Below are 95767 nucleotides of genomic sequence, written 5' to 3'. Positions count from 1 at the left end.
GATGAATGTGGGAAGTGTTCGGATGAAGTTGCCAATCAAGGAGAGAGATATGGAGGTGCAGTGACGAAAAAATTTATCTTAACAGGGTTGCTTTTGGGAATTTGATATGCTATACTATAAAAATCCAAGCAAAGGAGTTTATCAATATGCGGCAAGGTATTCATAAATAAAATTTGATAATGGGAACAAAGACAAACGTCCTCAAGGAGAGGGCTTGGTTTTTGTACCCAATTTAAGAATACTTTTGCCTTTTCATTTCATATCGTGATAGACAACGGCCAGCCTTGGCCGCAGTTTTCATGTGTGTCCTACCTATCATCCCCAGCGGTAAAAGTATTTGTCGCTGGGGATTTTTGCGCCCTTCTGGGCCTTGTATGGAGGACAATCATATGAAAATCATCAATATTGGCATTCTTGCTCATGTAGACGCAGGTAAGACGACCTTGACGGAGAGCCTGTTATATACCAGCGGAGCATTCGAGGCGCTCGAGCCGTGGGAACAGCGCGAGATCATGCGCTTGGTCGGTAAGTTCTCCCATGTTCTTAACGAAGAGTGCGAGGCATTTAAACGGCAAGTGGCCGCCGAGAACGAGGCTGACGATAAGGGCGAAGGGGAGACATGCGACTCTTAATGAGATTTATGAGGCCGTATCGCGGGCTGATTGCGGTGACGCTGTTTGTACTGCTGATAGATAACGTCGGCACGCTGCTGGTGCCTACAATGTTGGCGAATATGGTCAATACTGGTATCACGACGGGTGATATCGACTACATCTTGCGCAACGGCGTGTATATGCTCATCGCGACCGGCATGGCCAGTGGCGGCGCGGTGCTGGGCTGCTATCTTTCGGCCCGTCTGGCGGCCAATGTGGCCTGCGACATTCGCAACGCCGTCTACGATAAGTCGCTCGAGCTGTCCGCCAGCGACTTTGAGCGCTTTGGTACGGGTTCGATGATCACGCGCTCTCTCAACGACATCAACGTGATCCAGCAAGCGATCCTGCAGACGATTCAGCTGGTGTTACCGGTACCGTTCTTGGCCGTGGCGGGCATCATCTTTGCCTGGTTTATCGATCCTGCCATGGGCACGCTGCTGGGCGTGGTCGTTGCGATCGTGCTGGTGGCGGCGGTCTTTACCGTTGCCAACGCCGCGCCGATCTTTATGCGCCTGCAGAGCTTTATCGACCGCATGAACGTGGTGCTGCGCGAGAACATCGTGGGCGTGCGCGTCATCCGCGCATTTAACAAGGAGCGCCACGAGGAGCAGCGCCTGGACGAGGTGTTTAGCGATTACGCAGCCAATGCCATCAAGGTCAACCACCTGTTTGTGGGTCTCGACAGCTCCAGCTTCTTTTTGATGAATATCGCCGAGGTGGCGGTGCTGTGGGTGGGCGGCAACCGCGTGGGCGTCCATGCCATGCAAATCGGCAGCATCTCGGCCGTGCTGGAGTACGCGATCCTGATCCTGTGCTTTGTGATGATGGCGCAGGTGGTGGTGCTGACGCTTCCGCGCGCCGCGGCGTGCCTCAGCCGTGCACAGCAGGTGCTCGAAATCGAGCCGAGCATCGTGGACGGTAAGGCTACGCTGGGCGACGGGACACCTGAGTCCGCAGATGGGGCCGACACGGTGGCCGTGTTCGACCGCATGTCGTTTCGCTTTGACGATGCCGACGAGGACACCCTTTACAACCTGAGTTTTGCCTGCCGCCGCGGACAGACGACCGCGATCGTGGGCTCGACGGGCTCGGGCAAGTCAACGGTGGCCAAGCTCTTGCTTCGCTTCCACGATGCCACGAAGGGCGCCATTCGCCTAAACGGCGTCGATCTGCGCGACCTTTCGCAAGACGATATCCGCGGGCGTATCGCCTATGTGCCGCAGAAGGCATGGCTGTTCTCGGGTACGGTGGCGAGCAACCTGCGCTTTGGCAACGAAGACGCGACCGAGGCTGACATGCTCCATGCGCTGGAGGTTGCCCAGAGCACCTTTGTGCTCGACCAGCCCCAGGGGCTCGATACTCCGGTGGCCCAGGGCGGTACGAACTTTTCGGGCGGCCAGCGCCAGCGTTTGGCAATCGCCCGCGCACTGATGAAGCGCGCCGACCTGTATATCTTCGACGACAGTTTTTCGGCCCTGGACTTTAAGACCGATGCGGCACTGCGCCATGCGCTGCAGGACGAGACGTACGATGCCGCGGTGCTCATCATCGCCCAGCGCATCTCGACTATTTTGCATGCCGATCAGATTGTGGTGCTCAAAGACGGTGAAGTCGTGGGCCTAGGCACGCACGACGAGCTCATGGAAACCTGCGAGGTGTACCGCGCTATCGCAGAATCGCAGATGAAGGGAGGTGAGTAGCATGACCGAGGAACTCAAGAAGCGGAGCATCGCCGATGACGTCGCGGCTGCAGAGACAGTCGAGGAGACGGGCGCCACGCCCGACCTGGACGAAGCCGCCAAGGCAGCGGCGGAGCGCGAGGCTCGCCGCCAGGCACTCTACGAGGAAAACGAGCGCGCCGAGGACGAGCGTGCCCGCGCCGAGGCGGAGCGCATGCGCGACGTTGACGACGAGGACGAGGACGAGACGCCCCGCGACACCTGGGCGACGGTGCGCCGCCTGTGGAGCGAGGCCGCCGGCGACCATTGGCGCTTCTATATCGTGTTCGCGAGTATCGTGTTCTATGCCATCTTTAACACCGCAGCGCCGGCTTACAGCGCCCGCGTGATCGATGAGCTGTGGGGGCACATGAAGCTGGCGTTTGCCAACAACACTACCTTCAGTATTACCTGGGAGAACTGCGGCAGGACCATCTTTATCTACTTTATGATCTGGACCGCCGCCGCCTCGTTCTACGCACTCCAGAGCTTTTTGATGTCGAGCGTTGCCGAGCGCCTCAACCTGCGCCTGCGCAACCGCATCGCACAAAAGCTCAACCGTCTGCCACTTGCCTACTTTGACGCGCATCGTCCCGGCGAGGTCGTCAGCCGTGCGACCAACGACTTGGACAAGATGTCCGAAAGCATGCAGCGCGGACTGCTGCAGCTTCTGGTGTCGATCGGTACCGTGGTGGGCGCCGTGAGCGTGATGTTCGTGTTTAGCGTGCCGCTCACGCTCGTCTTTTTGTTCTTTACGGCGCTTTCGCTGCTGGTGACGAAGGTCGTGTCGCGCCGCACGCATGATGTGACGGGCGAGCGCCAGGAGTGGGTGTCCAAGATTACGAGCGCGGTCGAGGAGGGCTACTCGGGCCGTCTGGTGATCCGTGCGTTTAACCGCGAGCGCCAGAGCTCTGCCGAGGTGCACGAGGCTTCGAAGGAGCTGGCGCGCGTGAGCACCAAGGCCGACTTTATGATTAACGCCGTCGGCCCCGCGGTGCGCTTTATCGGCCGTTTGGCGCAGATCGTGATCGCGCTGGTGGGCTGCAGCATGCTGGTTGCCGGGCATATGACCGTCGGCGTGTTCCAGGCGTTCTTCCAATTTATCTACGAGGCGTCCGAGCCCATGACGGAGCTGTCGTTTACCTTTAACTCGCTGCAGAGTGCGCTGGCGAGCGCAGAGCGTGTGTTCGACCTGCTCGACGAGCCCGAGATGGAGGCCGATCCGTTGCCGGTGGCCGCCGCCAAGCTGTCGGGCAAGGTGGAGGGCCGCATCGCTTTTGAGCATGTGCGCTTTGGCTATTCGTCCGACAAGCCGCTTATGCGAGACGTGTCGTTTACCGCCGAGCCGGGTCAGAAGATCGCCGTGGTGGGAACCACGGGTGCGGGTAAGACCACGCTCATCAACCTGCTCATGCGCTTTTACGAGATCGACGGCGGCCGCATTACCCTCGACGGCGTGGACACGAGCCGCATGAACCGCGGCGAGCTGCGCCAGCAGTTTGGCATGGTGTTGCAGGACGCTTGGCTATTTGATGGCACCATTGCCGAGAACATCGCCTACGGCTGTCCCGAGGCGGCGCGCGAGGAGATTGTCGCGGCCGCACGTGCCGCCCAGGTCGACTTCTTTGTGCGCACTATGCCGCAGGGCTACGACACGCGTGTGGCTAACGATGCCGAGAGCATCAGCCAGGGCCAACGTCAGCTGCTGACCATCGCGCGCGTGCTGCTCAACAACCCGGCGATCCTCATCCTGGACGAGGCGACGTCGAGCGTGGACACGCGCACCGAGCTCGCCATCGGCCGTGCCATGGATGCGCTCATGCGCGGGCGCACGAGCTTTGTGATCGCGCACCGTCTGTCGACGATCGTCGATGCCGACCTCATCCTGGTCATGGATCACGGCAATATCATCGAGCAGGGTACGCACAAGGAGCTGCTGGCTGCCGAGGGCGCTTATGCCGACCTCTACCTAAGCCAGTTCGCATAAGGTGACAAAGGGTCAGTCCCGCATGTCACATCGAAAAGAAGGCGCGCCGGGAGCGGATTCCCTGGCGCGCCTTTTGTGTTGGCGTTCATGCTGTGGCGGTTGCCCGCAGCCCTAGCGCTCGTCCACGAGCTTGGCGACGAGGGCTTTGAGCTCGGCCACCTCTTGCTCGAGTTCCTTGACGCGACGGGCGTTTTCGGTGATGCCCTGACGGTTGAGGGCGCTCTGCTCGGCGGCATCGTCGGGCATGTACTCGCGATGCTGCTTGGCGTCGAAGCTCTCCTCGAACACGCGGCAGCCGTTGCGCTTGATGATGCGCCCGGGCACGCCCACGACGGTGCAGTTGTCGGGCACGTCCTTGACGACGACCGAGTTGCCGCCGATCTTGACGTTGTTGCCAATGCGGATGTTGCCAAGCACCTTGGCGCCCGTGCCCACGGTGACATTGTTGCCCAGGGTGGGGTGGCGTTTGCCGGTCTCGTTGCCGGTGCCGCCGAGCGTGACGCCCTGGTAGAGCACGCAGTTGTCGCCCACGATGGTAGTCTCGCCAATAACGACGCCCATGGCGTGGTCGATAAAGAAGTGCTTGCCGATCTGCGCGGCGGGATGAATTTCGACGCCGGTGATATGGCGGGTTAACTGCGAGAGCACACGGGCAAGCGATCGATGGCCGTGTTCCCACAGCCAGTGTTCGGGCACATGATTCCACTTGGCGTGCAGGCCGGGGTAGGACAGGAAGATGACCAGGCCATTTTGCGCGGCAGGATCCTGCGCCTGGACGGTCTTGATGTCCTCGCGAATGGTGTTGATAAAGCTCACCGGCCGCCCTCCCTTAGCGCCGTGACAATGCGATTCAATAAAGTATAGCGATTCGCTAGGGATTAGGAAGGGCAATCTTGCTTTGCTTTAGGCGACAGGTGTCAGTTATGCAAACTTGCTGGTAATGAAGTAAGACTTTTGAGGGGTTTGGCCCGTGCTCGCGCCGCAACCGTATACTGGTCAACTTGGACGTGTCCGCGCCCACAACTGAGAGGTTTTACTTCATGGGTTTCATCAATTTTATCGCCGAGCTGCTTAAGGATCCGCGCACTGCGATCGCCAGCTGGATCGCTGCCGGCCCGCTCATGGCCTACGGCTGCGTGTTCCTGATCATCTTTATCGAGACGGGCGTGGTGTTCTTCCCGTTCCTTCCCGGCGACTCATTGCTGTTTGCCTCGGGCTTCTTTGCCCATAACGGCGGCTTTAACATCGTGGCGCTTCTGGCCACCGCATGGGCCGCAGCCATCCTGGGCGATCAGTGCAACTTTATGATCGGCCACTTCTTTGGCCGCAAGATCATCGCCTCGGGCAAGGTAAAGGCCATGACGCCCGAGCGCATCAAAAAGTCCGAGGATTTCCTGGATAAGTGGGGCCATCTGGCCATCTTCCTCGGCCGCTTCTTCCCGTTCATCCGCACCTTTGTGCCTTTTATCGCCGGCATGGGCGGTATGCACTGGCGCAACTTTGTCATCTTTAACGTGCTGGGTGGCATTACCTGGTCGACGGTCTTTACGCTGCTTGGTTACTTCTTTGGTGGCATTCCGTTTGTGCAGGAGCACTTTGAGCTGCTGATCGTGGGCATTGTCGCCGTGTCGATCATCCCGACTGTGGTCGGTCTGGTTAAGGCTAAGCTGGGCAAAAAGAACGCGTAGCTCGAGCCAGCGCGCAAACCGTGCAGTTGAGGCCCGTCACCGTTTACGGGGGCGGCCTCTTCAGCTTCGGTCAAATGAAAATACTTTAGTTAGTTAAAGAAAAACGTTTTATCCGACGCGCGTGCGGAGTACAATCTCGTGCATGCGAATCGACGTGCCATCGGCTTTGATGCCGTTTGCGTGTCCCGTCCGGCTCTACGCTCCGGGCGTGCGACGTTGCGACGCGGTCGGCCTCGGTCCTTGCGTGCGGGTTCGCGAGTATGCAACTGTGTATGTAAGGAGCGACATATGACTGTCGAGAAAAAGGATATCGATTGGGGTAGCCTCGGCTTTGGCTACATGAAGACCGATTACAGCTACGAGGCCCATTGGAAGGATGGCGAGTGGGACGAGGGCGGCCTGACCACCGACCATACCCTGCATGTCTCCGAGTGCGGCGGCATCTTCCATTACTGCCAGGAGGTCTTTGAGGGCCTGAAGGCCTACACCGCCGAGGACGGCAGCATCGTCTGCTTCCGTCCCGACATGAACGCCGAGCGCATGTATAACTCTGCCCAGCGCCTCGAGATGCCCCCGTTCCCCAAGGACAAGTTCGTTGAGGCCGTCAAGCAGGTCGTTTCTGCCAACGCCGCCTGGGTTCCGCCCTTCGGCTCCGGCGCGACCCTGTACGTGCGTCCGTTTATGATCGGTTCCGGTGACGTGATCGGCGTGGCTCCCGCTCCTGAGTACACGTTCCGCATTCTCGTGACCCCGGTCGGTCCGTACTTTAAGGGTGGCCTCAAGCCCGTCAAGCTGCGCGTTTCCGAGTATGACCGTGCCGCACCGCACGGCACCGGCAACATCAAGGCCGGCCTCAACTACGCTATGTCCCTTAAGCCCACGATGGAGGCCCATCGCGAAGGCTATGCCGAGAACCTGTATCTCGACTCCGAGTCCCGCACCTATGTCGAGGAGACCGGTGGCGCCAACGTCCTGTTCGTGAAGGAGGACGGCACGCTCGTCGTTCCGCAGTCGCACACCGACTCCATCCTGCCCTCTATCACCCGTCGTTCGCTCGTTCAGGTTGCTCAGGACCTGGGCATGACCGTTGACCAACGTCCCGTCGAGTGGGCCGAGGTCAAGGCCGGCACCTTTGTGGAGTGCGGCCTGTGCGGCACCGCTGCCGTCATCTCCCCGGTTGGCGAGATCGACAACAAGGTCTACGGCGCCGACGAGACCGTGACCTTCCCGGCTGGCTACACCGAGATCGGTCCTGTGATGAAGAAGCTCCGCGAGACCCTGACGGGCATCCAGTCTGGTGCTGTTGAGGATAAGCACAACTGGGTTTACACCGTCGCGTAATTCGTCTTACCTGCCCGGGCGGAGAGTAAGTTCCCTCCCGGCGCGTCCTCGGACATGCAAGAACCTCCGCTGCGCACTTCGTGCGGCGGAGGTTCTTTCGTCCTGCGGAGTGCGCCGGAAAGGAAGGTTGCCCTCGGGCCTGTGTTACCTCGGCGCTGCCGTTACGGGCAATATAGATCTGAATAAAGATGGTGCGCGGCCTTTTAGGCCGCGCTTTTGTTTTGCTTCGCGTCATGTGGGGGTGGTGGCGACGTGCATTTTTGCGAGTATTCTGCAATCGAAGGCCCCTGCATACCGACGTTCGGGCAAAAATCCGTGCTCGTCGATGCTTTTCGCGAATAATAGGCGGGGTTATGGGCCGACAGCGGGTGATTTGCAGGGATATTCGCGGTCTTTGGCATTTATCGTGGCGCCCGAAGCTCTTGGTTATGTTGAATACTCCCAAAAATGCACGGTGCTTAGAGGGGGACCTTCGCTAAAAAAGCAACCGCCCCGTCGAAGTATGCATTCGACGGGGCGGTTTATGCATATACCCGATTAAGGATACGCTGCAGATCTGTTAGAACTTGACGGTCGGGGCCTGGCGGGCTGCTTCGGCGGCCTCAAAGCCCTGGCGCTCCTTAAACTGGAAGATGCCGGCAAAGATGACAGCCGGGAACGTCTGAATGGCGTTGTTGTAGCTGAGCACGCAATCGTTGTAGCTCTGGCGTGCATAGCTAATCTTGTTCTCGGTATCCTCGAGCGATGCCTGCAGCTGCGTAAAGTTGGTGTTTGCCTTAAGATCGGGATAGGCCTCGGCTACAGCGAAGAGCTGGCGCAGCGCGCCGGTCAGCACGTTGTCGGCTTCCATCTTGGCCTCGGGCGTGGTGGCCTTGACGGCGGTGTTACGCGCGCTGATCACGGCGGAGAGCGTCTCCTGCTCGTGCTTGGCGTAGCCCTTGACGGTCTCGACCAGGTTGGGGATCAGGTCGTTGCGGCGCTGCAGCTGCGTATCGATGTTCTGCCAGGCGTTATCGATGCGGTTACGCTTGGTGACCATGTTGTTGTAGATGCCGGCGATGGCGCAGACAATCACAACGACAACAACGATACCGATGATGACGGGAATCATGGTGTCTCCGTTTCGAATGGCCGCGGCGTCTTCCGCCGGCTGCCGTTGGTGTAACGCTACTAGTATACCCGCAACCTTTGGCGATACCGAACTTTCCGGTAAGCGTTATGTTTCCACCAAGGTGAGGCCATTCGCCAGGGGGCGGGCGATACAGGTGTAAGATATGCGACAGATTAGTGAGCGATGTCTTTTCCTTGAGGAGGGCGATACGTATGGACCTTCGCATCAAGAAAACCTATCGGGCCCTGTTCGAGGCCTTTACTGAGCTGCTCGAAGAGCATCGGTTTGAGGACGTGACGGTTGCCATGCTGTGCGACCGCGCTATGATTCGCCGGACGACGTTCTACAAGCACTTCCGCGATAAAAACGATTACTTTGCCTTCTATATCGATGAACTCATGTCGGGCCTGCCGCAAAAGCGGGCCGATGCGGATGGCGCGGAGGGCACCGAGGACGTGCGCGCGCTTCGCCACGAAGTGTTCGCCGATGCCATGGATCTGATTCTGGCGCATGAGCAGCTCATGGATAACATTTTGACGAGCAGTATGTCGGGTATGCTGACCAGCATGATTTGCGACCGCATCGCACGCTCCATACGCGGGCGCGTGATGAGCGCGCTTGACGAGGACGCGCTCGCGCCCGTATCGCTCGAGACGACGTCTGAGTTTGTCGCCGGCGGCATTATTCGGCTCTTTACCATGTGGTGGGAATCGGGCCACGTACTAGAGCGCCGATCCGAAATCGCCGACGTGGTCGATGCGCTGTTCGAGCGGACCATGACGCCGGTGCATCACTAAAAGTGGCGGAGAGAGGGGGATTCGAACCCCCGGAACGCTCTCGCGCTCAACGGTTTTCAAGACCGCCGCATTCAACCGCTCTGCCATCTCTCCGTGAGTCGTAATGATAGCATCGTTTTGGATTTGCAACAGGGAAGGCGAACGATGACGATCACCGAAATCGACGAGAAGTTCATGCGCGAGGCGCTGGCGGAGGCGCGAGCCGCCGCTGCGGTGGGCGAGGTACCGATTGGTGCCGTGGTAGTGCGCGCGGGTGAGATTGTTGCGAGGGCTCACAATCGCCGCGAGCTCGATCAGGACCCTTCGGCGCATGCCGAGTTTGCGGCCCTATGCGCCGCCGCTCAGTCGCTTGGACGCTGGCGCCTTTCCGATTGTACGGTCTACGTGACGCTCGAGCCCTGCTGCATGTGCGCGGGGCTTATGGTTAATGCGCGCGTGGGGCGCTGCGTGTACGGCGCGGCCGATGCTAAGGCGGGCGCTCTGGGGTCGCTATACGATTTGAATGCCGACTCGCGCCTGAATCATCGGTTTAACGTGACGGCCGGCGTGCTGGCAGACGAGTGTCGTGAGGTGTTGAGCAGCTATTTTAGTGGGCTGCGTGGCACCGATGGTGCTGGCTGCGGTTGTGGGGCCGATCTTGAGGCGCATACCGCTCATGCCGAGGCGCTCGCGTGTGTTGAAGATACTGCCGTTGAGGCGGTCGATTTTGGTGCCGCGTGCCGCCGGCCCCGCCGTGTGCTGCTGGCGATTGATTCCTTTAAAGGCAGTGTGTCGAGCTCGCAGGCGGAGTCGGCAGTTGCCGAAGGTATGCGCCGTGTGTGGCCCGATGCCGAGGTGCGCGCATTGCCGCTGGCAGATGGTGGCGAGGGAACGCTCGATGCCGTTGCCGCGTGTGGCGGTGAGGTCGTGGCATGTGAAGTCGCAGGCCCCTTGGGCGATCGCGTATCTGCTCGGATGTTGGTGGATGGCGAGCGCGAGTCGGCTGTAATTGAGATGGCCGAGGCGGCGGGTATTGGGTATTCGCCCTGCACAGAGCCGGCGGCGTTGGCCGCTACGACCTATGGCGTGGGCGAGCTGATGCTTCGTGCGGTTCGCGCGGGGGCGAGGACTCTATATATAGGACTGGGCGGCAGCGCCACCAACGACGGTGGTGCCGGCATGTTGCAGGCGCTGGGCGCGCGTCTTGTCGATGAGTGTGGCTGCAATATCGCCCCTGGTCTCGCGGGCCTTGAACACGCGTCGAGTATCGATTTGGCACCGGCGCTTCGGGCATTGAATGGCGCGCGCGTCGTGGTGCTTTCCGATGTCGAGAATCCGCTCGTGGGGCGTCGCGGCGCGCTTGCGGTGTTCGGCGGACAAAAGGGCCTGCCGGCGGATGACGCTGAGGTGCTGCGCAGGTGCGACAGCTGGATGGTCGGCTACGGTCGCCTGCTCGATGCGGCAATTGCCGAGGCACGGGCTCAGGGGTTGTTGCGCACACCCGAGGGCGCACGGACATTTGGCTCAGTGCTCGGCGTGCCCGGTGCCGGTGCCGCCGGCGGCCTGGGTGCCGCGCTGCTGGCGCTCGGTGCGGAGCTATGCTCGGGCGTTGAGACGGTGCTCGACCTCGTTGGGTTTGACGAGCGCGTACGCGATGTCGACCTGGTCATAACGGGCGAGGGCAATATGGACGAGCAATCCGCTGCCGGCAAGGCGCCGGTGGGCGTGGCCCGTCGTGCGAAACGCTATGGCAAGCCGGTTGTTGCCGTCGTGGGCGGTCGCACGGATAACTTGGATGTAGTGTATGAGCGAGGTGTCGATCTAGTGTTGCCGGTCTGTCGCAGGCCCATGCCTCTTGACCAGGCGCTCGCCCCCCAGGAAGCCACAACCAACCTCATCTGCGCCGGTGAAGCAGCCGCTCAAGCCTACGACCTCGGCCGTGTCTAAAACCTATCTCTCTATAAGTTGCGGTGAAATACGGAGTGTTTTTGCCTTTAAGGGGCCAATTCAGTCCGTATTCCACCGCAACTTCGTGAATGGTCATCCGAGGCTGGCCGCCTTGTGCCTTGGGTCGGACCGTCCGCCACAAAATGCGGCCATCTACTACGTTTAACCGGCCGCCCTCGACCATCTCGGAATTTGCAAAAATGAAACCGCAGGTAGAGAGCTTGCCGGTTTTCGAAAAAGCCGGCTATGGTTGACCCCTGCGGCCTAAACGTAGTAGATAGGCCACTTTCGTGGCACAGCGTCAGACCAGTCTTTTTGGAACGGGGCGATTTTGACTACTTGCCGATCCGATTGCCCGAGTAGTCAAAAAAGCCTCGTCCCAAATTAGCTACCTTGCCCCATCGGGCGGGAGCGGGTAAGATATATCGAGCGCCTAGCGCGTTCGATGGGTTCGGATGACGACATGTTCCGAATCTGGTCAGGTCCGGAAGGAAGCAGCCATAAGGAGCCTCTGTCGGGCATCCGAATCCATCGAGCGCACGGGCTTTCTTTTTGCGCGGTTTTACCAAACCGCGCAATGCTCGACGCTGCGCGCCACCCAGAGCGACAATTTGTCATTCAAAAGGCAAGGCATGACCAGAAGGTCTATGCCTTGCCTTTTTCATGCCAACTTGTTCGCTCTGGGTGGCGCTCGCCGGCTTTGCCAAAACATAGGCGGCCACGTGGTCCGGGCGTGATGGAGTGGTGTCTCGCTGGTCCTCGGCTTTGCCTGCGGAATCGCTCGACTACCAAACGCCCTGCCGGCACTCGCGGGTAGCCGACCAAAACCGCCTGAAGGGTCACATTTATCTGATAATTGAATCCCTGGCGTTATGTCGCTTGCTAACTGCGCCAAAACAGTGACGGTTTTTACCACCGCTCAAGACTCTTCTGTAACGAGTTGCTTACGCATCTTCAGGGTTCGCCGTACTATCATGAATCAGATTGAAGAGAGATGATGATAGGGAGCGCCTTTTTATGATTGAGCTGCTCAGGCGTTTTGGTGGCAAGTTTCGCCGGTGTATGGTGATTGGCCCTGCGTGCAAGCTGATCGAAGTGATCTTTGACCTGCTAACGCCGCTGGTGATTGCCCAGATGATCGATAAGGGCATCGCCGCGCACGATGTGAACGCCGTCGTCCACTACGGCATGGTGCTCGCCGCCATGGCCGTGATTGGCATCTCGTTTACGCTCGTCTGCCAAAAGATGGCGGCGCTCACCTCGCAGGGCATGGGTACTGACATTCGCGGCGCGCTCTACCAGCACATCAACAAGCTGAGCTATGCTGAGCTCGATCGCTTTGGCACGCCGTCGCTCATCACGCGCATCACCAACGACGTCAACCAGGTGCAGCTCGCCGTGGCGCTGGGCGTGCGCATGCTCATCCGCTGGCCTTTCCTGGCGGTGGGCTCCATGGTCGCGGCCCTTGCCATCGACCTTAAGCTTGGCGTGATTTTCTTGATTTGCACGCCCGCCATTGGCCTGGTGTTCTGGGTTGTCATGGCGCGCTGCATTCCCTACTACAAGCAGCTGCAGGCAAAGCTCGATCGCATTGCGCTCATTTGCCGCGAAGGTCTTTCGGGCGCCCGCGTGGTCCGTGCGTTTGTGCGCGAAGATCACGAGCGCGAGCGCTTTGCCCAAGCCGCCGATGACCAGGCCAATACTGCCATCGCGGTGGGCAAGCTCTCGTCGATTCTCAACCCCGTCACGTTTCTTGTGATGAACCTGGGCGTGTGTGCCATTCTGTGGGTGGGCGGCATCCAGGTCAACGTGGGCGAGCTCACGCAGGGTCAGGTCATGGCGTTTGTGAACTACATGACGCAGACCCTGACCTCCATCGTGTACGTCGCCAACCTGGTCGTGGTCTTTACCAAGGCGAGCGCCAGCGCGTCGCGTATCAACGAGGTGCTCAATTGCGTGCCGAGCATCGCTGACGAGGGCAACCAGCCGGTCGCGCTGCCCAAGCCGGGCGCGACGGGCAATGCCGCCCTGGCCCCCGCGCTGAGCTTTGACCATGCGAGCTTCTCGTTTGGTGCCGGCGCGGCCAATGCTGTCAACGATGTGACGCTGGAACTCCCGCTGGGCAAAACACTCGGCATTATCGGCGGCACGGGCAGCGGCAAGTCCACGCTCGTTTCGCTCATCCCGCGTCTGTACGATGCGAGCACCGGCAGCGTGAGCGTGACGGGCTCCGACGTGCGCACCTGGCCGCTCGACCAGTTGCGCCGTGTGGTCGCGACTGTTCCGCAGCGCGCGTCGCTGATGAGCGGCACCATCCGCAGCAACCTGACCTGGCGTGACGAGTCGGCGACCGACGAGGAGCTCTGGGCAGCGCTCGATATGGCGCAAGCGAGCGAGTTCGTGCGCAGCAAGTCGCAGGGGCTCGATGCCCCGGTCGAGGCGGGCGGTAAGAACTTTAGCGGTGGCCAGCGCCAGCGCCTGACCATCGCGCGCGCCTTAGTGGGCTCGCCGCAGGTTTTGATCATGGATGACTCCGCCTCGGCGCTCGACTTTAAGACCGATGCGGCGCTTCGTCATGCCATCCGCGAGCGTAGCGTGCGCGGTGCCGCCGAGGGCGGGCTGCCGCTCACGACCGTCATCGTGAGCCAGCGCGTCTCGACCGTGCGCGATGCCGACATGATCTGCGTACTCGACCACGGCTCGGTTGCGGGCCTTGGCACGCATGACGAGCTGTATGCAAGCTGCCTGCTCTACCGAGAGATCTGCCAGTCGCAGCTTCGCCGCGAGGAGCTCGAGGGCCAGCAGGGGAGTGCGACACCCGCGTCCGCCCCAACCGCCCCCGCATCCGTTTGCGCAAAGGAGGGCTGCTAGATGAATCCGTATACTTCTTCCGGTTCGGTCGCCACGATGACGGCCAATGTGTCCGGCAACGACAAGCTCAACGACCTGGGCGACGGCCCACGCCAGCCCGGCGACCCCGAGCGCTATCCCGTGGGCGCGGTGACCCGCCGCCTGATGGGCTACGTCCGTCCGCACCGTATTTCGTTTACGGCGTCGTTCGTGAGCGCTGCCATCTCGGTGATTCTGCAGCTCTACACGCCTATCCTTATCGGCGAGGGTATCGACCTGATCGTTGCCGCGGGCCAGGTGGATTTCGATGCACTGCTGCCGCTCGTTACCAAGCTCGCGATTGTCGTTGTAGGTGCTGCGGCCTTCCAGTGGCTGCAGGGCTATTGCGTCAACCGCCTGTCCTACGAAACGGTGCGCGACATGCGCGTGGAGGCGAGCGACAAGCTCAGTCGTATGCCGCTCAGCTTTATCGACAGTCATGCCCACGGCGACCTTATGAGCCGCGTGGTCAACGACGTCGATCAGGTCGGCGACGGTCTGCTGCAGGGCTTCACGCAGCTCTTTACCGGCGTTATCACCATCGTGGGCACGCTTGCGTTTATGCTCTCCATTAACCTGACCATGACGCTCGTGGTGGTGCTCGTCACGCCGCTTTCCATCTTTGCCGCCGGCGCCATCGCCAAGCTCTCCAACAAGAGCTTTACGGCTCAGCAGCGCATTCAAGGCCAGCTCGGTGGTCATATCGAGGAGTACGTGGGCGAGCAGAAGCTTGTCGACACTTTTGCCTGTGGTCCCAACGCCCAGCAGCGCTTCGATGCCCTCAACGCTGAGCTCTACACCGTGGGCGAGCGCGCGCAGTTTATGGGTTCGCTCTCCAACCCTGGCACGCGCTTTATCAATAACATCATCTATGCCGTGGTCGCTGTGATCGGCTGCGTGGGCGTGATCACGGGCGTGCCCGCGGCGCTTACGGTGGGCGGCGTGCAGATCTTCCTGTCCTATGCCAACCAGTACACCAAGCCGTTCAATGAGGTCACCAACGTCATTACGCAGATCCAGACCGCGTACGCCTCGGCGCGCCGCATGTTTGCGCTGCTCGATGCGCGCGAGCAGGAGCCCGATGCGACGGATGCCGCGGAGCTTGCCGCCCCGAAGGGCGAGGTCGCCTTTGAACATGTGGACTTTAGCTACGTGCCCGACCGCAAGCTGCTGCAGGATATCTGTATTGAGGCCAAACCCGGCATGCGCTTTGCCCTGGTCGGCCCCACGGGCTGCGGCAAGACAACGCTCATCAACTTGCTGCTGCGGTTTTACGATATCGACGCCGGACGCATCATGGTCGATGGCCGGTCTTCGCGTGACTACACGCGCGCGAGCCTGCGCCGCGCCTTTGGCATGGTGCTGCAGGATACGTGGCTGTTCGAGGGCACGGTGGCGGAAAACATCGCCTACGGCTGTCCCGACGCCACGCGCGAGCAGGTTATCGAAGCTGCCAAGCGCGCGCATGCGCACAAGTTTATCGTGCAGCTGCCAGGCGGCTACGATACGGTCATCGGCGAGGACGGCGGCACGTTTAGCCAGGGTCAAAAACAGCTGCTGTGCATTGCGCGCGTTATGCTCACCGATCCGGCGATTCTGCTGCTGGACGAGGCAACGTCGAGCATCGATACGCGTACCGAGCTGCAGGTGCAGGCGGCATTCGACGAGCTCATGGCCGGTCGCACAAGCTTTGTCGTGGCGCACCGCCTGAGCACCATCCGCAACGCCGACTGCATTCTGGTGATGCGCGACGGCCAGATTATCGAGCGCGGCACGCACGACGAGCTGCTAGTGGCAGGCGGCTTCTACGCCGAACTCTACCGCAGCCAATTCGCCCAGTAAGCAAGCCCGTGGGGCATGTAATGCAGCGCTAGGGCGCGAGTGTGTCAACGGGGGCAACGATAATGCCCTCGGGCGTTGTATGGGCTGGCATGCCGAACCCGATGACGATGAGCTTGGCCGCGGGTGGTCTCTCGCCACGCTCGACAAGTTTGCGCTCGAGTCGAAGCAGGTTTGCAGATGCCTCGGGGATCTGCGGACTTCCGAGTTTTACTTCCACGGCAATCCAAGTTCCATCGCGCCTGCATATAACGGCATCGACCTCGAGATCGTCGGCGTCATGGTAGTGGGACACCGACGAGTCATTTGCGGCTGCATAGACCTTAAGGTCGTGCAGGACGAGGGATTCGAAGAGCAGTCCCAGCGTCTTCGGGTCGGATGCCAATGACTCCGGATTTGCTCCGAGCAGTGCGACGGCAAGCGAAGGGTCGGCGAGGTGCCTTTTCGCACTTTGCCGCAGCTTTACCGGAGACCTGAGCGCCGGATGCCAAGCCGGGATATCATCGATGATGTGTATTCTGCGCAAGGCATCCGTATAGCGCCGCAGCGTACTTCTCGATACATCACCGCCGAGGTCTTTCTCAAGAGACTTTTCGCCGGCAAGAGTGGATTCGTTACGCGCAAGCGAAGACAGAAGAGCCCTGACTTTCTCCGGGTCACGCTTTACGCCGTCAACCCTTGAAACATCCGATTCGCAAACACCGTCGATGTAGGCAGCGGATATGCGCATTGCATCGGCAGTCGTCTTGCCAACCGCCTGAGGCCAACCACCACGACATAGCAAATCGGCGATATTGGCGATGCCGTTGATGGATCCAAGTGCCGCTTTGATGGGGCATCCGTTAAGCAGCGATTCGAGCGAGACCGCCCCTGAGGAAACCCCGAGTTCGGCCAGAGTCATTGTTTCCATGCGCAAGCGTGATATGCGCCCGATGCCGCTGTGCATCGGTTGGTCGGCGTCGTTTGGTGTTGCTGACCCCGTAAGCAAAAACTGCCCTGGCTCACCGGTCCGACGATCGCATTCGAAACGTATTGCGTCCCACAGTTTCGGCTCTTCCTGCCACTCATCGATGAGTCTCGGCGTTGCGCCGACTATTGCTTGAGCTGGGTCGATCCTGGCAAGCTGCAGTGCGGCAAAGTCTCCGGCAGGGTCGGAGAGAGACAGCGATGATTCAGCGAATCGCTGGGCCGTAGTCGTCTTTCCGCACCACTTCGGTCCCTGAATGAGCACGGCACCAAAAATGCCAAGATCGCGTTCGATTGAGCGATCGATACATCTACTCATATACCTAGTCATCGTACTTCCCGCCATCCAAAGAAACATTTTGTTTTATAGCATCTTACCAGCGCGTAAAACATTTTGACGAAAAACCATGACACAATTTGACGGTATTTCGTGAAACAAATTAACGATATTATATGAAACAATTTGACGGCGTTTTGTGAAACAGTTTTTCGGCCATTCGTGAAACGTTCTGCGGCGGTTTCAATCCGAAGTACATACTGTTCGAAATCTGTCCAAAAATGTCGTCTGCGTCGCCAATCGACAAACGGTGGTTTACATCTGCGTCGTTAGTACTAAGATATTCATCTAATAAACTGCATTAATGGCTCGAGTTTCGGGGGAAACGAGGCAACGTGACTATGACATGCTCTTTGGTGGTTAACAGCAAGAGCGGTAATACCAGGATGGTTTCGGGCGCGATCAAGCGCGCTCTGCAGGCTGCGGGTGTTGAGTTTGTCCATGCCGCGGCGTTGAGCGACGATGCGGATGCAGGTCAGGTTGCGCTCGAGGCACAGGGCGCCTGCGCGGCCGACACGGTGCTCGTCGGTTTTTGGTGCGACAAGGGCGCGTGCACGCCTTCGGTTGCCGCGCTGCTCTCCGCTCTGCACGGCAAGCGCGTTTTCCTCTTTGGTACCTGCGGTTTTGGCGCCGACCAGAGCTATTATCAGCAGATTATCAATCGCGTGACCTCCAATTTGGCCGAGGATGCCGAGCTTGTGGGTTGGGCAATGTGCCAGGGCAAGATGGGTCCCGCGGTCAAGCAGCGCTACGAGGCCATGCTCGAGCAAGATCCCGACAATGTCCGCTTTAAGATGCTGCTCGATAACTGGGTCGCCGCAAAGGATCACCCCACCAAGGAAGATCTGGACAACATGGCTGCAGCCGCCAAAAAGGCCGTGCTGGGGGAGTAGCTCCCATCGCTGACGGCGGTCGGTCCATCTTTCTAAATGAAACGTCCTCCCGGGCGTCGGGGCACGAAGTTCCCTGCTCTACAGTCCTGCGCAAGACGAAGGCCACATTAAGTGGCCTTCTTTGCGTGCGGAACTCGCGATGAACTTCGTGCCCCGCCGTCCGGGAGGACGCCTCTTTATTGATGGGAGGCCTGATAGGTCGATGGTTCCGTGCCCGGATGCGTCCAAAGTGGGACGGGCTTTCCGGATGGGCAGGCTTTCGAAAAATGCGTCCCGGAATTTGCCTTTGGAATGGGACGTGGTTTCCCGTTGAGGTGCTTTGCGGAAAGTGCATCCCACTCTGGGCGGTCGAAGTGGGACACACTTTCCCAAAGGCGCTCCAACGGGAAATTGCGTCCCATTATTCGGTCAAGAAACGGGATGCATTTTCCCAATGAGGTGGCGCGCGCAGACGTGGTGTAAGAGCGTCCCGAGGTCCGTCGCTGCAAGTCCCGATGTTACTCCTTCTTGAGACCGCGCCTCTCGACTATCTCGTCCACTATCTCCCTGGCGCGCCGCCCGAGCGCGCGGCGCCTCCCCTCTGTCGGGGCCGGCCTGTCCGCGGGCTCGGCGAAGCCCTCGGCGGCCGAGGCCTCGGAGAACACGCGCTGCTGGGACCACTGTCCCTCGGTCTCCATGAGGCTCGCGCACGTCAGGCGCAGCATCGACTCCCTCGAGGGGAAGGACTGCACGACCCTGTAGCGGCGCTTGATCTCGCGGTTGGCGCGCTCCTGGACGTTGTTGGTGCGGAGCTTGGCCCAGTGCGCCCTGGGGAAGGCCGTGAACGCCAGCGCGGAGTCCTCGGCCTGCTCGAAGACCTCGCCGGCCCTGGCGGACACCGACGCCACCCAGGGCGCCGCCTCGGCCCACACGCAGCGCGCGAGGTCGGGGTCGTCCTGGTAGACCGCGGCGTGCACGAGGTCCCTGACGGCCGCCTTGGAGTCCTCGGGCCTGCCCGAGCAGGCGCTCTGGAGGTTGCGCTGCAGGTGCGTCACGCAGCGCTGCCAGGCGCAGCCCTGGAACAGGCGCGAGACGGCGGCCACGAGCCCGGCGTGGCTGTCGGAGACCACGAGGCGAACGCCGGCCAGCCCGCGCTCGCGCAGCCCGCCGAGGAATGCCGCCCAGGAGTCCTCGCTCTCGGTGTCGACCACGTCGCAGCCCAGGAAGTGCTTGCGCCCGTCGGCGCCCAGCCCGATCGCGGTCACGACGCCCTGCGAGACGACCGACGAGCCGACCCTGCAGCTCATGTAGGTAGCGTTGAGCCACAGGTAGCAGCACGGCGTGCCCGACAGGTCGCGGCGGCGGAACTCCGCCACCTCGGCGTCGAGGTCGGAGCAGAGGCTCGAGACCTCCGAGCTCGACAGCGAGGATATGCCCAGCTTGGACGCCACGCGCTCGACCTTGCGGGTGGACACGCCGCATACGTACATCTCCTGCACGATGGCGGCCACCGAGGTGTCGACGCGCGACCATCGCGCGAGCATGCCCTCGGGGTAGTAGGTGCCGTGCCTGAGCTTGGGTATCTCGAGCTCCACGTCGCCCACGGCGGTCTTGAGCGACCTGGGGCGGTAGCCGTTGCGGCTGTTCTCCCTGCCGTCGCTGCGCTCGTTGCGGCTCGCGCCGCACATCTGCTGGGCCTCGGAGTCCATCAGCGCGTTCATCACGCTGCCCAGCACCCTGCACGCGAACTCGCGCGCGTCGCCGCACTCCTGCCAAAGCCTCGCCGCCTCGAGGGCCTCGTCGCGGCCGAGGCGCAGTACACTCTCTTCTTGGGGCATCGCCTTTCCTTCCATTCGTCACCTTCATTACTCCAACGACGAATTCTAGGCGGTGTCCCCTCCCTTTCAAGAAAGGGCGGAGGCGGGGCATTCCCCGCCTCTTACACCACATCTCTGCGCGCTACCCCCAATGAGAGCAAAACCGGAAAATGCATCCCACAATCAGCCCTCAAAGTGGGACGCCGTTTCCCAATGAGGCTCAAGCGGAAAATGCATCCCGGAATTTGCGCTCAAAGTGGGATGCGGTTTCCGGTTGAGGGTCTAAGGGGAAAGTGCGTCCCAGAATCGACGCTTGAAATGGGATGCAGTTTCCCGATGAGGCACTCGACGGAAAATACATCCCAGAAATGGCCTTTGAGCTGGGATAAGATTTCCGCGGCATCTCGGATTCTCAAAAATGAGACACGCCGTTGGCGAAAATGAGACACGTGATATCGGGCATCGGGCGTATCATTTGCAAAAATGAGTCCACTCCACTCGAATAAAGCGAGGTCCCTCATGCACGTTCCACACCCCCGTATCCGTAGGCTGTCGAAAATCCCGCTTGTTGGGACGGCGGCGCTTGCTGCGTTGATCGCCACGAGCGTCGCCTGCTTCACGGCCACGCCCCAGGTTGCCCAGGCGGCAGACGCGCCCGCAATCACCGATATGACCGAGCAGGATTATCAAGCCCTGGGTCTGGGCACGAGCGAGGACATTCCAGCCGATACCGTTGGCCCCTATTCCACTGATACCCCCACGACGTTTGCCACGCGCAGCGAGGTCTATATGGCAGCTAACGGTAGCCATGGCAATCGCTACACTCTGCGCGACAAGCTCGAGAACGTCGAGCGCGGTGACATTGGCGGCAGCAGCAAACTCACCGATGGCTATGGAAGTGTGTGGGGCGCCGCAAAGTTCTGGCAAAACGTCAACAACTTCGATACGAACAGCGATCTCTACAAGCATAGCGACTACGGTGGCGGCACCTGGTCGTACCTAAGCAACAATGAGTCCTCAACAGTACTCGCCAACGACAACAACGGTTTCTCGGGCATTCACGCCACGAGTGTTGAGTTCTGCAGCGACGCCAGCACGGGCAAAAAGAGCCGCGTTGCCGAGCTCCGTGCCTACGGCGACAGTTCCTCCACGACGATTGACGGCAAGTCATACGCCGGAAAGGTTGAGCTGGTCCTCTACTCGTTTAGCAACGGGCGTACGCGCACTCTCGACACACACCTGCCGGTGACGGTCAACACTAATATGATGTACGAAGGCCGTTTTAAGTACCTGGATGCCGGTTACCTGCAAGAGCACGACGCCGTCTTTGATGTCGAGGCGGGCGATGTCGATGGCGACGGCGTCGACGAGCTTTTTGTCTACGCGGGCTGCTATGTCGACGAGAACGGCGTGCGCAAGGCTGTAGTCGACATGTATGACTTGGAGGGCGGCAACTGGAAGCAAAGCGTCGTCAAGATCGATGCCGGTAACGCCGCGGACTACACCACGCACAACAAGGGCGGGAACGACTCCTGGACGCAGCTTCAGTCAGCTCCTGTCGTTTCGCTAGCGGCCGGCGACCTCGATCGCGATTTTTGCGATGACCTCGCCATCGTGGTCTCGGCACCCTACGGCAAGAAGAATATTGATAAGTCGACGCATTGCGAGCTGTTTTCGTGGGATGCATCCAAGGGTGCGCTCGTCCATGTCGATGCTCTGGGCGACGCGGGCGCAATCTCCCTCTCCGCGAACGGCAAGACCATGGTCGCTGCGAATGCGACGTTCGGCACGTTTGCCGCCTACGATGAAGAAGGAAAGAAGACGGGTGAAACCGTCACGGGCCTTATTCTTGCGGGCTATGACTGGCAACGCAGCGCTTTTGATTACGGCGCTTCTGACGGCAGCAAGGGGCTGTACGGCGCGCTGTACCGCTACGCGTATTTTGACTCGGAGTCTGGCGAGTTCAAGCTTTCCGATTGCAAGGAATACAGAGACGGGCTCCTCGCCTCCTATGGGCTGATGCATGTGCCCAACAGCGCATGGAAGGATAGCGCTCAGGATAAGCGCTATCCGTGCACCTTGGCGCCTATTGCCCTTGCCACTGCCAACCTTGACGGCCTGTCCGAGCAGCTGGCGGTCGACGAGGTGCTCGTGGGCGGCGATGTGTTCCGCGACTTTGCCTGCAACACGGCACAGAGCGGGGCTCAGGGCTTGGGGTCCATGGTCGGAACCATGAGCATGAGCGGTCAGCAATACAACAGCAGCAACAAGCATGACCACAAGGGTATAGAGCAGGTGTGGATCAGCGACGTCAAGGCGGGCAGCGTCTCGGGTTCGGACCGCTATAACGAGAGCTTTATCGCCGTGGTGGGCAAGCACCGCGACGAGGACCTGCGCAAGAACGATGACTACTATTGGATGACCGCCTCGCATTTTTCGCTCGACGAGAACGGAAAGGTGCGCCGCGGCGAGGAGCAGGTGATTAGCGAGAGCAACCGTCGCGGCACTACCTACGGCACATTTATCTCGCTCGCGCTGCCCGATGTCGACAACGACAGCGTCAAGATCACGTACAAGGACCGCTACAAGGTCTATACCAACCCGCGCGTGCTTGCCGTGCTGCAGGATGCGCCCTATGTTGAGGATCTGGAGCAGGCATACGGCTATCTGGTGTTGGGCGGCACGTCATACGGAGAGGAAAAGGGCACGGGGACATCCCAGGGCTATACCATTGGCGCCGAGTTGGGCGTTGCCGTCGAGGTGCAGACCGGTCCGCCCCTGGTCGCGATGAATGCTTCAGTCGATTTTGCCGCCGAGGGATGCTATGACTACCGGAGCGAGCGCACGGTCAGCGCAAGCGTAAGCTATGAGTCGCATGCCGGCGAGGGTGACAAGGCCGTGCTCTACACGATTCCGATGGTCTATTACGAGTATGAGATCGAAAATGAGGAAACTGGTGGCAAGGGCGTGATGGCGGCGCCCGTGTCGCTCGGCGCGCAGACCTCGGTCGTTAATGTCGAGGCCTATGACCGCATTGCCAAACAGCACAATATGACGCCGCTCAGCTACTTTTTGACCAACCGGTCGGGAGAACCCGGAACCTATCAAACGACGCTCAACGGCGAGACTCCCGTTGGGGATTCCTTTGGCCTGGGCAAGCCTGGCGTAACGCGCGCCTACACGCACGATGGGTTTAACGGCGCCGCCGCGCAGTCGGGGGCGAGCATTGAGCAGACCATCGAAGTCGAGGAGGGCAAGGAGCAGGAGCTCGAGCTCGGCTTGACGCTGAACGGCAGCGTTGTCATGGGCGCGAAGCTCGCAAAGCACGAGTTGTTTGGCGGCCTGTGCTTTGGTGCCAACGCCGGCTTTACTACGGGTAACTCCTCGAGTGAATCGACCGAATACGGCGGCACCGTCGACAACCTGCCCGAGGCCGCGCAGGGCAAGTACGGTTTTGTGTGGCGTCTGGGCGTCAACGCGGTGGATGTCGACAAGTTCGAGGCAGACTCGGGCGACAAGCTCGGCACCAAGGACACCGACCAGTTCTGGATCGTGGGCTATGACGTTAAGGACGTCGAGATGCCCGACGCGCCGGCCGTGACGGGCTTTACGGCAAACGCCGTCGATTCGACCAGCGTTACGTTTAGCTGGGACGATGTACTCGCAAACAAGAGTGGCTTTAACTACGGCGTGGGCATGCTGCAGAGCAATGCGGCGGATGCGGTCGTCAATAGCTGGAAGATTGCCGACAACACGCAGACCTCGCTCAAGTGGGATGGGCTGCAGCCCAATACGGAGTATCGATTCGCCATCGCCGCCGTTAAGAATGGATCCACGACCGAAACAGGTATTCGCTCGGCAATCATCACGGTCAAGACCATGCCCAATGGCATGACGATGACCGTGAGCGGACCTGCGGCGGATGCTGCGGAGGGGTCGGATCTTGGATACGACTCTTCGGTTGAGCGCACGGCGGGAAGCCACCTGACGCTCTCGGCGATTGGCCATGTGAAGCAACTCGGTGCCGACGATAACGAAACAGGGCTGGCACCGACCTATATGTGGTACCGCAAGGGCCGCGGCGAGACAGAGTTTAAGCTCGTGGGTGCCGATGGCAACCTCGCGGCTGGAACGGCCTCAAAGCTCGAGATTGACCTGACCGCAGACGATGACGGTGCGCAGTATTACTGCCACGTGGGATACAACGACGTGGGCCTCGACACCGGCACGACGCTCGTGAATATCGAGGCCGAGGAGACGGCGCCCACAACGGTGAACGCCACCCCGATCCGCACGCGCCGCCTGTTCTCACAGGCAAGTGCGGGCGCCAAGAAGTTCCTGGACCATACGCTGGTAAACACCGCCGGCCCAACCGATTCCGAAGGCTCAAAGGACCCCGAGACTCCTGAGACCCCGACGAACCCGGACAAGCCCAAGTCCGACAACGGAGCTAAGACCGACACCAAGGTCAAGACTACGACCACAGCGAAGAACCTCGCAAACACCGGCGACCAAACATTCGCCCTAGTCGCCACCGCAGCAGCAGCGGGAGCAACGCTCGTAGTGATAGCCCTCATCATGCTGATCAAGCGCCGCAAGACCCACTAGTAGCCAGTCGAACATATCGACAACCCAAAAACCCGGGTAGCCAAAAAACAGGCCACCCGGGTTTTCTGTTGAGTGGAGACTCCGCAAGCGGAAACTGCATCCCACAATTAGCGCCCGGAACGGGACACATTTTCCGTCAAGCCCTCATCCGGAAAATCCATCCCAGTTTGAGCGCCCAGACCGGGACGCACTTTCCCAAAGGGTCCTCAACGGGAAAATACATCCCGGAATCCAGCTGAATAGTGGGACACACTTTCCCAATCGGGTCCCAAGCGGAAACTGCATCCCATTCCAGACAAGAATTCCGGGACACACTTTCCGCAAACAAAGAAGGCCACATAACGTGGCCTCCGTCTTGCGCAGGACTGTCCGAGCAGGGAACCTTACATACCTCCGCCCGGACAGACGTTTCAGTTATGAGCGACCCGTTACTTGATCTTGGTCGTACCCGGTGCCAGGTTGGGGTCGGTCTCGTTGGCCTCGGTCTGGAAGTGCTCGGTATAGACGTTCTTGCCGTCGCGGAACATCTCGTAGTACTGCATCTTCGCGTAATCCTCGCGTGCCTTGGTGGCGGCTGCTGCTGCGGCGTCGTCACCGGTGGCGTTGGAGGAGAGCGCCCAGCGCAGGCTGGCGTCCTCATAGCCCACCGAGTTGATAGCGAGCAGCGACTCGCGCAGCGTCATGTGCGCTTTCTGGTAGTCGGTCAGCGGTGCGCCGATCAGCTGCATCAGCTGGGTGGACAGGTAGTTGGTGGACAGGTCGTCGACCTCGCTTGTCTGGTCGCAACCGGCAACGTCGTAGTTAGCCCAGATGATGTAGTCGGTCTGCCACAAGCGCTCCTGATGCGTGGCGTCGTCCTCGCCGGTAAACCACTTGTCGTTGAACTTGGACGGGAAGAACGGCTGGTGGTCGCCCCAGAACACCACGACCACCTTACGGTCGAGCTTGCTCAGGGCGTTGAGGAAGTAGCGCAGCGCCTGATCGGACTGCTCGATGCACGAGACATACTCGTCGACATCGGAGAGCGTGCCGTCCTCGACGGTCTTGGCGTCCAAGTCGGTCGTGTCGATGTTCAGGTGCATCTGCTTGTCGACCGGCAGCAGGCCCGTGTCGTAGCCCGAGTGGTTCTGCATGGTCACGTCGAAGATAAACTGCGGGTCGGCGTTCTGGTCGAGCAGCTCAAGAATCTTGTCGTAGGTAGCCTGGTCGGTCACCATGCCGCGTAGGGTATCGGCGCCCTGGAAGTCGTTGATGGACAGGAACTGGTCAAAGCCAAAGTCCTTGTAGACGTTCTCGCGGTTCCAGTTGGTCGCGTGGTTGGGGTGCATGGCCGTGGTGGAATATCCGAGCGATTTGAACTGCTCTGCCAGGTTCCCGGTCGTCTCCATGTTGTAGATGGTGTAGGGGTACACGCCCGAGCCCAGGTTGGCCATGGAGTTGCCGGTCATAAACTCAAACTCGGTATTGGCCGTGCCGCCGCCGTAGGCGCTCACGTAGAGCTTGCCGCGGCTGAGGCAGTTGGACAGGTTCTTAAAGTACTGCGGGCCCTCGTAGCCGGCGCGCATGTTCTGGTAGATGGACAGGTCCGAGAAGGTCTCGTTCATGATGGCGATGACCGTGGGCTTCTCGCTGTCGAATTGCTCCTTTGCGGCGGTGCGCTCGTCACTCTTGGCGGCGTCGGACTTGTCGTAGGCCTTGGCGTACTTTTTGAGCGTGGCCTTGGCGTCGTCAACGGAGTAGTCGGCGGGTTTGGGCGGCTTAATGGACTGCGCTGCACTAATAAAGGCAGGCAGATAGCCCTCACGCCAGTAGCTCTCGAGCGGGCGCCAGGTGTAGACGGTGATGCCGAGGGTGTTGTAGTAGTCGATGTGCGTGACATGCGCGGTCACGCCGCCCAGGCACAGCACCGCCACGAGCAGGTTGGTGAGCAGCATGCGCTTGGCGTTGGCGGCACCCTTCTGACGGTGCGGCGCCACCAGGCCAGCGTACTCGCACAGCAGCATGGCGATGGCGGTAAAGCCCATGGACAGCACGCAGAACAGCGAGATGGAGAAGGTGTAGCCGGTGCCGGCGACCGCGGCGGCAGTGGAGATGGCCGAAAGGTCACCCGGCTGGATGGGCATAGATTTAAACGTGATGACGAAGAACTCGGCAATGCCCAGGACAAAGAGGGCAAAGGCCAGGACCGCGGGAGCTGCGCCGTGGCGCTGGAATAGGAAGAACAAGCCGGTCATGAGCACGGTGATGATGGCCCACTCGAGCAGGATGCACAGGGGGTAGACCCAGGTAAAGTCGTGGTTGGACGAGACTTCCATTCCCAGCAGCGCAAAGACGCCGGCGAGCAGCAGGCACAAGACGGCGGCGACGAGCGGTTTGCCCACAAAGGCGCCGCGCAGGCGGGCGAGCTTGCCGGTGGGGGCGGGGGCGTCGGGCGCGGCGAACGCAAAGACGCGCGGGGCGATGCGGTCGCGTGCGATGCTGGCCCAAGCGCAGCCTGTGAGGATGGCGTTGGTTAGGATGAGCATCACAAAGGCGAGCGGCTCGTTTTGAGCGATGAGGCCAATGGCGCCCCAAATGGTCAAAAAGAGCTGGAACAGGCCGAAGGCGACGCTCCACCCAAGAGCGCTTTTGGCAACGGTGCCCGACTGAGCGCGAATGGCCTTGGCCTCGCGCAAGACAAGGTAGACGGTCGCCGCAAGACCGACGAGCGAGATGGCGGCTGCGAACATGCTGAGACTCCTCACAAACTAAAACCTACGAAAGCGGGGGTTTACCCGATTGTTACCAAGATATGCGCTGCAATTGGTGGCTGCGCACAACAACCAGCCATATTAACGCGCGCGTGTGGCGGTGTGGCGCAATGTGGTGGCGACCTGCGCGATAATGGACGGGAATTACACGGAAACGTAAAGGCTTCTTAAAGAAATGGCGAGGGTAGGGCGATGAGCGAGCAGGTTTGCGAGGCGGATATGGGCGGCGACGGAGCTGCGGGCGTGGATACGTACGGCTATCCGGTCGAGACTACGGGCAACGCGGTACTGGACATTTTGGAGCACCGCTCGTCCACGCGCGCTTTTGCGCGCGATGACGACGGCCGTCCCGTGGCGGTGACCGACGAGCAGCGGGCGGCGATCTTGCATGCGGCGAGTCGCGCGCCGTCGGCGGGCGCCATGATGATGTATTCCATCGTGAGCATTCGCGAGCAGGCTACGCTGGACCGTCTGGCCGACCTGTGCGATCATCAGCCCATGATCGCCAAGGCGCCCTGGGCGCTCATATTTGTGGTCGATTATGCCAAGTGGATCGATCTGTTTGAGCACGTGGGCTGCTTTGAGCCCGAGTTTGTCGAGCGCACGGGCAAGGCGCCCCGCCCCGCGCCGGGTTTGGGCGACTTTGCCATCGCGGCGCAGGATGCCGTGATCGCCGCTCAAAACGCCGTGGTTGCCGCCGAGGCCCTGGGGCTGGGGAGCTGCTACATCGGTGATATCGTCGAGAACGCCGAGGAAGTTGCCGCACTGCTGGACTTGCCTGCCTATACCATGCCGCTGTCGATGCTCATCATCGGCACGCCCCGTAAGGAGCGCCCGGCCATTGCGCATCCCGTGGTGAACCTGGTGCACGAGGAGCGTTATTGTCGCGCCGACGCCGCGACGATGGATGCGCAGGTGGCCGAGATGGATGCGATGTTTCGCCCGCACGCCCGCGAGGTGGGCGAGCGCGTCATCGACATCTACACCCGTAAGCACACGAGCCCCTTTATGGCCGAGATGAGCCGCTCTATGGAGTGGTGGTTCAAAAACTGGCTCGGAAAATGACGAATGTGACAAAGGGGGCGTCCCTTTGTCACATTCCATATCGCCGCGGTAGCCTAAAGACTGTATAAATGTTTATCTAGCTGGGAAAACAGTGCATTAAAACATGGCCGATTACCTATAATCCTTTCGAACGTTAAAGTTGGGAGGAAACCGGCTTATGGAACAAAAGGCCAAGGAGGCAGCCTCGCACGCTGCGATTCCTGTGAGCATCTCGGCGATGCTCGTCACGCTGGGCGTGGTGTATGGCGATATCGGCACCAGCCCCATGTATGTAACCAAGGCGCTCGTTGCCGGCAACGGCGGCATCGGAAGCGTCACGCAGGAGTTCGTGCTCGGCGCGCTCTCCCTTGTCGTGTGGACGGTCACGCTGCTGACGACCGTCAAGTACGTGCTGATCTCGCTGCGCGCCGACAACCACGGCGAGGGCGGCATCTTTGCCCTGTACAGCCTGGTCAAGCGCTGCGGCAAGTGGCTCATCATCCCCGCCATGCTGGGCGGCGCGGCGCTCCTCGCCGACGGCATCCTGACGCCTGCCGTTACCGTCACCACGGCCATCGAGGGCCTGCGCACCATCCCGGCGGTCCATGCCGTGCTCGGTGACGACCAGGGTCGTGTCGTCGCCATCACGCTTGCCATCATCATCGCGCTCTTCTTGGTGCAGCGCATCGGCACGGCCAAGATCGGTCACGCCTTCGGTCCCATCATGACGCTGTGGTTTTTGTTCCTGGGCGGCACGGGCCTGTTCTTTGTCTGCCAGTATCCCGCGGTGCTGCTGTGCCTCAACCCGTTGCGTGGCATCGCTTTTCTGCTGAGCCCCAACAACCATGCGGGCATCATGATTTTGGGCAGCTGCTTCCTCGCTACCACCGGTGCCGAGGCGCTCTATTCCGACATGGGCCATGTGGGCCGCGGCAATATCTATGCCACCTGGCCGTTCGTTAAGTGCTGCCTGCTGCTGTCCTACATGGGCCAGGGCGCGTGGCTTATCAACAACGCCGGCAACCCGGAGCTCATGGGTATCGCCGACCTCAACCCCTTCTACCAGATGCTCGCCCCGGGTCTGCGCCCCTTTGCCGTCGGCCTTTCCACCGTCGCGGCCATCATCGCCTCGCAGGCGCTCATCACCGGCGCATTCTCGCTGGTGTCCGAGGCCAGCCGCCTGGACCTCATGCCGCATATGCAGGTCTTCTATCCTGCCGAGACCAAGGGCCAGCTCTACATCCCCATGGTCAACAACGTCATGCTCGTGGGCTGCGTCGTCGTGGTGCTGCTGTTCCAGAACTCGGCGCACATGGAGGCCGCGTACGGCCTGGCCATTACCCTGACCATGATGTGCACGACAATGCTGCTCTTCTTCTATCTGCACGTGGAGCGCAATCTCAAGGTCGCGCCGTGGATCTTTGCTGCCTTCTTCCTTTTGCTCGAGGGTTTCTTCTTTGTGAGCTCGCTCACCAAGTTCTTCCACGGCGGCTACTTCACCATCCTTATGGCTGCACTCATCATGGGCATTATGGTGTGCTGGTACAACGGTACGGCGGTCGAGCAACGTCAGTTTACGCTGCTGCCGCTGCGCAGCTATCTGCCGCAGCTCAAACGCCTGCGCGACGACGATCGCTACGAGCTCATGAGCGACAACATCGTGTACCTGACCAAGGACACCAACACCGACTATATCGACCGCGATATCGTCTACTCGATTTTGGATAAGCACCCCAAGCGCGCTCGCGCCTGGTGGTTCGTGAATGTCGAGACCATGGAGGAGCCGCATACCTTTGCCTACTCGGTCGAGACGTTCGGCACCGACTACGTATTCCGCGTGCATCTGTACCTGGGCTATAAGATCAACCAGCGCGTCAATGCTTACCTGCGCCAGGTTGTTCAGGACCTGGCTGCCAGCGGCGAGCTGCCGGCGCAGACGCATGACTACTCGGTCTACAAGGACCCGGGCAACATCGGTACGTTTAAGTTCGTCATGATCCGCAAGCTGCTGGCGCCCGAAAGCGACGTGGAGCCCAGCGAGCGTACGGCCATCACGCTCAAGTACATCATCCGCCGCGCCGCCGGCACGCCTGCGCGCTGGTACGGCCTGGAGAACTCCAACGTGAGCTTTGAGTACGTGCCGCTGTTCACCAAGTTTAAGGCCGTGAGCAAGATGCAGCGCCTGGCTCCCGACGAGCGTCCGTAGTCGACGTCTGCTGTTTGTCTAGCGACCGCAGGCTGCAAAGGCTATACACTTGAAACCACCACAAGGAGGCCACCACCGCAAAGGTGCCAGTCCCCTTTGTGGTGGTTTTTGTTTTTGAGAGAGGGGCGGGGCGCTGATGGACGTCCGTGCGGACGGCGATATTGCCGAGAACTTTTGGTGGCGGCGTACAACGCTGACGCGTCGCAGTCCTCTGTATGACGCCTGCGTATCGGCGGGGCTGCTAGCCGCGGCGACGATTGTGGGCGCGCTGCTCGACCATCCGGGGCTCGCGCCGAGCATCATGATCGTCTATGTGTTTGCCGTGCAGCTGTGCGCTTTCTTTACCTGGAGCCGCCTGTACTGCCTGCTGAGCTCGGCTGCCGCCGTGGCGCTCTACAACTTCTTGTTTGTCGACCCGCGCTACGCGCTGTCGTTTATCGACCGCGTCTATCCCGGCATGTTCTTTATCATGTTTGCGGTCTCGCTCGTATCGAGCTCGATCGCGCTGGCCCTGCGCCGCGCCTTGGCGCAGGCCGCCGCCAGCGACCGTCGCACGCAGATGGTGCTCGAGACCAACCGCATGCTGCAGCGGTGTGGCGATCAGCAACAGATTGTGCACGCTATGGCAACGCAGCTGGCGCGTCTTTCGGACTGTCCGGTCGTGTGGTATAGCGCCGATGCCGATAACGATGACCTGCTGCCGCGCACGACGTACACGGCCGTGGGCGATGCCGCGCCGGTACACCAGCTGGCGCCGCAGATGCCGCCGCGGCTCTCGGCGTCCGCCTATGTGGGAACGCCGCTCGATGCCACCTATGGCGCCTCGGCGTTCTACGGCATATACCTGACCGTGCGCTCGGGCGACACCATGGTGCGCGCGGGCGATCCCGCCTCGGTGGTGGGGGTGTTCGCCATTGTCGCCGAGCCCGATGCGCTGACGCCCGAGGAGCGGACGCTTGCCGATGCCATCGTGAGCGAAGGCGAGCTGGCGCTCGATCGCGCCCGCGCCATGGAGGCCCGCGAGGAAGCGGCGGTGCTTGCTAAAAACGAGCAGCTGCGCGCCAACTTGCTGCGCTCCATCTCGCACGACCTGCGTACGCCGCTCACCAGTATTTCGGGTAATGCCGACGTGTTGCTCGACCAGGGCTCGACCGGCACGGCCGTGCTCGACGACCAGACACGCCGCGGCATGCTCCTATCCATTCGCTCGGACGCGCAATGGCTCAACGCCACTGTCGAGAATCTGCTCGCCATCACCAAGCTCGAGGGTGGCGGTATGCGCCTGTCGACCACGCTCGAGCTCATGGACGATATCGTCGAGGAGGCGCTGCGCCACGTAAGTCCGGCCGTGCGCGAGCACGACCTTAAGGTGGTGGCGTGCGATGAGCCGGCGCTTGTCAACGTCGACGCGCGCCTGATGGTGCAGCTGGTGGTCAATCTGGTGAACAATGCCATCGCCTATACGCCTGCGGGCTCGCATATCGTGATCTCGATTGGCGTCGGCGATGAGCGCGTGGCGTGCTCGGTTGCCGATGACGGCCCGGGCATTGCGCCCGAGGACCGCGAGCGTATCTTTGAGTCGTTCTACACCGCCAACCATGGCCTGGCCGACAGCTGCCGCAGTGTGGGCTTGGGGCTTTCGCTCTGCCGCTCCATTGCGCTGGCACATGGCGGTAGCATAGAGGTTACCGCGGCGGACCCGCACGGTTCGGTCTTTACGATTGAGCTTCCCGCCGCCGACGTTTCGTTTGATAAGGAGTAGCGCTGTGCCGAACTCTGCCGTGAAACCGCTCATCTTGGTCGTTGAGGACGATCCCGCCGTCCGCAACCTTATCGTCGCCGCGCTCGAGGCGCACGGTTTGCGCCATATGGCTGTGGAGACCGCCCACGCCGCCATCGCCGCCGCTTCGTCGCAGGCGCCGAGCATTGTGCTGCTCGATCTGGGCCTGCCCGATATGGACGGCGTCAAGGTGGTGGAGTCGGTGCGCGCGTGGTCGGGCATGCCGATCATCGTGGTTTCGGCGCGCAGCGAGGACGCGGACAAGATCCGAGCGCTCGATGCCGGCGCCGATGACTACCTGACTAAGCCGTTTTCGGTCGAGGAGCTGCTCGCGCGCATTCGCACGACGCTCAGGCGCCTTTCGTATGCGCAAACGGGCGGCGTTGTCTCCGAGGGCTCGTTCGATACCGGTGAGCTGCATATCGATTTTGATGCCGGCATCGCCACGATGGATGGCGAGGAACTGCATCTGACGCCGATCGAGTACAAGCTCTTGTGCCTGCTGGCACACAACGCCGACAAGGTGCTGACGCACCAATTTATCCTGCACGAGATTTGGGGTACGGCGACCAAGAGCGACCTGGCGAGCCTGCGTGTCTTTATGGGCACGTTGCGCAAGAAGATCGAATCCGACCCCGCGCATCCGCGCTATATCCAAACGCACGTGGGTATTGGTTACCGATTGGTCATCCAGGGATAGGTCAGAGCACGGCCCCCAGACGTGGCCCCTCTATAAGTTGCGGTGGGATAGTTCTCGTTTGGCCTTTGATGAGGTCATCGGGGAACTATCCCATCGCTTTTTTATTACTTGCCCTTGGGCTTGCTGGCGTAGAACTTCTTCTTTTTGGGCTTGCCTGAGCAGGCGGGCTTGTCGTCGCCGTGCGGTCCTCGGACGCCGGCCTGCGCGTGCGCGGGCGCCGTTGCGCGAGGCTTGCGGGCTCCGGGGTTGCGCAGTTCCTCGACGCGCTCAGCAATTTCCTCGGCGCTAAAGCCGACCTCGGCCATGGCGTCCTCGATGGGCAGGCGGCGCACGATGTAGCAGTGGTGCACCTTCTGGTTGCGCGTGAAATCCTCGGGGATGGTCTGCGCCGTAATGTCCTCCAGCACCACGCCTGCGCGCGCAAGCTTGCGCGTCTCGGGGCGGAAGCCGCGCAGGTTGCAGCTAAAGATGGCGTGCCCGCCCTGTGCGAGCAGGCGCGACACGCCGGCCAAAAGCTCAACATGGTCGCGCTGGACATCCCAGGTACGGCGGCCCATCTTGGACGAGTTCGAGAACGTGGGCGGGTCGACAAAGATCAGGTCCCAGCGGTTGCGCGTCTGGCGCTGGTCGCGAATCCAGGCGAGCACGTCATCGCGCACAAAGTGATGCTGCGGGCCAACAAAGCCGTTCTGGCGCATATTGCGCTCGGCCCAGTCCAGGTAGGTGTTCGAGAGGTCGACCGTCACGGTCTCCTCGACGCCGCCATCGGCCGCGTAGCAGGTGGCGGTGCCGGTGTAGGCAAACAGGTTGAGGAAGCGGCGCGCCTGCTTGGCGTGCTCACGCACCAGGTTGCGGGTGACGCGGTGATCCAGGAAGATGCCTACATCCAGATAGTCGTCAAAGTTGACGGCAAAGGTAAGGCCGCCCTCTTCGATGAGCGGCAGACGGCGACGTGCGATGTTAGCGCGCTCGCTCGAGCCGCCCTTGCCGGCGCCCTGTTTGCCGTACTGCGAGCCGCCGCGCGAACGCATGCGGGCCTTGGCGTGCACATGCTCGGCCGGAACATCCAGGATGCGCGGCGCGATGGCCAGAATGTCGAGCATACGGGCCTGGGCCAGTGCCGGGTCGATGGTCTTGGGTGCCGCGTATTCGGCGATGACGAGCCAGCGGCCTGGAGTCTGTGGGCAACCCTCGTACAGGTCGATGGCGGCGGAGTAGTCGGGTAGGTCGGCATCGTAGACGCGGTAGCAGCTCACGCCCTCGCGCTTGGCCCACTTGCGGCGCAGGCGTGCGTTCTTGCGCAGGCGGTTGGCGAACTGCTCGGATTCGGGGATGAGCACGGGCAGCGGCTTGCCGTCGCCCAGGTCGAGCGTGGCAGCGGGCTCGGGCATGGCAGAAGCTGCGGCCTCATCGTTGACTTCGTTGGCATCCGCAACCTCGGCCTCGGCATCCGCGCTGGTCGCAGCTTCAAACGCTGCGGCGGCGTGGTCGAGCGAGGGCCAAACCTCGATAGTCGCCTCTTCGTTGTTGGGCATGACGGCAATGGAGCGCGCGGGCTCGGCATGGAGCGCGCGGGCCAGCAGGCCGTCGCGGGTGAGCGCGGCGACCGGTGCCGAAGCAAGCTCGGGCGCGCGGCGCAGCTCGCCGACCAGCGTCATGGCGTCATGCATAAGCGACAGCGGCGTCTCGGTCGTATCCGCGACGAGGGCGGCACCGGCGACGGCGCCCGCGTGGTCCAGTACGGTGGCAGATTTGGCGGCGCAAAAATCGACAAAGCGCTTGTAGCCGGCAAACTTAACCATGCGCTCGGCGGTCTTGCGGGCGGCGGGGTCGATGTCCGCGGCCACGATGCGCGCCTGGCGCTCACGCGCTGCCGCCTCGCGCCCGCGTGCCTCGGCAAGCAACTGCTCCCATAGGGCGGCATCGTGCAGCTGCCAGCCCTCAAAGCCCCAGCGCTCGTGGGCGGCGCCCGGAGCGCGGTCGGTTAGGATATTCACGGCCTCTAGCAGCAGACCGCCGCCGGCGCATGAGGCGTCGACCAGCGTGGGCAGAGCCTCGTTCTCGTAATCGTCGGCCGTCAGCTCGCGCTCGCATAGCGCGGTCCAGCCGACCTGCGAAAGCACCAGGGCGGCGTAGTCGGGGCGCAGCACGTGCGTACCCTCGCCGGCGCGGGTCGCGGCAGGCGGCAGGCGTTTGAATAACGGATCGCCCGAAAGGTCCAGGCTTATGCTCGCACGGCGCTGGCGTAGCGAAAGCAGCAGGTGGACATCGGGGTCGGCAGCATCGACATCGGCGCGACGGCCTGTGGTCTCGGCCAGGCGATCGCACAATGCGTCCTTGGCGCGCAGGGCAGAGAAGCGCGTGTTGCGCAGCTGCTCGGTCACACCACGGGCAGTGATGGCAATGGTGGCGCCGCAGCGGACGATGTTTTCCCAGGCAATGTCGTAAACGGCATCGTACAGCTCGTCGGCATCCTGTGCCTCAAAGCGTCCGAGCACCACAAACACGCGGCTGGCCAGGCGCGACCACAGACAGGCGCGGTAGCCTTCTTCGAGCTCGCCCTCAAACGTAGCGCGGCCCTTCAGGCGGCGGACATGCGAAAGCCCGAGCCACTTGAGCTCGTCGGCGAGTGCGGATTCAAAGCCCTCGGGGCAGCTTGCATAAAATTCCATGGGTGACCTCTCTGGTTGCGTCGCTCCATTATATGATGGATGCTTCGTTTGCCATCGCCCTCGAAAGGAACCCATATGATTGATGCGTGCCCCTTGATTCCCATTTTCATTGCAACGGCCTCAGGACTCGGGGCCTCGCACAGGCTCCCGCCGCCTTACAGAACTGAAAGCTGGGCGTAGGGCAAATCTATGGCACGTGACCTGCGATTGCTCGGCCATAGATGGCGTAATCGAGGCTAAGGGAGTGCATCATGCGCAAGGGAAACGAGAGCTGGTTCTGGCACGCGAACGACATGGTGGTGACGGGCGACATGAACCCCGTGGTCCGCGTCCTGTGGGCCGCGCTCATCGTAGGCATCGGCGTCGCGACGATGGCCACGCTCTGGATCGTCACGAGGTAGCGCGCCACGAACGGATGACGAGGCACGCGGCGCATGCCACGCTGGCGGAACCCTAGCCTCGCTGCTGGACAATCTGTTCGATGAGCTTCGCGACGGAGTCCTCGGCTGCGTTCCCGATCAGGTGATGGGCCGCGGCCTTCGCCTCTGGCATCGCGCCCGCGACTGCGTAGGAGTTCGGCACCTTTTCGAGGAGCGTCACGTCGTTTTCCGAGTCTCCGATAAAAGCGACCTCGTCCAGCGTGACCCCAAGGCTGCCGAGAAGCGCGTCGAGTCCGTTTACCTTGCTCCAGCCAGCCGGAACAACATCGAGGAAGAATGGGACGGGCGAGGGGAAATCAAGTTCTGGGCAGGCTTCCTTGCATCGACTCCGAACGACTTCCGTCGGGGCGGAGCTGACGTTGACGAAGATGCCGGCGGTTATGACGTCACGGTTCGTGGGCACGTCTCCGAGCGCCATGTCTCTTCCGGAGTCCTTAACGACTTCCAGGGCGAATTCGTCGCCAGGCTCGACGGCGCAGAGGAACTGCTCGCAGCGCTTGCCTGTCTCATCGACATCGGCGACTAGCCAGAGTGACGTCCCCGCGTAGGGGCGTACAGCGCTATCGAGCTTGACGAGGGCCTCCGTCGAGAGCGTCTTTTTGAACACGAGTTCGCCGCTGGAGAAGACCTTCTTTCCGTTGGCCATGATGCCGGTCGAGAAACAGCGCGCGTCGCCGTCAAAGGCATCGGCCAGGTCGGCGTAGTCGCGCCCGCTTGCGGGGCCGAACGCGATGCCCGCATCGAGCGCCGAAAGAATCGCGCTGTGCGTGCGCTCCGATACGACCCTTGAGCCAAACGGCAACAGGGTCCCATCCATGTCTGCGAGGATGAGCTTTATCAAGGGGTCCTCCCGTTTCGGTCTGGGCATCGGTGCGCCGGCGTGCGTCGTCCTAGCTGTATTGCTTGTCTCCCATGAGATTCTTCGAGATGATCCTGTTAAACTCTACCGGGTCATCCCAGCAAGAGGTCAGGAAGAGGAACAGCAGCTCGATGACGAAGTTGATCGAGCTGTGCGAGAAGGCGATCTCGGTTCCGGTGATGGCCTGATCTCGCGAGATGGCTCGGATGATATGCGTGGCACGCTTCGCGAGCGGCGTATCCGGGTTGTCTGTGATCATGATGATGGGGGTGTTCGAATCCTCGGCAGAGTCGAATATGTTGACGAGGCGCTTCGAGTATCCGGACGTCGAAATGACGAGCAGAACGTCATTCTCCTTGAGGCTGGTTGCGACGGAGACCATGGCTTCGGTGGTACTGGGGCAAAACGCTCTGACTCCAACCTGCGAGAGCTTGAACGCCGCGTTTACGCCCATGTTAATCGAGTTGCCGACGCCCGCGATCAGGACGAGGTTGGCGTTGTGGAGCAGATTGACGACTGCCGAAAAGTCATCGGAGTCAATGAGCGAGGCGGTTTGGGAGAGCTCCTTGACCTTGTGAGACAGGACGTACTTGATGGAGCCCTCGACGTCGTCCAGAGTAATCCTGCCGTCCGTGGCCTTTTCTTCGCCGGATGCCCTGCTGATGGATATGCCGAGCGCCAGACGCATGTCCGAATAGGTTCGGTAGTCAAGCGTCCTTGCGAATCTCGAAACAGACGCCGGTGACGTACCGGTTTCTGCGGCGAGTTCGCGGACGGTCATCGTTGCGACATCCGACGGGTGGTCGAGCACATACGTTGCGATTGCCTTCTCCGAGGGGGATAGGCTGCTCATGACCGCGCAGATGTGGCTGAGCACATCCCCTGTCTTATCCATGGTTACTCCTTGGTCCTAGCTTGCTTTGTATCTTAGGTCAAGAGAGGTGAAAAATAAGCAAAATGTTTCATCAGCGGTGAAATAGCGTTTCACCGCTGATTTCCTACCGTTCACGGTAAATCGGTACTTCCTCGGCGCAATCTCAGCTTGAGCTGCTATCTTATGAGCCGTGAAACAACGGCACGAAAACGATGAAACAACAGAACATTGTTTCAACGCCTCGCAACTCCGTTTCACGCTAGATGGTGAATCACTTCGAAGCCCAGACAGGCACCTGGCGAGCAAGAAGGGAGAAGCACGATGCACAACGCCAAGACAAACGCAAGCATGACTTCGCTCTTCTTCGCGAACGTACTCTACTGGGTCTGCGCGGGCGTGTACTCGCCGTTTCTCTCCGCTCACTACACGAGCCTCGGCCTCAGCGCGGCCCAGACCGGCATTCTCCTCGCGGCGACCCCGGTGTGTGCGCTCGCCATCCAGCCGCTCTGGTCGACGATCGCCGACAAGCTCGGGCGCCGCCGCGCGGTCATCGTGGCCCTCTGCCTTGCGGCGGCGGTACTCGCTCCGCTGTATTACCTGGCGTCGACGTTCGTCCCGGTCCTTTTCGTAACCTTTGCATTCTCGGCGTTTTTCTCGGGGCTCCTGCCCCTGAGCGACTCCCTCGTCATCGAGCTCGCGGATCGCTCTGGCCTGGACTTTTCTCGCATTCGCATGGGTGGCACTATCGGCTATGCCATCGTCGTCCTGATCGTCGGTCGGCTGCTCGACATGGCTCCTCAAATCCAGTTCACGGTGGTCTCCGCCGCGCTGGTGGGCTTCGCGGCTCACATGTGGCGCCTCCCCGAGGCGGGAATTCGCGCCAATGCCGCGGACGATCCCAAGGTCTCCCACGGAAAGGGCCTCCTCTCGCTGTTCACCAGCAATGAGATCGCCTTCGTCTTGGTCTTCGCCTTCATCAGTTCGGCCGCGATTGGCTTCATCGGGGCGTTCTTGGGCCGCTACGCGGTCGAGCTTGGCGAGGGTCAGAACCTCGTGGGCGTCCTGAGTGCGGTCTCCGCTGCGAGCGAGATCCCCATCCTGCTCGTTTCCTCCAAGCTGGTCAGGCGCTTCGGCGAGATGAACCTCCTGATCTTTTCCTGCTTCATGGCGGCGCTCAGGCTCGTGCTTGTGGGCACCGGCATCGTCCCGGTCATGGTCTGCGGCCAGCTGCTGCAGAGCGTGAGTTACATGACCGTCTACTACTCCTGCGTTACCTACATTGCCAACCACACTTACGAGGATTGTCGCGCTCGAGGTCAGAGCGCCTTCGCGATGGTCCAGAGCGGTCTGTCCGTCGTGGTTGCGAACCTGTTTGGCGGTTGGGCGTGCGATGCGCTCGGCACGCACGCGGGTTTCCTGGCCTTCGCCCTCGCTTCAACGATTGCTGCAGTCGCTGCTCTTGTGGCGTACGTGCTATGGCGTCGAAGCGCGGCGCCGCAGCCTGAGGGCCAGGCGGCCGCATAGGCTCCACCGCGCCTCGCAAGCGCCTGCCTGCCTCGCGCTTCGCTTCGTGTTCAACCAGCTGACGAGCTGAGAACTGTCCGATCCAATGATTATTCAGGTGAAAGGAAGACAAAGATGTCACTCATCAAGGTCAACGAGCTTCTTCAACATGCGACCGAGCACCACTATGGCGTGCCCGCGATTAACGTCATCAATACGGAGACCATCCGTTATGCGATCCAGGCCGCCGAGGATGAGCACATGCCCATCATCATCCAGTACTGGCCTGGCTTCGAGGACCACTGCGCCCTCGACATCATCGCCTTCGCCGCCCGCTATTACGCCGAGCGCGCGAGCGTGCCCGTCGCCGTCCACCAGGATCACTCCGCTGGTTACGAGATCGCCGTCAAGGGCGTCAAGGCCGGCTTCCCATCCGTCATGGTCGACGGCTCCTCACTTCCCTATGAGGAGAACTTCCAGCTCACGAAGGACGTCGTCCAGGTCGCCAAGATCTTCGACGTCGACATCGAGGCCGAGCTCGGCCATGTCGGCAACGGCTCTGACGCCAACGACTTCGTGAACAGCGACCACTACACCGACCCGAACCTCGCCGAGGAGTTTGTCGAGGGCACCGGTTGCGGCTCGCTCGCCATCGCCGTCGGCAATGCCCACGGCCCCTATGTCAAGGTCCCGAACCTCGACATGGAGCGCATCAAGGCCTGCAGGGAGGCCGTCAGCGTCCCCCTCGTCATGCACGGATGCTCCGACATCCCCGACGAGCAGCTCCAGGAGGCCGTGAACCTCGGCATGAGTAAGTTCAACATCGCCACGGAGTACTTCCGTTCCATGTACCGCGCCTTCGAGAAGGACATCAACTCCGGTAAGAACGACGGCAACGGCATAGGCCTCCTGATGGACGCCGCCCCCGACATGCGCGCGTTCGTCGTCAGCAAGATCCAGCTTCTGAACCCCAACCACTATTCGCTCTAGGAGAGACTCGATGAAGAAAGTTCTTGTCGCGTCGCACGGCCACCTCGCAAGCGGAATCAGGAGCTCGATCGGAATCCTGACCGGCATGGCGGACATGGTGGAGGCAGTTGACTGCTACGTGGACGACTCCGATTTCACCCCTCGCATCCAGGCCTTTATTGACTCGGTGGGCCCTGAGGACGAGGCCATCATCTTCACCGACATCTACGGTGGTTCCGTCTTCCAGAAGGTCGTCCTTATGGAGCCGGAGAAGCGCGGGATCGTCCACGTCACCGGTATGAACCTCGGCCTCGTGATCGAGACGCTCCTCGGCGCCGAGCCGGTCACGGCAGATTCGATCAAGCAGAGCGTCGAGCTGGCGAGGGCGACGATGCAGGTCGTCGAGCCTCCGAGCAAGGCCGCGGACAACGAGGAGTCCGAGGGAGACTTCTTTGATTAGAGAGTACTAACAAGTAGAGAGAGGAAGCAATGATTGTTCAGGTTCGAGTCGATGACCGTCTGATTCACGGACAGGTCGCCCTGGTGTGGACCAAGGAGCTCAACACCACCAGGATCATCGTCGCCAACAAGCACGCCGTGGAGAGCGACGCCCTTCGCATGACGCTTTCCATGGGTACGCCGGCGGGCCAGAAACTCCTCGTCAAGGACGTTCCGGATGCCTGCCGCATCGCGAACGATCCGCGCGCGGACTCCATGCGCATCTTCGCGCTCACCAACTGCGTGCGTGACGTGCTTGAGCTCGTTAAGGGCGCGCCGGGCAAGATTGAGGGCGTGAACGTTGCCAACGTCGGCCGCTTCGACAAGTCCGATCCGGATAGCAAGGTCGCCCTCAACTCCACGATCATGCTCAACCCGGATGAGCTCGAGGCCGCGAAGGAGCTTTGCGAGCAGGGTATTCCGGTTTTCCATCAGCTTATCCCGTCCAATCCCAAGACTCCTCTCAAGAGTCTGATCGAGGCGGCGGGGAAATAAGGGGATTTGGCCAGGCGGCCAAATGAAATGAAAGAAAGGAAGTCAAATGGTTGGGTTGGCAATAATGGCCTGGTTGACCGTGCTGATTTGCTACGGCGGCAACTGGGTTCTTGGTCAGTGCATGATCGAGCGTCCTCTCGTGGTAGGTCTCGTTGCGGGCCTCCTGATGGGCGACGTCAAGACCGGTGTCATCATCGGTGCCTCTCTCGAGGCGATCTTCATGGGCGCGGTTAACATTGGTGGCGCTATCTCCGCCGAGCCTGTTACCGCGACCGCCCTCGCCGTCGCCTTCACCGTTGGCGCTGGTATCGACCAGGGTGCCGCCATCACACTGGCCGTTCCCGTGGGCGTCGTCACCGCATTTCTCTCGATCTTCATGAACAACGTGTTCCTCGCGTTCTTCGCAGCCACCTTTGACAAGATGGCCGCCGAGGGCAACGAGAAGGGCCTCGCGCTTCAGCACTTCGTTCTCTGGTTCGTTAAGTACGCCGCCTTTGGCCTCATCGCCTTCCTCGGCGTTTACCTTGGCGCCGAGCCCGTTGCCGCCATTGTCAACCAGATTCCGGCCAATGTCATGAGCGGCCTCAACGCCGTGGGTGCCCTCCTGCCCGCCGTTGGTATGGCGCTCCTGCTCCAGATGCTGTGGAGCACCGAGCTCAGCATCTACTTCTTCTTGGGCTTTACGCTCTACCAGTACCTCGGCCTCCCGATGATCGCCATCGCAGTTCTCGGTGTCATCATCGCGGTTGCCTCCGCCCTCCGCGACAAGGAGATCTTCGATCTCACCAAGAAGGGAGTGGCCACCCAGGCCGTTTCCGGCGACTCTGTAACCAGCGACGAGGAGGATTTCTTCGCATGAGCAACCTGACCAAGAATGTGAGCCCTGAAGACAAGAAGATGCTCAACAGCATTTTCCTGCGCTCCTTCTCCGTGTTCGCTTCCTGCGCCGGCGGTTCCGTCAAGGCTGGCGCCGACGGCTGGCTGTACTCCGTCCAGCCCGCGCTTAACCGCTACTACGCCGATGACCCCGAGGTTCGTGCCGACGCCATGAAGCGTCACACGACTTGGTACAACATTACCCAGAACGTCGGCACGTTCGCCATGGGCCTCGTCGCCTCCATGGAGAGGGAGAACTCGCAGCACGAAGACTTCGACACCGAGTCCATCGACGGTATCAAGGTCTCCCTGATGGGCCCGATGTCCGGCATCGGCGACGCAATCTTCTGGGGCGTCCTGCGTGTTATCGCCGCCGGCATCGGCATTAACCTCGCCATGAGCGGCTCGCCCCTCGGCGCGATCATGTTCCTGCTGATCTACAACATCCCGTCGATCCTCTGCCGATACTTCATGACCTACCTCGGCTTCAGCATGGGCACCAACTTCATCTCCGAGATGTACGAGGGTGGTCTCATGAAGCTCATCACCAAGGCGACCTCCACGATCGGCCTGGTGATGATCGGCGCCATGACCGCGGCGAACGTCCAATTCAACACGATCCTGTCCATTCCGGTTCAGGACTCCGACCCCGTCATGATCCAGACCTACCTCGACTCGATCTTCAAGGGCATCGTGCCTCTGGGACTTACGCTCGTCGTCCTCTGGCTCCTGCGCAAGAAGAACGTGAACGTCAACATCATCCTGGTCGGCATCATGGTTCTGGCGCTCGTCCTCGGCCTCGTGGGCATCGTGTAAGGCGGTTTCCGGATCATCCGAAGCCTGTTCAAGGCAATTCCTGGCGGCACGCGATCGAGGACATTCGACGCGTGCCGCCCCATTAGAAGGAGAGAATATGCGCTACACGCACCTCAAGAACTCCGACGTTGACGTCTCCCAGCTCGCCGTGGGCACCTGGGCGATCGGCGGCGACTCCTTTGGTGAGAACGATGACGCCGCCAGCATGTCCGCCATCCGCACCATGCTCGATCACGGCGTCAACCTCATTGACACCGCGCCGTGCTATGGCAACGGCGCGTCCGAGAAGGTCGTCGGCAACGCGCTCAGGGGCGTCGACCGAGAGAGCTACCTGCTCTCGACCAAGGTTGGCCTGATCACCAGCGCCGCCGGCTATGACCGCGACTCTTCGTTCAAGAACATCATGAGGGAGGTCGAGAGCTCGCTGCGCAATCTCCGCACCGACTACATCGACTTCTACTTCGTGCACTGGCCCGACGCCAAGACCCCGTTCTCCGAGACGATGTGCGCCCTCCAGCTCCTCAAGGAGCAAGGCAAGATTCGCCACATCGGCGTCTCCAACTTCACGACCGAGATGATCGAGGAGTGCGAGAAGGTCGCTCAGGTCGACGTCCAGCAGCCGCCCTACTCCATGGTCGACCGCTCCTCCGAGGACCTTATCAAGTGGGGCTACGAGCGTGGCATCGACTCCTTCACCTATGGCTCCCTTGGCGCGGGCATCCTGTCGGGCAAGTTCCGCGAGCTGCCGAAGTTCGAGGAGGGCGATGTTCGTGGCGGCTTCTACGACTACTTCCAGGAGCCCAAGTTCTCGCGCGTCCAGGAGCTGCTCAAGGTCATGGACGAGATCGCCGAGGCTCATGACAAGCCCGTGGCACAGGTCGCCGTGAACTGGAGCACCCAGAAGGAGTACGTGGGCACCGCGCTCGTTGGCGTGCGCACGGACGCCCACGCGATTCAGAACTGCGAGACGTTCGAGTGGGAGCTTTCCGCCGATGAGATGGCCAAGCTTGACGCCAAGCTTGACGAGCTGAAGATCGGCTAGCCATGGGCACCGAGGAGAGGAAGTACCCCACTTCCGAGCTTGAAGTGCTTGAGCGTGGATCTAGGGAGGTCGTGGAGCCCAACGGGCTGAAGCTCCTGCTGAAGCCCGTGCCGGGAGACGAGCGCGAGCGCGTGCTCGATCCGCGCGTCTACGCGCGCGCCCATGCGAAGCTCGCCGCCGGCCCGGCGCCGGCGGGGCCGGTGGACGTGATCGCGTGGCGCTCCGCTCCCAACAAGGAGACCCATGTCGTGAGGGGCTCGAACGTCGCCAAGAAGACCGTCGTCATGAACTTTGGCGACAGGGGCATTCCCCTGCACGTCTTCACGCCCGAGGGCCGCGGGTGCGGCTCCGCCGCGCTCGTGTTCATCCACGGCGGCGGCTTCATGGTGGGCAACATTGGCCAGTACGAGAACTGCCTGCGCGACATCGCGGAGCGAACGGGCTGCGTCGCGATCTACCCGGAGTACCGCTTGTCTCCCGAGACGATGTTCCCCGGTGGTGTCGAGGACTGCGTGAAGACGCTCGACTGGCTTGTCGAGCATGCGGATGAGCTGGGTGTCGACGCGACGCGGGTCGCCGTGGCTGGCGACTCCGCGGGCGGAAGCCTGACCAACGCCGTCGTCCTCGACGGGTCCCATGCGGACAGGATCAAGCTCGTGGCCGAGCTGTATCCGCTCGTCGACGGCGGCCCTGTTCCGGAGGAATGGTCCTATGACCTCTATGAGATCGTGAACGACCAGAGGGCCGAGGCTCTGAGCAGGGTGGATCGCATCCGCAACGCCAACGACGACCTGCCAGTGATGTATACCAACGGCAATGCGGAGGAGATGCTCGACCCGAGGGTGTCTGCCCTGTTCGCGGAGGACGTGAGCGCGTTCCCCCGCACGGTCATCATCTCTTCCGAGTATGACTACCTGCGCTATCAGGACGAGCTATTCGCGAAGAGGCTGCAGGATGCGGGCGTTGACGTCACCGCGATTCGCTATCGCGGCTGCGACCACGGCTTCTTCGAGATGTACGGCGTGATGCCTCAGGCTGAGGACGTCTGCCGCGTCATCTCCGAGGAGCTTGCGAAGATCTAGGGGCTCGTCGCGGCGGCCTCCTGGACGAGTGGCGGTCCGGCGGGATGCTAGGTGCGTCCCGCCGGACCTTTGCGTTGACGGGCGCGTGCCGCTTGCCGGAGGGCGTGTGTGGGGTTCGCTTCGGCGGTGCCGGATTAACCGGGAGATGCGTTTACCGCCGCTCTTCCAAGTGAGCCCAGCAAACAAATCGCGAGTTGAGCCCCAAGGGCATCGACAAGGGCGTGGGCCTGGCGCGGGCGCTGGCGTATCTGGGTCGCGCTGGCAACGAGCGCACCTTTGGCTTTGGCGATTCGGGCAACGACCTGGGCATGCTCGCCGCCGTCGAGACGGCTGTCGCCATGGGCAACGCCATGCCTGAGGTCAAGGCGATCGCCGGCTACGTGACCGACGACGTCGCACACGACGGCACCGTCACAGCGATGCAGCATTTTGGGTTGATTTAATAAATGGCCGGGTCGCCCGCAGTGGGGGCGACCCGGCCATTTGAGCTATTTTGCAATATAGAGCTTGGGATGACTGCGACTGCTCTCGATCGCCGCCGTCATGATGCCCTCGTTGTCTCCATCAACGATGATGCCGTCGAGGTCATCGATCTGCGCGGACTGATAAAAACTGGTCTTGTTGAACTTTCCCTGGTCAACCATCATGTAGCCCTGGTTTGAGTTGGTAAGGTACATATGCTTGATCATGGCCGAGAAGTCGTGCTCGACGGTAAAACCGTGGTCGGGGTGGAATCCGTCAGCACTGACAAACGCCTTGTCGGCATGTAGTTTGCTCATGCAGTCGAGCGTCAGTGCGCCCGCGAGATAGAGGTGGCCCTTGCGCACGGAGCCGCCCAGCAGCACTACCGAAGCATTGGGGAGATTGAAGCTGGCGTAGTTCGCGATTGCAAGATCGCCGGTGATAATGGTGATCTCACGCTTGTCCATGAGGGCCTTAGCGAAGTAAAAGCCTGTGGTGCCGATATCAATTACCAGAACATCGCCATCATCAACAAGAGTTGCTGCGGTTGCGGCGATGGCCTCCTTGGCCTCGACTTGGACATTGATGCGCTCCTCGGGATACGAGATTGCGTTGGAGCGAGAAAGCGATACCGCTCCGCCGCGTACGCGACGCAGCTTGCCTTCGGATTCCAGCGAGATGAGGTCGTGTCGTGCGGTGACTTCCGAAACCGAAAAACGGCGAACGATGTCGGATACCGAGATATTTGGCTTTTCGGCCAGCCAATTCATGATAAATCGCTGACGCTCGGCCGGTGAAAGGTCTGAAGTAGATGCCATATGCCGCTCCTTTTGAACAAAAGGTAAAAGATGCGCCTTTCGTAATCGAAATATAACGTATCGATATGAAAAGAACAAGGCAAATTCGAATGAATCAAAAGAACGGAATGGCATGTCACAAATGCATGCGTAGCAGATAGTTCGCACGTAAACGGGCTATAAAGAGTCTCATTCTGAAGGTGCCGCCCAAAAGAAGTACGTTCACGCCCGATATTCGACCGTTCACGGAAAGTTGACAATTGAGCTTTCGATAGCTTTTGAAATGGTTTATAAAAGAAAACCGAAAAGCTTTTGAAACAAAGAAGAAGGCTTTCGATAGCAATAGTGTTAGATGAGAAAGGACCGAACATGGCGATCAAGGTGTTTGCCGACGGCGCTAACCTCGAGGGCATGCTTGACATGCATGACAATGGCAACGTTCAGGGCTTCACGACCAATCCTTCCCTTATGAAGGCCGGCGGCGTGACCGACTACCGCGCTTTTGCCAAGACGGTTCTTGAGCACATTACTGATGTGTCGGTCTCTTTTGAGGTATTCGCCGACGACGAGGCAGGTATGGAAGCCGAGGCTCGCGAGATCGCAACCTGGGCAGACAACGTCTACGTTAAGATCCCGGCGCTCAACACCAAGGGTGAGTCCACTGCCGCGCTGGTCAAGCGCCTTTCTGCCGACGGCATCAAGGTGAATGTCACCACTATCTTTACGCCCGAGCAGGTCGACGAGTTTGTCGATGCCGTTTCTGCTGAGACCCCCTCTATTCTGTCCATCTTTGCCGGTCGCATTGCCGATACCGGCGTCGATCCGCTGCCCCTCATGGCGGAGTCCGTAAAGAAGGCTGCCGTTAAGCCTGCTGCCGAGGTTCTCTGGGCGTCTACGCGCGAGGTCCTCAATATCTTCCAGGCGGAGTCCGTTGGATGCCAGATCATTACGGTCCCCAATGCCCTTCTTGCCAAACGCAAGAATTTCGGGAAAGATTTGCTTGAGTACTCGCTTGATACGGTCAAGGGCTTTGCCCGCGACATTCAGGCGCTTGGTTTTCACATCCTGCCCGAGGAGTAGGGGACGAGTATGCTGACCGATCTTCTTAAACCCGAGCTTGTTGCCTGCCACGTCGAGGCCTCCGACTGGGAGGAAGCGATCAGGGCATGCGGTAAGTTGCTCGTAGACGCTGGCAAATGCGACCAGAGCTATGTTGACGCCATGATTTCATCGGTTCACAAATTCGGCCCCTATATGGTCTTGGAAGAGGGCATCGCCATGCCCCACGCTCAAGCAGATGGCAATGTGAGCGAAGCGGGAATCTGTATCGTCACGCTTGACCCAGCCGTTGCGTTTGGACACGAGGATTTCGATCCGGTTCACGTGCTCGTGGGTATTTGCGCACCCGACCCCAAGGCTCATCTTGGCTGCTTGGCGGAGCTTTCGCAGATGTTTGAGGACGAGGACTGCGTTGCCAAGCTCAGCGCATGCGATACGCCCGAGCAGGTTTTGGAGACCATGCGTTCATTCTTTTAGGCCTTAATGGCACGGCGATGCGTCGCCGCTTTTGGATAGACGGAAAACCGTCACGTGTAGGAGAGGAAGGTTGCCATGCATATCATCACCGTATGCGGAAACGGCATCGGGTCCAGCCTGATGCTCGCTGGCAAAGTCGAGGAGCTTTGCGAGGAGGAGGGCATCAAGGCCGACGTTGAGTCTATGGACCTGAACGGTGCTTCTTCCGCAAATCCGGATCTGTTCATCACCGTTAAGGAACTCGCCCCCGAGCTCCACGGCAACGTTGTGATTGTTCGCAGCTATGTGAACAAGAAGAAGATCCGCGAAGACGCCCTCGAGGCAATCAAGGCGGCCGCCGCTAACGCCTAAAGCGGCACAAAAAAGGGCGGTTCCCTGTGGAAGAGGGAAACGCGCCCACGTTAGAGAGAAAGGAAGCGCAGATGCAAGCCATCCTTCCCATACTTGAGTTTATCCAATCGATTCTGACCAAGCCAGCGTGGATTATGGGTCTATTTGCCTTTGTGGGCCTTGTCGCGCTTAAGCGTCCTGCCCACAAGGTGATGACGGGCACCCTGAAGCCCATTCTTGGTTACATCATGCTGTCCGCCGGCGCCGCTGTTGTTCAGGAGAACCTTGCTCCGCTGGGTACCTTCATCGAGACCGGTTTCCACATCACCGGCGTCGTGCCCAACAACGAGGTCGTCGTTTCGATGGCTCAGAGCGTGCTCGGCGTTCAGACCATGATGATCCTGATTCTCGGCTATGTCGTGAACATTATCATTGCCCGCTTTACCAAGTTTAAGTACATCTTCCTGACGGGCCATCACAGCATGTTTATGGCCTGCCTGCTGTCTGCCGTTCTGCAGGCATCTGGCTTCCAGGATGTCCAGCTTGTCATCGTGGGCGGCATGTTCCTGGGCCTCGTGAGCGCTATGCTTCCCGCCGTTGGTCAGCGTTTCACCGAGAAGGTTACCGATGGCGATGAAATCGCCATGGGCCACTTCGGTTCACTCGCCTATTACATCTCCGCTGCAGTCGGTACGCTTTTTGCTAAGGACGCCGAGGAGAACAGCACCGAGAAGATCGAGGTTCCCGAGAAGTTCGCCTTCCTGCGCGACACTACCATCTCCACGGCTCTTACCATGGCCTTCTTCTACCTGGTTACCGCTTTCGCCGCTTACATCGCAGATCCTGCGGTCGTTACCAAGACCGCTGGCGGCGACAACGTGATTGTCTATGCCCTGACCTGCGCTCTGTCTTTCGCCGTTGGTGTCACCATCGTCTATAACGGCGTTCGTATGATCCTTGCCGACCTGGTCCCGGCTTTCCAGGGCATCTCCAACAAGCTGATCCCCGGTGCCATCCCCGCCGTCGACTGCGCCGTCTTCTTCCCCTATGCTCCCACCGCCGTCATCCTCGGCTTTGTCGCTTCCTTTATCGGTGGCGTGGTCGGTATGTTCATCGTGGGCGCTACCCTGGGCATCTTCATCATCCCGGGCATGGTTCCCCACTTCTTCTGCGGTGCTACCGCGGGCATCTACGGCAATGCTACCGGCGGTCGCAAGGGCGCAGCTCTTGGCGCTTTCGTCAACGGCCTGCTCATCACCTTTGCCCCGGCCCTGCTCCTGCCCGTTCTTGACGTCTTTGGCTTCAAGAACACTACGTTCGGCGACTTCGATTTCTCCGTCATTGGTATTACGCTTGGCCGCGCTGCCGAGGCCTTCGGTACCACCGGTGTCTACGCGATTCTCGCTGTCCTTCTGGTCGTTGCCTTCGTCCCCAACTTCATCCACACCAAGGGTGCTGTGATCAATCACGTTGAGGAAGAGTAATCCAGGCATACGTTAAGCCCTAATCGGGCGGAGCTCCGATAACCGGCTCCTACACGGAAGCGGTGACGTCTCAATCGAGGCGTCACCGCTTTTTGCTTTGGAGCGATTGTGAATATGAGCCGGCGAGGCGCTGCTTCTGTTCCGTGAACGGAATCAAACGCAATGATCGGCAAAAACGTTTTGCCGCTGGGGCGTCGATATAAAAATGGTAAATCTGCAAAACCGTTCGCCGAGAAGATAAAAAACCGCAGTTCACGCCTTGATAAACGTAGATAAAGTGTTTAGCAGTTTATCGGCCGTATGCTAACGAAAGGAATCAGGCAGATGGCAATCAAGGTGTTCGCTGACGGTGCAAACCTCGAGGGCATGCTCGACATGTACGAGAGCGGCAACGTTCAGGGTTTCACGACCAACCCGTCCCTTATGAAGAAGGGCGGCGTGACGGATTACCGCGCGTTTGCCAAGGAGGTCCTGGCCCACATCACCGATGTGTCCGTGTCGTTTGAGGTCTTTGCCGACGACGTCGAGACCATGGAGGTCGAGGCCCGCGAGATTGCTGCCTGGGCAGATAACGTCTACGTCAAGATTCCGTGCGTGACCACCAAAGGCGAGTCCACGGCCGAGCTGGTGCGCAAGCTTTCCGCCGACGGCATCAAGGTCAACGTCACCACCATCTTTACGCCCGCGCAGGTCGACGAGATGGTCGAGGCCGTTGACGCCGAGACGCCGTCCATCATCTCGCTCTTTGCCGGCCGCATCGCCGACACCGGCGTCGATCCCATTCCGTTTATGACGGAGTCGGTCAAGAAGGCCACCGCCAAGCCCAACTGCGAGGTCCTGTGGGCATCCACACGCGAGCTCATCAACATTTACCAGGCGGAAGGATGCGGTTGCCAGATCATCACGGTGCCCAACAGCATCCTGGCCAAGCGCAAGAACATCGGTCGCGACCCGTACGAGGTCTCGCTCGATACCGTGCGCGGCTTTGCCAAGGATATCGCCGCTTTGGGCTTCCATATTCTGCCGTAACGCGAACACTGACTACGCCGCGGGCTGCTCGCCCCGGCCTTTCCTTTCCCTATCGCTCACGCGCTTCGCGAGGGTCGCGCTAGACAAAGGAAAGGCCGGGGCTGCCGACACGAGCTTGCCAGTAGGTTGGTGATAGGCTTCCATATCCTGCCGTGGACAAAGGTACCCCCGCCTGCGCCGTGCAAAATTGAGAGTATTCAGCAAGGTAAAGGCTTTTACCAGCTGGTTGAAGCACGGAACAACCCCCGTTTTGGCTCTGATGACGCTAAAACGGGGGCTGTTTTTGACGTTATTGTCTCTGAGGGGCGTTCGGAGCGGCGGAAATTGCAGAATACTCGCGATTTTGCACGTTGCTACAGGGGGTACCTTGCTTTGACGGTTTACTTCCCCTGCACCATGGTGAGGGAGATTTTCTTGCGGTCCCGATCGACCTTTTCGACCCACACCTTTACCGTGTCACCGACGCGCACCACGTCGCTCGGGTGCTTGACAAAGCGGTTGGCCAGCTTGGAGATGTGCACGAGGCCGTCCTGGTGCACGCCCACGTCGACAAAGGCGCCAAAGTCGACGACGTTGCGCACTGTGCCCTTGAGTTCCATGCCGGGTTCCAGGTCATCGATGGAAAGCGCCGAGCGGCTAAAGACCACCTCGGGCGCGTCGTCGCGCGGGTCGCGCCCGGGCTTCTTGAGCTCGTTGACGATGTCGATGAGCGTCAGGGTGCCGCAGTCCAGGTCGCTTGCCAGTGCCGAGATGCTGCCCAGGCGGCGCTCGATGTCGGGCACGCCGCCACGGCTGAGCTCGCTTGTCGCAACGCCGACGCGTTCCAGGACGGCCGTGGCCACCTCGTAGCTCTCAGGGTGGACACTTGTCGCGTCGAGTGGGTTCTTGCCGCCACTGATGCGCAGGAAGCCCGCGGCGTTGAGATACGCCTTGGGCCCCAGCTTGGGGACCTTCTTAAGCTGACGGCGATCGGTAAAGGCGCCGTTTTCCTCGCGGTAGGCCACGATATTCTTGGCCACGCTCGGTGTGATGCCAGATACATATCCCAGCAGGCTCGCGCTCGCGGTGTTTACATCGACGCCCACGCGGTTGACGACGTCCTCCACCACGTAGCCCAGGGTGCGCGAAAGCTCGGCTTGGTCAAGATCGTGCTGGTACTGGCCGACGCCGATGGACTGGGGCGGAATCTTGACGAGCTCTGCCAGCGGGTCTTGCAGGCGGCGGCCTAGGCTCATGGCGCCGCGCACGGTGACGTCCAGGTCGGGATATTCCTGGCTGGCGAGCTCGGAGGCGGAGTACACAGATGCGCCGGCCTCGTTGACGATGGTGTAGCGCAACCCGGGCGCCTGCTCGGTAATGAACTCCGAGACGACTTCCTCGGTCTCGCGGCTGGCGGTGCCGTTGCCGATGACGATGGTGTTGACGCTGTCCTTCTTGACGAGGCGGGCGAGCTCGCGCTTGGTGCCGGCGACGTCGTGGCGCGGCTTGGTGGGGTAGACCACGCCGTGGTCGAGCAGCTTGCCGGTCTCGTCCATGACGGCGACTTTGCAGCCGGTGCGGTAGCCCGGGTCGAGCGCGAGTACGCGGGCGCCGCGCACGGGGCGCGCCGAGAGCAGGCCCTCGAGATTCTTGGCAAAGACGTTGATGGCCTCGGTCTGAGCGCGAACGGTGAGTTTGGCGCGGGCCTCGCGCTCCAGCGAGGGGGCCATGAGGCGCTTGTAACCATCGGCGATGGCGGCATCGAAGATGGGAGCGAAGACGCCCTGGCGTCGGGGCCAACGGCTGCCGAGGCGCGCCGTAGCGGCAGCGCCGTCGACGTTGACGCGTATGCGAAGCTTGCCCTCACGCTCACCGCGGTCGATAGCCAGCACACGGTGGTTGGGGATGCGACGCAGCGGCTCATCATAGCTGTAGTACGGCTCGTAGGGGGTCTTCTCGGCGGGGTCGGTGGCCTCGACGACGATGTCGGCGGTGTTTTGCGTAAAGGCGCGCAGGTCGGCGACGTTCTCGGGGTCCTCGGCCACCGTCTCGGCCACGATGTCGGCGGCGCCAGCGAGCGCCTTTTCGGGCGTGTCGAAACCGGCCTCCTCGTTGACGTATGCCGCGGCGGCGTCGAGCGCGCTGCCCTTGGCCGAGGCCTGCATGATGATCATGTTGGCAAGCGGCTCCAGACCTGCCTCGCGGGCCTTCTGCGCGCGGGTCATGCGCTTTTTGCGGTAGGGCTTATAGAGGTCCTCGACGCGCTGGAGCTGCGTGGCCTCGCGAATCTGCTGCTCGAGCTCGGGCGCGAGCTTGCCCTGCGCGTCGATGAGCAGGATGACGTCCTCTTTGCGCTGCTCAAGATTGCGCAGGTAGGACAGGCGCTCGTCGAGCGCACGCAGGGCGACGTCATCCATGCCGCCGGTGGCCTCTTTACGGTAGCGCGAGATAAAGGGGATAGTATTGCCCTCGTCGATGAGCTTGACGGCCGCCTCGACGTTGGCGGCCTTAAGGTTGAGCTCGTGGGCGAGCTGCGCGATAAGATCCATGGAACTCCTTGCGTTTATGGTGCATTTGCAGCACAGAGCTACCAAGGATACCACCCGTCCCAAAAGACTGTTTTGGGGCCGCGCCACAAAAACGGCCTATCTACTACGTTTTACCCGTAGGGGCTGACCATGCCTGGGTTTTCCGAAGATCGGCAACCCGTTTACCTGCGGTTTTTATTTCGCGAAATTCGGTATGGTTGAGGGTGATCGGTTAAACGTAGTAGATAGGCCCATTTCGTGGCGAACGAACCAAACTGAGGCGCAAAAAGGCCCCCCGCCTCAGAAAAATCGTCAGCGAAGTAGCAAAAAGCCCCGCGGGCAGGAGGCTGCTCGCGGGGCAAAGAAGAGGGGGCTTGTTGGCGGCGGGCCAAGGCGCTCGGCGGTGAGTTTGCCGCGGCCCGCTCTTAAGACATTACAGCTCGACGAGCTGGCCGGTCTCGGCGGCCTCCTTGATGGCGTTGAGAAGCGTGAGCGTCTTGACGTTATCGGCGGGGGTCACGACGGGCTCAACTTCGCGGCGGACGACCTTCACAAAGTGCTTGAGCTGCATCTTGTGCGGCAGCGCCGGGTCGACGGCCGGAATCTCCATCTGCAGCGGCTTGTGCCAGTTGGAGGCGCCGTCGTAGGAGAACTGATGCAGGCGGGGCAGCGAAAGGGCACCCAAGGTTCCGCCGATAAAGTAGGCGTCGGCGTAGAAGGGGCGGTACTGCGGATCCTCGCGAGCGGTTGCCTCCCAGTTCCAGGGGCTGGCGGTGGCGTCGGAGATGGTCATGCTCGCAAGCGCGCCATCGGCAAAACGGACGTTGACCACGGCGGAGTCCTCGGTCTCAAAACCGCGGGCGGCGCTGGACTGCATGCCCTGGACGGCGACGGGCTCGCCCAGCAGGTAGCGGAGCAGGTCCACGTCGTGAACCAGGTTGACCAAGATCGGTCCGGCACCCTTCTTGCGGCGCCACTCGACATCGAAGTACTCGTCATTCTTATAGATCATGTAGTGGAAGCTCGACACGGTGAGCTTGCCCAGCTCGCCGGACTCGATGATCTCCTTGGCCTTGTTGACGAAGGGGTTGTGGCGACGGTGCTGACCCACGAGCACGGGCACGCCGGCGGTCTCGGCCTCGGCGGCGAAAGCCTGGGCATCCTCGAGGTCGTTGGAGATCGGCTTTTCGACCAGCGGCACGATGTTGCGCTTGATGGCCTCGCGGGCAACGCCCAGGTGCAGGTCGTTGGGGGTGGCGATGATGACGGCCTCAGGCTTGACCTCGTCCATCATCTGGGCGGGATCGGTAAAGAACGGCACGCCGGCAGCCTCGGCCGTGGCGCGGGCGCCCTCAAAGGCGTCGGCGATGGCGACGAGCTCGGCCTCGGGCTCCTCGGTGACAAAGCGGATGTGGTTGCGGCCCATGGCGCCGGCGCCGATGACGGCAATGCGGACGGGGTTGAGCTCAGACATTTCGACTCCTTAATACTGGTGACCGGTGGAATGCGACAAAGGGTCTGTCCCTTTGTCGCATCGGTAAAACTAGGCGGACTTCTTCTTGCTGTCGGAGACCATCATGTAGACGGTGAGCACGACGGCGATGGCGGCGATCACAATGGCGCCGTAGAAGGACTGCTGGTAGGCGGCGCTGCCGGCCTCGGCGTGATACAGCACGGCGGTGATGGGCTGGCTGATCCAGGTAGAAGCGGCGTAGCCCAAGAACATGATGCCGTAGTTGACGCCGATGTTGCTGGTGCCAAAGGCGCCACCGGTGAGCGGCGGGTAGATGACGAGCAGGGCGCCAAAGCTAAAGCCGAGCAGGGCGAGCGCCACAAAGAACATGCTCTGCGTAAAGCTCATCGACATGATGACGAGGGCGACGATGGTGACGACAAGGCTGATGAGCAGCGACTTATAGGCGCCGAGCTTGTCGATGATCTGACCAAAGGACAGGCGGCCAACCAGGTTGGCGCAGGTGTTGACGGAGACCACCACACCGCCGAGGGCGACGGCTGCGGCGCTCGTGGGGTCGGCGAAGAGCTGGACGGCGGCGATGGAGGCAACCTTGCCCACGAGCAGGGTACCCGCGGTGGCGGCAAAGGCGAAGGTGACGATGAGGACCCAGAAGCGCGGGGTCTTGACCATCTCGCCCGGGGTGAGGTCGCCGAAGGTGCCGGCATGTGCGCCGCCCTTGGGGGCCTCGAAGCCCTCGGGCAGCCAGCCGGCCTCGGGGGCCTTCAGGAACAGGGCGGAGGCGGCGATCGTCACAAAGAAGATGACGCCGAGTGCCTTGAGGGCGCCAAAGATGCCCAGGCTCGGGATGAGCAGCGAGGCGAGCACCGGGGACAGCACGGCGGGGCCGGCGGTCGAAGCGGCGAGCGTAATGCCGGAGGCGAGGCCCTTCTTGTCGATAAACCACTTCTGACCCGTGGTGAGTGCCGGGTTGTAGCCCAGGCCGTTGCCGACAGCGGCGACGAGCGAGAACCACAGGTAGAACTGCCAAGGCTCGGTGACGGTGCCGGACATGAACCAGCCCAGGCCGTAGCACACGGCGGCGGCGATCACGACGTTGCGGGGGCCGATCTTATCGGAGATGCGACCGGCGAAGATACCCGTCACGGCCATGATGGTCTGAAAGACCGGGAAGGCCCAGGTAAGAGCGCTGGACCACTCGGGATAGACGGCGAGCAGGTTCTTGCTCACAACGGAATACAGCGCGATGGAACTGATGAAGAACATGGTGACGCACGCGGCGGAAAGCACGACGGTGCGACCCTTGTTGGAGTTGGTGGAAGCCATTGGACTCTTTCTAATCGATGCGGGGGAGGGGCGGACACGTCCGCGGGGCCTCCCTGTCGGGTTGGTTTACTGGTCAGTCGGCTTGGCGACGCCGGACTCGTCAGACCAAAGCTCGACACCCTTGTTCTTGAGGTAGTTGTCGGCAAAGGCTCGGCGGCCGCCGGGCTTGGCGGTGAGGTCGCCCATCATATTGGAGAAGCCGCCATCGACCTTGATAGCGTCGCCGGTGGTAAAGTCCGAGCGCTTGGACGCCAGGAACATGACGGCGTTGGCGATATCGTTGACCTCGCCGATGCGGCGCGTGGCGATAAGGCGGCTGCGGCTCTTCTCGACCTCGGGGTCGGCATAAAAGCTCGCCGACATGGGGGTCTTGACAAAGCAGGGCTCGACGCAGTTGGAGCGCACGCCGTAGGGGCCCCACTCGGCGGCCAGCATCTTGGACATCATGTTGACGCCCGCCTTGGTGGAGCTGTACACGCCCGAGAACGTCTCGGGGGAGTGGCTGGCGACGGTCGAGATGTGCACCAGACGACCCTGGCCGGCCTTGATCATCTCGCGACCAAAGCGCTGCGAGGTGATGAAGTAGCCGGTGAGGTTGACGTTGAGCACCTGCTCCCAGTCGCTCAGCGGCAGGTCCTCCATAGCGGCAAAGCGCAGGATGCCGGCGGTGTTGACAAGGACGTCGACGCGCCCGAAGTCGGCGATGGTGGCATCGACGGCGGCCTGAACCTCGGCCTCGTCGGTGGTGTTCATCTTGTAGCCCTCGGCGTGGATGCCAAACTCGGCGGCGAGGTCGGCAGCTGCGGCCTTGACCTTCTCCTCGTCCAGGTCGAGCAGGACGACGTTGGCGCCGTTGCGGGCGAACTCGCGGCAGATCTCGACGCCCATGCCGCCGAGCGCGCCGGTCACAGCGCAGACATCGCCCTCGAGCTTAAGCCAGTTGCTCATAGGAACTTCCCTTCTTGTGCCTCCCTGTGGGCCGCTCCCATTACTCGACCCACGTGGTTTTCGCTGGTTATCGTATGCTTTGAATTTGCGCAGGTGAATTGCATATTTGTTAGAATGGCGTAAACCTGTGGTTTATAGCTTACGAGACGATTTGTTCTTAATTGAGTGTGTGACCTGCCAAAACAACCCCCTTTGGCAACGCATGGCCATATGTCTGGAAACGGGAGATTGATGTGTACGATCGACGACTCGAGGCCATAACGGCCGCCGCGGAGCTGGGAAGCTTCTCGCGCGCCGCGGCAAAATTGCGCGTGTCGACCCCGGCGCTCGTCAAGCAGGTGTCGGGATTCGAGGCCGAGTTTGGCATCACGTTGTTCGAGCGCTCACACTCGGGCGTCAAGGTGACGCCGGCGGGTGCACTGCTGGTGGACGATGCGCGCTCGATCATGCGCCAGTCCGAGGATGCGTTGCGCCGCGCCCGACGCGCGGCGGGCGACGGCGGCGCCGTGCGCCTGGGCGTGTCGATGATGTGCCCGGGGCGCCAGACGCTGTCGATGTGGACGGGCGTGCACGAGTTGGAACCGTCGTTGCGCTTTGAAATTGTCCCGGTGAGCGACCTCTATGACGAGCGTGAAACCGTTATGCGCAGCCTGGGGCGCGAGGTGGATGTGGTGCAGTCGAGTTTTTCGACCCCGCGCTGGGGCGACGCCTGCCAAAAGCTCCACATCGTTAACGTACCGTTTTATATCGACCTGCCGCGCGCGAGCCCGCTGGCGCGCAAGAATCGCATTACGGTTGCCGACCTAGAGGGCATGCGCCTGCGCGTGCTCCGTCACGGCAACGACGCTATGGACAGCCTGCGTATCGATCTTTTGGCAGACGGCGGCGTGGATGTGATCGATGTGGATAGCTTTGACTTTGCACTCTTTAACGAGGCGGAGGAAAAGGGCGACGCGGTGCTCACCTGCGGCGCATGGTCGGGCGTGCACCCGGCTTTTGTAGGCGTGCCGTTCCTATGTGGCCGCGAGGTGCCGGTCTTCTTGCACTACCCGCTCGAGCCCACCCTCCAAGTACAAAAATTCGTCAACGCCATGGCCCAACTCCTCAACTAGCTCATTTGGCGCGGGTAGTCTTTTTGGGACGGGGCTTTTTAGCTACTTTTGCCGCCCTGCCTGCGCACCCTCAAAGTAGTCAAAAAGCCCCGTCCCAAAAAGACTAACAAAACGAGGCCCTGGCCAAACGGCCAGGGCCTCACTAACCTTTATTCCGTTTTAAACAACGGGCTGATTGCGCGCAGGAGGGTGCCCCGGAGCGGCGGGGTATTTCCTCCGCGCGCAGTTTCGCAGCGAAGCGAGAATGTTTGAGCACGGAGGAATTACCCCGCCGCCCCGGGGCACCCTCCGTCAGTAACCGTTCCTACTCCAGCTCAAATGCACCCGTGTACAGCTGGTAGTAATACCCGCGCTTGGCGATCAGCTCGTCGTGGTTGCCACGCTCGATGATGCGGCCGTGGTCCAGGCAGATGATCGCGTCGGAGTTACGCACGGTGGAGAGGCGGTGTGCGATGACAAACGTCGTGCGGCCCTCCATGAGCTTATCCATGCCCGCCTGCACGATAGCCTCGGTGCGGGTGTCGATGGAGCTCGTGGCCTCGTCCAGAATCATCGCCGGCGGATCGGCCACGGCGGCGCGCGCGATCGAAATCAGCTGGCGCTGGCCCTGCGACAGCTGGGCACCGTTACCGGTGAGCATGGTGTCGTAGCCGTCGGGCAGGCGGGTGATAAAGTCGTCCGCGCCGGCGAGCTTGGCCGCCGCGATGCACTCCTCGTCGGTGGCGTCCAGGTTGCCGTAGCGGATGTTGTCCATCACGGTGCCAGTGAACAGGTTCACGTCCTGCAGCACCACGCCCAGCGAGCGGCGCAGATCTGCCTTGCGGATCTTGTTGACGTTGATGCCGTCGTAGCGGATCTTGCCGTCGGCAATGTCGTAGAAGCGGTTGATGAGGTTGGTGATGGTCGTCTTACCGGCACCGGTGGCGCCGACAAACGCGACCTTCTGACCCGGCTTGGCAAACACGGACACGCCGTGCAGCACCTCGTGGTCGGGCGTGTAGCCAAAGTCGACGTTGTCCATGACCAGGTCGCCGCGCAGCGGTACGTACTCGATCTCGCCGGTTGCGCGGTGTGGGTGTTTCCATGCCCACATGCCGGTGTGGTGGTCAGCCTCCTCGAACTCCCAAGTCTCGGGGTTCACCTGCGCGTTGACGAGCGTTACGTAGCCTTCGTCGGCCTCGGGCTTCTCGTCGATAAGCTCAAAGATGCGATCGGCGCCGGCGAGGCCCATGACCACGGCGTTGATCTGCTGCGAGATCTGACCGATCTGTCCGCAGAACTGCTTGGTCATGTTGAGGAACGGCACTACGACTGCGATGGACAGCGCCATGCCCGAGATGCTCAGGTTGGGCACGCCCAGCGCCAGGAAAATGCCGCCCGCCAGTGCGACCAGCACGTAGAGCAGGTTGCCCAGGTTCATAAGGATGGGCATGAGGATGTTGGCGTACATGTTGGCCTTCTGGGAGACCTCGAAGAGCTTTTCGTTGCGCTCGTCAAAATCGGCCTCGGCGGCAGACTCGTGGCAGAACGCCTTGACGACCTTCTGGCCGTTCATAACTTCCTCGATATGGCCCTCGACCACGCCGAGCTCGGTCTGCTGCGCAATAAAGAAGCGCGCGGAGTTGGAGCCGAGCAGCTTGGTCATAAAGGTCATAAAGGCGACGCCGGCGATGATGACCAGGCACATCCACACGCTGTAGTACAGCATGATAAAGAACACCGTAACGATGATGATGATCGTCATGAGCAGGTTGGGCAGCGACTGGCTGATCATCTGACGCAGCGTGTCGATGTCGTTGGTGTAGTGGCTCATGATATCGCCGCGCTGGTGCGTGTCGAAGTAGCGGATCGGCAGGTCCTGCATGCGGTTGAACATCATCTCGCGCAGCTTCTCGAGCGAGCCCTGCGTGACGATAGCCATGGCGCGGTTCCAGAAGAGCGAGGACAGGACACCGACGCCGTAGATGCAGGCGAGGGTGGTCACGAGCTGCAGAATCTTGGGCTGTGCGGCTTCCCAATCGCCCGACTGCCACGATTCGCTAATAATCTGCAGGGCGCTCTGCAGGAAGGTCGCGCCGATGGAGTTGATGATGGCGCAGAGCACCACGCCGGCGACGACGAGGGGCAAAAGCACGGGGTAGAAGCCAAAGAGCGTCTTGATGAGGCGCGACATGGTGCCGCCCTTGCGGTTGAGCGCGCGCTCGGCGGTCGTTGCCTTACTCATGTGCCTCGCCTCCTTCCTGGGTCTGAGCTTGCGTTGCGGATGCCTCGGTGTCGGCCTCGACGGCCCCTTCGCCCTCGGCAGACATCTTGTTTTGCGAGGTAAAGGTCTCGCGGTAGATCTCGCTCGTCTTGAGTAGCTCGTCATGGTTGCCGATCTGCGCGATACGGCCGCCCTCCATGACGATGATACGGTCTGCGTCCTGCACGGAGCTGATGCGCTGGGCGATGATGAGCTTGGTCGTGTTGGGCAGATAGCTTGCCAGTCCTGCGCGGATCTTTGCGTCGGTCTTGGTGTCGACGGCGCTGGTGGAGTCGTCCAAGATCAAGATCTTGGGGCGACGCAGCAGGGCGCGTGCAATGCACAGGCGCTGCTTCTGACCGCCCGAAACATTAGAGCCGCCCTGTTCGATCCAGGTGTCGTAGCCCTTGGGGAAACCGTCGACAAACTCGTCGGCGCAGGCCAGATGCGCTGCCTCGCGGACTTCCTCGTCGGTGGCGTTCGGGTCGCCCCAACGCAGGTTCTCGGCGACGGTGCCGCTAAACAGCACGTTTTTCTGCAGCACCATGGCGACCTGGTGACGCAGCGCGTCCAGGTCGTAGTCGCGCACGTCCACGCCGCCCACGCGCACAGCGCCTTCGGTGGTGTCGTACAGGCGGGCGATGAGGTTAACGAGCGTGGACTTGGCCGAACCGGTGCCGCCGATGATGCCGATGGTCTCGCCGCTCTTAATGTGCAGGTCGATGTCATCGAGCGCCTGGCGCTTCGCATGCGCGGAATACTTAAAGCTCACGTGGTCAAAGTCGATGGAGCCATCGGCGACCTCGAGCACGGGCTCGGCGGGATCGGCGATCGTGGGCTCGGCGGCCAGCACCTCGGTAATGCGGTGCGCCGATTCGTCGGCCATGGTCACCATGACAAAGATCATCGACAGCTGCATCAGGCTCATGAGGATCTGGAAGCCATAGGTAAAGATCGAGGAGAGCTGGCCCACGTCGAACAGCGTTCCCTGGCTCGTGATGATGAGCTTGGAGCCCAGGTAGATGATGACGACAAATGCGCCGTTGACGCAGATGTTCATCATGGGGTTGTTAAAGGCGAGCAGCTTCTCGGCGCGGGTGAAGTCCATCTGGACGTCGCGCGCGGCGGTCGCGAACTTCTCCTTCTCAAAGTCTTCGCGCACATAGCTCTTGACCACGCGCATGCCGGTGACGTTTTCCTCGACGGACTCGTTAAGGGCATCGTACTTGTGGAACACGCGCGAGAAGATGGGGCGCACCTTAAAGATGATAAAGAACAGTCCAAAGCCCAGCAGCGGAATGATGACCAGGTAGACCATGGCGATGCTGCCGCCCATGATAAACGCCATGGTAAAGGCGAAGATCAATACCAGCGGCGCGCGCACGGCGATACGGATGATCATCATAAAGGCCTGCTGCACGTTGTTGATATCGGTGGTCAGGCGCGTGACGAGCGAGGAGCTCGAGAACTCATCGATGTTGGCAAAGCTGAACGTCTGGATCTTGTAGAACAGGTCGTGACGCAGGTTCTTGGCGAAGCCGCAACTCGCATGGCTGCAGGTGACGCCTGCCGCGGCGCCAAAAGCCAGCGATGTCAGCGCGATGAGCACCAAAAGGCCCGCGGTGGGAAGCATCTCGGCTACGGTGGCGCCGTCTTTGATGGCGTCGATCAGGTTGGCGGTGATAAATGGAATCAGCATCTCGCAGAGCACCTCGCCAAGCACGAGCAACGGCGTGGCAACGGTGACTTTCATATAGTCGCGGATGCTGCCCATGAGGGTTTTAATCATCCAGTTCCTCCCAAGTTACACGGATTTTCTCGAGCATTTCGGCGAGCTGCTCGCGCTCGTCGTGGGTGAGCGCGCTAAAGGCCCGTTCTCTAAAGCGGATGCGGGCTGCCTGGTCGATGCGGGCGTTTTCCCGGCCGGTTTCGGTCAGGCGAATGGTGAGTTGCCGTCGATCCTTGGGGTTACGGCTGCGCTCGATGAGGCCGTTGAGCTCGAGCTTGGACAGGATCTCGGAAAGCGATCCCGGCTTGAGGTCAAAGTGCATGCCGAGCTCCTGCTGCGACATCTCGCCGCCGGGCTGCTTGGCCAGCAGGCAGATGATGGGCGCCTTGCCGGATACGCCTCCGCCATGAAAATGCATGTAATGGCCGCAAAAGCCCAGATTATTGAGGATGCGCTTGGCAAGCTTGTCTTCGGCGCTGACCGCTTCGGGTACATCCGCAGGCTGTGACGGGTCGCCGCCGGGCTCGTGCGGATAGACGAGTGCTTCAACACACATGTCGCTGCAATGCTCCTTTCTTTAGTTAAACAGAGGGATTGTTCTGTACCTAAGTGATTCTAGAGGTACCTAACTGATTGTCAAGGTACCGAATTGATTTAGTTTTGGTGCGGGGGGACAGGCGGCTTTGCCCCATGCGAAAAGACTTCTAAGGCCAAGCTTCTGGAATTAGAGGCGTCAGAAAAAATCTAAGAACAAAATAGCGTCCAAACTTGGTCTTACATCCGAGGATAAGACTTAGATTGCGCTGCGCTACACTTAGTCGCACTGTGGCGCTGCCGCGCCGCACCCGAAACAAGGGAGACCCTCATGAAGAACACTCAGCTGCTGCTGATCAACGATATGTGCGGCTACGGCAAGGTCGCGCTCTCCGCCATGCTGCCGGTGCTGTCGCACATGGGCTATCGCATCCACAACCTGCCGACGGCCCTCGTTTCCGATACGCTCAACTATCCCAAGTTCTACATTCACGACACCACGGAGTACGTTCGCCAGAGTCTCGCTATCTGGGAGGATCTCGGCTTTGAGTTCGACGCCATCTCTACCGGCTTTATCGTGACCGAGGAAGAGACGCGCATCATCTCGGACTTTTGCCACCGCCGCGCGCAAAAGGGCACCAAGGTGTTCGTCGACCCCATCATGGGCGACAACGGCAAGCTCTATGCCGGTGTGCCCGAGTCCACGATTGGCCTTATGCGGCACCTGCTGGAGTGCGCAGACTACGCGGTGCCCAACTACACCGAGGCCTGTCTGCTCACCGATACGCCTATTGCAGAACAGATCACGCCCGATGAGGCCCGCGCCCTTGTGGACGCCGTGCGTGAGCTGGGTGCCAAGTCGGTGGTCATTACGAGCGCCGTAGTCAATGGCACGAACGCGGTTATCGGTTACGACCATGTGGCGGGGGACTACTTTACGATTCCCTTTGAGCTCATTCCGACCTATTTCCCGGGCACGGGCGACACGTTCTCGGCGGTGCTCGTAGGCCGCGTTATGGCAGGTTGGAGTCTGCAGCGCGCGACGTCCGATGCCATGCGTGTGGTGGCTGAGCTTATCGAGCGCAATGCCGACCAAGAGGACAAGTCGGCCGGCCTTCCCATCGAGGCATGCCTGGACGTGATTGACCATGAGTAATGCTGACGAGGGCGGCGTCAAGCCTGCGGGCGAGAACAGACCGCTCGGCGCACCGCGTGGCAAGCGTCCGCGTATCCGCGTGAGCTGCGTGGACCAGCTGGGTGCGTGCCGCTGCCACCATGGTCACAGGCCGGGCGACGTTTTTGACTTCGACCAAGACCGCGGCAAGATGTGCTCCATGGCCTGTCACGTGGGCTTTCCCTATATCGATATCCTGCGCTACGGCGGAACAGTGCCTGGCAACGAGCCTGGTACGGCAAAGTTCTGCTGCCCCGAGGTCGATACGCTGAACGTCTGGCTTGCCGAGATCGTCGACGAGTAGCCGAATGTGACAAAGGGACAGTCCCTGTGTCACACTCGGCGGTGGATGCGCCTCTTCATGTTCTAAATCTCAAATCTCTGCATTTCATCCGATTTTGTGCTCTAAAAACTCTGCATTTCATCGATAATCAAGCATATAAATCTTTGCATTTTATTTGATGGCACTGAGGGGAGAGCCTATGCTGCGTAGGAAAATAGCGGCCGAGCTGGAGCGTTGGCTGAAGTCTGCCGAGCAAAAGGCCTTATTCATCACGGGTTCTCGCCAGATCGGCAAAAGCTATTCGATTCGTGCATTTGGCAAAGCCAGCCACGCAAACTATATCGAGCTTAACCTCATGGAAAATCGCCAGGCAAAAGACGCTCTTCTCGAGGCGCGGGATGCCGATGATTTCATCAGCAGGGTGACGCTTCTCTCGGGAAAGTCGATTGCACCGGGCAAAACGCTCGTATTTATCGATGAGGTCCAAGAGGCCCCCGACATCATGACAATGGCAAAGTTCCTTGTTGAGGATGGGCGGTGCCGCTGGGCGTTTTCGGGGTCAATGCTCGGGACTCAGCTCAAGGGCGTCAGGTCCTATCCCGTGGGGTATGTTCACGAGCTTAGGATGTTCCCGCTCGATTTTGAGGAGTTTTGCTGGGCAATCGAGGTGAGCGAGGGGGCTCGCCAAACGATACGCGACGCGTGCATCAACGAGAAGCCCATTCCTGATTACATTCATGATGCGATGATGGCAAACTTCAGGACCTATACCGTTGTCGGCGGAATGCCAGAGGTCGTGCAGCGCTTCCTTGACATGCGGGGCGACCTTGCCTCTGTTCGTCAGCTACAGTCAGAGCTCAACGAACAGTACCGGCGGGATATCTCCAAGTATGCAAGCGGGCGAGCCCTTCAGGTGCAGAGCATCTACGATCAGCTCCCTATTATGCTCGAGGGCGAAAACAAGCGCTTCGTGCTCAATTCCATTGACCCCAAGGCTCACTACGAGAAGTATCAGCGAGATTTTGTATGGCTTGTCGATGCCGGCGTTGCTCTCAAAGCCGATATCGTAACCGAGCCAAAATCGCCCCTGCTCAAGACGGCGCGGCCATCGCAGTTCAAGCTATATCAATCGGATACGGGCATGTTGATGGCGCGCTACCCCGTTGGAGTCGCCCAAGCGGCGTATCTTGATAGCAAGGAGCCCAATCTGGGCGGCATTTACGAAAACGTGGTGGCCCAGCAGCTGGCTGCCCAAAATCGCCAGCTTTACTACTATCAGACAAAAAAGCGCGGTGAAGTGGACTTTGTGGTCGATGGACCGGATGGGACGGCTGTTCCGATCAAGGTTAAATCGGGCTCCTATTACCACGCGCACGCTGCGCTCGGTCATGTGCTTGATACGGCTGAATATGGCGTAAGGCTCGGGATTGTTTTCTCGAGAGGCAACGTTGAGCGCAACGGAGCGGTTCTCTATTTGCCGCTATATGCGACCTGGGCCCTTTCGGATGTTTTGGGCGACTCCTGTGCCGAGGGGATAAAGTTGGAGGTCAAGCCGGTCTAGGGTCAGTCCCGGATGTGACAAAGGGGCAGTCCCTTTGTCACATTCATGAGCATGGATTTTCTCCCGTTTAGGGCGCACTTGAACGCTCAAAGTGGGAGAAAATCCACGCTCGATTTATGCCGAGGGCGCGGTTCACGCGCCCGCGAACCTACAGCTGCTCGAGCATAGCAGTGCAACCGTCGAGTACGTCGCGGTAGGTGGCATCGAAGTTGCCGGTGTACCAGGGATCGGCCACGTCGCCGGAACGATCGGTCCAATCGAGCAGGCGCGTAATCTTGCCGTCGGGGTCGTCGCCAAAGAGGCGACGCAGGCCGCGCGCGTTCTCAGCATCCATATAGACAATGTGATCCCAGTCGCCATACTCCGCGCGACGCACCTGACGTGCGCGATGTGCGACGACGGGAATCCCGACCTCGCGTAGCTTGGCAACGGTACCGTGATGTGGCGGGTTGCCAATCTCCTCGGTCGAGGTCGCAGCGGAATCAATGACAAACTCGCCCGCGCGCCCGGCGCGCCGCACCAGCTCGGTAAACACCGACTCAGCCATCGTCGAGCGACAGATATTTCCATAGCAGATAAACAGTACACGTTGCATATGCGGTTTCCTTTCGATCACCACCATCGAGCTCGAGTATCTCATCTACGCCTACGCCCTCGTCCGCTTGCGCTCCCAACGGGCGAGCTTAATCGTCACCAGCGTAAGCGCCCAGGCCACAAGCGAGAACGCGGCGCCCACGGCGCCCACGCAGGCAATGCCAACTCCGCTTACCACGGCGCCGCCCACTGCAGTGCCAAACGAGATACCGACGTTAAACGCCATGGGCTCAACCGAACTTGCAAGTACCATCGACTTGGGATGGCGGCTGCGTGCCACGTCCATAAAGTGCGTGATGCACGACACCGAGAACAGGTACATGAGCAACGCCAAGCTAAAGACAAAGACCAGCGCGAGCGGCATGGTGCCGCCCACGGCAAACAGCCCGAGTAACGCCGCAGCCTGCAGTACAAACGTCACAAGCAGTGCCTTCATGCCAAAACGCGCATCGATCCATCCGCCCAAGATGTTTGAGGTCAGGCAAAACACGCCGTAGGCCATAAGCGTGGTACTCGCCTGAACAGTGCCCATTCCCAGCACCTGCTCAAGATAAGGTGTCACGTAGCCGTAGAATACGTAGACCGAGCCCACGCCAAACAAAAAGATGAGCATGCCGGTGATGATACTCGGCTCGCGCAGCAGACCCGCCTGCTCGCGAAAGGTGGCAGGCTCGTCGGTTTGCCCAGCGCGCGGCATAAACGCCACGAGCGCTCCGCAGATCAGAACGGCAAAGGTCGGCGTGCCGTACATGGCCACGTGCCAGTCGAGCGTGTCGGCCAGGAACTTGCCGATCGAAGTGACAAAGACCATTGCCACGGAAAACGCACCATATACCACCGAGATGGCAAGCGAGGTTTGCTGCGGGGACAGCAGCTCGGGGATGTACGTCACGCCCACGGCGAGCAGTGCGCCCGAGACAGAGCCCAGGACAATGCGCGAGATAAACAGTACCTGGAAGTTGGGCGCCAACGCCATGACCAGGTTGCCGAGCACAAAGACGATGCTGTAGCACACGAGCAGCCGGTAGCGGCGGAAGCGTCCCGTGCTGAGCGCAAGCACCGGCGTAGCGATGGCGTAGACGAGTGCGAACACGCTGATGAGCTGGCCCGCTGTGGCAAGCGAGATGCCGAGCTCCGTCGCCAGGTCGCTTTCGATGCCGATGACCACGAACTCGGAGCAGCCGAGCGAGAATCCCAACAGCACGAGCAGCGCCAGGCAGAGCTTGGTGCGCGCGGGGGAGAGCGCGGCGGCGGTTGACTTACTTTTAGGCGTGGTTGCGGCGGTCAAGGTTGTAACTCCAATGTCGCATGAATAAGCGGGATTCAATCCCTGCAACTCTAACAGAATGTGACAAAGGTACAGTTCCTTTGTCACATTCGCGGCGTGGCTGCCGCCCAAACCGTCACAACATTCGATGAAAATCTCGAAAACGAGGAAAAGCGTCGAATGTTGTGATGGTTTTCCTATCTGTGCCGGCGAGCGGGCGTGCCATCTGGGGGTATAAGGCTAGCAAGTGTTTATTTGCGAGGCTTAAGGGGCGCCCCGTATGGATATCGATAACTTTGAATGGTGGTATAGCGAGGGCGAGGCTCCGGACGAAGAGTGGGACGAGCCCGCGCCGTGTGACGTGTCGAGCGACGAGGACGAGTCCGGCAATGATGCCGGTGTCGAGCCTGAAGCCGCCTCCGATGCCGCCGAACCCCTAACCTTTGAACAGGCTTGGGCCCAGGCCGAGGCCGACGAGGCAAAGGCCGATGCCACGGCCACGCTGGGTGAGCCAGCCGACATGTCCATCTCGCCGGCCAAGACCCCGCAGCCGCGCCACACCATCGACCCCGGCAGCACGGCATCCTTCAGCATACTCGACGTGCCCGCGCAGGGTGCCCAGGCGCCCGCCCCCACGCGACGCCCCAACCTGGCTCGCGAGGAAGACGCGGCCCGCCGCTCACCGCTCGGCCCCATCCTCATCGCCTTCATGGCCGGCGTCATCGCTTGCTCGGCGATCGGAAATGTCTGGAGCCATGTTGAACAACAGCGAAAAGACGCCGCCAAGGTCGAGATGTCTGTCGAGCAATCGCTCGGCCGCACGCGCTCGGTACATGTGTCGGTCGAGGTCAAGGACGGCGCGACGTGGGACACCGCGCGCGGCGACAGCCAGATGCTCGTCCATATTGTGGGCCGCACGCTCAAGGGGCAAGCGATCGACGAGTATCAATACGTTAATTCCGAAGGTGACGGCATCGAGCTCAAGCCCGGCGACTACGAGCTCACCGTCGATGAGGCGCCCGTCGCCACCGACGGCACGCGCTTCCGCGCCTCAAAGCGCATGGTTCCCGTGAGCTTTAACTCGCAGGCGCCCGATACGGTCGACAGCACGCCGCAGGGCGGGTTCGACCTTTACGCGATTGCCCAATAACTGCGCCTGCCGTCGCGACCTGTCGCTAAGAGTGGGACAATAGCCCTCGACACTGTTGTTTACTTTTGGAGGAAGTAGCATGTCTACCGTCACTACCATCAAGCGCGGCGGCCTCACCGCGGCCATCGATTCCATGGGTGCCCAGCTCACGAGCCTTGCCCTCAACGGCAACGAGTATCTGTGGCAGGGCGACCCGGCCTTTTGGGGCAAGCACGCGCCTATCCTGTTCCCCATCGTGGGATCGCTGCGCAACAACACGGCGACGTCTGCCGCCGGCACCTGCGAGATGGCGCGCCACGGCATCGCGCGCATTGTCGAGCACAAGATCGTCGGGGTGTCGGAGGACGGTTCGTCCGTTACCTACGAGCTCACCGACACGCCCGAGTCTCTCAAGGCGTTCCCGTTCCACTTTAAGCTCAACATGACCTATGCCCTGACCGGCGACGCCACCCTCACGCAGACCTTTGCCGTCACCAACACCGGCGACGTGGACCTGCCGTTCTCGGTGGGCGGCCACCCCGCATTCAACGTGCCCGCCCCCGGTGCCGAGGACGAGGCATTCGAGGATTACGAGCTGGCGTTTACCGAGGCTTGGACTAACGAGGCCCCCGTCATCACGCCCGATGGCCTCATGACGTTCGAGGGTAGCTACAAGGCGCCCGATAACTCGGACGTGCTGCCCATCACACACCGCAGCTTCGATAACGATGCCATCATGTTCACCGATACTCCGGGCTCCACGCTCACGCTGCGCGGCCGCAAGTCGGGCCACGGCGTCAAGATCGACTTTGAGGGCTTTAAGTACATTGGCGTGTGGTCTGCCGCCAACGACGCTCCGTTTGTGGCGCTCGAGCCTTGGACCGGTCACACCACCATGGACACCGAGGACGACGTCTTTGAGCACAAGGTCAACACCATCGTCTTGGCCCCCGGCGCCACCGACGAGCGCTCCTTTAGCGTTACCCTGCTCTAGAGGTTCCGCCGTTCTAACGAACGGCGGACCGGTCGACGCTGCGCGCCACCCAGAGCGACAATTTGTCATTCAAAAGGCAAGGCATGACCAGAAGGTCTATGCCTTGCCTTTTTCATGCCAAGTGGTACATGGGGCAGGCTGCTTTGCGCCAATCGTCCTCGTGTGTCTATTAATTTTTCGCGCACATGCCGCGCTGCTGGTTGCGGGCGTATATCCTGTCTTATTGTCAGCAAAACGAAATTGGGAAGGCACCAGATGCAATCTCGACAACAGCGCGACGCGCATCCACAGCCGGTATGCAGCCGTCGCATCTTTTTGGGTAGCGCTCTCGCTGCGAGCGCTTCTGTCGTCGCCGGCGCACTTGCCGGCTGCCAGCGTCCCTCCACGCTGGAAGTAGTTCAGCCCACGACGGGCGGCGGTCGCGATGACCTGTCCGATTCCGTTATCGGCAAGGATAAGATCCGCATCGGCATGGAGGCGGCCTACGCCCCGTACAACTGGCAGGTTTCCGAGGCCAGCGAGTTCACGATCCCCATCGACAACGTGCAGGGCGCCTATGCCGATGGCTACGACGTGCAGATCGCCAAGATCGTCTGCAAGGCTCTCGGCGGCGAGCCCGTTGCCGTCAAGCAGAGCTTCTCGGGCCTTATCGACTCGCTCAACAACGGCCAGATTGACCTCATCATCGCCGGCATGAGCGCCACGCCCGAGCGCGAGGAGTCCGTCGGCTTTTCCGACCCGTACTTCATTGGCTACTTTGGCCTGTTCGTAAAAGAGGGCTCGCCCTACCAAAACGCCACCAAGCTCAGCGACTTCAGCGGTGCCACGGTGCTCGGCCAAAAGGACACCATGCTCGATACCGTCATCGACGAGATTCCGGGCGTTGTGCACAAGAACCCGGTCGATTCGGTCCCCACGGTGTTCTCGAATCTGCTGCAGGGCACGTGCGACGCCGTGACCTACAACACGGAGAACGAAAAGGGCTATATGGCCCAAAATCCCGGTATCGTCCCCATCCACTTTGCCGAGGGCGAGGGCTTTAAGCAGGAGGTCACGGCAAATGTCGGTTGCCGCAAGGGCTCGGACAAACTGCTTAAGCTCATCGACAAGACACTCAAGGGCATTAGCCAAGAGGAGCGCGACCAAATGTGGGACGCGTGCCTCGACCGTCAGCCGGCATAGGGAGGCAGCATGAAAGGCATCAATCGTCTGGCCTCCTTTATCAAGGCCGACCACCGTTATGTGTACCTGGGCACGAGCGTTATCGCGGCGCTCGGCTTGGCATTTAGCCAGCGCAACCCCACGCCGCTGAGCTTTTTGGCGCCCACCGGCATCTTCCAGGATTGCCTTTGGGCGATTCTTTGGGCCTGGATCGTCGTGTCGGCGGCAGCGCTCGTCACCAAGGTTATGCACTGGAGCGACTATCGCGAAAAGTCACCGTTTGCATCCGAGCGTTTCCGTCGCGGCGCGCGCCTGGGCAGCTATGTCGTGGTCGTCATTGCGGCGATCTTCTTTGTCGACCGCTGCGTCATGTCGTTTATCGATCTGGTGCAGGTGAGCATTGTCTCGGATTCCAACCCCAGCGACTTTTTGTCGAGCTTGGTCTACATGACCTACAAGAGCGGCGACTTCTTCATCCGTGGCATCGAGATCACCATCGCGCTTGCCACCTTCGGCACCGTCATCGCATTCTTCCTGGCGCTGCTCTTTGTGTTCCTGCGTATTCAGACCTTCGACCGCGTAGACAACGACCTGGTGCGCTTCTTTAAGAGCATCGGCCGCGGCTTTGCGACCGTCTACTCCACCATCGTGCGCGGCACGCCCATGATGGTCCAGGGCCTGCTCATCTATTACGCGGGCTTCACCGTTTTGCGCGGCATGGGCTTCGAGACTGCCCAGGCCAACCAGATTTGGAGTACCTTCACCGCCGGCCTCGTCACCATCTCGCTCAACTCCACCGCCTACATGATGGAGGTCCTGCGCGGCGGCATCGAGTCCATCGATCCCGGCCAGGCCGAGGCAGCGCGCTCGCTGGGGCTTTCGCAGTGGCAGGCTATGCGCAAGGTCGTGTTCCCCCAGGGCATTAAAAACGCGATTCCGGCGCTCACCAACGAGCTCATCATTAACATCAAGGATTCGTCGGTGCTCTCGGTCATCGGCGTGTTCGACCTCATGTATGCCACCACCACCGTCGCCGGCGTGTACTACCGCCAGATGGAGGTCTACTGCGTGGCGCTCGTGGTCTACCTGATCCTGACGCTCGTGGCGAGCCGCCTGCTCGAGGCCTTTGGCAAAAAGCTCGGCGCCGAGGCTCCTGCCACGCTGCCCAGCTCTAACTAGGCTTAAGACGAGGAGAATCATCATGGCAGATACCGCCACTACCGGCACCGCGGCCGCCGCACAAACTAAAGAGTCACTCATCCGCGTCGAGGGCCTGCGCAAGAGCTTCGGCTCGCTCGAGGTGCTCAAAGGTATCGACTTGTCCGTCAATCCCGGCGAGGTCGTCACCATCATCGGCGCCTCGGGCTCGGGCAAGTCGACCTTCCTGCGCTGCCTCAACCTGCTCGAGACCCCGGACGCGGGCCACATCTGGTTCCACGGCCAGGACCTTACGGCCGAGCGCTGCAACATTAACAAGCTGCGTGAGGACATCGGCATGGTGTTCCAGGGCTTTAACCTGTTCAACAACATGGATGTGCTCGACAACTGCACGCTTGCGCCCGTCACGCTCAAAAAGATGAGCAAGGCCGAGGCCGAGAAGGTCGCAATGGAGCATCTGACGAGTGTGGGGCTCGAAAAGTTCGCGCACGCCGCCGTGGGTCGCCTGTCCGGTGGCCAAAAGCAGCGCGTGGCCATCGCGCGCGCCCTGTGCATGAATCCGCAGATCATGCTGTTCGACGAGCCGACTTCGGCACTCGACCCCGAGATCGTGGGCGAGGTGCTCGAGGTCATGCGCAAGCTCGCGGCCGACGGCATGACCATGGTTGTCGTCACGCACGAGATGGCCTTTGCCCGCACGGTGTCCGACCGCGTGGTCTTTATGGACAAGGGCGTGGTGCTCGAGGACGCCGCGCCGGCCGAGCTCTTTGGCAACCCCAAACATCAGCGCACTCGCGAGTTCCTCTCTCGCTATCTCGAGGACAAATAACCGGCGCAAACGCCTGCGTTGCAGGGCCGCTCCCGTGGGGCGGCCTTTGTCGTCACAATCGAAAGGATGTCATGGCCGAGGTTTGGCGCTTCTTTGCGCATGAGGACGATTTTGCCGATATGGACGAGGCCGGCGCGTGCGAGCGCTTGGGCCGCGTGCTGTCGTTTCCGACCATCTCGAGCATGGATGCCGAGGCGGTGGACTGGCAGCCCTTCGACGACCTGCGCGCCTATATGCAGCAGGCCTGGCCGCGCGTGTTTGCGGCGGGCGAGGTCGAGCTTATCGACCACTCGCTGTTGGTGACGCTTAGCGGTTCCGACTCCGCCCTCAAACCCGTCATGCTCATGGGCCACATGGACGTGGTCCCCGTGGTGCCGGGTACCGAGGCCGACTGGACGCACGCCCCCTTTAGCGGACAGGTGGACGACACCTACATTTGGGGTCGCGGCGCTATCGACATGAAGGATCAGGTCGCAGGCATTCTCGAGGCGGTTGAGTATGCGTTGGCGCACGGCTGGGAGCACAAGCGTTCGCTGTTGCTCGCCTTTGGCCAGGACGAGGAAACCACGCAGTACGGCGCTGGAGCTATCGGCCGCGTGCTCGAGGAGCGCGGTGTTGAACTTGAATATCTGATCGACGAGGGTGACTACCGTATTGTTTCGGCTGCCGAGTACAACGCGGGCGAGGGTTGGCTCATGCACGCCGACCTGGCTGAGAAGGGTTATGCCGACATTGTGCTCAAGACAAAGAACGCGGGTGGGCATTCTTCCAACCCCTACGGCGGCACGTCGCTCGAGGTGTTGAGCCGTGCCATCACCGCAATCTGCGATATCGAGTGGCCGACGCGCGTGACCGATCTGCTTGCCGCGCAGCTTGTCGAGCTGGGGCTCTACACGGCGGATGAGATTGCCGCCAACGGGGATGCCATCGTGCGCGAGTGCCTCGCCAGCAAAAAGCTCTATCCGCTGGTGACGACCACCTGCGCGCCCACGCAGATCGAGGGAGGCAGCGCCGGCGCCAACGTAATGCCGCAGGATATGTGGGCCAACATTAACTTCCGCATGCTCGAGGGCACGAGCGTGGCCGACGTTGTGGCGCGCTGCCGTGAGGCGGTTGCCGGGGCGGACCTTGCCGGTCGTGTCGAAGTGGAGCTGGGCCCCGGCAGCTCCGAGCCCTCGCCGTCCCCGCGCATCGGTGGTCCCGGCCTCGAGGCGGTTCGCTCCATCGCCGCCCGCTATTTCCGCGATCCAAAGGGGACGGAGGAAAACGGATCATCCGAGCCGTTGGCGATTGTTCCCTCGACCGTGATCGGCGCGACCGACGCTGCCAACTACCAGCACATTTGCTCCGAATGCATTCGTTTTTCGGCGTTTGTGGTCGACGATGACGAGTGCGACCGCGGCGTCCACGGCACCAACGAGCGCATCACCCGCCGCGCCTACCTCCAGGGCGTACGCTTCCTCATCGCCCTGCTCCATACGCTCTAGAATCCGACAAAGGGACTCTCCCTTTGTCGGATTCCGTGCGGGTTATATGCAGGTTTGCCTGCGCACGCTATCATGTATGGGTTAGACCGCAACTATGTACCCCGTACGCGAAGGGATGCGCATGTATCTGAAGATCGACATGCTCTAGCTGGACTTACCCCCGCAATGGCGCCGTGCGCCCCATCAATTCTGCCGATTTTCACCTTCACGCATATAAAGGAGTCCCGTCATGCGCGACAAGCTCGAAAAGATCATCAAGGCCTACGAGGAGCTCGAGAAAAAGCTTTCCGACCCGGCCGTCGCCTCCGATATCAAGGAGTTCACGCGTCTCAACAAGGAGTACGCGCACCAGTCCGACCTCATCGCTGCCTCGCGCGAGTACATCGGCGCGCTCGATGACATCGAGGCCGCCAAGGAAATGCTCCACGATACTACCGATGCCGATGAGAAGGAGATGCTCCAGATGGACATCTCCGAAAACGAGGCCAAGCTTCCCCAGCTCGAGGAAGACATTAAGTACATGCTCATCCCGAGCGACCCCAACGACGACAAGAACACCATCGTCGAGATTCGCTCCGCCGCTGGTGGCGACGAGGCGGCCATCTTTGCCGGCGATCTGTACAAGATGTATCAGCGCTTCTGCGAGTCGCGCGGCTGGAAGACCACCGTGCTCGACTCCAGCCCCAGCGAGGCCGGCGGCTTTAAGTCCATCGAGTTCAAGGTCGAGGGCGACCGCGTCTACTCCGTCATGAAGTTCGAGTCCGGCGTGCACCGCGTCCAGCGCGTTCCCAAGACCGAGTCCCAGGGCCGTATCCAGACCTCCACGGCGACCGTCGCCGTACTTCCCGAGGCCGAGGAGATCGACGTCCAGATCAACCAGTCCGACCTGCGTATCGACACCTACTGCGCCTCCGGTCCTGGCGGTCAGTGCGTTAACACCACTTATTCCGCCGTGCGCATCACCCACCTGCCCACCAACACCGTGGTGCAGTCGCAGGAACAGCGCTCCCAGATCCAGAACCGCGAAGTCTGCATGCAGATGCTGCGCGCCCGTCTGTACGAGATGGAGCTCGAGAAGCAGCAGGCGGAGCTCGGTGCCGAGCGCCAGAGCCAGATCGGCCACGGCAACCGTTCCGAGAAGATCCGTACCTACAACCAGCCCCAGGACCGCGTGACCGATCACCGCATCGGCTTCAACTCCACCTACAACGGCGTCCTCCTGGGCGACCAGCTCGGCACCGTCATCGAGGCGCTCGCCGCCGCCGAGCGAGCCGAGAAGCTGGCACAGGCAGTCTAAGTTCCGCCGTTCTACCGAACGGCGGACCAGCCGACGCTGCGCGCCGTCCAGAGCGACAATTTGTCATTCAAAAGGCAAGGCATGACCAGAAGGTCTATGCCTTGCCTTTTTCATGCCAACTTGTTCGCTCTGGACGTCGCTCGCTGGCATTGCCAAAACATCGGCGTTTCCTTGGTTGTCAAATGATCCGTAGGGAGTCATTGGGGACATTGCTTTGAGATGTTATTCAGTCGGCTGTTATGGCATTTGAGCTGCTTACCTGCTTAAGGTAATTGACGGCATATATCTGCTATCGAAAATATTGCTCGAAAAATTGTCCAAGAAGTCGCGGGGCGATTTTTGATGGGTCGCGCGTCAAGTGATTTGGCAAGTTCTTGGTTAGATATTGGTCAGTTTTGGGGCAACCTTGCCAAAAGCTTGACGAATTCAAATTTAGACGTCAGCGAATGAACACTTTGAGCGAGCTCGGTGCAAAATTCTGGGCTGATTCTCGATAATCGCCTTCAATCGTCCCTTGTCGTGCGTCGCCCTCGCGTACAATCTGCTCCGACATTCGCGCGCCGCCCGGCGCATAAGAGGGGAGGACCCCATGGCAAACGAGATTTGGACCATCAAGCGTTGTCTCGAGTGGACCAAGGAGTACCTGGCCGAGCGCGGCGAGGAGCACCCCCGTCTTTCTGCCGAGTGGCTGCTGTGCGCCGCCACGGGCCTGGCGCGCATTGACCTATATATGCGTATGGACGAGACGCTTAACGCGGCCCAGCTCGAGACCATGCATGCGGCCGTCGTTCGTCGCGCCAAAGGCGAGCCGCTACAGTACATTACCGGCAGCACGCAGTTTCGCATGATTGACGTCGCGTGCGCTCCCGGTGTGCTCATTCCGCGCCCCGAAACCGAGATGCTCGTCGAGGAAGTCCTCAATTATCTGGATGCCGAGGTGCTGAGCCCCGAGGCTGCTGCCCGTCAGCGTGTTGAGCTGCCTTGGAACGATGAGGTCGAGGAGGCACGCAAGGCCGAGGCCGCGCTGGCAGACGAACGGGCGACTGCCGAGCGCCGTGCCGCTAACCTGACGGCTGCCGATGAGGCGGCGCTAGGCGGCGACGTACTGGGCAGCCGTGCCTATGCCGAGGAACTGGCCGATCGCGAGGCCGAGGAAGCCGCCGCGCAAGCAGCAGAAGCCGAAGCCGCGGAAGCCGCCGAGCCCGAGCTCGACGAATGCGGCATCGCCATCGAGGGTGCCGACCAGGAGACGGTTTCAGCTCAGGATGCCGCTGCGCCTGCCCCAGCCGAGCCCCGCACTGCCCGCGTTCTCGAGGTCGGCTGCGGCACGGGCTGCATTTCGCTCTCCCTTGCCTGGGAGCGCCGCGGCCACGTTACCTGCACTGCTACCGATATCGAGCCGCGCGCCATCGATCTGGCCACCAAAAACCGTGATGCGCTTGGCCTCACGTCCGACGAGGTCGCCTTCAGCCTCACAAACCTGGTGAGTTCCATTCCCCGCGAAGAGTGGGGCACCTTTGATGTGCTCGTCTCCAACCCACCTTACATCCCGACCGACGTCATGCGCTCGCTGCCGCATGAGGTCAAGGACTTTGAGCCCGATCTGGCGCTCGAGGGCGGTGCCGACGGTCTCGATATCTTCCGCCGCCTGCTCAACGCGGCGCCCTACATGCTGCGTGCCGGCGGCCTGTTTGCCTGCGAGCTCTACGAGGGCGCGCTCGACGCCGCGGCCGAGCTCTGTCGTCAAGCAGGCCTTTCGGACGTGCGTATCGTCCACGACCTCACCGATCGCCCCCGCATTGTCCGAGCCATCGTCACCGAGCCCAAGCAACGCCAGTAATATTTATTAACTGGTTAGCAAAAATTATAAAGTAGTTTATAATTAGGACGGCTGAAAGAGGTCGGCCCATGCAACCTCCTACCTTTCGGGAAATCATTGCCCTACTCAAGCACGATGGATTCGTGAAGGTCGCGCAAGTCGGTAGTCATGCTAAGTATGTTTCTGGTGACCGCGTTGTCACCGTGAACGGCTCTGGTGGTGATCGACCAAAGAAGGGCACGTGGGCAAGTATTCGTCGCCAAGCTGGATGGTAGTTGGAGGCAAAATGAGGCAGCGATTTACCTATGACTGCGTTCTCATAAAAGAAGACGATGGTTACTGCGCTAGCTTCCCGCAGATTCCCGGCGCCTTTGCCGATGGCGATACGCGCGAAGAAGCGATTGCCCATGCCACCGAGGCACTGATGGCGTTTTTGGCCGACGACCTCAACAACGGTTTGACTCCGGCAGGGTACGAACGCTCGGCCGAGGTCGTGGCCCTTTCAGTCGAAATCGACCACGAGGACGCTCGGGAAGCGGCGTGCCGAACATTTAAAGACGCAGCGCTGGACCTCAAAGTCTCCGCTCCGCGGATTACCGCGCTGGTCAAAGCCGGAAAGCTCGATGTTGAACTCGTCGACGGCCGTCGGATGATAACGATAGACAGCATCGAGCGTTACGCCGCCCAAGAACGTCACGCCGGCAGGCCAAAGAAGTTCGTCGCAGTCCAATAACCCCCTCACTTTCACCGACTACTAGAGCCGCTCACCAAACCAACATGCGCTCTGGGCAAATAGGTTGAACGTTTCGTGCGAGAATGCCCCACAGTAAACAAACTTGCACCAGAGCGTAAGGGGCTGGCATACACATGCAGACGGTCTATCGGGTATACGAGGGAACGCGCGAGCCGCATCGGCTTGCCGTCGAGCGCACGGCCGAGGTGCTCGGCCGCGGCGGCCTGGCTTTGATCCCGACCGAGACCGTCTACGGTGTCGCCGTGGCAGTCAACGCCTTCTCGGACGCCGTGCCCCAAGATACAAGCGAATTCCCATCGTGGCCGCGCGATCCGCAGGCTGCCGTCAATGGCGCCGCAGTTCCTGCGCTCGGCACCGGCTATCGCCGTATCTTCACTCTCAAGCAACGTGAACTCACGCAAACCGTCGCTTGGCTGGTCGATGGCGTCGAAGCACTCGACCGCTATGGCGTGGATATCCCGGAAGATGCCCGCATACTCGCGCGACGATGCTGGCCGGGAGCCCTGACTATCGTGGTCAAGGCAGCTCCCTGCGTGCCGACCTTTATGCGCGCTGCCGACGACACGGTGGCACTTCGCGCTTCGGCCTCGCCCGTGGTGCAGGCGCTCATTCGCGCCTGTGGCAGCCCCCTTGCCTGCACCAGCGCCAACACGCATGGCGCGCCCGCGCCGGCAAGTTTTATCACGGTGGAGGGTCGCATCCTGGAGGGGGTCGATGTTGCCGTCGACGCCGGTGAGACCCCGTGTCGCGACGCCTCGACCATCGTGTCGTTTCAGCACGGCGAGCTCCAGATCCTGCGCCAAGGCGCACTTCCCGCATCAGAGATCGAACGGGTCCTGTCCGACCCGATGCAATAGAAAGGTTTAAGCGATGTCGTTGAATCTGGGCAGCCTGGGCATGGAAGATGCCTCGTTTGACTTTGGCGGTTCCTACATCATGGCGCTCGACTGCGGCACCACCTCGGTACTTGCGACCATCGTCGACGAGTACGGCTGCATCGTCGCGCAGGCACGTCGCAGCGTCAAAACCAGCTTTCCGCGTCCCGGCTGGGTGGAGCAAGACCCCATGGCGGTCCTTGCTAGCCAGATCGCCGTCATGATGGAAGTCCAGTTTAAGAGTGGTATCCACTCCGACCGCATTGCCGCCATCGGCATCTCCAACCAGCGCGAGACCACGGTGGTCTGGGATCGCGTGAGCGGTCAGCCGATCTATAACGCTATCGTATGGCAGTGCCGCCGTACCGCACCTCTGATCGACGAGCTTGTCGAGCAGGGCGCAGAAGGGCTGGTGCGCTCCCGCACGGGACTCACGCTCGACCCGTATTTCTCGGCCTCCAAGGTGCAGTGGATTCTCGACAACGTCGACGGCGCACGCGAAAGCGCGGCGGCGGGCGACCTCATGTTTGGCACCATCGACACCTGGCTCATCTACAACCTCACCGGCGGCCAGGTCTTTGCCACCGACTACACCAATGCCAGCCGCACGGCACTCTTTAATATCCATACGCTCGATTGGGACGACGACCTGCTGGCACTCTTTGACGTTCCACGTTCCATGATGCCCGAGGTTCGCTGGAGCTCGGGCGACTACGGCCGCGTCGCGAGCGACATCATGACCAACATGCCGCCCATCATGGGCGTGGCGGGTGACCAACAGGCGTCGCTGTTCGGCCACTGCTGTTTCCGTCCCGGCCAGACCAAAAACACCTATGGCACGGGTTGCTTTATGCTCATGAACACCGGCGACGAGATCGTCGAATCCAAGAATGGCCTGGTCTCCACCATCGGTATCGCTGCGGACGGCAAAGTCAGCTATGCGCTCGAGGGCTCTATTTTTGCCGCCGGCTCAACCATGAACTGGCTTCGCAACAACATGGGCATCATCTCGAGCGTGAGCGAGTCGGCACAACTCGCTGCTTCGATTAGCGACAACGAGGGCTGCTACTTCGTTCCCGCCTTTGCGGGTTTGGGTGCTCCCTGGTGGGACCCGCATGCTCGCGGTATCGTGTGCGGTCTGACCGGCGCCTCGAGCCGTGCGACCATCGTACGTGCCGCCTGCGAATCCATGGCATATCAGAGCTACGACGTGCTGCGCGCCATGGAGCAGGACGTGGGGCTTTCGATTGAGCGCCTGTCTGTCGATGGCGGTGCCTCGCGCAACGAGTTCATCATGCAATTCCAGGCCGACCTGCTGGATATCCCCGTGCTGCAATGCGAGACGGTGGAGACCACGGCAATCGGTGCCGCGTACTTGGCGGGTCTTGCCGTCGGCTATTGGGAAGACCTGGAAGAGCTGGAGCAAAATGCCCAGATCGTTAGGACCTTCCTTCCCCACATGTCCGCCGAGCGCCGCGAGCAAAACCTTGCGGGCTGGCGTGATGCAGTCAGGCGCTCGCTCAGCACCTCACAGTAGGGCTGCGATGGGCTGCTCGATACAACAAACCGCTAAACTAATGCATGGCGTGCGGCGGCAACATTGCTGCGCGCCTTGTCAGCAAGGCCGTTTTGCGGCCGCAACGAAAGGGGCAATCAATCCATGACCGTCACCTACGATGCGTCCCGTGTGACGCTTGTCGATCACCCGCTCGTCCAGCACAAGCTGTCGATCCTGCGCGACAAAAACACCGGCACCAACCAGTTCCGCCAGCTCGTGCGCGAACTCGCGCTTTTTGACGGCTACGAGGCCATGCGCGACCTGCCTATGGAAGACGTCGAGGTCGAGACCCCCATCACTACCGCCACGTTCAAACAGCTTGCCGGCAAGAAACTCGCCATCGTGCCCATCCTGCGTGCGGGCCTTGGCATGGTCGACGGCATCCTCGACCTGGTGCCCTCCGCTCGCGTGGGTCACATCGGCATGGAGCGCGACGAGGTCACCCACGAGCCGCACGAGTATTACTGCAAGATGCCCAAGGATATCGACCAGCGCATCTGCCTGGTCGTCGACCCCATGCTTGCCACGGGCGGTTCGGCCGAGATGGCCATCAGCTACCTGCGCGAGCGCGGTGTCAAGGACATCCGCATGCTGTGCATCGTCGCGGCCCCCGAGGGCCTCAAGTCGCTGACCGAGAAGGACCCAGATGTGCATATCTATACCTGCGCCATCGACGACCATCTCAACGAGGCTGCCTACATCGTTCCCGGCCTCGGCGACGCCGGCGACCGCATCTACGGCACGCTCTAGTCGCTGGGCTAAACGGCCGCGGCTGCAAATACGAAGAAACGGTGCGCGCGGACGAACAAAAGGCGACCGCGCGCACTCCTGTTAACGGACGTTTTGCCCTGCAGGGTTCGAGAAAAACGTATTACCGTACCTGCGGCATAAAGAAGGTCTTAAGAAAACGAACAGGTGCGTATTAACCGATGCTTTTTCGGTTGTACTTTAGCGATTGGCTCGTACAATAGTCACCAATGTTTGGCGGGAACTGTTCTGTGAAGCGTTAAAAAGGAAAGTGAGGACGCCAGTGTTTCAGATAGCCGATCTGCTCGCTATCGTTGCAGGCGCCATCGCGGGCGCAATTGCCTTCCTTCCCTTTGTCTTTACGCTCAAGCCGGTTCTTGACGATAAACAGAATGCGGACATGCTCAAGGGTATGGTGAGTCTGGCGGTCTCGGCAATCGCCCTGCTCGTCTTTACCTTGGTTGTGTTTGTGTTGTTCGGAGAGGCATTTCGCATGTTCCTCCTGGGCGAGGCGATCGGCTTCGTGGCCTTTATGGCCGCCTGCGCGGTTCGTGTCGCCAAGGCGCTGCGAGATCCTCATGAGGTCGAAAGGTAAGTCGTGGAAATTTTTGAAAAGCTGCCTGATGAGATTAATCATCTGGTCAGCGAGTTCAGCTCCACCCCTGTCGTGGGCGATCTGAGCTGCGGCATCACGCAGTACTCGTTTTGGCTGATCGTCTCCACGATCGTGCTCCTGATCGTCCTGGCCGTGTTCAAGAAGAAGCAGACCCTGGTTCCCAAGGGCTTCTTCGTCAACGGTTTCGAGTACATCATCGAGTACGTCGAGAACGATATCGGCAAGGGTGTCGTGGGTGAGAACTGGAAGAAGCACTTCCCGTTCCTGTGCTCGCTTTTCCTGTTCATCCTGATCAATAACATGATCGGCCTGATTCCGGGAATGAAGCCCGGCACCGGCGCAATCGGCTCCACCGCCGCACTCGCCATTTTCGCCTTCGTGTACTTCATCTACTACGGATGCAAGGCTCACGGCGTGATCGGCTACATCAAGAGCCTCGCCCCGCAGGGCGTGAGCTTCCCGATGAACGTGCTCGTGTGGGTCGTCGAGCTTTTCTCGACCTTCCTGCGCCTCATCACGCTCGCCGTCCGTCTGTTCTGCAACATGTTCGCAGGACACGTGGTCATGGGCTCGTTCGCCATCATGGCGAGCATGTTCATGCAGCCGCTGCTTCAGCAGGTTTCCGCGGCCCACGCCGTTGGCGCCCTGCCTTCGCTGGCCTGGCTTGCCATCCTCATCCTGATCTATGCGATCGAGCTTGTGGTCGGCGCCATCCAGGCTTACGTCTTCACGGTCCTTACCGCCGTGTATGTCTCCGAGGCAGAGGAGGTCGCGGAGGAGGAGTAGTCTTCCGTTCGCGCCTTAAAGGTAAGGTAATTCGTTAAACCGCCGGTGCCCGTACCCATGGAGCCCGGCAGTTATAAAAAGGTTATCCTGCGTGAAATAAGACACGCACGACAAAGGAGGAATCGTGGGAGTTATCGGTTACGGTCTCGGTGTTATCGGCGCTGGTCTTGCTATCGGCCTGTCTGCTCTGGGTGCTACGGGTGCTATGGCCCGTCAGCCTGAGGTCCAGGGCCGCGTGTTCACCGTCTTCATTATGGGCTCCGCCTTCGGCGAGGCTCTGGCTCTGATCGGCTTCGTTGTCGCGCTGATCGTTAAATAGCACGGAGCGTCAAGTATGAATCTTTCATCCCAGAAGAGCGCGATCGCACTCTCCGCGTCCGCGGCCGCGCTGCTCATGCCGGTTTCCGCGTTCGCCGAGGACGGCGCTGCCGGTGCGGACATCCTCATCCCTAAGATGGCGGAGTTCATCCCGGCGCTTATCGCCTTCCTGATTATCTGGATCGTGCTGGCCAAGGTCGCCCTGCCGGGCATCATGAAAACCATGGAGGAGCGCGGCAAGAAGATCGAGGAGAGCCTCGACGAGGCCGAGAAGACCAAGCAGGAGGCTATCGCCAAGCGCGCTGAGTCCGACTCGATCGTCACCGACGCCCGTCGTCAGGCTGCCGACATCGTTCTCGAGGCCCGTAAGGACGCCGAGTCCGAGCGCGCCCGTATCATCGAGGCTGCTCACAAGGAGGCCGAGGAGATCATCGCCAAGGCCCATACGACCGTCGAGGACGAGCGCAAGTCCATTTACGCCGGTGCCGCGAGCTCCATCGCCGACCTGTCCGTTGCCGTCGCCACCAAGATCGTGGGCGAGGCACTCGAGGACGATGCCGAGCAGAAGAAGCTCATCGAGCGCTACATCCAGGAAGCAGGTAGCCTGAATGCCGACTAGCCGCTATCAGGACAAGGTGCTCGAGACCTACGCGCGCTCCCTTCTGGAAGCCGCTAAGGCCGAGAATCATGTGTTCGAGGACCTCGAGATGATCGAGCGCTTGGCTTCTGCCAGCCCCGAGATCATCGCCGTGCTCGACACCATGTCCAAGCGCGACCAGCTCGACCTTCTTCCCAAGGTGGCAGCTGCCTTTAAGTACGTTGCCGAGGAAGACGAGGATGTAGTGGGCGTGACCGTCACCACGGCGATCCCGCTCGACGACGAGCTGCGTCAAACCATCACTAAGAAATGCGAGCAGGACTTCGGCCGCAAGGTATTCCTTATCGAGCAGGTCGACCCGTCTATCGTGGGCGGCCTGGTGCTCGAGGCTCGCGGCGAGCGTCGTGACATTTCCGTCAAGACGCAGCTGCGCATCGCGCAGGAGACCCTCGCAAACTCTGCTAATTCGTACGGAGGTGAAGCCTAATGTCCGAAACCCTCAATGCCCAGGATATCGCCAAGAAACTGCAGGAGCAGCTCACGAGCCTCTCCGCGACGGTCGATACGCATGAGGTTTCAACGGTCGACGAGGTAGGCGACGGCATCGCGCGCGTCTCCGGCCTCAAGAGCGCCATGGCAGGCGAGCTTCTGGAGTTCAAGAGCTCCGATACCGGTGAGACCGTCTTCGGCCTTGCCCAGAACCTTGACCGTGACGAGGTCGGCGCCGTTCTGTTCGGTGCCGTCGACTCCATCAAGGAAGGCGACGAGTGCCGCACCACTGGCCGCATTATGGATATCCCCGTGAGCCGTGCCATGCTCGGCCGCGTCGTCAATCCGCTCGGCCAGCCCATCGACGGCCTGGGCGACATCGTCGCCACGCACCGTCGCCCCATCGAGTTCAAGGCTCCCGGCGTCATCGATCGTACCCCGGTGTGCGAGCCGGTTCAGACCGGTCTGCTCGCTATCGACTCCATGGTGCCTATTGGCCGCGGTCAGCGTGAGCTCATCATCGGCGACCGTAAGACCGGTAAGACCGCCATCGCCATCGACGCTATCCTCAACCAGCGCGGCAAGGGCATGGTCTGCATCTATGTCGCCATCGGCCAGAAGGCCTCCACGGTTGCCAACATCCGCGAGACCCTCGCTCAGCACGGTGCGCTCGACTACACCATCATCGTTTCGGCCACCGCTGCCGATTCCGCCCCTATGCAGTACATCGCGCCTATGGCCGGTGCCGCTATCGGCGAGTTCTTCATGTACAACGGCGAGGACGGCAAGCCCGCCAGCGAGACCAACCCCGGCGGCCACGTGCTCGTCGTCTACGACGACCTGTCCAAGCAGGCTGTGGCCTACCGTCAGATGTCGCTGACGCTGCATCGTCCGCCCGGACGCGAGGCCTATCCTGGCGACATCTTCTACCTGCACTCTCGTCTGCTCGAGCGTGCCGTCAAGATGTCCAAGAAGAACGGTTACGGCTCCATGACGGCTCTTCCGATCATCGAGACCCAGGACGGCGACGTCTCGGCCTACATTCCGACCAACGTCATTTCCATTACCGATGGTCAGATCTACCTGCAGTCCGAGCTCTTCTTCCAGGGTCAGCGCCCGGCAGTCGACGTGGGCATCTCCGTGTCCCGCGTCGGTGGCGATGCGCAGACCAAGGCCATGAAGCAGGTCGCCGGCAACCTCCGTCTTGACCTCGCTTCGTACCAGGAGCTCGCTGGCTTTACGCAGTTCGGCTCCGACCTCGACGAGGCTACTCAGAAGCAGCTGACCCATGGTGCTCGCATGACCGAGCTCCTGAAGCAGCCGCGTTACAAGCCGTTTGAGGTTGGCGAGCAGATCGTTACGCTGTTCGCTGGCAACGAGGGCTTCCTGGATGACTTGGAGATCGCCGACGTGCTGCCCTTCCGTGCCGAGCTCATCGAGTACATGGACAATGGCTTTGGTTCGCTGCTCGACAAGGTTCGCGCCAAGAAGATCGATGATGACACCAAGGCTGAGCTCTTGCGCGTCATCGGCGACTTCAAGCAGCAGTTCATGGCCAAGCACCATTCGGTTGTTTCTGGATCAGAGGAGAACTAAGCCCCATGGCCAACCTTCGCGACATTAAGAAGCGAATCTCCTCGGTTACCACGACCAAGCAGATCACGCGCACGATGGAGATGGTCTCTACGGCCAAGATCCGTCGTGCCCTCGATCGCTCCAAGCAGGCCGAGCCCTATAAGGAGGCGCTGACCGACGTCATGTTGACGGTCGCCGGCGACGCCTCCTGTTCGGGCACCGATCCCATGCTGCAGAAGCATGAGAGCGTCAAGCATGGCCTGATTGTCGTTATTGCCTCGGACCGCGGCCTTGCCGGCGGTTTCAATACGACGGTGGAGCGCACGGCCGAAAAGCTCGCCGCTTCTTGGGCGAACGACGGCATCGAGTGCGAGATCATCGCGTGCGGGCGTAAGCCGGCCACGTATTTCCGTGACCGCGCAAACGTTGTCATGCACTTTGAGGGCAACTCCTCTGAGCCCGATTTCAATCAGGCCCGCATGATCTCCTCTCATATCTGCGATGCGTATCGTGCCGGTGAGCTTGACCGTGTCGAGCTTGTCTACCACCACGCCAAGAACCGCGTGGATCAAGAGCTTCGCGTCGAGCATCTGTTGCCGCTCGACCCCGAGATGATCGCTATGGCCCACGGTCCGCGTAAGAACGAGACCGACGCCCCTAAGCGCATCTCGTCCACGTTCGAGTTCGTGCCCTCTCCCGAGCATGTTCTCGGCAAGCTTGTGCCGTCTTATATCCTGACGGTCATCTACCAGGCCCTGATCGATTCGGCGGCTGCCGAGCAGGGTGCACGCCGCAAGGCCATGCACTCCGCGACGGAAAACGCCACCGCGATCATCTCGACCCTTACCCGCACGTATAGTCGCGTGCGCCAGGCTTCGATCACGACCGAGATTAACGAGATCGTCGGCGGAGCCTCAGCATTGGAGGAACAGTAATGGCTAATAACACCGTAAAGCTTGCGGTCGAGGAAGCCACCAAGAAGACGACTGCCGGTGATGGTCGCATCGTGCGAATCATCGGCCCTGTCGTCGACGTCAAGTTTGACGGCGCGGTGCCCCCGATCTACAACGCGCTCACGGTCGAGGCCGAGACCCCGATCGGTCATCTGAGCACGATCCTCGAGGTCGAGAACCAGCTTCCGGGCGGCGTTGTCCGCACGGTCGCCATGTCCTCGACCGACGGCCTGCAGCGCGGCCTCATCGCCACCGATACCGGTGAGCCCATGAAGATGCCCGTTGGCCCCAAGACGCTCGGCCGAATTTGGAACGTTATGGGCAAGCCCGTCGACGGCAAGCCCATGCCCGAGGTGGAGGAGTTCTACCCCATCCACCATGCAGCGCCCCGTTTCGACGAGCTCACCACCAAGACCGAGATCTTCGAGACCGGCATCAAGGCCGTCGACCTGCTCGAGCCCTACATCCGTGGCGGAAAGACGGGCCTGTTCGGCGGCGCCGGCGTCGGCAAGACCGTTCTGATTCAGGAGCTCATCAACAACCTCGCCCAGGAGCACGGCGGCACCTCGGTGTTCACCGGCGTCGGCGAGCGTACCCGCGAGGGCACCGACCTGTTCCTCGAGATGAGCGAGTCTGGCGTTATCGACAAGACCTGCTTGGTCTATGGTCAGATGAACGAGCCGCCCGGAGCGCGTCTGCGCATCGGTCTGGCCGGCCTTACCACCGCTGAGTACTTCCGCGATCGCGGCCAGGACGTTCTGCTGTTCATCGACAACATCTTCCGCTTCTCCCAGGCAGGTTCCGAGGTTTCCGCACTGCTGGGCCGTATGCCGTCCGCCGTTGGTTACCAGCCCACGCTGGCAACCGAGATGGGCGACCTCCAGGAGCGTATTACCTCGACCAAGACGGGCTCCATTACCTCCGTCCAGGCTGTCTACGTCCCCGCAGACGACCTGACCGACCCGGCGCCTGCCACGACGTTTACGCACCTCGACGCCACCACGGTTCTTTCGCGTAGCATTTCGTCGCTTGGCCTGTTCCCGGCTATCGACCCGCTCGCATCTTCCTCCGACGCTCTCGATCCCTCGATCGTCGGCGAGGAGCACTACCGTGTCGCCGTCAAGGTCCAGGAGCTCCTGCAGGAGTACTCCGACCTTCAGGACATCATCGCCATTCTGGGTATGGACGAGCTGTCCGAGGAGCAGCGCCTTACGGTCAACCGTGCCCGTAAGATTCAGCAGTTCCTCTCGCAGTCCTTCCACGTCGCCGAGAAGTTCACCGGCAACCCCGGTGTCTACGTCCGCGTCGAGGATACCGTCCGCTCTTTCGCCGAGATTGTCGACGGCAAGGCCGACGACCTGCCCGAGCAGGCTTTCCGCTATGCTTCCACGATTGAGGACGTGCGCGAGCGCGCCCGCAAGATGGGGGAGAAGTAGGTTATGCGTATCCGCATCGTGTGCCCCGTGAGCTGCGCCTATGAGGGCGACGCTGCGTTTGTGTCGATTCCGTCTACGGATGGCGAGTTTGGCGTTTTACCTGCTCACTCCAGCGAAATCTGCACGATCGACCGCGGTTACGTTCGCGTTTCCGATAAGGCCATGGGCACTGTCGACCACACGTTTGCCGTGGCCGGCGGCTATGCCCAGGTTGCGGACGATGTCGTGACCGTCCTCGCCGAGCGCGCTTGCGATTTGGCGACTGTCGACGCCGACAAGGTTAAAGCTGATATTCAAGGTTTTGAAGAGAAGCTGGGTAATTTGTCGGAGGATGATGCACGCCGCGCCTACCTCTATAATGAAATCGCATGGTGTAAGCTCAAGCTTGCCCAATAGTCAAACGTTTTAGCGTTCGACCATTTGCGAACACATCATGCCCGGGATGGCCCAGCCACCCCGGGCATGCTTTTTGAAAGGGTAGACCTTGGATATTATCCGCGTTGAGGGTGGCCACTCCATCGGAGGCTCCGTGCCCGTCTCGGGTGCAAAGAATTCCGCACTCAAACTCATGGCTGCAACGCTTCTGGCGCCGGGCAAGACAACGCTTCAGAACGTGCCCGATATTTCCGATGTCCACGTTATGGGCAAGGTACTCAAGGGCATGGGCGCCACGATCGAAGTTCTCGATGAGCACACGCTCGAAATCGATACCTCCCAGGTTGATTCCTGGGAGGCTCCCTACGAGCTTGTCGCCAAGATGCGTGCTTCCACCGCCGTCATGGGACCCCTGCTGGGTCGTTTCCATCGCGCCAAGATTGCCATGCCGGGCGGCTGCAACTTGGGTGCCCGCAAGATTGATATGCATATCTTGGGTCTCGAGGCTCTGGGCGTCGAGTTCGACACCGCCCACGGCTACATCAACGCCAGTGCTCCCCAGGGTCTGCGCGGCACCACGGTCACGCTCGAGTTCGCGAGCGTTGGCGCTACCGAGAACCTCATCATGGCTGCCGTGCGCGCGCAGGGCACCACGGTTATCGACAACGCTGCCCGCGAGCCCGAGATCGTCGACCTTGCCAACATGCTCAACGAGATGGGTGCCAAGATCGTCGGCGCGGGCACGCCCGTCGTGACCATCGAGGGCGTGGAGGAGCTGCATCCCGTTACCCATTGCGTGGTCGGCGACCGCATCGAGGCCGGCACCTTTATCGTTGCCGGTGCGTTGATGGCCGACGATCGCGGCGTCGATGTTACGGGCTTCTGCCCCATCCACCTGGGCATGGTGCTCAAAAAGATGGAACTTATGGGCATCGAGTGTGAGCGTATCGAGAACGGTGTCCACGTCAATCGCGTCGAGCGCATCAAGCCGGTCGATATCCAGACGCTTCCGTTCCCGGGTTTCCCGACCGACATGCAGGCGCAGATCATGGTGCTTTCGGCCCTTGCCGACGGAAGTTCCGTGATTACCGAGAACATCTTCGAGAACCGCTTTATGTTCGCCTCCGAGCTCGTGCGTATGGGCGCCGATATTCGCATTGAGAGCCATCACGCCATGATTCACGGTGTTAAGGGGTTCTCAGGCGCACAGGTCACCTCGCCCGACCTTCGTGGCGGCGCGGCCCTCGTCGTAGCGGGCTTGATCGCCGACGGGACGACCGAGGTTTCGGCTATCCATCACATCAAGCGCGGCTACGAGCAGTTTGTCGAAAAGCTGCAGGCGCTCGGCGCGCATGTCGAGCATGCTACCGTCCCCGATCCCGTCATCTACTAATACAGGTTGCCTATGTTTAATAAAAAGCCCCTCGCGGATACCACCGCCCGAAGACCCTCAACTGGTGCGCAGGCCAAGATCTACAGTCGCGATAACGTGGCTCGCTATTCCGAGCGCGCTCGTCAACGTCGTCGTAGCCACACGATTCGTCACGTCGCGCTCATTGTCGTGCTTGGCGTGCTGCTGAGTGCCACTACCGCTGCCGGCCTGTGGTTTGCCACCATTATGGGCAAGCTCGGCGATTCTAATGTCATTACCGACAATCTGCGTCGGGTTCTGGTTGACACCGATGAGGCAAAGGATCCGTTCTACGTGCTGCTTCTTGGCACCGACGGCCGTCCGGGCGAGGATACGTATCGTGCCGACTCGATTATCCTGGCACGCATCGACCCCACGCAAAAGCAGGCGACGCTCATTTCCGTTCCGCGCGACACCAAGGTCGAGTACAAGGGCGAGACCATGAAGATCAACGCCTGTCATACCGTTGGCGGCGCCGAGGCCATGGTCGAGGCGGTCAACGAGCTGTGCGGTGTTCAGATTTCCCACTATGCCGAGGTCAGCTTCGACGGTATGCAGGCGCTGATTGATTCGGTTGGCGGTATCGACATTAACGCAACCGATGATGTTGACGACCCCGAGCACCTGGATATTAAGATTACCGCTGGCCAGCAGCATATGGACGGTGCCACCGCCCTTACCTATGCCCGCTGCCGCTACACCTATGCCGACGGCGATTACACGCGCATGCGCCACCAGCGTCAGGTGCTTGGCGCCCTTGCCAACCAGATTCTCAATAACTTCGATGCCACGATGATTTTTGGCCTGGTTAATTCGCTGTCCGATATGCTCGTAACCGATATGAGCGTTCAGGATATCGTGGCTACGGTCAACGCCATGCGCGGTATGGATGTCGACGGTATCTACTCGGCCAACCTGCCCTCGTACGCCGACGACAGCACCATGATCGACGGTGTGAGCTACGTCTTTGTCTACGAGGACGAGCTCAAGGAAATGATGGAGCGCGTCGATGCTGGCAAGGATCCCAAGGGTCCCAACACCATGGGCCTTTCCGACGGTTCCAGCTCTACGATCGGCGACCTGAACAACAACACGTCTGACGATTACGCGAACGGTACCGCAACCTCATCGGTCAGCTCTGACGATTCCGATGACTCAAGCGATTCGAGCGATTCGGACTACTACGAAGAGCCCACCGGCGACGGCAACGGCTACGAAGCTAACTACTAAGTTACGGCGTTTTACCAAACGCCGTAACGGCTCGACGCTGCGCGCCGCCCAAGGCGACAATTTGTCATTCAAAAGGCAGGGCATGACCAGAAGGTCAATGCCCTGCCTTTTTCATGCCAACTTGTTCGCCTTGGACGTCGCTCGCTGACGTTGGCTCAACATGCGGTGCTGACTACTCCCCTTGCACCAAAAACCGCCCCGTTCTCAGTTTTGAGGACGGGGCGGTTTTGCTTACCTAGATTGTTCGAGTTCCTTATGCAAAGCGGGCGACGAGCTCCTGGAGCACGTCGGTCATCTTGACGAGCGAACTGACCGGGACGAACTCGTTGACGCCGTGGTAGCAATAGCCGCCGGTGGAAAGGTTGGGGCAGGGCAGACCGCGGAACGACAGCTGAGCGCCGTCGGTGCCGCCGCGAATCGGCAGCACTTGGGGCTCAACGCCGCAGACAAGGTAGGCTTTCTTGGCAACATCAATAAGCTCGGGATAGTCACGAACGATCTCGGCCATATTTCGATACTGCTGCTTAATCTCGACCGTCACGCGCTCCTCACCCAGACGCTGGTTAAGCATCGAGGCGGCGGCATCAATAAGGTCGAGTTTCTGCTGGAACTTGGCGGCGTCATGGTCGCGGACGATATAGCGCGCTGTGGCGTGATCGACGGTCGCAGATACACCCTCAAGGTGATAAAAGCCCTCGTAACCTTCCGTATACTCCGGGCGCTGCACGTAGGGGAGCAACGCGTTGAAGTCGCAGAACAGATTGCCTGCGTTGACCATACGGCCTTTGGCGTCGCCCGGGTGGATGGACTGGCCCTCAAAGCGGACGGTCGCCTCGGCGGCGTTAAAGCACTCCCACTCCAGCTCGCCGATGGGGCCACCGTCGACCGTGTAGGCGTACTTGCAGCCAAAGGTATCGATATCCAACAGCTCGGCTCCGTGGCCGATCTCCTCGTCAGGGCAGAAGCAAATGCCGAGTGCGGGATGGGGCAGGGAAGGGTCTTGAGCGATACGCGCGACAAGCGACATGATCTCGGCGACGCCTGCCTTGTCGTCTGCGCCCAGCAGCGTGGTGCCGTCGCTGCAGACCAAGTCCTCACCCGCAAGGTCGTTCAGGGCGGGAAGCTTGGCGGTACTCATGGCAACGGGCTTACCGTCAACCGTGCCGCAGACCAGGTCGCCGCCTTCGTAGTGTACGATGTGCGGCTTCACGCCGGCGCCCGGTGCAACTTCGGTGGTGTCGAGATGGGCGATCAGGCCCAGGGCTGGCTTGTCCTCAGCGCCCGCACTTGCGGGGATATGCGCGCAGACATAGGCGTGCTCGGTCACGTGGGCATCTTCCGCACCAAGCTCGCGCAGCTCTTCAGCCAGCACGTTGGCAAGGTCAAACTGAACGGCGCTCGAGGGTACCTGGTCGCAGTTTGCATCCTCGGACTGCGTGTTGATCTGGACGTAGCGCAAAAAGCGCTCGAGGACATCGGGGCTCGTGGTGGTGTTTTCCATAAAGACCGCTCCAATCTTGGTCGTCGTGTGCAACAAGAACTCTAGCACGGTATGCCACGGCATACCACGACGCTTGGATGGGGTAGAATCAGCCATTGAATGCAGAAGGGACGGAAGATCATGGATACGACAAATAGCTCGCGCGAACTACATCTGACGGTGGCGAACGAAGACTACTTGGAGTGCATGGTTCGCATTGAAAGCGAAGAGGGGGAAACCAACGGCGTGCGATCGGTCGACATCGCGCAGCGCCTTGGCGTCTCCAAGGCATCGGTCAATAAAGCGGTTTCGGCGCTCAAGGCATCCGAGCTTGTCGAGCAATCGCACTACGGCAAGGTAATTCTGACCGATCGCGGCCGCGAGGTTGGCACGGCTATCTGGTACCGTCATCGCCTCATCCGCACGTTTTTGGTTCAGGAGCTCGGCGTCGAATTTGAGCGAGCCGATTCCGAGGCCTGCATGATGGAGCATGCGCTATCCGAGGACACGATGAACCGCTGGCTCGCCTATCTCGAAAAGCAGGGAATCAGCGTCGAGGAATAGCGGGATATATATGGATACGAGTTATTACAACCGCTTTGGTGCCGAGGAACTTACGCGCCGCTTGTCGAGCGAGACCTTGTTGGCGCAGGGCCCCATGGGCAGTGTCTTGTTGAGTGAGTACGATGCCGCCGACATTCCACCGGCGTTTTGGAATCTGGCAGAGCCGCAGACCGTTTCTCGCATCCATCGCTTGTATGTCGCCGCCGGCGCGCAGGTGCTCATTACCAACACCTTTCAGGCATCGAGCTATGCCCTCAAGCACGACCAGATTTCGCCGTCCGTGGCGGAGGTCAATCGCGGGGCCGTCGACGATGCCCGCCAGGCGCACCCTCAGCTGCTGCTGGGCTCGATGGGCCCGATCGGTATTGAGTGGTTTGCCGAGGACTCTGCCGAGTATCGTGAAATCCGAGGCATTGCGCGCGAACAGGCGCACGCCTTGCTCAATGCTGGCGTTGACGGTCTGCTGATCGAGACGGTGACGTCTATCCGTAATTTGCAGCCCATGCTTGCCGGCGCTCGAGATGCCGCCGACGGCATGCCTGTTCTGGTGAGTTTTGTCGTTGACGATAAAGGCGACCTGCTAGGCGATGGCCTCAACATCGAGGCAGCCGTTTTGTACGCCGAAAAACACGGCGCTAACTCGGTTGGTGTCAATTGCTGTTCGCTTGCGGCCGCGAACGCGGCGGTGCCCAGGATGGTTGCATCGGCGACTACTCCCGTCATGGTGCGTCCCAACGTAGGCGATCCGGTCCAGACTCAGGATGGCCCCGTATGGCACGAGAACCCCGAAGCTTTCGCGCGCGCATGCATCGAATGGAGACATGCCGGTGCCGCAATGGTGGGCAGTTGCTGTGGAACCACGGCAATCACTACGGCGGCGATGGCCGAGGCGCTCGATATATAAAGGGCAAAACCGCTCCATACGGGGCGGTTTTTTTATTGCTTGCATGTTCTTGGCAGCATTTGCCCAAATGGTGAATGCTGGTGCCGGCAGGTTGCCGAGTGCATGTTGCGGGTATACCGCATGCGTACCATGATCCAAACACTGTGAGGTGTCTGCGCGTGTGCGCGATAATTCATTTTGGAACTGACGGTTGGCGCGCTCGCGTCGATGAGGACTTCACTGCCGATAACGTTGCCCGTATCGCCGATGCCGCCGGCGAGTTGTGGCAAAAGACCAATCCGGGCAAAACGGTATATGTTGGGTTCGACACCCGGCCCCTGGCGCGCGAGTTCGCTGAGCTTGCGGCGGGTGTGCTAGCAGCGCACGGGCTAGACGCCGTGCTCGCTTCGCGACCTGTCCCGACCCCTGCCCTTACGTGGGCGGCGGCTTATGACGGTGAGGCGTGCGGCGCGCTCATGGTGACGGGGTCCCATCATCCGCAGGGTTATCTGTGCCTCAAGATTCGCATGGGTGACGGCTCGACCGCCAACCAGGATGTCATAGAAGAGCTCGAAGAGACCATGGCTCCCGAGCCAATGGGGATCGAGGGGCAATATCGCACCGCGGATATCATTCCTGACTATATGCAGGCGGTGGCATCATTTGTCGATGCCGAAGCCATTCGCGCCGCGCACCTGCGCGTGGTTGTCGATCCCATGGGCGGCGCAGCCCAGGGCTATCTAGCCGACTTGCTGCGCGAGCTTGGCGTTGAGGTGCACGAGATTCACGCCGGGCAGGCGTCTGACCAAGAAGATATCTGCCCCGACCCCGTTGAGCCTTGGGTGGACGCTTGCGAGCGCACGGTTATCGAGGACGGAGCTTGCGCTGGCCTGGTGACCGACGGCGACGCCGACCGTATCGGCGCGGTTGACGAGCGCGGCAGATATATACATCCGCATCAGATCATGGCGCTCGTTTTGGGCGACTTGGTTCAATTTCGTAATTTGGAGGGGCGCGTCGTCGTCAATCTTTCATGCTCGACGCTCGTGCGTCGCATTGCCGAGGCGCTTGGCTGCCGCGTGACCGTCAAACCAGTCGGTTTCAAATATATAGCGGCGGAGATGAAGAAGGGCGGCGTCCTCATAGGCGGCGAAGAAGCCGGTGGTATCGGCATCGCCGCGCATATGCCCGAGCGCGATGGAATCCTCGCCTGTCTGATTCTGTGCGAGCTTATGGCAAAGACGAACGCGCCTTTGGGCGTTCTGGTCGACCAACTCGAGGACAGTTTTGGTAAGACGAGTTACGGTCGACGCGATTTGCGCCTTGAGGCCGAAGATGCCGAAACGTTACGAACCCTGCTGCCGGGCATGAATCCTAAATCGATTTGCGGCAAGGCGCCGCAGGCTGTAAGCCATATGGATGGTTTACGTTTGGCATTCGAAGATGACACCTGGCTGCTGATCCGCCCCAGCGGGACCGAACCGGTGGTTCGCGTATACGCCGAGGGGTTCTCGGTGGAGGAGCGCGATGAGTTGCTCGATGCCGGCTGTGCCTTGGCTAAGGGAGCCTATCAGCTTTAGCCATATGACGCTTCACTATAAAGAGGCCCTCGGTGAGCGGTAGAGAACGGCTGGCAAACGTAAGCAGGGTTTTAATATGTGTAGGAAATGTGTACGCCCAGATTCCCGCCCCCGGCGC

78 protein-coding genes, 1 tRNA gene, 1 other RNA gene and 2 pseudogenes are annotated in these 95767 nt (G+C 60.7%); 62 read left to right on the top strand and 20 right to left on the bottom strand.

Annotated elements, in window-relative coordinates; genetic code table 11:
• Nucleotides 1-389: 389 nt before the first annotated feature.
• From DW821_RS07940 to DW821_RS07930, 3 genes and pseudogenes are all read left to right on the top strand, one after another.
• Nucleotides 390-482: pseudogene (locus tag DW821_RS07940) on the top strand (GTP-binding protein); the annotation flags it as partial.
• Between the two features lie 149 nt (nt 483-631).
• Nucleotides 632-2356 (top strand): ABC transporter ATP-binding protein, encoded by a 1725-nt coding sequence (locus DW821_RS07935; RefSeq protein ID WP_118066383.1) that lies wholly within the window; start codon nt 632-634, stop codon nt 2354-2356.
• Between the two features lies 1 nt (nt 2357).
• A complete protein-coding gene (locus DW821_RS07930; RefSeq protein ID WP_118066381.1) occupies nt 2358-4361 on the top strand; it encodes an ABC transporter ATP-binding protein in 2004 nt (667 codons plus the stop codon).
• 111 nt (nt 4362-4472) lie between these two features.
• Here DW821_RS07930 and cysE read toward each other — a convergent pair whose 3' ends face one another.
• A complete protein-coding gene (gene cysE / locus DW821_RS07925; protein ID WP_118066379.1) occupies nt 4473-5177 on the bottom strand; it encodes a serine O-acetyltransferase in 705 nt (234 codons plus the stop codon).
• Nucleotides 5178-5401: 224 nt separating this feature from the next.
• Between cysE and DW821_RS07920 the strand changes: the two genes are divergently transcribed.
• Both DW821_RS07920 and DW821_RS07915 read left to right on the top strand, forming a co-directional pair.
• The gene (locus tag DW821_RS07920; RefSeq protein WP_117635597.1) at nt 5402-6049 is read left to right on the top strand and encodes a DedA family protein; all 648 of its coding nucleotides are present in this window, start codon (nt 5402-5404) and stop codon (nt 6047-6049) included.
• A gap of 288 nt (nt 6050-6337) precedes the next feature.
• Entirely contained in the window at nt 6338-7390 is a 1053-nt protein-coding gene (locus tag DW821_RS07915; RefSeq protein ID WP_035138743.1) for a branched-chain amino acid aminotransferase, read from the top strand.
• Nucleotides 7391-7949: 559 nt separating this feature from the next.
• Here the strand turns inward: DW821_RS07915 and DW821_RS07910 are convergent.
• The gene (locus tag DW821_RS07910) at nt 7950-8501 is read right to left on the bottom strand and encodes a LemA family protein (protein WP_118066378.1); all 552 of its coding nucleotides are present in this window, start codon (nt 8499-8501) and stop codon (nt 7950-7952) included.
• 212 nt (nt 8502-8713) lie between these two features.
• Here DW821_RS07910 and DW821_RS07905 point away from each other — a divergent pair, with 212 nt between their 5' ends.
• Nucleotides 8714-9298, top strand: a complete 585-nt coding sequence (locus tag DW821_RS07905; RefSeq protein WP_118066376.1) for a TetR/AcrR family transcriptional regulator — start codon at nt 8714-8716, stop codon at nt 9296-9298.
• Nucleotides 9299-9301: 3 nt separating this feature from the next.
• On the opposite strand, the gene DW821_RS07900 is transcribed toward DW821_RS07905, so the two are convergent.
• Nucleotides 9302-9391, bottom strand: a tRNA-Ser gene (locus tag DW821_RS07900).
• Nucleotides 9392-9442: 51 nt separating this feature from the next.
• Between DW821_RS07900 and tadA the strand changes: the two genes are divergently transcribed.
• From tadA to DW821_RS07880, 4 genes are all read left to right on the top strand, one after another.
• The gene (gene tadA / locus DW821_RS07895) at nt 9443-11224 is read left to right on the top strand and encodes a tRNA adenosine(34) deaminase TadA (RefSeq protein ID WP_118066374.1); all 1782 of its coding nucleotides are present in this window, start codon (nt 9443-9445) and stop codon (nt 11222-11224) included.
• 442 nt (nt 11225-11666) lie between these two features.
• Nucleotides 11667-11762, top strand: an RNA gene (ffs, locus tag DW821_RS07890) — signal recognition particle sRNA small type.
• A gap of 479 nt (nt 11763-12241) precedes the next feature.
• Nucleotides 12242-14095 carry an ABC transporter ATP-binding protein gene (locus tag DW821_RS07885; RefSeq protein WP_118066372.1) on the top strand — a complete coding sequence of 618 codons (1854 nt, stop codon included), beginning with the start codon at nt 12242-12244 and terminating at the stop codon, nt 14093-14095.
• The gene (locus tag DW821_RS07880; protein WP_118066370.1) at nt 14096-15955 is read left to right on the top strand and encodes an ABC transporter ATP-binding protein; all 1860 of its coding nucleotides are present in this window, start codon (nt 14096-14098) and stop codon (nt 15953-15955) included.
• A 28-nt stretch (nt 15956-15983) separates the two neighbouring features.
• Here DW821_RS07880 and DW821_RS07875 read toward each other — a convergent pair whose 3' ends face one another.
• Nucleotides 15984-17237 carry an ATP-binding protein gene (locus DW821_RS07875; protein ID WP_158567558.1) on the bottom strand — a complete coding sequence of 418 codons (1254 nt, stop codon included), beginning with the start codon at nt 17235-17237 and terminating at the stop codon, nt 15984-15986.
• Nucleotides 17238-17596: 359 nt separating this feature from the next.
• On the opposite strand from DW821_RS07875, the gene bilS reads away from it, so the two are divergent.
• Nucleotides 17597-18148, top strand: coding sequence for a flavodoxin family protein BilS (gene bilS, locus DW821_RS07870; protein WP_118066366.1), 552 nt, complete (start codon nt 17597-17599; stop codon nt 18146-18148).
• A 497-nt stretch (nt 18149-18645) separates the two neighbouring features.
• Here bilS and DW821_RS07865 read toward each other — a convergent pair whose 3' ends face one another.
• On the bottom strand, nt 18646-19965 hold the full coding sequence (locus DW821_RS07865) for an IS256 family transposase (RefSeq protein WP_233553027.1): 1320 nt from the start codon (nt 19963-19965) through the stop codon (nt 18646-18648).
• 498 nt (nt 19966-20463) lie between these two features.
• Here DW821_RS07865 and DW821_RS07860 point away from each other — a divergent pair, with 498 nt between their 5' ends.
• Nucleotides 20464-24552 carry a fibronectin type III domain-containing protein gene (locus DW821_RS07860; protein WP_147487037.1) on the top strand — a complete coding sequence of 1363 codons (4089 nt, stop codon included), beginning with the start codon at nt 20464-20466 and terminating at the stop codon, nt 24550-24552.
• A gap of 428 nt (nt 24553-24980) precedes the next feature.
• Here DW821_RS07860 and DW821_RS07855 read toward each other — a convergent pair whose 3' ends face one another.
• Nucleotides 24981-27281: an LTA synthase family protein gene (locus DW821_RS07855; RefSeq protein ID WP_118066362.1), complete on the bottom strand. Its 2301-nt coding sequence runs from the start codon at nt 27279-27281 to the stop codon at nt 24981-24983.
• A 213-nt stretch (nt 27282-27494) separates the two neighbouring features.
• Between DW821_RS07855 and DW821_RS07850 the strand changes: the two genes are divergently transcribed.
• From DW821_RS07850 to DW821_RS07835, 4 genes are all read left to right on the top strand, one after another.
• Nucleotides 27495-28367 carry a nitroreductase family protein gene (locus DW821_RS07850; protein WP_118066360.1) on the top strand — a complete coding sequence of 291 codons (873 nt, stop codon included), beginning with the start codon at nt 27495-27497 and terminating at the stop codon, nt 28365-28367.
• A gap of 157 nt (nt 28368-28524) precedes the next feature.
• Nucleotides 28525-30552: a KUP/HAK/KT family potassium transporter gene (locus DW821_RS07845; RefSeq protein WP_117806659.1), complete on the top strand. Its 2028-nt coding sequence runs from the start codon at nt 28525-28527 to the stop codon at nt 30550-30552.
• A 136-nt stretch (nt 30553-30688) separates the two neighbouring features.
• Nucleotides 30689-32314 (top strand): ATP-binding protein, encoded by a 1626-nt coding sequence (locus tag DW821_RS07840; protein WP_118066358.1) that lies wholly within the window; start codon nt 30689-30691, stop codon nt 32312-32314.
• Between the two features lie 4 nt (nt 32315-32318).
• Nucleotides 32319-33032, top strand: coding sequence for a response regulator (locus tag DW821_RS07835; RefSeq protein ID WP_118206230.1), 714 nt, complete (start codon nt 32319-32321; stop codon nt 33030-33032).
• A gap of 104 nt (nt 33033-33136) precedes the next feature.
• On the opposite strand, the gene rlmKL is transcribed toward DW821_RS07835, so the two are convergent.
• A complete protein-coding gene (gene rlmKL / locus DW821_RS07830; RefSeq protein ID WP_118066356.1) occupies nt 33137-35704 on the bottom strand; it encodes a bifunctional 23S rRNA (guanine(2069)-N(7))-methyltransferase RlmK/23S rRNA (guanine(2445)-N(2))-methyltransferase RlmL in 2568 nt (855 codons plus the stop codon).
• A gap of 251 nt (nt 35705-35955) precedes the next feature.
• Here rlmKL and DW821_RS10205 point away from each other — a divergent pair, with 251 nt between their 5' ends.
• Nucleotides 35956-36105 (top strand): hypothetical protein, encoded by a 150-nt coding sequence (locus DW821_RS10205; RefSeq protein ID WP_158549343.1) that lies wholly within the window; start codon nt 35956-35958, stop codon nt 36103-36105.
• Nucleotides 36106-36157: 52 nt separating this feature from the next.
• Here the strand turns inward: DW821_RS10205 and DW821_RS07825 are convergent, their stop codons facing one another.
• Entirely contained in the window at nt 36158-36985 is an 828-nt protein-coding gene (locus tag DW821_RS07825; RefSeq protein WP_117640421.1) for an HAD hydrolase family protein, read from the bottom strand.
• Between the two features lie 49 nt (nt 36986-37034).
• Nucleotides 37035-37898, bottom strand: coding sequence for a MurR/RpiR family transcriptional regulator (locus DW821_RS07820; protein ID WP_117635579.1), 864 nt, complete (start codon nt 37896-37898; stop codon nt 37035-37037).
• A gap of 327 nt (nt 37899-38225) precedes the next feature.
• Between DW821_RS07820 and DW821_RS07815 the strand changes: the two genes are divergently transcribed.
• The 9 genes and pseudogenes from DW821_RS07815 to DW821_RS07775 all read left to right on the top strand — a co-directional run.
• Nucleotides 38226-39401, top strand: coding sequence for an MFS transporter (locus DW821_RS07815; RefSeq protein ID WP_158567557.1), 1176 nt, complete (start codon nt 38226-38228; stop codon nt 39399-39401).
• Nucleotides 39402-39515: 114 nt separating this feature from the next.
• Nucleotides 39516-40370 (top strand): class II fructose-bisphosphate aldolase, encoded by an 855-nt coding sequence (locus tag DW821_RS07810; protein ID WP_117635577.1) that lies wholly within the window; start codon nt 39516-39518, stop codon nt 40368-40370.
• A gap of 10 nt (nt 40371-40380) precedes the next feature.
• Nucleotides 40381-40809 carry a PTS sugar transporter subunit IIA gene (locus DW821_RS07805; RefSeq protein WP_117635576.1) on the top strand — a complete coding sequence of 143 codons (429 nt, stop codon included), beginning with the start codon at nt 40381-40383 and terminating at the stop codon, nt 40807-40809.
• Nucleotides 40810-40838: 29 nt separating this feature from the next.
• Nucleotides 40839-41342, top strand: coding sequence for a PTS sugar transporter subunit IIB (locus DW821_RS07800; protein WP_117635575.1), 504 nt, complete (start codon nt 40839-40841; stop codon nt 41340-41342).
• Between the two features lie 64 nt (nt 41343-41406).
• On the top strand, nt 41407-42201 hold the full coding sequence (locus DW821_RS07795) for a PTS sugar transporter subunit IIC (protein ID WP_199408662.1): 795 nt from the start codon (nt 41407-41409) through the stop codon (nt 42199-42201).
• Nucleotides 42198-43034, top strand: a complete 837-nt coding sequence (locus DW821_RS07790) for a PTS system mannose/fructose/sorbose family transporter subunit IID (RefSeq protein WP_118066350.1) — start codon at nt 42198-42200, stop codon at nt 43032-43034. Before DW821_RS07795 ends, DW821_RS07790 begins: the two co-directional genes overlap by 4 nt.
• Before the next feature lie 97 nt (nt 43035-43131).
• Entirely contained in the window at nt 43132-44076 is a 945-nt protein-coding gene (locus tag DW821_RS07785; RefSeq protein ID WP_117635572.1) for an aldo/keto reductase, read from the top strand.
• A gap of 2 nt (nt 44077-44078) precedes the next feature.
• The gene (locus tag DW821_RS07780; RefSeq protein WP_118066348.1) at nt 44079-45158 is read left to right on the top strand and encodes an alpha/beta hydrolase; all 1080 of its coding nucleotides are present in this window, start codon (nt 44079-44081) and stop codon (nt 45156-45158) included.
• Between the two features lie 191 nt (nt 45159-45349).
• Nucleotides 45350-45601: pseudogene (locus DW821_RS07775) on the top strand (HAD family hydrolase); the annotation flags it as partial.
• Between the two features lie 45 nt (nt 45602-45646).
• Here DW821_RS07775 and DW821_RS07770 read toward each other — a convergent pair.
• Nucleotides 45647-46438, bottom strand: a complete 792-nt coding sequence (locus DW821_RS07770) for a DeoR/GlpR family DNA-binding transcription regulator (RefSeq protein WP_128620070.1) — start codon at nt 46436-46438, stop codon at nt 45647-45649.
• 348 nt (nt 46439-46786) lie between these two features.
• Between DW821_RS07770 and DW821_RS07765 the strand changes: the two genes are divergently transcribed.
• The 5 genes from DW821_RS07765 to DW821_RS07745 all read left to right on the top strand — a co-directional run bounded on the left by DW821_RS07765 (nt 46787) and on the right by DW821_RS07745 (nt 50796).
• Nucleotides 46787-47497, top strand: a complete 711-nt coding sequence (locus tag DW821_RS07765; RefSeq protein ID WP_117564350.1) for a transaldolase — start codon at nt 46787-46789, stop codon at nt 47495-47497.
• Nucleotides 47498-47506: 9 nt separating this feature from the next.
• Nucleotides 47507-47953, top strand: a complete 447-nt coding sequence (locus DW821_RS07760) for a PTS sugar transporter subunit IIA (RefSeq protein ID WP_117582968.1) — start codon at nt 47507-47509, stop codon at nt 47951-47953.
• 75 nt (nt 47954-48028) lie between these two features.
• Nucleotides 48029-48304, top strand: a complete 276-nt coding sequence (locus DW821_RS07755) for a PTS sugar transporter subunit IIB (RefSeq protein ID WP_022094539.1) — start codon at nt 48029-48031, stop codon at nt 48302-48304.
• Between the two features lie 71 nt (nt 48305-48375).
• Entirely contained in the window at nt 48376-49767 is a 1392-nt protein-coding gene (locus tag DW821_RS07750) for a PTS ascorbate transporter subunit IIC (protein WP_089573144.1), read from the top strand.
• 324 nt (nt 49768-50091) lie between these two features.
• Nucleotides 50092-50796 carry a transaldolase gene (locus DW821_RS07745; protein WP_233553026.1) on the top strand — a complete coding sequence of 235 codons (705 nt, stop codon included), beginning with the start codon at nt 50092-50094 and terminating at the stop codon, nt 50794-50796.
• Between the two features lie 380 nt (nt 50797-51176).
• On the opposite strand, the gene DW821_RS07740 is transcribed toward DW821_RS07745, so the two are convergent.
• The 4 genes from DW821_RS07740 to DW821_RS07725 form a co-directional block, all read right to left on the bottom strand.
• Nucleotides 51177-53324, bottom strand: coding sequence for a Tex family protein (locus tag DW821_RS07740; protein ID WP_118066343.1), 2148 nt, complete (start codon nt 53322-53324; stop codon nt 51177-51179).
• Between the two features lie 412 nt (nt 53325-53736).
• Nucleotides 53737-54777 (bottom strand): Gfo/Idh/MocA family protein, encoded by a 1041-nt coding sequence (locus DW821_RS07735; RefSeq protein ID WP_118066341.1) that lies wholly within the window; start codon nt 54775-54777, stop codon nt 53737-53739.
• A gap of 69 nt (nt 54778-54846) precedes the next feature.
• Complete coding sequence (locus DW821_RS07730) at nt 54847-56103, bottom strand: MFS transporter (protein WP_118066339.1); 1257 nt, start codon at nt 56101-56103, stop codon at nt 54847-54849.
• 66 nt (nt 56104-56169) lie between these two features.
• The gene (locus tag DW821_RS07725) at nt 56170-57051 is read right to left on the bottom strand and encodes an SDR family NAD(P)-dependent oxidoreductase (RefSeq protein WP_118066337.1); all 882 of its coding nucleotides are present in this window, start codon (nt 57049-57051) and stop codon (nt 56170-56172) included.
• Nucleotides 57052-57284: 233 nt separating this feature from the next.
• Between DW821_RS07725 and DW821_RS07720 the strand changes: the two genes are divergently transcribed.
• On the top strand, nt 57285-58163 hold the full coding sequence (locus DW821_RS07720; RefSeq protein ID WP_118066335.1) for a LysR family transcriptional regulator: 879 nt from the start codon (nt 57285-57287) through the stop codon (nt 58161-58163).
• A gap of 304 nt (nt 58164-58467) precedes the next feature.
• On the opposite strand, the gene DW821_RS07715 is transcribed toward DW821_RS07720, so the two are convergent.
• Genes DW821_RS07715 through DW821_RS07705 form a run of 3 tightly spaced genes read right to left on the bottom strand, consistent with a single transcriptional unit; the run spans nt 58468 to nt 62690 of the window.
• Nucleotides 58468-60387 (bottom strand): ABC transporter ATP-binding protein, encoded by a 1920-nt coding sequence (locus DW821_RS07715; protein ID WP_117716362.1) that lies wholly within the window; start codon nt 60385-60387, stop codon nt 58468-58470.
• A complete protein-coding gene (locus DW821_RS07710; protein ID WP_118066333.1) occupies nt 60380-62194 on the bottom strand; it encodes an ABC transporter ATP-binding protein in 1815 nt (604 codons plus the stop codon). The genes DW821_RS07715 and DW821_RS07710 overlap by 8 nt, the downstream gene beginning before the upstream one ends.
• On the bottom strand, nt 62187-62690 hold the full coding sequence (locus tag DW821_RS07705) for a MarR family winged helix-turn-helix transcriptional regulator (protein WP_118066331.1): 504 nt from the start codon (nt 62688-62690) through the stop codon (nt 62187-62189). Before DW821_RS07705 ends, DW821_RS07710 begins: the two co-directional genes overlap by 8 nt.
• A gap of 309 nt (nt 62691-62999) precedes the next feature.
• On the opposite strand from DW821_RS07705, the gene DW821_RS07700 reads away from it, so the two are divergent.
• The 3 genes from DW821_RS07700 (at nt 63000) to DW821_RS07690 (ending at nt 65686) form a co-directional block, all read left to right on the top strand.
• On the top strand, nt 63000-63824 hold the full coding sequence (locus tag DW821_RS07700; protein WP_118066329.1) for a PfkB family carbohydrate kinase: 825 nt from the start codon (nt 63000-63002) through the stop codon (nt 63822-63824).
• Nucleotides 63817-64146 carry a TIGR04076 family protein gene (locus tag DW821_RS07695; protein ID WP_199584316.1) on the top strand — a complete coding sequence of 110 codons (330 nt, stop codon included), beginning with the start codon at nt 63817-63819 and terminating at the stop codon, nt 64144-64146. Before DW821_RS07700 ends, DW821_RS07695 begins: the two co-directional genes overlap by 8 nt.
• A gap of 178 nt (nt 64147-64324) precedes the next feature.
• Nucleotides 64325-65686, top strand: a complete 1362-nt coding sequence (locus tag DW821_RS07690) for an ATP-binding protein (protein ID WP_118066327.1) — start codon at nt 64325-64327, stop codon at nt 65684-65686.
• A gap of 148 nt (nt 65687-65834) precedes the next feature.
• Here DW821_RS07690 and DW821_RS07685 read toward each other — a convergent pair whose 3' ends face one another.
• Both DW821_RS07685 and DW821_RS07680 read right to left on the bottom strand, forming a co-directional pair.
• Nucleotides 65835-66281 carry a low molecular weight protein-tyrosine-phosphatase gene (locus tag DW821_RS07685; RefSeq protein WP_199584314.1) on the bottom strand — a complete coding sequence of 149 codons (447 nt, stop codon included), beginning with the start codon at nt 66279-66281 and terminating at the stop codon, nt 65835-65837.
• Between the two features lie 51 nt (nt 66282-66332).
• Nucleotides 66333-67568, bottom strand: coding sequence for an MFS transporter (locus DW821_RS07680; RefSeq protein ID WP_233553025.1), 1236 nt, complete (start codon nt 67566-67568; stop codon nt 66333-66335).
• A gap of 259 nt (nt 67569-67827) precedes the next feature.
• On the opposite strand from DW821_RS07680, the gene DW821_RS07675 reads away from it, so the two are divergent.
• The 24 genes from DW821_RS07675 (at nt 67828) to DW821_RS07560 (ending at nt 91142) form a co-directional block, all read left to right on the top strand.
• Nucleotides 67828-68697, top strand: a complete 870-nt coding sequence (locus tag DW821_RS07675) for a hypothetical protein (protein ID WP_118066324.1) — start codon at nt 67828-67830, stop codon at nt 68695-68697.
• A gap of 79 nt (nt 68698-68776) precedes the next feature.
• On the top strand, nt 68777-69670 hold the full coding sequence (locus DW821_RS07670; protein WP_118066322.1) for an aldose 1-epimerase family protein: 894 nt from the start codon (nt 68777-68779) through the stop codon (nt 69668-69670).
• Between the two features lie 255 nt (nt 69671-69925).
• Nucleotides 69926-70852, top strand: a complete 927-nt coding sequence (locus tag DW821_RS07665; protein ID WP_117806678.1) for a transporter substrate-binding domain-containing protein — start codon at nt 69926-69928, stop codon at nt 70850-70852.
• A gap of 9 nt (nt 70853-70861) precedes the next feature.
• Entirely contained in the window at nt 70862-72010 is a 1149-nt protein-coding gene (locus DW821_RS07660; protein ID WP_117640969.1) for an amino acid ABC transporter permease, read from the top strand.
• Between the two features lie 22 nt (nt 72011-72032).
• On the top strand, nt 72033-72818 hold the full coding sequence (locus DW821_RS07655) for an amino acid ABC transporter ATP-binding protein (protein WP_117640970.1): 786 nt from the start codon (nt 72033-72035) through the stop codon (nt 72816-72818).
• A 71-nt stretch (nt 72819-72889) separates the two neighbouring features.
• A complete protein-coding gene (locus DW821_RS07650; protein WP_118066320.1) occupies nt 72890-74305 on the top strand; it encodes a M20/M25/M40 family metallo-hydrolase in 1416 nt (471 codons plus the stop codon).
• 229 nt (nt 74306-74534) lie between these two features.
• Nucleotides 74535-75602, top strand: a complete 1068-nt coding sequence (gene prfA / locus DW821_RS07645; protein ID WP_055252487.1) for a peptide chain release factor 1 — start codon at nt 74535-74537, stop codon at nt 75600-75602.
• Nucleotides 75603-76191: 589 nt separating this feature from the next.
• Nucleotides 76192-77442 carry a HemK/PrmC family methyltransferase gene (locus DW821_RS07640; RefSeq protein WP_118066318.1) on the top strand — a complete coding sequence of 417 codons (1251 nt, stop codon included), beginning with the start codon at nt 76192-76194 and terminating at the stop codon, nt 77440-77442.
• A 68-nt stretch (nt 77443-77510) separates the two neighbouring features.
• Nucleotides 77511-77696, top strand: a complete 186-nt coding sequence (locus DW821_RS10445) for a type II toxin-antitoxin system HicA family toxin (RefSeq protein WP_089573106.1) — start codon at nt 77511-77513, stop codon at nt 77694-77696.
• Nucleotides 77663-78154, top strand: coding sequence for a type II toxin-antitoxin system HicB family antitoxin (locus tag DW821_RS07630; protein ID WP_128620077.1), 492 nt, complete (start codon nt 77663-77665; stop codon nt 78152-78154). The genes DW821_RS10445 and DW821_RS07630 overlap by 34 nt, the downstream gene beginning before the upstream one ends.
• 134 nt (nt 78155-78288) lie before the next feature.
• Entirely contained in the window at nt 78289-79032 is a 744-nt protein-coding gene (locus DW821_RS07625; protein WP_089573104.1) for an L-threonylcarbamoyladenylate synthase, read from the top strand.
• A 13-nt stretch (nt 79033-79045) separates the two neighbouring features.
• Nucleotides 79046-80587, top strand: a complete 1542-nt coding sequence (glpK, locus tag DW821_RS07620; RefSeq protein ID WP_089573103.1) for a glycerol kinase GlpK — start codon at nt 79046-79048, stop codon at nt 80585-80587.
• Nucleotides 80588-80710: 123 nt separating this feature from the next.
• Nucleotides 80711-81358 carry a uracil phosphoribosyltransferase gene (gene upp / locus DW821_RS07615; RefSeq protein WP_040359658.1) on the top strand — a complete coding sequence of 216 codons (648 nt, stop codon included), beginning with the start codon at nt 80711-80713 and terminating at the stop codon, nt 81356-81358.
• Nucleotides 81359-81638: 280 nt separating this feature from the next.
• Complete coding sequence (locus tag DW821_RS07610) at nt 81639-81950, top strand: hypothetical protein (RefSeq protein WP_035138788.1); 312 nt, start codon at nt 81639-81641, stop codon at nt 81948-81950.
• 3 nt (nt 81951-81953) lie between these two features.
• The gene (atpB, locus tag DW821_RS07605) at nt 81954-82757 is read left to right on the top strand and encodes a F0F1 ATP synthase subunit A (protein WP_022094263.1); all 804 of its coding nucleotides are present in this window, start codon (nt 81954-81956) and stop codon (nt 82755-82757) included.
• A gap of 124 nt (nt 82758-82881) precedes the next feature.
• Entirely contained in the window at nt 82882-83076 is a 195-nt protein-coding gene (locus DW821_RS07600; protein ID WP_022094262.1) for an ATP synthase subunit C, read from the top strand.
• A 15-nt stretch (nt 83077-83091) separates the two neighbouring features.
• Nucleotides 83092-83694 (top strand): F0F1 ATP synthase subunit B, encoded by a 603-nt coding sequence (gene atpF, locus DW821_RS07595; protein ID WP_006235712.1) that lies wholly within the window; start codon nt 83092-83094, stop codon nt 83692-83694.
• Nucleotides 83684-84160 carry a FoF1 ATP synthase subunit delta gene (locus tag DW821_RS07590; protein WP_006235713.1) on the top strand — a complete coding sequence of 159 codons (477 nt, stop codon included), beginning with the start codon at nt 83684-83686 and terminating at the stop codon, nt 84158-84160. Before atpF ends, DW821_RS07590 begins: the two co-directional genes overlap by 11 nt.
• Nucleotides 84160-85758 carry a F0F1 ATP synthase subunit alpha gene (gene atpA / locus DW821_RS07585; protein WP_118066316.1) on the top strand — a complete coding sequence of 533 codons (1599 nt, stop codon included), beginning with the start codon at nt 84160-84162 and terminating at the stop codon, nt 85756-85758. Before DW821_RS07590 ends, atpA begins: the two co-directional genes overlap by 1 nt.
• 5 nt (nt 85759-85763) lie before the next feature.
• Nucleotides 85764-86672 carry an ATP synthase F1 subunit gamma gene (atpG, locus tag DW821_RS07580; RefSeq protein ID WP_006235716.1) on the top strand — a complete coding sequence of 303 codons (909 nt, stop codon included), beginning with the start codon at nt 85764-85766 and terminating at the stop codon, nt 86670-86672.
• Complete coding sequence (gene atpD, locus DW821_RS07575; RefSeq protein ID WP_117770554.1) at nt 86672-88126, top strand: F0F1 ATP synthase subunit beta; 1455 nt, start codon at nt 86672-86674, stop codon at nt 88124-88126. The genes atpG and atpD overlap by 1 nt, the downstream gene beginning before the upstream one ends.
• A 3-nt stretch (nt 88127-88129) precedes the next feature.
• Nucleotides 88130-88522: an ATP synthase F1 subunit epsilon gene (gene atpC, locus DW821_RS07570; RefSeq protein ID WP_117630038.1), complete on the top strand. Its 393-nt coding sequence runs from the start codon at nt 88130-88132 to the stop codon at nt 88520-88522.
• 88 nt (nt 88523-88610) lie between these two features.
• Nucleotides 88611-89894, top strand: coding sequence for a UDP-N-acetylglucosamine 1-carboxyvinyltransferase (gene murA / locus DW821_RS07565; protein WP_118066314.1), 1284 nt, complete (start codon nt 88611-88613; stop codon nt 89892-89894).
• A gap of 12 nt (nt 89895-89906) precedes the next feature.
• A complete protein-coding gene (locus tag DW821_RS07560) occupies nt 89907-91142 on the top strand; it encodes an LCP family protein (protein ID WP_118066312.1) in 1236 nt (411 codons plus the stop codon).
• Between the two features lie 253 nt (nt 91143-91395).
• Here DW821_RS07560 and pepT read toward each other — a convergent pair whose 3' ends face one another.
• Nucleotides 91396-92643 (bottom strand): peptidase T, encoded by a 1248-nt coding sequence (pepT, locus tag DW821_RS07555; protein WP_118066310.1) that lies wholly within the window; start codon nt 92641-92643, stop codon nt 91396-91398.
• Between the two features lie 120 nt (nt 92644-92763).
• Here pepT and DW821_RS07550 point away from each other — a divergent pair, with 120 nt between their 5' ends.
• From DW821_RS07550 to DW821_RS07540, 3 genes are all read left to right on the top strand, one after another.
• On the top strand, nt 92764-93186 hold the full coding sequence (locus DW821_RS07550; protein ID WP_117564991.1) for a metal-dependent transcriptional regulator: 423 nt from the start codon (nt 92764-92766) through the stop codon (nt 93184-93186).
• 10 nt (nt 93187-93196) lie between these two features.
• Nucleotides 93197-94090 (top strand): homocysteine S-methyltransferase family protein, encoded by an 894-nt coding sequence (locus DW821_RS07545; RefSeq protein WP_118066308.1) that lies wholly within the window; start codon nt 93197-93199, stop codon nt 94088-94090.
• Nucleotides 94091-94248: 158 nt separating this feature from the next.
• Complete coding sequence (locus DW821_RS07540; RefSeq protein ID WP_118066306.1) at nt 94249-95649, top strand: phosphoglucomutase/phosphomannomutase family protein; 1401 nt, start codon at nt 94249-94251, stop codon at nt 95647-95649.
• Nucleotides 95650-95767: the final 118 nt, after the last annotated feature.

This window comes from Collinsella sp. AM33-4BH (assembly GCF_003469205.1).
Classification (GTDB): domain Bacteria; phylum Actinomycetota; class Coriobacteriia; order Coriobacteriales; family Coriobacteriaceae; genus Collinsella.
This window is presented reverse-complemented; position numbering and strand designations above follow the sequence as displayed.

What these genes read in the sequence shown, in the direction of transcription:
- DW821_RS07935 (WP_118066383.1), top strand. Translation starts at nt 632, where the DNA reads ATGAGATTTATGAGGCCGTATCGCGGGCTGATTGCGGTGACGCTGTTT.
- DW821_RS07930 (WP_118066381.1), top strand. Translation starts at nt 2,358, where the DNA reads ATGACCGAGGAACTCAAGAAGCGGAGCATCGCCGATGACGTCGCGGCT.
- DW821_RS07920 (WP_117635597.1), top strand. Translation starts at nt 5,402, where the DNA reads ATGGGTTTCATCAATTTTATCGCCGAGCTGCTTAAGGATCCGCGCACT.
- DW821_RS07915 (WP_035138743.1), top strand. Translation starts at nt 6,338, where the DNA reads ATGACTGTCGAGAAAAAGGATATCGATTGGGGTAGCCTCGGCTTTGGC.
- DW821_RS07910 (WP_118066378.1), bottom strand. Translation starts at nt 8,501, where the DNA reads ATGATTCCCGTCATCATCGGTATCGTTGTTGTCGTTGTGATTGTCTGC.
- DW821_RS07905 (WP_118066376.1), top strand. Translation starts at nt 8,714, where the DNA reads ATGGACCTTCGCATCAAGAAAACCTATCGGGCCCTGTTCGAGGCCTTT.
- tadA (WP_118066374.1), top strand. Translation starts at nt 9,443, where the DNA reads ATGACGATCACCGAAATCGACGAGAAGTTCATGCGCGAGGCGCTGGCG.
- DW821_RS07885 (WP_118066372.1), top strand. Translation starts at nt 12,242, where the DNA reads ATGATTGAGCTGCTCAGGCGTTTTGGTGGCAAGTTTCGCCGGTGTATG.
- DW821_RS07880 (WP_118066370.1), top strand. Translation starts at nt 14,096, where the DNA reads ATGAATCCGTATACTTCTTCCGGTTCGGTCGCCACGATGACGGCCAAT.
- DW821_RS07875 (WP_158567558.1), bottom strand. Translation starts at nt 17,237, where the DNA reads ATGAGTAGATGTATCGATCGCTCAATCGAACGCGATCTTGGCATTTTT.
- bilS (WP_118066366.1), top strand. Translation starts at nt 17,597, where the DNA reads ATGACATGCTCTTTGGTGGTTAACAGCAAGAGCGGTAATACCAGGATG.
- DW821_RS07865 (WP_233553027.1), bottom strand. Translation starts at nt 19,965, where the DNA reads ATGCCCCAAGAAGAGAGTGTACTGCGCCTCGGCCGCGACGAGGCCCTC.
- DW821_RS07860 (WP_147487037.1), top strand. Translation starts at nt 20,464, where the DNA reads ATGCACGTTCCACACCCCCGTATCCGTAGGCTGTCGAAAATCCCGCTT.
- DW821_RS07855 (WP_118066362.1), bottom strand. Translation starts at nt 27,281, where the DNA reads ATGTTCGCAGCCGCCATCTCGCTCGTCGGTCTTGCGGCGACCGTCTAC.
- DW821_RS07850 (WP_118066360.1), top strand. Translation starts at nt 27,495, where the DNA reads ATGAGCGAGCAGGTTTGCGAGGCGGATATGGGCGGCGACGGAGCTGCG.
- DW821_RS07845 (WP_117806659.1), top strand. Translation starts at nt 28,525, where the DNA reads ATGGAACAAAAGGCCAAGGAGGCAGCCTCGCACGCTGCGATTCCTGTG.
- DW821_RS07840 (WP_118066358.1), top strand. Translation starts at nt 30,689, where the DNA reads ATGGACGTCCGTGCGGACGGCGATATTGCCGAGAACTTTTGGTGGCGG.
- rlmKL (WP_118066356.1), bottom strand. Translation starts at nt 35,704, where the DNA reads ATGGAATTTTATGCAAGCTGCCCCGAGGGCTTTGAATCCGCACTCGCC.
- DW821_RS10205 (WP_158549343.1), top strand. Translation starts at nt 35,956, where the DNA reads ATGCGCAAGGGAAACGAGAGCTGGTTCTGGCACGCGAACGACATGGTG.
- DW821_RS07820 (WP_117635579.1), bottom strand. Translation starts at nt 37,898, where the DNA reads ATGGATAAGACAGGGGATGTGCTCAGCCACATCTGCGCGGTCATGAGC.
- DW821_RS07815 (WP_158567557.1), top strand. Translation starts at nt 38,226, where the DNA reads ATGACTTCGCTCTTCTTCGCGAACGTACTCTACTGGGTCTGCGCGGGC.
- DW821_RS07810 (WP_117635577.1), top strand. Translation starts at nt 39,516, where the DNA reads ATGTCACTCATCAAGGTCAACGAGCTTCTTCAACATGCGACCGAGCAC.
- DW821_RS07805 (WP_117635576.1), top strand. Translation starts at nt 40,381, where the DNA reads ATGAAGAAAGTTCTTGTCGCGTCGCACGGCCACCTCGCAAGCGGAATC.
- DW821_RS07800 (WP_117635575.1), top strand. Translation starts at nt 40,839, where the DNA reads ATGATTGTTCAGGTTCGAGTCGATGACCGTCTGATTCACGGACAGGTC.
- DW821_RS07795 (WP_199408662.1), top strand. Translation starts at nt 41,407, where the DNA reads ATGGCCTGGTTGACCGTGCTGATTTGCTACGGCGGCAACTGGGTTCTT.
- DW821_RS07790 (WP_118066350.1), top strand. Translation starts at nt 42,198, where the DNA reads ATGAGCAACCTGACCAAGAATGTGAGCCCTGAAGACAAGAAGATGCTC.
- DW821_RS07785 (WP_117635572.1), top strand. Translation starts at nt 43,132, where the DNA reads ATGCGCTACACGCACCTCAAGAACTCCGACGTTGACGTCTCCCAGCTC.
- DW821_RS07780 (WP_118066348.1), top strand. Translation starts at nt 44,079, where the DNA reads ATGGGCACCGAGGAGAGGAAGTACCCCACTTCCGAGCTTGAAGTGCTT.
- DW821_RS07770 (WP_128620070.1), bottom strand. Translation starts at nt 46,438, where the DNA reads ATGGCATCTACTTCAGACCTTTCACCGGCCGAGCGTCAGCGATTTATC.
- DW821_RS07765 (WP_117564350.1), top strand. Translation starts at nt 46,787, where the DNA reads ATGGCGATCAAGGTGTTTGCCGACGGCGCTAACCTCGAGGGCATGCTT.
- DW821_RS07760 (WP_117582968.1), top strand. Translation starts at nt 47,507, where the DNA reads ATGCTGACCGATCTTCTTAAACCCGAGCTTGTTGCCTGCCACGTCGAG.
- DW821_RS07755 (WP_022094539.1), top strand. Translation starts at nt 48,029, where the DNA reads ATGCATATCATCACCGTATGCGGAAACGGCATCGGGTCCAGCCTGATG.
- DW821_RS07750 (WP_089573144.1), top strand. Translation starts at nt 48,376, where the DNA reads ATGCAAGCCATCCTTCCCATACTTGAGTTTATCCAATCGATTCTGACC.
- DW821_RS07745 (WP_233553026.1), top strand. Translation starts at nt 50,092, where the DNA reads ATGGCAATCAAGGTGTTCGCTGACGGTGCAAACCTCGAGGGCATGCTC.
- DW821_RS07740 (WP_118066343.1), bottom strand. Translation starts at nt 53,324, where the DNA reads ATGGATCTTATCGCGCAGCTCGCCCACGAGCTCAACCTTAAGGCCGCC.
- DW821_RS07735 (WP_118066341.1), bottom strand. Translation starts at nt 54,777, where the DNA reads ATGTCTGAGCTCAACCCCGTCCGCATTGCCGTCATCGGCGCCGGCGCC.
- DW821_RS07730 (WP_118066339.1), bottom strand. Translation starts at nt 56,103, where the DNA reads ATGGCTTCCACCAACTCCAACAAGGGTCGCACCGTCGTGCTTTCCGCC.
- DW821_RS07725 (WP_118066337.1), bottom strand. Translation starts at nt 57,051, where the DNA reads ATGAGCAACTGGCTTAAGCTCGAGGGCGATGTCTGCGCTGTGACCGGC.
- DW821_RS07715 (WP_117716362.1), bottom strand. Translation starts at nt 60,387, where the DNA reads ATGAGTAAGGCAACGACCGCCGAGCGCGCGCTCAACCGCAAGGGCGGC.
- DW821_RS07710 (WP_118066333.1), bottom strand. Translation starts at nt 62,194, where the DNA reads ATGATTAAAACCCTCATGGGCAGCATCCGCGACTATATGAAAGTCACC.
- DW821_RS07705 (WP_118066331.1), bottom strand. Translation starts at nt 62,690, where the DNA reads ATGTGTGTTGAAGCACTCGTCTATCCGCACGAGCCCGGCGGCGACCCG.
- DW821_RS07700 (WP_118066329.1), top strand. Translation starts at nt 63,000, where the DNA reads ATGAAGAACACTCAGCTGCTGCTGATCAACGATATGTGCGGCTACGGC.
- DW821_RS07695 (WP_199584316.1), top strand. Translation starts at nt 63,817, where the DNA reads ATGAGTAATGCTGACGAGGGCGGCGTCAAGCCTGCGGGCGAGAACAGA.
- DW821_RS07690 (WP_118066327.1), top strand. Translation starts at nt 64,325, where the DNA reads ATGCTGCGTAGGAAAATAGCGGCCGAGCTGGAGCGTTGGCTGAAGTCT.
- DW821_RS07685 (WP_199584314.1), bottom strand. Translation starts at nt 66,281, where the DNA reads ATGCAACGTGTACTGTTTATCTGCTATGGAAATATCTGTCGCTCGACG.
- DW821_RS07675 (WP_118066324.1), top strand. Translation starts at nt 67,828, where the DNA reads ATGGATATCGATAACTTTGAATGGTGGTATAGCGAGGGCGAGGCTCCG.
- DW821_RS07670 (WP_118066322.1), top strand. Translation starts at nt 68,777, where the DNA reads ATGTCTACCGTCACTACCATCAAGCGCGGCGGCCTCACCGCGGCCATC.
- DW821_RS07665 (WP_117806678.1), top strand. Translation starts at nt 69,926, where the DNA reads ATGCAATCTCGACAACAGCGCGACGCGCATCCACAGCCGGTATGCAGC.
- DW821_RS07660 (WP_117640969.1), top strand. Translation starts at nt 70,862, where the DNA reads ATGAAAGGCATCAATCGTCTGGCCTCCTTTATCAAGGCCGACCACCGT.
- DW821_RS07655 (WP_117640970.1), top strand. Translation starts at nt 72,033, where the DNA reads ATGGCAGATACCGCCACTACCGGCACCGCGGCCGCCGCACAAACTAAA.
- DW821_RS07650 (WP_118066320.1), top strand. Translation starts at nt 72,890, where the DNA reads ATGGCCGAGGTTTGGCGCTTCTTTGCGCATGAGGACGATTTTGCCGAT.
- prfA (WP_055252487.1), top strand. Translation starts at nt 74,535, where the DNA reads ATGCGCGACAAGCTCGAAAAGATCATCAAGGCCTACGAGGAGCTCGAG.
- DW821_RS07640 (WP_118066318.1), top strand. Translation starts at nt 76,192, where the DNA reads ATGGCAAACGAGATTTGGACCATCAAGCGTTGTCTCGAGTGGACCAAG.
- DW821_RS10445 (WP_089573106.1), top strand. Translation starts at nt 77,511, where the DNA reads ATGCAACCTCCTACCTTTCGGGAAATCATTGCCCTACTCAAGCACGAT.
- DW821_RS07625 (WP_089573104.1), top strand. Translation starts at nt 78,289, where the DNA reads ATGCAGACGGTCTATCGGGTATACGAGGGAACGCGCGAGCCGCATCGG.
- glpK (WP_089573103.1), top strand. Translation starts at nt 79,046, where the DNA reads ATGTCGTTGAATCTGGGCAGCCTGGGCATGGAAGATGCCTCGTTTGAC.
- upp (WP_040359658.1), top strand. Translation starts at nt 80,711, where the DNA reads ATGACCGTCACCTACGATGCGTCCCGTGTGACGCTTGTCGATCACCCG.
- atpF (WP_006235712.1), top strand. Translation starts at nt 83,092, where the DNA reads ATGAATCTTTCATCCCAGAAGAGCGCGATCGCACTCTCCGCGTCCGCG.
- DW821_RS07590 (WP_006235713.1), top strand. Translation starts at nt 83,684, where the DNA reads ATGCCGACTAGCCGCTATCAGGACAAGGTGCTCGAGACCTACGCGCGC.
- atpA (WP_118066316.1), top strand. Translation starts at nt 84,160, where the DNA reads ATGTCCGAAACCCTCAATGCCCAGGATATCGCCAAGAAACTGCAGGAG.
- atpG (WP_006235716.1), top strand. Translation starts at nt 85,764, where the DNA reads ATGGCCAACCTTCGCGACATTAAGAAGCGAATCTCCTCGGTTACCACG.
- atpD (WP_117770554.1), top strand. Translation starts at nt 86,672, where the DNA reads ATGGCTAATAACACCGTAAAGCTTGCGGTCGAGGAAGCCACCAAGAAG.
- atpC (WP_117630038.1), top strand. Translation starts at nt 88,130, where the DNA reads ATGCGTATCCGCATCGTGTGCCCCGTGAGCTGCGCCTATGAGGGCGAC.
- DW821_RS07560 (WP_118066312.1), top strand. Translation starts at nt 89,907, where the DNA reads ATGTTTAATAAAAAGCCCCTCGCGGATACCACCGCCCGAAGACCCTCA.
- pepT (WP_118066310.1), bottom strand. Translation starts at nt 92,643, where the DNA reads ATGGAAAACACCACCACGAGCCCCGATGTCCTCGAGCGCTTTTTGCGC.
- DW821_RS07550 (WP_117564991.1), top strand. Translation starts at nt 92,764, where the DNA reads ATGGATACGACAAATAGCTCGCGCGAACTACATCTGACGGTGGCGAAC.
- DW821_RS07545 (WP_118066308.1), top strand. Translation starts at nt 93,197, where the DNA reads ATGGATACGAGTTATTACAACCGCTTTGGTGCCGAGGAACTTACGCGC.